Source organism: Pseudomonas sp. ZT5P21 (assembly GCF_054897785.1).
Window position 1 is genome coordinate 1,947,249 of record NZ_CM142705.1, and the last position, 115,343, is coordinate 2,062,591.

At 60.1% G+C, this 115,343-nt stretch carries 71 protein-coding genes, 2 tRNA genes, 3 rRNA genes and 4 pseudogenes (2 of these 80 cut by a window edge); 42 read left to right on the top strand and 38 right to left on the bottom strand.

What is annotated here, in order from left to right; genetic code table 11:
* A protein-coding gene (locus ACYZT9_RS09035; protein ID WP_462009475.1) for an acyclic terpene utilization AtuA family protein crosses the window boundary here: on the bottom strand, positions 1 to 829 show its start. It extends 962 nt beyond the left edge of the window; the window shows 829 of its 1,791 coding nt (coding positions 1-829); it begins with the start codon at positions 827 to 829; its stop codon lies off the left edge, out of view.
* Positions 830 to 1,004: 175 nt separating this feature from the next.
* Here ACYZT9_RS09035 and ACYZT9_RS09040 point away from each other — a divergent pair, with 175 nt between their 5' ends.
* From ACYZT9_RS09040 to ACYZT9_RS09055, 4 genes are all read left to right on the top strand, one after another.
* Entirely contained in the window at positions 1,005 to 1,628 is a 624-nt protein-coding gene (locus tag ACYZT9_RS09040; RefSeq protein ID WP_462009476.1) for a TetR/AcrR family transcriptional regulator, read from the top strand.
* Between the two features lie 95 nt (positions 1,629 to 1,723).
* The gene (locus ACYZT9_RS09045; RefSeq protein ID WP_462009477.1) at positions 1,724 to 2,524 is read left to right on the top strand and encodes a substrate-binding periplasmic protein; all 801 of its coding nucleotides are present in this window, start codon (positions 1,724 to 1,726) and stop codon (positions 2,522 to 2,524) included.
* 168 nt (positions 2,525 to 2,692) lie between these two features.
* Positions 2,693 to 3,529, top strand: a complete 837-nt coding sequence (locus tag ACYZT9_RS09050) for a sugar-binding protein (protein ID WP_462009478.1) — start codon at positions 2,693 to 2,695, stop codon at positions 3,527 to 3,529.
* 77 nt (positions 3,530 to 3,606) lie between these two features.
* Positions 3,607 to 4,611, top strand: a complete 1,005-nt coding sequence (locus ACYZT9_RS09055; protein WP_462009479.1) for a GNAT family N-acetyltransferase — start codon at positions 3,607 to 3,609, stop codon at positions 4,609 to 4,611.
* 153 nt (positions 4,612 to 4,764) lie between these two features.
* Here the strand turns inward: ACYZT9_RS09055 and ACYZT9_RS09060 are convergent, their stop codons facing one another.
* A complete protein-coding gene (locus ACYZT9_RS09060; RefSeq protein WP_017339972.1) occupies positions 4,765 to 5,313 on the bottom strand; it encodes an RNA polymerase factor sigma-70 in 549 nt (182 codons plus the stop codon).
* Between the two features lie 283 nt (positions 5,314 to 5,596).
* Here ACYZT9_RS09060 and ACYZT9_RS09065 point away from each other — a divergent pair, with 283 nt between their 5' ends.
* Both ACYZT9_RS09065 and ACYZT9_RS09070 read left to right on the top strand, forming a co-directional pair.
* The gene (locus ACYZT9_RS09065) at positions 5,597 to 18,595 is read left to right on the top strand and encodes a non-ribosomal peptide synthetase (RefSeq protein WP_462009480.1); all 12,999 of its coding nucleotides are present in this window, start codon (positions 5,597 to 5,599) and stop codon (positions 18,593 to 18,595) included.
* A 137-nt stretch (positions 18,596 to 18,732) separates the two neighbouring features.
* Positions 18,733 to 19,545, top strand: coding sequence for an alpha/beta fold hydrolase (locus ACYZT9_RS09070; protein WP_462009481.1), 813 nt, complete (start codon positions 18,733 to 18,735; stop codon positions 19,543 to 19,545).
* A gap of 116 nt (positions 19,546 to 19,661) precedes the next feature.
* Here the strand turns inward: ACYZT9_RS09070 and dsbG are convergent, their stop codons facing one another.
* The 4 genes from dsbG to ACYZT9_RS09090 all read right to left on the bottom strand — a co-directional run bounded on the left by dsbG (position 19,662) and on the right by ACYZT9_RS09090 (position 23,895).
* Positions 19,662 to 20,432 (bottom strand): thiol:disulfide interchange protein DsbG, encoded by a 771-nt coding sequence (gene dsbG, locus ACYZT9_RS09075; RefSeq protein ID WP_462009482.1) that lies wholly within the window; start codon positions 20,430 to 20,432, stop codon positions 19,662 to 19,664.
* On the bottom strand, positions 20,408 to 21,274 hold the full coding sequence (locus tag ACYZT9_RS09080) for a prolipoprotein diacylglyceryl transferase family protein (protein ID WP_462009483.1): 867 nt from the start codon (positions 21,272 to 21,274) through the stop codon (positions 20,408 to 20,410). The genes dsbG and ACYZT9_RS09080 overlap by 25 nt, the downstream gene beginning before the upstream one ends.
* Positions 21,274 to 23,010, bottom strand: coding sequence for a protein-disulfide reductase DsbD (gene dsbD / locus ACYZT9_RS09085; protein WP_462009484.1), 1,737 nt, complete (start codon positions 23,008 to 23,010; stop codon positions 21,274 to 21,276). Before dsbD ends, ACYZT9_RS09080 begins: the two co-directional genes overlap by 1 nt.
* A 114-nt stretch (positions 23,011 to 23,124) precedes the next feature.
* The gene (locus tag ACYZT9_RS09090) at positions 23,125 to 23,895 is read right to left on the bottom strand and encodes a hypothetical protein (RefSeq protein WP_462009485.1); all 771 of its coding nucleotides are present in this window, start codon (positions 23,893 to 23,895) and stop codon (positions 23,125 to 23,127) included.
* Positions 23,896 to 24,187: 292 nt separating this feature from the next.
* Between ACYZT9_RS09090 and ACYZT9_RS09095 the strand changes: the two genes are divergently transcribed.
* The 5 genes from ACYZT9_RS09095 to ACYZT9_RS09115 all read left to right on the top strand — a co-directional run bounded on the left by ACYZT9_RS09095 (position 24,188) and on the right by ACYZT9_RS09115 (position 28,695).
* Complete coding sequence (locus ACYZT9_RS09095; protein WP_462009486.1) at positions 24,188 to 24,871, top strand: response regulator; 684 nt, start codon at positions 24,188 to 24,190, stop codon at positions 24,869 to 24,871.
* Positions 24,868 to 26,193, top strand: a complete 1,326-nt coding sequence (locus ACYZT9_RS09100) for an ATP-binding protein (protein WP_462009487.1) — start codon at positions 24,868 to 24,870, stop codon at positions 26,191 to 26,193. Before ACYZT9_RS09095 ends, ACYZT9_RS09100 begins: the two co-directional genes overlap by 4 nt.
* Before the next feature lie 217 nt (positions 26,194 to 26,410).
* Positions 26,411 to 26,932, top strand: coding sequence for a GNAT family N-acetyltransferase (locus ACYZT9_RS09105; protein ID WP_462009488.1), 522 nt, complete (start codon positions 26,411 to 26,413; stop codon positions 26,930 to 26,932).
* A gap of 41 nt (positions 26,933 to 26,973) precedes the next feature.
* Positions 26,974 to 28,386 carry a diaminobutyrate--2-oxoglutarate transaminase gene (locus tag ACYZT9_RS09110; RefSeq protein ID WP_462009489.1) on the top strand — a complete coding sequence of 471 codons (1,413 nt, stop codon included), beginning with the start codon at positions 26,974 to 26,976 and terminating at the stop codon, positions 28,384 to 28,386.
* An 81-nt stretch (positions 28,387 to 28,467) separates the two neighbouring features.
* On the top strand, positions 28,468 to 28,695 hold the full coding sequence (locus tag ACYZT9_RS09115; RefSeq protein WP_462009490.1) for an MbtH family protein: 228 nt from the start codon (positions 28,468 to 28,470) through the stop codon (positions 28,693 to 28,695).
* Between the two features lie 936 nt (positions 28,696 to 29,631).
* Here ACYZT9_RS09115 and ACYZT9_RS09120 read toward each other — a convergent pair.
* The 14 genes and pseudogenes from ACYZT9_RS09120 to ACYZT9_RS09185 form a co-directional block, all read right to left on the bottom strand.
* Positions 29,632 to 30,534 carry a metal ABC transporter substrate-binding protein gene (locus ACYZT9_RS09120; RefSeq protein ID WP_462009491.1) on the bottom strand — a complete coding sequence of 301 codons (903 nt, stop codon included), beginning with the start codon at positions 30,532 to 30,534 and terminating at the stop codon, positions 29,632 to 29,634.
* Entirely contained in the window at positions 30,535 to 31,434 is a 900-nt protein-coding gene (locus ACYZT9_RS09125; protein ID WP_003226663.1) for a metal ABC transporter permease, read from the bottom strand. It lies immediately after the preceding gene.
* The gene (locus tag ACYZT9_RS09130; protein ID WP_462009492.1) at positions 31,434 to 32,297 is read right to left on the bottom strand and encodes a metal ABC transporter ATP-binding protein; all 864 of its coding nucleotides are present in this window, start codon (positions 32,295 to 32,297) and stop codon (positions 31,434 to 31,436) included. Before ACYZT9_RS09130 ends, ACYZT9_RS09125 begins: the two co-directional genes overlap by 1 nt.
* Positions 32,294 to 33,220, bottom strand: a complete 927-nt coding sequence (locus tag ACYZT9_RS09135; RefSeq protein WP_462009493.1) for a metal ABC transporter substrate-binding protein — start codon at positions 33,218 to 33,220, stop codon at positions 32,294 to 32,296. Before ACYZT9_RS09135 ends, ACYZT9_RS09130 begins: the two co-directional genes overlap by 4 nt.
* A gap of 35 nt (positions 33,221 to 33,255) precedes the next feature.
* The gene (locus ACYZT9_RS09140) at positions 33,256 to 33,828 is read right to left on the bottom strand and encodes a DUF6162 family protein (protein ID WP_462009494.1); all 573 of its coding nucleotides are present in this window, start codon (positions 33,826 to 33,828) and stop codon (positions 33,256 to 33,258) included.
* The gene (locus tag ACYZT9_RS09145) at positions 33,825 to 34,154 is read right to left on the bottom strand and encodes a hypothetical protein (protein WP_462009495.1); all 330 of its coding nucleotides are present in this window, start codon (positions 34,152 to 34,154) and stop codon (positions 33,825 to 33,827) included. The genes ACYZT9_RS09140 and ACYZT9_RS09145 overlap by 4 nt, the downstream gene beginning before the upstream one ends.
* Positions 34,151 to 34,693 carry a thiamine pyrophosphate-binding protein gene (locus ACYZT9_RS09150; protein WP_462009496.1) on the bottom strand — a complete coding sequence of 181 codons (543 nt, stop codon included), beginning with the start codon at positions 34,691 to 34,693 and terminating at the stop codon, positions 34,151 to 34,153. Before ACYZT9_RS09150 ends, ACYZT9_RS09145 begins: the two co-directional genes overlap by 4 nt.
* On the bottom strand, positions 34,690 to 35,892 hold the full coding sequence (locus ACYZT9_RS09155) for a PepSY-associated TM helix domain-containing protein (RefSeq protein WP_462009497.1): 1,203 nt from the start codon (positions 35,890 to 35,892) through the stop codon (positions 34,690 to 34,692). Before ACYZT9_RS09155 ends, ACYZT9_RS09150 begins: the two co-directional genes overlap by 4 nt.
* A 311-nt stretch (positions 35,893 to 36,203) precedes the next feature.
* On the bottom strand, positions 36,204 to 36,662 hold the full coding sequence (locus ACYZT9_RS09160) for a VOC family protein (RefSeq protein ID WP_462009498.1): 459 nt from the start codon (positions 36,660 to 36,662) through the stop codon (positions 36,204 to 36,206).
* Between the two features lie 163 nt (positions 36,663 to 36,825).
* Positions 36,826 to 37,929: a sigma-54 interaction domain-containing protein gene (locus tag ACYZT9_RS09165; protein ID WP_462009499.1), complete on the bottom strand. Its 1,104-nt coding sequence runs from the start codon at positions 37,927 to 37,929 to the stop codon at positions 36,826 to 36,828.
* A 22-nt stretch (positions 37,930 to 37,951) separates the two neighbouring features.
* Positions 37,952 to 39,139: an acyl-CoA dehydrogenase family protein gene (locus ACYZT9_RS09170; RefSeq protein ID WP_462009500.1), complete on the bottom strand. Its 1,188-nt coding sequence runs from the start codon at positions 39,137 to 39,139 to the stop codon at positions 37,952 to 37,954.
* Between the two features lie 38 nt (positions 39,140 to 39,177).
* Positions 39,178 to 40,323 carry an FMNH2-dependent alkanesulfonate monooxygenase gene (gene ssuD / locus ACYZT9_RS09175; protein WP_462009501.1) on the bottom strand — a complete coding sequence of 382 codons (1,146 nt, stop codon included), beginning with the start codon at positions 40,321 to 40,323 and terminating at the stop codon, positions 39,178 to 39,180.
* A gap of 10 nt (positions 40,324 to 40,333) precedes the next feature.
* Positions 40,334 to 40,423: pseudogene (locus ACYZT9_RS09180) on the bottom strand (FMN reductase); the annotation flags it as partial.
* Position 40,424: 1 nt separating this feature from the next.
* A pseudogene (locus ACYZT9_RS09185) lies at positions 40,425 to 40,496 on the bottom strand (FMN reductase); the annotation flags it as partial.
* A 481-nt stretch (positions 40,497 to 40,977) separates the two neighbouring features.
* Between ACYZT9_RS09185 and ACYZT9_RS09190 the strand changes: the two are divergent.
* The 4 genes from ACYZT9_RS09190 (at position 40,978) to ACYZT9_RS09205 (ending at position 45,153) form a co-directional block, all read left to right on the top strand.
* Positions 40,978 to 41,247, top strand: a complete 270-nt coding sequence (locus ACYZT9_RS09190) for a hypothetical protein (protein WP_462009502.1) — start codon at positions 40,978 to 40,980, stop codon at positions 41,245 to 41,247.
* A gap of 98 nt (positions 41,248 to 41,345) precedes the next feature.
* Entirely contained in the window at positions 41,346 to 41,960 is a 615-nt protein-coding gene (locus ACYZT9_RS09195) for a LysE family translocator (protein ID WP_462009503.1), read from the top strand.
* A 160-nt stretch (positions 41,961 to 42,120) separates the two neighbouring features.
* A complete protein-coding gene (locus ACYZT9_RS09200) occupies positions 42,121 to 43,287 on the top strand; it encodes a cysteine desulfurase family protein (protein WP_462009504.1) in 1,167 nt (388 codons plus the stop codon).
* Between the two features lie 57 nt (positions 43,288 to 43,344).
* Positions 43,345 to 45,153 carry an aminopeptidase P family protein gene (locus ACYZT9_RS09205; protein WP_462009505.1) on the top strand — a complete coding sequence of 603 codons (1,809 nt, stop codon included), beginning with the start codon at positions 43,345 to 43,347 and terminating at the stop codon, positions 45,151 to 45,153.
* Positions 45,154 to 45,215: 62 nt separating this feature from the next.
* Here ACYZT9_RS09205 and ACYZT9_RS09210 read toward each other — a convergent pair whose 3' ends face one another.
* On the bottom strand, positions 45,216 to 45,806 hold the full coding sequence (locus ACYZT9_RS09210) for a 2-hydroxychromene-2-carboxylate isomerase (RefSeq protein ID WP_462009506.1): 591 nt from the start codon (positions 45,804 to 45,806) through the stop codon (positions 45,216 to 45,218).
* A 36-nt stretch (positions 45,807 to 45,842) separates the two neighbouring features.
* Complete coding sequence (locus tag ACYZT9_RS09215; protein ID WP_462009507.1) at positions 45,843 to 46,571, bottom strand: SDR family oxidoreductase; 729 nt, start codon at positions 46,569 to 46,571, stop codon at positions 45,843 to 45,845.
* A gap of 92 nt (positions 46,572 to 46,663) precedes the next feature.
* Between ACYZT9_RS09215 and ACYZT9_RS09220 the strand changes: the two genes are divergently transcribed.
* Positions 46,664 to 47,224 carry a TetR/AcrR family transcriptional regulator gene (locus tag ACYZT9_RS09220; RefSeq protein ID WP_462009508.1) on the top strand — a complete coding sequence of 187 codons (561 nt, stop codon included), beginning with the start codon at positions 46,664 to 46,666 and terminating at the stop codon, positions 47,222 to 47,224.
* A 15-nt stretch (positions 47,225 to 47,239) separates the two neighbouring features.
* Here the strand turns inward: ACYZT9_RS09220 and ACYZT9_RS09225 are convergent, their stop codons facing one another.
* Both ACYZT9_RS09225 and rhtA read right to left on the bottom strand, forming a co-directional pair.
* Positions 47,240 to 47,521: a hypothetical protein gene (locus ACYZT9_RS09225; RefSeq protein ID WP_462009509.1), complete on the bottom strand. Its 282-nt coding sequence runs from the start codon at positions 47,519 to 47,521 to the stop codon at positions 47,240 to 47,242.
* Between the two features lie 170 nt (positions 47,522 to 47,691).
* On the bottom strand, positions 47,692 to 48,579 hold the full coding sequence (rhtA, locus tag ACYZT9_RS09230) for a threonine/homoserine exporter RhtA (protein ID WP_462009510.1): 888 nt from the start codon (positions 48,577 to 48,579) through the stop codon (positions 47,692 to 47,694).
* Between the two features lie 670 nt (positions 48,580 to 49,249).
* Between rhtA and ACYZT9_RS09235 the strand changes: the two genes are divergently transcribed.
* The 7 genes and pseudogenes from ACYZT9_RS09235 (at position 49,250) to ACYZT9_RS09265 (ending at position 55,396) form a co-directional block, all read left to right on the top strand.
* Positions 49,250 to 50,786: ribosomal RNA gene (locus tag ACYZT9_RS09235) — 16S ribosomal RNA — on the top strand.
* Between the two features lie 82 nt (positions 50,787 to 50,868).
* Positions 50,869 to 50,945: transfer RNA gene (locus ACYZT9_RS09240), tRNA-Ile, on the top strand.
* Between the two features lie 28 nt (positions 50,946 to 50,973).
* Positions 50,974 to 51,049 (top strand) — tRNA-Ala (locus ACYZT9_RS09245).
* 236 nt (positions 51,050 to 51,285) lie between these two features.
* Positions 51,286 to 54,177 (top strand): 23S ribosomal RNA (locus ACYZT9_RS09250).
* 159 nt (positions 54,178 to 54,336) lie between these two features.
* Positions 54,337 to 54,452: ribosomal RNA gene (gene rrf, locus ACYZT9_RS09255) — 5S ribosomal RNA — on the top strand.
* Together the 16S, 23S and 5S rRNA genes with 2 tRNA genes alongside form the textbook arrangement of a ribosomal RNA operon.
* Before the next feature lie 147 nt (positions 54,453 to 54,599).
* Positions 54,600 to 54,821 (top strand): annotated as a pseudogene (locus ACYZT9_RS09260) (penicillin-binding protein 2); the annotation flags it as partial.
* Between the two features lie 320 nt (positions 54,822 to 55,141).
* Positions 55,142 to 55,396 (top strand): DUF1652 domain-containing protein, encoded by a 255-nt coding sequence (locus tag ACYZT9_RS09265; RefSeq protein WP_462009511.1) that lies wholly within the window; start codon positions 55,142 to 55,144, stop codon positions 55,394 to 55,396.
* 50 nt (positions 55,397 to 55,446) lie between these two features.
* Here ACYZT9_RS09265 and ACYZT9_RS09270 read toward each other — a convergent pair whose 3' ends face one another.
* Complete coding sequence (locus ACYZT9_RS09270; RefSeq protein ID WP_462009512.1) at positions 55,447 to 55,803, bottom strand: hypothetical protein; 357 nt, start codon at positions 55,801 to 55,803, stop codon at positions 55,447 to 55,449.
* Between the two features lie 230 nt (positions 55,804 to 56,033).
* Positions 56,034 to 56,435, bottom strand: a complete 402-nt coding sequence (locus ACYZT9_RS09275) for a lysozyme inhibitor LprI family protein (protein ID WP_462009513.1) — start codon at positions 56,433 to 56,435, stop codon at positions 56,034 to 56,036.
* A 256-nt stretch (positions 56,436 to 56,691) separates the two neighbouring features.
* Between ACYZT9_RS09275 and ACYZT9_RS09280 the strand changes: the two genes are divergently transcribed.
* Complete coding sequence (locus ACYZT9_RS09280; RefSeq protein ID WP_462009514.1) at positions 56,692 to 57,180, top strand: SRPBCC family protein; 489 nt, start codon at positions 56,692 to 56,694, stop codon at positions 57,178 to 57,180.
* Between the two features lie 381 nt (positions 57,181 to 57,561).
* On the opposite strand, the gene inhA is transcribed toward ACYZT9_RS09280, so the two are convergent.
* Entirely contained in the window at positions 57,562 to 58,245 is a 684-nt protein-coding gene (gene inhA / locus ACYZT9_RS09285) for an isonitrile hydratase (RefSeq protein ID WP_462009515.1), read from the bottom strand.
* A gap of 90 nt (positions 58,246 to 58,335) precedes the next feature.
* On the opposite strand from inhA, the gene ACYZT9_RS09290 reads away from it, so the two are divergent.
* Positions 58,336 to 59,316 carry a GlxA family transcriptional regulator gene (locus ACYZT9_RS09290; RefSeq protein WP_462009516.1) on the top strand — a complete coding sequence of 327 codons (981 nt, stop codon included), beginning with the start codon at positions 58,336 to 58,338 and terminating at the stop codon, positions 59,314 to 59,316.
* Here the strand turns inward: ACYZT9_RS09290 and ACYZT9_RS09295 are convergent.
* Complete coding sequence (locus ACYZT9_RS09295; RefSeq protein ID WP_462009517.1) at positions 59,313 to 59,702, bottom strand: hypothetical protein; 390 nt, start codon at positions 59,700 to 59,702, stop codon at positions 59,313 to 59,315. The genes ACYZT9_RS09290 and ACYZT9_RS09295 overlap by 4 nt on opposite strands.
* 312 nt (positions 59,703 to 60,014) lie before the next feature.
* The gene (locus tag ACYZT9_RS09300) at positions 60,015 to 61,841 is read right to left on the bottom strand and encodes a glycoside hydrolase family 15 protein (RefSeq protein ID WP_462009518.1); all 1,827 of its coding nucleotides are present in this window, start codon (positions 61,839 to 61,841) and stop codon (positions 60,015 to 60,017) included.
* Positions 61,842 to 62,230: 389 nt separating this feature from the next.
* Here ACYZT9_RS09300 and ACYZT9_RS09305 point away from each other — a divergent pair, with 389 nt between their 5' ends.
* From ACYZT9_RS09305 to ACYZT9_RS09335, 7 genes are all read left to right on the top strand, one after another.
* Complete coding sequence (locus ACYZT9_RS09305) at positions 62,231 to 63,292, top strand: MFS transporter (RefSeq protein ID WP_462010186.1); 1,062 nt, start codon at positions 62,231 to 62,233, stop codon at positions 63,290 to 63,292.
* Between the two features lie 172 nt (positions 63,293 to 63,464).
* Positions 63,465 to 64,199, top strand: a complete 735-nt coding sequence (locus ACYZT9_RS09310) for a thioesterase II family protein (RefSeq protein ID WP_462009519.1) — start codon at positions 63,465 to 63,467, stop codon at positions 64,197 to 64,199.
* Between the two features lie 254 nt (positions 64,200 to 64,453).
* Entirely contained in the window at positions 64,454 to 73,705 is a 9,252-nt protein-coding gene (locus ACYZT9_RS09315; RefSeq protein ID WP_462009520.1) for an amino acid adenylation domain-containing protein, read from the top strand.
* Positions 73,706 to 73,759: 54 nt separating this feature from the next.
* Positions 73,760 to 74,818: a TauD/TfdA family dioxygenase gene (locus tag ACYZT9_RS09320; protein ID WP_462009521.1), complete on the top strand. Its 1,059-nt coding sequence runs from the start codon at positions 73,760 to 73,762 to the stop codon at positions 74,816 to 74,818.
* Positions 74,819 to 74,829: 11 nt separating this feature from the next.
* Positions 74,830 to 77,928, top strand: coding sequence for a non-ribosomal peptide synthetase (locus ACYZT9_RS09325; protein ID WP_462009522.1), 3,099 nt, complete (start codon positions 74,830 to 74,832; stop codon positions 77,926 to 77,928).
* Positions 77,925 to 89,732 (top strand): amino acid adenylation domain-containing protein, encoded by an 11,808-nt coding sequence (locus tag ACYZT9_RS09330; protein WP_462009523.1) that lies wholly within the window; start codon positions 77,925 to 77,927, stop codon positions 89,730 to 89,732. The genes ACYZT9_RS09325 and ACYZT9_RS09330 overlap by 4 nt, the downstream gene beginning before the upstream one ends.
* Positions 89,733 to 89,825: 93 nt before the next feature.
* Positions 89,826 to 90,791 (top strand): alpha/beta hydrolase, encoded by a 966-nt coding sequence (locus tag ACYZT9_RS09335; RefSeq protein ID WP_462009524.1) that lies wholly within the window; start codon positions 89,826 to 89,828, stop codon positions 90,789 to 90,791.
* 199 nt (positions 90,792 to 90,990) lie between these two features.
* On the opposite strand, the gene ACYZT9_RS09340 is transcribed toward ACYZT9_RS09335, so the two are convergent.
* Complete coding sequence (locus tag ACYZT9_RS09340) at positions 90,991 to 91,152, bottom strand: DUF2986 domain-containing protein (protein ID WP_462009525.1); 162 nt, start codon at positions 91,150 to 91,152, stop codon at positions 90,991 to 90,993.
* Positions 91,153 to 91,336: 184 nt separating this feature from the next.
* On the opposite strand from ACYZT9_RS09340, the gene ACYZT9_RS09345 reads away from it, so the two are divergent.
* The 3 genes from ACYZT9_RS09345 to ACYZT9_RS09355 are packed head-to-tail and all read left to right on the top strand — an operon-like array spanning position 91,337 to position 94,281.
* Positions 91,337 to 91,771, top strand: coding sequence for a hypothetical protein (locus tag ACYZT9_RS09345; RefSeq protein ID WP_462009526.1), 435 nt, complete (start codon positions 91,337 to 91,339; stop codon positions 91,769 to 91,771).
* Positions 91,768 to 93,249, top strand: a complete 1,482-nt coding sequence (locus tag ACYZT9_RS09350) for an ATPase domain-containing protein (RefSeq protein ID WP_462009527.1) — start codon at positions 91,768 to 91,770, stop codon at positions 93,247 to 93,249. The genes ACYZT9_RS09345 and ACYZT9_RS09350 overlap by 4 nt, the downstream gene beginning before the upstream one ends.
* A gap of 9 nt (positions 93,250 to 93,258) precedes the next feature.
* Positions 93,259 to 94,281, top strand: a complete 1,023-nt coding sequence (locus tag ACYZT9_RS09355) for a sensor histidine kinase (protein WP_462009528.1) — start codon at positions 93,259 to 93,261, stop codon at positions 94,279 to 94,281.
* 114 nt (positions 94,282 to 94,395) lie between these two features.
* Here ACYZT9_RS09355 and ACYZT9_RS09360 read toward each other — a convergent pair whose 3' ends face one another.
* The 5 genes from ACYZT9_RS09360 to pvdM all read right to left on the bottom strand — a co-directional run bounded on the left by ACYZT9_RS09360 (position 94,396) and on the right by pvdM (position 102,286).
* The gene (locus ACYZT9_RS09360) at positions 94,396 to 96,813 is read right to left on the bottom strand and encodes a TonB-dependent siderophore receptor (RefSeq protein ID WP_462009529.1); all 2,418 of its coding nucleotides are present in this window, start codon (positions 96,811 to 96,813) and stop codon (positions 94,396 to 94,398) included.
* Positions 96,814 to 96,936: 123 nt separating this feature from the next.
* Positions 96,937 to 98,586 (bottom strand): cyclic peptide export ABC transporter, encoded by a 1,650-nt coding sequence (locus ACYZT9_RS09365; RefSeq protein WP_462009530.1) that lies wholly within the window; start codon positions 98,584 to 98,586, stop codon positions 96,937 to 96,939.
* A 105-nt stretch (positions 98,587 to 98,691) separates the two neighbouring features.
* The gene (gene pvdO / locus ACYZT9_RS09370; RefSeq protein WP_462009531.1) at positions 98,692 to 99,597 is read right to left on the bottom strand and encodes a dihydropyoverdine dehydrogenase; all 906 of its coding nucleotides are present in this window, start codon (positions 99,595 to 99,597) and stop codon (positions 98,692 to 98,694) included.
* 29 nt (positions 99,598 to 99,626) lie between these two features.
* Positions 99,627 to 100,907: a pyoverdine-tailoring periplasmic protein PvdN gene (pvdN, locus tag ACYZT9_RS09375; protein ID WP_462009532.1), complete on the bottom strand. Its 1,281-nt coding sequence runs from the start codon at positions 100,905 to 100,907 to the stop codon at positions 99,627 to 99,629.
* A gap of 29 nt (positions 100,908 to 100,936) precedes the next feature.
* A complete protein-coding gene (gene pvdM, locus ACYZT9_RS09380; protein WP_462009533.1) occupies positions 100,937 to 102,286 on the bottom strand; it encodes a pyoverdine-tailoring dipeptidase-like protein PvdM in 1,350 nt (449 codons plus the stop codon).
* Between the two features lie 251 nt (positions 102,287 to 102,537).
* Between pvdM and pvdP the strand changes: the two genes are divergently transcribed.
* Positions 102,538 to 104,166, top strand: a complete 1,629-nt coding sequence (gene pvdP, locus ACYZT9_RS09385; protein WP_462009534.1) for a pyoverdine maturation tyrosinase PvdP — start codon at positions 102,538 to 102,540, stop codon at positions 104,164 to 104,166.
* Between the two features lie 120 nt (positions 104,167 to 104,286).
* Here pvdP and ACYZT9_RS09390 read toward each other — a convergent pair whose 3' ends face one another.
* From ACYZT9_RS09390 to ACYZT9_RS09400, 3 genes are read right to left on the bottom strand one after another with little or no spacing between them, the layout of a single operon-like run.
* Positions 104,287 to 105,681 carry an efflux transporter outer membrane subunit gene (locus tag ACYZT9_RS09390; RefSeq protein ID WP_462009535.1) on the bottom strand — a complete coding sequence of 465 codons (1,395 nt, stop codon included), beginning with the start codon at positions 105,679 to 105,681 and terminating at the stop codon, positions 104,287 to 104,289.
* Positions 105,682 to 105,688: 7 nt separating this feature from the next.
* Positions 105,689 to 107,662, bottom strand: coding sequence for a MacB family efflux pump subunit (locus tag ACYZT9_RS09395; protein ID WP_462009536.1), 1,974 nt, complete (start codon positions 107,660 to 107,662; stop codon positions 105,689 to 105,691).
* Entirely contained in the window at positions 107,663 to 108,835 is a 1,173-nt protein-coding gene (locus ACYZT9_RS09400; RefSeq protein WP_462009537.1) for an efflux RND transporter periplasmic adaptor subunit, read from the bottom strand.
* Positions 108,836 to 109,253: 418 nt separating this feature from the next.
* On the opposite strand from ACYZT9_RS09400, the gene ACYZT9_RS09405 reads away from it, so the two are divergent.
* The 6 genes and pseudogenes from ACYZT9_RS09405 to ACYZT9_RS09430 form a co-directional block, all read left to right on the top strand.
* Positions 109,254 to 109,733: a sigma-70 family RNA polymerase sigma factor gene (locus tag ACYZT9_RS09405; RefSeq protein WP_462009538.1), complete on the top strand. Its 480-nt coding sequence runs from the start codon at positions 109,254 to 109,256 to the stop codon at positions 109,731 to 109,733.
* A gap of 129 nt (positions 109,734 to 109,862) precedes the next feature.
* A complete protein-coding gene (locus ACYZT9_RS09410) occupies positions 109,863 to 111,200 on the top strand; it encodes a lysine N(6)-hydroxylase/L-ornithine N(5)-oxygenase family protein (RefSeq protein ID WP_462009539.1) in 1,338 nt (445 codons plus the stop codon).
* A gap of 126 nt (positions 111,201 to 111,326) precedes the next feature.
* Positions 111,327 to 111,485 (top strand): annotated as a pseudogene (locus ACYZT9_RS09415) (hypothetical protein); the annotation flags it as partial.
* A gap of 142 nt (positions 111,486 to 111,627) precedes the next feature.
* Positions 111,628 to 112,041 carry a response regulator gene (locus ACYZT9_RS09420; RefSeq protein WP_462010187.1) on the top strand — a complete coding sequence of 138 codons (414 nt, stop codon included), beginning with the start codon at positions 111,628 to 111,630 and terminating at the stop codon, positions 112,039 to 112,041.
* Between the two features lie 107 nt (positions 112,042 to 112,148).
* Complete coding sequence (locus ACYZT9_RS09425; RefSeq protein ID WP_462009540.1) at positions 112,149 to 112,775, top strand: response regulator; 627 nt, start codon at positions 112,149 to 112,151, stop codon at positions 112,773 to 112,775.
* Positions 112,776 to 115,343, top strand: partial view of a transporter substrate-binding domain-containing protein gene (locus ACYZT9_RS09430; RefSeq protein WP_462009541.1) — the 5' portion only. It continues 666 nt past the right edge of the window; 2,568 of the gene's 3,234 nt are visible here — the first part of the coding sequence; its start codon is at positions 112,776 to 112,778; its stop codon lies off the right edge, out of view.

Here is a 115,343-nt window from a genome sequence, read left to right on the forward strand (position 1 = left end):
TCACATCGGGCAGCAGATAGGCCTGCGGGTTGGCGATTTCATAAAGCATCTGCTCGCCGACCGTCAGCGGCGTGACCAAGCCCCCGGAGCCTTCGGGTTTGGTGACGATAAACTGGCTGTCGGCGCTGACTTCGACGATGGGGAAACCGATGTGTTCGTAGTCCGGTACATCACGCCAATCGGTGAAGTTGCCGCCGGTGCACTGGGCGCCGCATTCGATAATGTGGCCGGCCAGGGCGGCTTGAGCGAGTTTGTCGTAGTCGTGCCAGGACCAGCCGAATTCGTGCACCAGCGCAGCGCTGACCACGGCGCTGTCGACCACGCGCCCGGTGATGACGACGTCCGCGCCCAGACGCAAGGCCTCGACAATGCCCGGCGCGCCGAGGTAGGCGTTGGTGGAGACGCACATCGGCGGCAAAGGTGCGCCGCTGAACATTTCGTGCAAGCCGCGGCTACTCAGCTGTTTGAACTGCGGTTGCAAATCATCACCCAGCAGCACCGCGATCTTCAGCGGCGAACCAGCTTTGTCGCAGGCCGCTTGCAGCGCTGCGGCGCAGGCGTGTGGATTGACGCCGCCGGCGTTGCTGATGACGCGGATTTTCTGTTCGGCAAGTCGCCCCAGCAGAGGGCTGAGGACTTCAATGAAGTCGCTGGCGTAACCGGCCTGTGGATCTTTCATCCTCGCACCGGCCATGATCGACATCGTGATCTCGGCCAGATAATCGAACACCAGATAGTTCAGGCGCCCGCCGTCCACCAGTTGCGCGGCGGCGGTCGAGGTGTCGCCCCAGAAGGCGCTGGCGCAACCGATGCGAATTGTTTTAGACACAACGCTCTCCATCGCCACCTCCAATAGAAGTACAACGAGACTACCAAGCAAGCGCTTGGTTTGTAAATGACTTGAATATCTTCTGCCCGAGCGCTTGCTTGGTTGCCTGTGTCAGCTTAAATTGCCCGCGCAACCCCGCTGTTTTAGCGGTGAATAGGACTGTAGGAGAGAACGGGTGGACGAGCAAAAAGCCCTGAGGGTCATGCGCGAACTGGTCGACAGCGGCCAGTTGACCGACCCGGACAGCGCCCGTGGCAAACTGCTGCAAGTCGCCGCCCACCTGTTCCGCAATAAAGGCTTTGAACGCACCACGGTGCGCGACCTGGCCGGTGCCGTGGGCATTCAGTCGGGGAGTATTTTTCATCACTTCAAAAGCAAGGATGAGATCCTGCGGGCGGTGATGGAGGAAACCATTCGCTACAACACCGCGTTGATGCGTGCCGCGATCGCTGAAGCCGAAAACGTGCGCGAGCGCGTGCTGGCGCTGATTCGCTGTGAATTGCAGTCGATCATGGGCGGCAGTGGCGAGGCCATGGCGGTGCTGGTGTACGAATGGCGTTCACTGTCCGAAGACGGCCAGGCAAAGGTCCTGGCGCTGCGCGACATCTACGAAGACCTTTGGCTGCAGGTGCTGGGGGAGGCCAAGGACGCGGGATTCATCCGCGGGGACGTGTTCATCACCCGCCGTTTTCTGACCGGTGCGCTGTCCTGGACCACGACCTGGTATCGCGCGGACGGCAGCATGAACCTCGATCAATTGGCCGATGAGGCGTTGATTCTGGTGCTGGAAGAAAAATAATAGTTTCGCGCAGGACAGCACGAAACTGGCTAAGTGGCTGAAACCGCCTAGCTTGAATGCATTGATGCGTATTTTTTGGGGAGTGGGTAGTTTTGATGTCTTCGCCAATTCGGACGGCCTCGCGGCTTTTGCTGGCGGCGCTTGCGGCGTTGTGGGTATTCCCGTCCCCGGCTGCACAGCTGGTGCGGGTCGGTGCCGCGCATTTTCCGCCTTATACCGTGCGCCCGGAATCCGGTGCCGACACCGGTCTGTTGCCGCAGCTGGTCGAAGCGCTCAATGCGTTACAAAACGACTATCGGTTTGAGCTGGTGCCGACTTCCATTCCGCGGCGCTTCGGTGACTTCAAGCAGGGTCGGGTGGACATGGCGATTTTCGAGAACCCGAATTGGGGCTGGAAGGACATTCCCCACACCAGCGTCGACATGGGGCTTGAGGACGCCGAGATTTTTGTCGCACAACGTATACCGAATCGACAGCAGAACTATTTCGCCGACCTTGCCGGCAAGCGTCTGGCGCTGTTCAGTGGTTATCACTACGAGTTCGCCAGTTTCAATGCCGACCCGAAAGTCCTCGCACAAAACTACAACGCCACCCTGACCTATTCCCACGACAGCAACCTGCTGATGGTGCTGCGCGGGCGCGCCGACATTGCCCTGGTGACGCGCTCTTACCTGAGCGATTACCTGCTGCGCAACGTGATGGTCGCTGATCAGTTGCTGGTGTCCGAGCGCATCGATCAGGTCTACCACCACTACGCCATTCTCCGTCCGGAAGCGCCGATCAGCGGTGAGGCCTTTGGCAAGTTGCTGAAAGGGTTACGCGACAATGGCCAGATGCTGAAGATTTTCGATCCGTACAAGATCGCGGTGGTGCCGGTTCCCCAGGATGGACGATAAGGTTTCAACCCTTGAAAGCAGCAGGTGCCCATTCGTCGTAAATTTCGTTTTTCGATGTTCACACCTGTCAAATGTGACAGTAGTCGTTCTCATTAACTTGCGATTAGATGACTTTCCGGTGCTGAACCCTTTAATGGGGTGAAGCCTCATTCAGAAAAGGCATCTGTCATGTCGAGTAGCCAATCGAAAACTGTTCCGCGTCTTCCACCTCCATCGGTCGAACAAGCTGTTGGTAGGTCACTTGTTGTGCTTCCGTCAGATGGAACAACGGGTATCACTGTTAACGTGCCAACTTGGCGGTCCAGAAAAGTCGGTCAACCGACCACTTTGTGTGTCTACGGGGAAAATGACGACGGCTCGATAAGGATGGAGCTCCTCGTTGATAGGGAGCCTCTGACCCAAGACGAATATTTGAAAGGCTGGTCTCGAATCATTAGTTGGGAATTTTTGCAGGGCCTGCTACACGGCAGTCACCTCACGTTTGTTTTTCAGGTGCCGCTGGGGGACAACGGAGGTACTTGCCCTGATTTGTTTCCGCCGCTGAGTCTAGTAATTCATGTGCTTTACCAGGATATAACAACGTTCAGTGCGGATGACGGGACAGATAACTGGAACCGTTGGATGAGGGGAGAGGCTGGGGTTGATCTCCGCGATCTCATTGTCGCGCCGGATGGGAGTGGCTATGCATTATTCAATAAAACGCACACCAACAAATCCGCAGGCGTTTTGCTAAGAAAGACATTCCATAATTTACAGGTAGGACGGGTGTATAACTTCGGAATTGACGTGAGCCGTTGGATTGGTCGATACGAAAAGCCAAAGCTCTCGCTCGTAGCCGGAAATGTCGTCATTGTTCCTCCCACTGAGATTACATCAGAGATACGACAATTAGAGGGCTGGTTTACGGCGGGTTCGTCGCAAATGGAATTGACAATCGACAATGATGAAGTCTCTGGTTTAGGGAATGATTTCAGCATAAGCAGAATCTGGCTTGCGTCAGAATGAGCTTTGCGGTGATCCGCTAAATTTCCAGGCCTGGCTCACGTTCTTCATTGAACTGTCGATGATCGTGAGCCCGACTTATGCCTGACCTGAACGACCTGACCGCCCTTGCCGTGCCGACGGGCAGTCGCCTCGTCGCTGAAGAAAGTGAAAATCGGCTGAGTCTGAGCCTGAATGAACAGCCGTTGATTACGCTGCGGCTGACGCGTGAGCCCGAATTGCAAGTGCGGGTCGAGGCGCGCGTCGATACTCATGCGTTGTGGGCCGCCAATTATTGGCTGTTTGCCCGTGACCCGGCATGCCAGCACCTGACCTGGCACCTGGACGACGTTCCCGCTGAAACCTTACTCGGCGGATTGCTGATCCCGACCGAAATCGCCGGTCAGTATCGTTGCGAACGCACATTGTTCTGGCAGTTGCCGCAGCCGTGGCTGGGGATGTCCGTCACCAACAGCTATCCACAGCACATGGTGATAAGCGGCGGCAAACGTCATCCGTTGCGGCCAATGAAGCCACGGGGTGAAGTTTATCGGCGTTTCGATGCACGCCTGGGCGAGTGGATCTCCCTGCGAACGGTGGACATCGACCTGGACCTTGCGCGGTTCAATCGCTGGCAGAACAGTGCGCGGGTGGCGAGTTTCTGGCAGGAAGAGGGCAGTCTCGAACAGCATCGCGAGTACCTGAGCAAACTCGAAACCGATCCGCACACCTTGACGCTGATCGGCTGTTTCGACGATCAGCCGTTTGCCTATTTCGAAGCCTACTGGGCCAAGGAAGACCGCATCGCGCCGTTTTACGAGGCGGGCGATTATGACCGGGGCATTCACATGCTGGTCGGTGAGGAAAAACATCGAGGCCCGCACAAAGTGGCGAGCTGGTTATCGGCGTTGACGCATTACCTGTTTCTTGATGATCCACGCACCCAGCGGGTGGTCGCCGAGCCTCGCGCCGATAACGCGAAGATGATCGGGTATATGCAGGGTCAGCGTTTTCACTGCGAGAAAGAGTTCGACTTCCCGCACAAGCGCGCAGCGTTGATGGTGCTGGGGCGGGAGCGGTTTTTTGAGCGGTGTGTGTTGGCGTGATTCGCAGGGCTCAAGATCTTTATCGTTCTTAAGTCTGCTATCGCGAGCAAGCTCGCTCCCACATTTAATCTCAGGTGTTCACAAGTTTTGTGTTCGCTGAAAATCGAATGTGGGAGCGAGCTTGCTCGCGATGGGGCGATAAGGTTTCAGATCTCAACGACGAGCAAAGGTATCCGCGCGACTCCCCGACACCTTGCGGCAATGCACCAACGCGTCGCGAATCATGAAGTTCACCAGGGTCGGCGACACACCAAGTTCCTTGGCGATATCCTTCTGCGGCACGCCATGTAGGCGGTACATCTCGAAGGCGTAGCGGGTGCGGCTTGGCAACTCCGTCAACGCGTCGGCGATGTTTTCCAGGGTCGAGAAATTGATGTGCGAGGTTTCCGGCGAAGCGCCTTGAATCACCACGTTCAGCCCTTCCTCTTCAGGCCCCGAATACTTCTGCTCCAGCGCCTGTTTGCGGTAGTGATCGATCGCCAGGTTGCGCACGATCTGGAAAAGGTAGCTGAGCTGAGCCTTGATCGAGGACGTGATCTGCGGCGCCGATTGCAGGCGGAAGAACGCATCCTGGACCACATCTTCGGCACGTGACCGGCAGCCGGTGATCCGGGCAGCAATTTTGACCAGAATCAGTCGATTGTCGACGAATGCCTGAAGTAGCGGTGAATCGCACCTGCTTGTGGATACTTGTTCCGTCATGGAAATCACCTTGCTGCTAAAGGGGTCGTGGGACGACAAGAGAATCGGAGCCGTCCTACACATCGAGCGACAAATTATTCTGAATGATAATTATTGTCAATTGAGAAAGAGAACTAATGCTTCTCAATGGTGCAGAGTGAGAACTGCGACACATCGCCTCAGGCAGCTCATCCCGGTGGTCCGGCCCGTCGACTAATTATTTCGCGACGTCATCCGTTCTGATTGATGAATGGCCCCGGTCGCAAACCCCGGCCAACACAGCATTTTTCAGGCAGGAAACCTCATGACCGACGCGTTCGAAATACCTGGCACACTGGTCCAAGCCCTTCAGCGCCGCGCGGCCCTGACGCCGGATCGGGTGGCCTTGCGTTTTCTCGCCGAAACCCCTGATCGGACGGTGGTGCTCAGTTATCGCGAGCTGGATCAACGGGCGCGCATCATTGCCGGCGCGTTACAGGCCGAGACGGATTTTGGTGATCGCGCGGTGCTGTTGTTTCCCAGCGGTCCGGACTACGTCGCGGCGTTCTTTGGTTGCTTGTACGCGGGCGTTATTGCGGTACCGGCTTATCCGCCGGAGTCGGCCAAGCGTCATCACCAGGAGCGTCTGCTGTCGATTATCAGCGACGCCGAACCGCGTCTGCTGTTGACCAGCGCCGGCCTGCGCGACGCCTTGCTACAAATCGAAGGCGCGCCGCCGCTGCTGTGCGTCGACACCCTTGATGCTGCGCTGGCGCAGCGTTGGGTCGAGCCGAACCTGGAAGACGATCACATTGCCTTCCTGCAATACACCTCCGGCTCCACGGCGTTGCCTAAAGGTGTGCAGGTCAGCCACGGCAACCTCGTGGCCAATGAACAGCTGATTCGCCACGGTTTCGGCATCGATCTGAACCCTGATGACGTGATCGTTAGCTGGCTGCCGCTGTACCACGACATGGGGTTGATCGGCGGTCTGTTACAACCGATCTTCAGCGGCGTACCGTGCGTGTTGATGTCCCCGGCGTATTTTCTCGGCCGGCCGTTGCGTTGGCTGGAAGCGATCAGCGAATACGGCGGCACCATCAGCGGCGGGCCGGATTTTGCTTATCGCTTGTGCAGCGAGCGGGTTAGCGAGTCAGCGGTGGAACGCCTCGATTTGAGCGGCTGGCGCGTGGCGTATTCCGGTTCAGAACCGATTCGCCTCGACACCCTGGACCGTTTCGCCGAGAAGTTCGCCAGCAGCGGTTTCACCCCGGACAGTTTCATGGCGTCCTATGGATTGGCGGAAGCCACCTTGTTCGTCGCCGGCACCCCGCGTGGCAAAGGCATCAGTAATGTGCGGGTGGACGATCTGGCTTTGGCACAAAACCGGGCCGAACCGGGTGAGGGCAGCGCGATCATGAGTTGCGGCATCCGCCAGCCGGATCACGCGGTGCTGATTGTCGATCCATTGGCGCTTACTGAACTGGCCGACAACGCGATCGGCGAAGTCTGGGCCGCCGGGCCGAGCATCGCCCACGGTTACTGGCGCAACCCCGAGGCCAGCGCCAATACGTTCGTTCAACACAATGGAAAAACCTGGCTGCGCACCGGTGACCTGTGTTTCATGCGTGACGGTGAACTGTTCATCACCGGTCGCCTGAAAGACATGCTGATCGTTCGCGGCCACAACCTGTACCCGCAAGACATCGAACAGACCGTCGAGCGAGAAGTGGAAGTGGTGCGCAAAGGTCGCGTCGCCGCGTTCGCGGTGAACTTCGAGGGTCAGGAAGGCATCGGCATCGCTGCGGAAATCAGCCGCAGCGTGCAGAAAATCCTGTCGCCCGACGCGCTGATCAAAACCATTCGCCAAGCCGTGGCCGAGGCGTATCAGGAAGCGCCGAGCGTGGTGGTGTTGCTCAATCCGGGTGCGTTGCCCAAGACCTCCAGTGGCAAACTGCAACGCTCGGCATGCCGTACTCGCCTGGCGGATGGCAGCCTCGACAGCTACGCGTTGTTCCCGCCGGCGGCCACTGCAAACGATGAAAAAACCGAGTCGGGTTCCGAGTTGCAAACCCTGATCGGCCAAATCTGGTCCGAGCAGTTGCAGGTGAAACAGATCAGCACCGACGACCACTTCTTCCTGCTCGGCGGCAATTCCATCGACGCCACTCAGGTCGTTGCGCGTTTGCGCGACGCGCTCGGACTGGAACTGAACCTGCGCCTGCTGTTCGAAGCGCCGACCCTTGGCGCATTTGCCGCCGCGATCGCGCAGCAACAACAGGACGGCGGCTTCGCCCAAGGGGCGATCACCACGCAGTCGCGTAATGAGGCGCTGCCGCAATCCCTTGCACAAAACCGCCTGTGGATCACCTGGCAACTGGACCCGCACAGCAGCGCCTACAACATACCCGGCGCCTTGCGTTTGCGCGGTGAACTGGACGAAGACGCCTTGCGCGCCAGCTTCCAGCAACTGATCGAACGCCACGAATCCCTGCGCACACGCTTCTTGGAGCGTGACGGTATCGCGCTGCAACAGATCGACGCCGCTCGCGAATTCAACCTGCAACGAATCGACATCAGCAATTTGCCCGTCGCCGAGCGCGAAGTCCGCGCGCAACAAATCCGCGAGGACGAAGCGCACACCCAGTTCGATCTGGAGAAAGGCCCACTGCTGTGGGTGACCCTGTTGCGTCTCGATGATGAGGATCACCAACTGCTGGTGACCCTGCACCACATCGTTGCCGATGGCTGGTCGCTGAACGTGCTGATCGACGAGTTCTCGCGCTTGTACGCCGCCGCATCCCAAGGGCAAACGGCGGTGCTCGCGCCATTGCCCACTCAGTACGCTGACTACGGCAGCTGGCAGCGTCAATGGCTGGCGCAAGGCGAGGGCGAGCGGCAACTGGCCTACTGGAAAGCGCAGTTGGGCGATGAGCATCCGACGCTGAGCCTGGCCACCGATCACCCGCGTTCGGCGCAAGACCTGCACAGCGCCGCACGCCATTCCGTACGGTTGGGCGCGACGCTGAGCGAATCCATACGCCAGACGGCCCAGGCCTACGATTCCACCTCATTCATGCTGTTGCTCGCGGCGTTCCAGAGCCTGCTGCATCGCTACAGTGGCCAACGTGACATTCGTATCGGCGTGCCAAACGCCAACCGTCCGCGCCTGGAAACCCAAGGGCTGATCGGCTTCTTCATCAACACCCAGGTGCTGCGTGCCGAGGTGGATTCGCGGCTGCCATTCGTTGAACTGCTGGCGCAAACCCGTCAGGCGGCTTTGGGCGCACAAGCGCATCAGGACCTGCCGTTCGAGCAACTGCTGCAAGCCTTCCCGCAGGCCCGCGAACAAGGCTTGTTCCAGGTCTTGTTCAACCACCAGCAACGGGACCTGAGCGCACTGCGGCGCCTACCCGGATTGCTCGCTGAAGAACTGCCATGGCACAGCCGCGAAGCCAAGTTCGACCTGCAACTGCAAAGCGAAGAAGACCGTAACGGTCGCCTGAACCTGTCCTTCGACTACGCCAGCGAACTGTTCGACGCCTCGACCATCGAGCGGCTGGCCGAGCATTTCAGTAATCTGCTGCGCGCCATCTGCGAACAGCCGACAACCGCCATCGGCGACCTGCAATTACTGGCGTCGAGCGAGCACGATCAGCACATTTCGTGGGGCGCCGCACCGTGCACACCGGCCAGCCAATTACTGCCAGAACTGCTCAACGAACAGGCGCGCCTGGCCCCGGAACGCACGGCGCTGATGTGGGAGGGCGGCAGTCTGGACTTCGCCGAACTGCACACCCAGGCCAACCGTCTCGCGCATTACCTGCGCGACAAAGGCGTCGGCCCGGACGTTTGCGTGGCGATCGCCGCCGAGCGTTCGCCGCAGTTGCTGATCGGTCTGTTGGCGATCATCAAGGCCGGCGGTGCCTACGTGCCGCTGGACCCGGATTACCCGGCCGAGCGCCTGGCCTACATGCTCAGCGACAGCGGCGTGGAATTGCTGCTGACACAAACCCGGTTGCTTGACCGCTTGCCAGCCACCGACGGCGTCAGCGTGATCGCCATGGATGCGCTGCACCTGGAGAACTGGCCGAGCCAGGCGCCGGGTCTGCATTTGCACGGGGACAACCTCGCTTACGTGATTTACACCTCCGGCTCCACTGGCCAGCCGAAGGGCGTCGGCAACACCCACGCGGCCCTCGTCGAACGCCTGCAATGGATGCAAAACACCTACGGTTTGAACGACACCGACGTGCTGATGCAAAAGGCGCCGATCAGTTTCGACGTCTCGGTGTGGGAATGCTTTTGGCCGCTGATCACCGGCGCCCGTTTGCTGATTGCTGGCGCTGGCGAACATCGCGATCCGCACCGGATCGCACAGCTGGTTCAACAGTACGGCATCACCACGCTGCACTTCGTGCCGCCGCTGCTTTCATTGTTCATCGACGAACCACTGACCGCCGAGTGCACCAGCCTGCGTCGCGTGTTCTCCGGCGGCGAAGCCTTGTCGGCGAAACTGCGCAACCGCGTGCTGGAGCAACTGCCGGCCGTACAGCTGCACAACCGCTATGGCCCGACCGAGACCGCGATTAACGTGACCCATTGGCATTGCAGCACGGCCGATGGCGAACGCTCGCCGATTGGCCGTCCGCTGGGCAACGTCATTTGCCGTGTACTCGACAGCGAGCTCAATGCGGTGCCGGCCGGTGTGCCGGGAGAACTGTGCATCAGCGGCATCGGTCTTGCCCGAGGCTATCTGGGGCGTCCGGGCCTGACGGCTGAACGTTTTGTCGTCGATCCACTGGGCGAGCAGGGCGCACGTCTGTATCGCACTGGCGACCGTGCACGCTGGACCGCCGAGGGCGTGATCGAATACCTCGGCCGTCTCGATCAGCAGGTAAAGCTGCGCGGCTTCCGCGTCGAACCGGAAGAAATCGAAGCACGTCTACTAGCTCAGGACGGTGTCGCTCAAGCGGTAGTGCTGGTGCGTGTTACCGCCGCTGGCGGGCAGTTGATCGGTTACTACACCGCCATCGAAACCAGCGAAACCGAAGACGCTCAATCCGCACGCCTGAAAACCGCGCTGGCGGCCGAGCTGCCGGAATACATGGTCCCGGCGCAGCTGATGCGCCTGGAAGAAATGCCGCTCAGCCCAAGCGGTAAACTCGACCGTCGTGCCTTGCCGGAACCACAGTGGCAAGTGCGCGAACACATTGAACCGGTCACTGAACTTGAACAGCAGGTCGCCGCGATCTGGCGTGAAGTGCTGGGCTTGAAGCAGATCGGTCTGCGTGACGACTTCTTCGCCCTCGGCGGTCACTCGCTGCTGGCCACGCAAATCATCTCCCGCACTCGTCAGGCTTGCGACGTCGAGTTGCCGTTGCGAGCCTTGTTCGAAAACAGTGAACTGGGGGCATTCGCCCAGCAAGTTCAACAGATCCAGGCCAGCGGCAGTACCAACAAACAGCCGCCAATCGAGAAAGTCGACCGCAGCCAACCGGTGCCGCTGTCCTATTCCCAACAGCGCATGTGGTTCCTCTGGCAGATGGAGCCCGACAGCCCGGCCTACAACGTCGGCGGCATGGCGCGCCTGCGCGGGGTGCTGGATGTCGGGCGCTTCGAAACGGCGTTGCAAGCGCTGATCATGCGTCACGAAACCTTGCGCACCACGTTCCCGAGCGTCGACGGCGTAGCGCAGCAACGGGTGCACCCGGAAACCGGGATGCGCATGGACTGGAAGGATTTCTCGGCACTGGAGGCTGAACTGCGCGAACAGCGGGTGCAGGCACTGGCCGACAGCGAAGCGCATCAACCCTTCAATCTGGAAACCGGACCGCTGCTGCGCGCCTGCCTGGTCAAAACCGCCGAACAGGAACATTACCTGGTGCTGACCTTGCACCACATTGTCACCGAAGGCTGGGCGATGGATATTTTCGCCCGGGAACTCAGTGCGCTCTACGAAGCATTTGTCGATGACCGCGAATCGCCACTGGCGCCACTGCCGGTGCAATACCTCGATTACAGCGTCTGGCAGCGGCAGTGGCTGGAATCCGGCGAGCGCCAGCGTCAGCTCGACTACTGGACCGCGCAACTGGGCCGTGAACATCCGCTGCTGGAATTGCCTGCTGACCGTCCGCGACCGCCGGTGCAAAGCCATCAGGGCGAGTTGTTCCGTTTCGACCTGAGCGACGACCTCGCCGCACGGGTGCGCGCCTTCAATGCGCAAAACGGCCTGACCCTGTTCATGACCATGACCGCCGCGCTGGCCGTGCTGCTTTATCGCTACAGCGGTCAGACCGACCTGCGCATCGGCGCCCCGGTAGCCAACCGTATTCGTCCTGAAAGCGAAGGACTGATCGGCGCGTTCCTCAACACCCAGGTGCTGCGTTGCCAGCTCGACGGGCAGATGTCGGTCGGCCAATTGTTCGAGCAGGTGCGTCACACCGTTATTGAAGGCCAGTCCCATCAGGACCTGCCGTTCGATCATTTGGTGGAGGCGTTGCAGCCACCGCGCAGCGCCGCTTACAACCCGCTGTTCCAAGTGATGTGCAATGTGCAGCGCTGGGAGTTCCAGCAAAGTCGTACGCTCGCCGGCATGACCGTCGAGTACCTGGCCAACGATGCTCGCGCGACCAAGTTCGACCTCAATCTGGAAGTGACCGACCTCGACCATCGCCTCGGTTGCTGCCTGACTTACAGCACCGATCTGTTCGACGAGCCGCGCATTGCACGCATGGCCGGGCACTGGCGAAATCTGCTGAAAGCGCTGCTGGCTGATCCGCAGCAGCGCCTCAGTGAACTGCAATTGCTCGACGCCACGGAACAGCAGAAGCTGCTCGACAGCCTCGGCGCCGAGCCGGGCGAACATCGACTGGATCAATGCATCCATCACTTGTTCAGCGAGCAGGCCCTGGCACGCAAAAAGGCGCCGGCGCTGACGTTCGCCGGGCATACCCTGAGTTACGCCGAACTCGACAGCCGCGCCAATCGCCTGGCCTGGATGCTCCGCGAGCGGGGTGTGGGGCCGCAGGTTCGCGTCGGTCTGGCGCTTGAGCGATCGCTTGAAATGGTCATCGGTCTGCTGGCGATTCTCAAGGCGGGCGGCGCCTACGTGCCGCTCGATCCGGAATACCCGCTCGACCGTCTGCATTACATGATCGAAGACAGCGGCATCGGTTTGCTGCTCAGCAATGCGGCCATGTTCAAAGCCCTCGGTGATCTGCCATCCACTGTCGCTCGTTGGTGTCTTGAGGACGATGCGGCGGAACTGGCCAACTACCCGGCCACCGAGCTGCCCTTGATCAGCCTGCCGCAGCATCAGGCGTACCTGATTTACACCTCCGGTTCCACCGGCAAACCAAAAGGCGTGGTGGTGTCCCACGGTGAAATCGCCATGCATTGCCGCGCGGTCATCGAGCGCTTCGGCATGCGCCCGGACGACTGCGAGCTGCATTTCTATTCGATCAATTTCGACGCTGCGACCGAGCGCTTGCTGGTGCCGTTGTTGAGCGGTGCACAAGTGGTGTTGCGTGCTCAAGGCCAGTGGGACGCGGAAGAAATCTGCGGACTGATCCGTCGCCATCACATCAACATCCTCGGTTTTACCCCGAGCTACGGCAGCCAGCTGGCACAGTGGCTGGCGACTCAAGGCGAAACCCTGCCGGTGCGCATGTGCATCACCGGCGGTGAAGCGTTGACGGGCGAACATTTGCAGCGCATTCGGGCGGCGTTCAAACCGAGCCTGTTCTTCAATGCCTACGGCCCGACCGAAACCGTGGTCATGCCGTTGGCCAGTCTGGCACCGGAGCAGCTTGAAGAGGGAATGGGCAGCGTGCCGATCGGCAGCGTCATTGGCGCGCGCGTGGCGTACATCCTCGACGCCGACCTGGCGTTGGTGCCGCAAGGTGCGACGGGTGAGTTGTATGTGGGCGGTGCCGGTCTGGCCCAGGGTTATCACGACCGTCCGGACATCACGGCAGAGCGCTTTGTGGCCAACCCGTTTGCGGCCGATGGCGGGCGGATTTATCGCACCGGCGACCTGGTGCGTCAGCGCGCCGACGGTCTGGTGGAATACCTCGGGCGCATTGACCATCAAGTGAAAATTCGCGGTTTCCGCATCGAGCTGGGCGAGATCGAAACCCGCCTGCTGGAGCTTGAATCGATCCGTGAAGCGGTGGTTCTGGCGCTCGATGCACCCAGCGGCCAGCAACTTGTTGGCTATCTGGTTACAGACCTGGCCGAGCAGGACGAAGCGCAACAAGCTCAGTTACGTGAAACTCTCAAGGCCCATCTAAAATCGCAACTGCCGGATTACATGGTGCCCACGCATCTGATCCTGCTGACCAGCATGCCGCTGACTGCCAACGGCAAACTCGACCGCCGTGCGTTGCCGGCACCGGACCCTGAGCAGAACCGTCAACACTATGTGGCACCGAGCAACGCGCTTGAACTGACGTTGGCGCAGATCTGGTGCGAAGTGCTGAACGTCGCGCAGGTCGGCCTAAACGACAACTTCTTCGAACTGGGCGGCGACTCGATTCTGTCGATCCAGGTGGTCAGCCGCGCGCGGCAGCAGGGCATTCACTTCAGCCCGCGTGACCTGTTCCAGCACCAGACCGTGCAAACACTTGCCGCTGTGGCGAGCCGTACCGAGCAGGTCACGGCGGAGCAAGGTTTGCTCACCGGCGAATCGCGTTTGACGCCGATCCAGCACTGGTTCTTCGACACCGACATTCCCGAGCGTCAGCACTGGAACCAGGCGTTGTTGCTGGAACCGACCGTTGCGCTGGAACCCCATCGTCTGGAGCAAGCGCTGCTGGCGGTGATCGAACAGCACGACGCTTTGCGTTTGCGTTTTACCGGGACGGCGGGCGAATGGACGGCCACGCACCAGAAGGTCTCCGATGCGCCGCTGCTGTGGCAAGTGCGTGTGCCGGCGATGGATAAATGCGCGGCATTGTTCGCCGACGCCCAACGCAGCCTCGACCTCGAACAGGGGCCGTTGATGCGCGTGCTGCTGATCGATGGTCCCGAGGGCCGGCAACGGCTGTTCTTCGCGATTCATCACTTGGTGGTGGACGGCGTTTCCTGGCGCGTATTACTGGAGGATCTGCAAACGGTGTATCGCCAACTGGCGGCTGAACAGTCGGTCAAACTGCCGGCGAAAACCAGCGCCTTCAAGGACTGGGCCGCACGCTTGCAGGCGTATGCCGGCAGCGAATCACTGCGTGAGGAGTTGAGCTGGTGGCAGTCGCAACTGGCCGGGCCGAGCGCCGGGCTGCCGTGCGAGCGTCCTCAGGGCGGGCGGCAGAATCGTCATGCGCAAACCGTCAGCGTGCGCCTCGACGCCGAGTACACTCGGCAACTGTTGCAACAGGCACCCAGCGCCTATCGCACGCAGGTCAACGACCTGTTGCTGACGGCATTGGCCCGCGTCCTGTGCCGCTGGAGCGGTGATGCATCGGCACTGATTCAACTCGAAGGCCACGGTCGCGAGGCACTGTTCGACGAGATCGATCTGACCCGCACCGTCGGCTGGTTCACCAGCGCGTATCCGTTACGCCTGACGCCGCTGAACATTGAAGCCGCCGCCGGGCAGGGGGCATCGATCAAAGCGATCAAGGAACAACTGCGAGGCGTGCCGCACAAAGGCCTGGGGTATGGCGTGCTGCGTTACCTCGCCGATGACCTGTGCCGCGAAGCCATGGCCGCGTTGCCGGTGGCACCGATCACCTTCAACTACCTTGGCCAGTTCGACCAGAGCTTCGGCGCAGACGCGTTGTTCCGCCCGCTCGATGAAGCCGTCGGGGCCGCCCACGATCCGAACGCGCCGCTGCCCAGCGAGCTGAGCGTTGACAGTCAGGTGTACGGCGGTGAGCTGGTGCTGCGCTGGACCTTCAGTGCCGAACGCCACAATCCGCAAACCATCAGCGAACTGGCGGACGCCTACCTCGGCGAGTTGCAGAGCCTGATCGAGCATTGCCTGGGTGACGACGCGGGCGGTTTGACGCCGTCGGACTTTCCGTTGGCGAAGCTGACCCAGCCGCAACTCGATGCACTGCCAATTCCAGCCGCGGTCATCGAGGACGTTTATCCACTGACGCCGATGCAGGAAGGCATGCTGCTGCACACCTTGCTCGAACCGGGCACCGGCCTCTATTACATGCAGGACCGCTACCGCATTAACAGCGAGCTCGATCCGCAGCGTTTCGCCGAGGCCTGGCAAGCGGTGATCGCCCGTCACGAAGCTTTGCGTGCGTCGTTCTGCTGGAACGTCGGCGAGGACATGTTGCAGGTTATCCACAAGCCGGGCAGCACGCCGATCGAGTACCTCGACTGGACCGCTATCGCCGAGGCCGAGCAAGAACCGAAGTTGCAGGCATTGCTGAAAAGCGAGCGCGAAGCCGGTTTCGATCTGCTTAACCAGGCACCGTTCCACCTGCGCCTGATCCGCGTGGGCGAAGCGCGCTACTGGTTCATGATGAGCAACCACCACATCCTCATCGATGCCTGGTGCCGGTCGCTGTTGATGGCCGATTTCTTTGAAATCTACACCGCGCTGGGGGATGGTCGTGAAGCCCAGCTTGGTGTGCCAACCCGTTATCGCGACTACATCGGCTGGCTGCAACGGCAGAGTCTCGCCGAAGCGCGGCAGTGGTGGAAAACCAACCTGCAAGGTTTCGAGCGCACCACGCCGATCCCGAGCGACCGGCCGTTCCTGCGCGAGCATGCCGGTGACAGCGGCGGCATGATCGTGGGTGATTGCTACACCCGCCTCGATGCCCGCGACGGTGCGCAATTGCGTGAACTGGCCCAAGCCCATCAGTTGACCATCAACACCTTCGCCCAAGCGGCGTGGGCCCTGGTGCTGCGGCGTTTGAGCGGTGATCGCGACGTGCTGTTCGGTGTCACGGTGGCCGGTCGTCCAGTGGAAATGCCAGAGATGCAGCGCACCGTCGGGCTGTTCATCAACAGCATCGCGTTGCGGGTGAAAATGCCCGAGGACGATCAGCGTTGCAGCGTTCGTCAATGGCTGAGCGGTTTGCTCGACAGCAACATGCAGCTGCGCGAGTACGAATACCTGCCGCTGGTGAGCATTCAGGAAAACAGCGAGCTGCCGAAGGGCCAACCGCTGTTCGACAGCCTGTTCGTGTTCGAAAACGCGCCGGTGGAAGTCTCGGTGCTGGACCGCGCGCAGAGCCTCAACGCGACCTCGGATTCGGGCCGGACCCACACCAACTTCCCGCTGACGGCGGTGTGTTATCCGGGCGATGACCTGGGCTTGCACCTGTCTTACGACCAACGTTATTTCGACGAGTCGAGAGTTGAACGCATGCTCGGCGAGTTCAAGCGCCTGCTGCTGGCGCTGGTCGACGGCTTCCACGGCGACATGGCGGACTTGCCGCTTCTGGGTGCCGAGGAACAGGACTTCCTGATCCACGGTTGCAACCAGAGCGAACACGATTACCCGCTGGAGCAGAGCTACGTTGCGTTGTTCGAAGCGCAGGTTGCGTTGCATCCACAACGCATCGCCGCCAGTTGCCTCGATCAGCAACACAGCTACGTTGAGCTTAACCAGCACAGCAACCGCCTCGGCCATGCGCTGATCGCGGCCGGTGTCGGGCTGGATCAACCGGTAGCGCTGCTGGCCGAACGTCACCTCGATCTGCTCGGGATGATCATCGGCAGCTTTAAGGCGGGTGCGGGTTATCTGCCGCTGGACCCGGGGCTGCCGAGTCAGCGTCTGAGCCGGATCATCGACCTGAGCCACACGCCGTTGCTGGTGTGCACTGAAGCGTGTCGTGAACAGGCTGTCGCGTTGCTGGAGGAATTCGGTTGTGCCAATCGACCACGGTTGTTGGTGTGGGAGGAGGTTCAGGCGAGCAATGTGTCGGTGGCCAATCCGGGTGTCTACAGCGGCCCGGACAACCTCGCCTACGTGATCTATACCTCGGGCTCCACGGGTTTGCCGAAAGGCGTAATGGTCGAACAGTGCGGCATGCTCAACAACCAGTTGAGCAAGGTCCCGTACCTGAACCTCAGCGCCGCTGACGTGATCGCACAAACGGCTTCGCAAAGCTTCGACATTTCGGTCTGGCAGTTCCTCGCCGCGCCGTTGTTTGGTGCGCGGGTGGACATCGTGCCGAACACCATCGCCCATGATCCACAGGGTTTGCTGGCGCATGTGTCGGCCCAGGGCATCACTGTGCTGGAAAGCGTGCCGTCGCTGATTCAGGGCATGCTTTCACAGGAACGCATGAGCCTCGACGGCCTGCGCTGGATGCTGCCGACGGGCGAAGCGATGCCGCCGGAACTCGCGCACCAATGGCTGCTGCGCTATCCGGACATCGGACTGGTGAACGCTTATGGTCCGGCGGAATGCTCGGACGACGTGGCGTTCTTCCGCGTCGACATGGCCTCGACCCGCGGCAGTTATTTGCCGATCGGTACACCGACCGACAACAACCGTTTGTACCTGCTCGACGGTGCGCTGGACTTGGTGCCGTTGGGTGCGGTAGGTGAGTTGTGCGTGGCCGGCACCGGTGTCGGACGCGGTTATGTCAGCGACCCGCTGCGTACGGCGCAGGTGTTTGTCCCGAATCCGTTTGGCGAGCCGGGTGATCGTTTATACCGCACCGGTGACCTGGCCCGCCGTCGCAGTGACGGTGTGCTGGAATATGTCGGACGGATCGACCATCAGGTGAAGATTCGCGGTTACCGCATCGAACTGGGGGAAATCGAAGCGCGCTTGCATGAGCAACCGGAAGTCCGCGAAGCGGCGGTCGGGGTGCAGGAAGGCGTGAATGGAAAACACTTGGTTGGCTATCTGGTAGCCGCGGACTCGGCGTTGAATCCGGGCGAACGACTGGAGCGCATTAAGCAACGACTGCGCGCCGAGCTGCCGGAGTACACGGTGCCGCTGCACTGGTTGTGGCTTGATCGCATGCCGCTCAATGCCAACGGCAAACTGGATCGCAAGGCACTTCCGGCGCTGGAGATCGGCCAGTTGCAGAGCCACGACTACCAGGCGCCGCGCAATGAGCTTGAGCTGAAGCTGGCGGTTATCTGGGCCGAGGTGTTGAAGGTCGAGAAGGTGGGGATTCGCGACAACTTCTTCGAGCTGGGCGGGCATTCGCTGCTGGCGACACAGATTGCGTCGCGGGTGCAGAAATCGCTGCAACGTGATGTGCCGCTACGGGCGATGTTCGAGTGCAACACGGTGGAGGAACTGGCGGAGTACATCGACGGGTTGGCCGCGAGTGACATCACCGGGGAGAAGGTGAATCGGTTGAATGACTTGATGGCGGAGTTGGAGGGGTTTTGATTTTTTAGCGTCCGGGATGGCCTCTTCGCGGGCTTGCTCGCGAAGGCCTCATTGAATTTTGCGACAATTTTCGCGTTGACTGCTGCTATGGGCCGACACAGTCTCCCTGCTCCGCAATTTAAAAGAGGAAACAGTCAATGCCCTTCGTTACGATTGACGGACAAAAACTTCACTACATCGATCAAGGCACAGGCCCGGCAGTACTGCTGGCCGGCAGTTACCTGTGGGACCACGCCCAGTGGGCGCCGCAGATTGTTGCCTTGTCGCAACACTATCGGGTGATCGCCCCGGACCTGTGGGGCCACGGTGAGTCCGGGCCACTGCCCGACGGCACCACGTCTCTGGATGACATCGCACGGCAGCAGTTGGCGTTGCTTGATCATCTGGGCATCGACCGCGTCACGCTGGTGGGACTTTCGGTCGGTGGCATGTGGGGCGCGCGCCTGGCCTTGTCGGTGCCACAGAGAATCAACGGGCTTGTGTTGATGGACACCTATCTTGGCAGCGAGCCGGCGCCCACCCGCGACTACTATTTCTCGTTGTTGAAGCAGATCGAGGACGCTGGCGAGATAACGCCGCAGTTGCTGGATATCGTGGTGCCGATCTTTTTCCGTCCCGGTATCGATCCGCAGTCAGCGCTTTACCAGAGGTTCCGTGCTTCGCTGGCAGCGTTGCCAGCGGATCGTTTGCGCGAAAGCATTGTGCCGATGGGCCGGATCACGTTTGGACGGGATGACCTGATGTCGCGTTTGGGCGAGCTGAATGCTCGCACCACACTGATGTTGTGTGGCGATCAGGACATTCCAAGGCCACCGTCGGAGACCAAGGAGATGGCTGAACTGATCGGTTGCCCGCATGTGCTGGTGCCGGAGGCGGGGCATATCTCCAATCTGGAGAATCCGCAGTTTGTGACAGAGGCGCTGCTGAAGTTTCTAGTCCAGAGAAATTAGTCGGTTGTACTGGCCCCTTCGCGAGCAAGCCCGCTCCCACAGTAGGAATGCATTCAAATGTGTGAGCGGGCTTGCTCGCGAAGGACCCAGTGGGGTCACTAAACCTCTGAAAGAAACTACTTCGGCCCGAGTATCTTCACCAGCTTGTCCGGCGACGGCGCGCCTTGCTGCTGTTGCAACTCACCCTTGTCGTCCATGTAGAAAATCGCTGGTGTCGCCTGCAACTCCAGGTCTTCCATCAACTGCATGTTCGCCGCCAGTTTCGCCTGAATCGCGGGTGGCACATCTTTCAGCGCCTTTAGCGTACTGGCCTTGCCGGCACCTTCGTGATCTTGCAGGGCTTTCTGCGGATCCTTGGCCGCCAGCAAGGCAGCGGATTTGCCCGGGCTGTCTTCACGAATGATGCCGACCATAATGTGCCGCAACTGCACCTTGCCAGCCTTCACCCACGGCCGCGCCTGTTCCCAGAACATGTTGCAGTAAGGGCAGTTCGGGTCGCTGAACAGGTACACCACGCGCGGTGCGTCCTTGTTGCCGTCACCGATCCAGTTGCTGGCTTCCATCTTGCCCCAGACTTCCTTGGCCATCGGCGCGTAAATCAGTTTCTGCAAGGGCGCGCTGCTCAGGTCATTGCCGTCGGCGTCGTACAAATTGCCCAACAACACATGTTTGCCATCCGGCGTCAGGTACAGCGCCATGCCACGGTTCTGGTACTGCGCGGCATAACCTCGCAGACCGTCGGGCGCGTCGAACTGGCCGACAATTTTGGCGCCCTTGGCTTCGATCTTTTTGATCGCTTCGGGCAGTTCTTCAGCAGCCTGTACCGACGGCAGGTGCAGCAGGGCGGCGCCCAGGGTCAGCGTCAGCAGGTGGCGGAGGCGGGGCATGGCAGTTTCCTTGACGAGGTGGAAGGTATGGCCGGATTCGGGGTATCGAAGTTTTCCAGGGCGCGAGCCAGGCTGGCTTCCGACAGCTCGCCCAGATGGCTGCCCAATAGACGACCGTCGGGGCTATAAAACAGCGTAGTCGGCAACGCCATCGAGCCGACGGCCTGGCCCAACCGGCCACTGCCGTCGAACAGCACGTTGGACAGGCTCAGGCCCTGGGTTTCCAGAAAGGTACTGACGCTTTGCATGCTTTCGGCTTGATTGACGAACAGGAAAGTCAGGTCCGGGCGGTGTTGCTGGGCGTTTTCCAGTACCGGCATTTCTCGGCGGCACGGTGGGCACCACGTCGCCCAGAGATTGATCACCAGCGGCCCGCCCTTGTAGTCCGCCAGTTGCACGGTTTCACCGGCGGCATTGCGCAGGGTGATCTCCGGCAGGCGCGTGCCTTGTTCGTAAATCGTCAGCGAGAAGGTGGCCAGCAACCAGAACGCCAGGCCACTGGCCACGCCGAAGCCCAACGGACGGCGCAAGCCCGGGCGACGCCAGCCGCGATACAGCGCGGCGAGCAACAGCACGATCACCCCAGGCAGTGCGAGAAAGCCACCGTCGCGCAAGTCGATAACTTGCCATGGATCATTGCGATAGTGCGTCCAGTAAAGCGCCACGAAACTGATCCGGGCGGCCAGCATGCCGATCAGGAACAGGCTGAACAGCGCCGACTCAGGATTTTCGCCGCCCCGTTTGGCCGCCCGCCAGCCGACAAACGTCGCCAGCGCCAGGGCACTGATCAGCAGCAGGTGGTTAAGCGCAATGGCAAACGTGCCGAGGGTAAAAGTCAGCATTAACGGGCGCCTCGGGTGGTGGTCCAGCGTTGCAGGAAAGTATCGGCATCGACCTCGCCGGTGATGCGCTGGCTGCGACGTTCTTCGCCGTCGGCGCCGATCCACAGGATACTCGGTGGCCCCGGCACTTTATAACGGCCGAGCAGTTCGCGGCTGGCGGCATTGTCGGCGGTGACGTCCAGCCGTAGCAAGCGCACATCGCTCAAGGCGTCGAGGACACGGGGTTGGCCGAAAACCTGTTTTTCCATGATTTTGCATGACACGCACCAATCGGCGTAGTAGTCCAGCAGCACCCATTGGCCCTGAGTCCGCGCCGCGTCGAGTTCCCGTTGGAGAGCGGCCGGGTCCTTGATTGTGGTGAAGGCGTCGTGGCCCACCGGGCGGGCGGCAATGCCCGCATTTGCAGTGCTATAGACTTGCAGCGGTTTGAGCAGGTCATCGCCGCCGCCCGCCGCGCCGATCATCAACAGACTGCCCCACACGCCGAGCAGCAATGAGCTGGCACCGAACAGATGCGCGACGCGCCCGAAACCTTCCGACTGTTTCCAGGCGCTGTAGGCGGCAATCAGCAACAACGCCCCGCACAGACCGATCCACAACGATTCATCCAGCACCGGCCGCAGCATCAGCAACGCGGTGGCGAGGAACAGGAAGCCGAACACGCCCTTGAGCAGGTTCATCCAGGCGCCGGGTTTGGGCAGGAAGCGATTGCCGACCGTCACCAGCAACAGCAGCGGCACACCGATGCCGATGCCCATGGCGAAAAGAATCAACCCGCCGTGCAGCGCATTGCCGCTTTGCGCGATGTAGAGCAGGGCGCCGGCCAGCGGCGCGGTCATGCAGGGACCAACCAGCAAACCGGACAACGCGCCCAGCACACCCGAGCCGATCAGGCTGCCGCCGCGTTGATTGCGCGACACATTCTCCAACCGATCACGCACCGCCACCGGCAGTTGCAACTCGAAAAAACCGAACATCGGCAGCGCCAGCAGCACAAACACCGCGGCGAAACTGCCCAGCAACCATGGGTTTTGCAGCAACGCCTGCAAATTTGCCCCGAGCAACGCGGCGAGGACGCCCATCGCCGCATACACCAGCGCCATGCTCACGACATAACTGGTGGCTAGCGCAAAACCGCGTTTGGGCGTGGCGCCACTGCCTACGATCAAACCGGCGAGAATCGGCAGCATCGGCAGTGAGCAAGGGGTGAAGGCAAGCAGCAGTCCCAAGCCGAAGAACACCAGCAAGCTCCAGCCTAATGCCCGTTGTTGCAGGCTACTGGCCAGGGCTTGATCCGGTGCTTCGGTCGTCGCAGAAGTGGCGGCGCCGCCGCCCAGATCCACAAACCGGGTTTGCGGTGGATAACACAGACCGGCATCGGCACAGCCCTGGAAACCGACCTTGATCTGGCCAGTCGCACCGGCCGGAATCTTCAACTCCAGGCCTTGGCGATAAACCGGCTGTTCGCCGAAGAATTCATCACTGTGAAACTCGCCTTCGGGTAACACAGGATGCAGCTCAGCGGGCAAACCATCGAACTTCAGGCGTTTTTGATATAGGTAATAACCGTCGGTGATCTGCCAGTAGAGTTGTGTTTCACCTGATTCGAGACGCTCGGAGGTGAAGACAAACGCCTTTTCCACTGGCAGGAATTCAGGTTTGGTTTCGAACGGATTGGTCCCTGCCTGGGCCGCACCCGAGATCAGAAGAACAAAAAACAAAAACAGTCGACGCATGGGTAAGCCTTATCCCTGTGCAAGTGAAGTGCACAATGGGAGGCGGCGATTAACCGATGATTAACCGCGCCCGCGAGCCGACCGATTGCTGCTGCTACCGGGTTTAACGCACCTTCAATCGCGTAACAGCCCTGGCCAAGAGGTTTCATCGACTTTGATAGGTCCTGATTCCGCCCGGTTCGTTGACATGTTGAATCGTATGTATTCGTTATTTGTCAGGAATATATAGTAAAGGCTGTCGTCAAATGTCCGGTCGTTTTGCACGGCAGTAATGATCCTGTCTTTATATCGCTCCAGACCGGGCCATGTGCTGTCTGTAATAGGTTGGGATCGGATACGTGGTGGTGTATAAGACCCGGGCTTGGGCGAGTTCCCAAAATCGAATGGTGACTTTGATTGGTACCATGCTGATGGGTCGTAATCAAGGAGCAAGAAATTCCCATTGTTCATTAAAAATCGAAAATGCATTTTGCCTGTTCCGGCTTGCCACCATGTCCCTGCCACGATAGAGCTAAAGTACGGAAGTAGAGGAGCCCATACTGATTGTGCTACGGGTCGCATATACTCGACCTTGTCGTTATCCTGATCGTATTTGCAGACATAGGGTTCTACGCCGTCGCGAAGAAAGAATAACCATGTAGAGTCTTCATCGTTGGAACGGAACTCGTTGAACAGGTCGGTGGTGGTGAAGCCAAATTTCAAATGTTTGACATGAGCATGAAAACTGCCCCAGTTACCATCGGAGATTCTGCTGGGATACCCTTCCGGAACTTCATTGTCGCCAATGTTGAATCGAGAGTACTTGTTGATATCTTTGAAATAGAAATGTATTGCGTCTTTTCCGGAGCGCCAGTCAACAGCGACGAAGTTTTTTAATTCGGGCATGCACTGATTCCTTTCAGTTAAGGTTTGTTTTAATGTGCCTGTTTGGCAATGCCAGATTAATATGCAAGTTTAAAATTTGGAATGGGTGGTATTGGGTTTGTGTGTTTCTAGTTAAATCGAAGTGCAGGTTTGATATTAACTGACGATATATGTGTCGGGATTAAAGTAGTTGTCGGGTACTTTGTATGTGAAACTCAATATCGCGATTATGCTTCTCGTCCGCCGAATCACTCGTCATAATTTGGCCTTAATCCTCACCTGCTTGACTCGCATTTTTACTCGGGGAGCTCCCATGCACGTACTGGTTTGCGAAGACGACGAGCTGATCGCCAGTGGCATCGTCGCCGGTCTCACCGCTCAGGGCCTGACGGTTGAGCATGTGGCCACGGCTTCGGCTGCCCGGGCGATGCTCAAAGTCGCCGAGTTCGACGTGATGGTGCTCGACCTCGGTCTGCCCGATGAAGACGGTCTGAAGTTGTTGCAGCAGTTGCGCCACAACGGCCTGGAAATCCCGGTGCTGATCCTCACCGCCCGGGATTCGGTCACCGACCGCGTCGATGGTTTGCAAGCCGGTGCCGATGATTACCTGCTCAAACCGTTCGATCTGCGCGAACTCGCTGCCCGCCTGCACACGTTGTTGCGGCGGGTGGCGGGTCGAAGCGTCAACCTGATTGAACACGGCCGGTTGACGTACGACCCGAGCAGCCGCGAAACCATGCTCGGCGGGCGGCCGGTAGACCTTTCCCGTCGCGAACAGTCGCTGTTGCAAGCCCTGCTGCACAATCGTGGCCGGGTGCTGTCCACCGAGCAGTTGAAAGACAGCGTCTACGGTTTCAACGACGAGCTGGAAAGCAACGCCCTCAACGTGCATATCCATCACCTGCGGCGCAAACTCGGTAATGGCATTGTCGAGACTGTGCGCGGCCTGGGCTATCGCCTGGGGCCGGCTGATGGCGTAGAGGAATTGAAAAAGTGATGAGCCTGCGTTTGCGTCTGAGCCTGACGCTCGGCGCCGCCTTTGCGCTGATCTGGGCCTTGGCGGCCGCCTGGATGCTCAGCGACCTGCGCAACCAGATGATGTTTTCTCTCGACCAGCGGCTGGTGGCGTCGGCGCGCATGGTCGCCGGCCTGATGGAGCAATTGCCGCCATTGCCGACCAAGGGCGAGGGCACTCATTTCAGCGCGGAACAACTGAACATTCCGGGTGGCATGGCGTGTCAGGTCAGTTCGTTGCGCGGGGAAATCCTCGCCCGCAGTCACACCGATCCGCAACAGACCCTGGAAGCCGAGAAAATGGGTTTCCACGATCAGATGATCGATGGCGCGCCGTGGCGCAGCTTCACACTGGCCCGTGGCGACCTGCGCATCACCACCGCTGATCGGCAGATCGAACGTGAAGCGCTGAATATGTCGATCCTGCTGGCCGCCTCGGTGCCTGTGGGCGTGGCATTGCTCGGTTGCCTGTGCCTGCTCTGGCTGGGGATCGGTCAGGGATTGGCGCCGCTGAACCGAATGCGCGATGCCCTGATGCGCCGCAGCGCCGACTCGCTGGAACCCTTGCAGATCCAGCCGTTACCCAGCGAATTGCAACCGTTGCTGGATACCCAGAACCAGTTGTTACAGCGCATCGGCAAGACCATCGAGCGCGAACGCCGTCTGACCGGTGACGCGGCCCACGAATTGCGCAGCCCGCTGACGGCGATCAAAACCCACCTGCAAGTGGCGCGCATGACCGACGGCGCGGCGCGGGATCAATCCCTGGTCCGGGCCGAAGAGGGCGCCGATCGCTTGCACCGCACCCTTGAACAATTGCTATTGCTGGCGCGGGTCGAAGGCAGTCTTTCGTTCGACGATGGCGTGCAATGCAGCGCCGAACAAGTGGCAAAACTGGCGATTCAGGACGCGGCCAGCGGTGATCGTCAGCGCATCAAATTCAAGGTGCCGCCGATACTCTCCCATGCCCCGGTGCAAATGCCCGCCGTGCTGTCGATTGCCGCATTGCGCAACCTGCTGGACAACGCCCTGCGCCATACGCCGAACGAGGGTCCGGTGGAACTGAGCCTGGAAACCACCGGCAACCGCGTGCAGTTCGTGGTACGCGACCATGGCCCGGGCATTGCCGAAGACGATCTGCAACACCTGACCCAACGCTTCTGGCGCAACGGCCAGAGCACCGGCTGCGGTCTGGGGCTGGCGATTGTCCAGGCGATTGTTCAGCGGTGTGGTTGCACGCTGCATTTCGACAGTCGGCCGGATGGGTTGCGGGTTGAGTTGACGATGCCGTTGCAACCGATCTGACAACCATCACCAACCCCCTGTGGGAGCGGGCTTGTTCGCGAAAGCGTCTTAACATTCAACATCAATGTTGACTGTCCTGACGCCTTCGCGAGCAAGCCCGCTCCCACATTGGATCTGTGTTGCACATCAAATGTAACCTCTCTCCATTGGCATTCCTGTCATCACCAGCGCTATCGTCCCCGACAGCTTTTTCTCAATGGATTGAGGTAACAGCGCCATGGATGCACCCCTACACATCTGCAAGGCAACTCCCGCCGACGCCGGCATCATCAGCCGGATCGTCGAGCGTTCGATCCGCGTCGGCTGTGCGCTCGACCACCGCAACGACCCGCGAACCGTCGCCACTTGGACACACAGCAAAACCGCCGGCCACATTCAGCCATGGTTGAGCGACCCTCGGTTGTACCTGAACATCGCCCTGTTGCAGGACAAGCCGGTCGGCGTTGCGATGGCGGCAGTCAGTGGCAAGGTCGCGTTCTGTTATGTGCAACCGGAGTGGTTCCGGCGCGGTGCAGGACAGGCGCTGGTGCACGACCTCGAATGCTGGTTGATGGACAAGGGCTTGGCTAAGGCCCGACTCAACAGCACCCGTACCAGCGAAGCCTTTTACCGTCATCTGGGTTATCGGCCCTGCGCGGAAACCTTCACCGTAGCGGGGCTCCACGCGATCCCCATGCACAAGGCACTGACGCCACCTTCATGGAAACCCGATCAAGGGTCTAAATCCTCGGCGCGCTGAAGCGTTTCCAGATCAGGAAAACCTTATTGAGGGGTCGAGAGATGTCAGTCGCTACCAGCCTTATGGAAGATCAGTCGGCCCGGATCACTCCGGCACCGGCCGAGACGCTGTATCAGTTCAACGAATCGCCATTGCTGGCACGCCAGAGTCAGCAGGAGTCGAATGCCCGCAGCTACCCGCGACGCATTCCCCTGGCCCTTAAGCGAGCCAAGGGCATTTATGTCGAAGACGTCGAAGGCCGCCGTTTCATTGACTGCCTGGCCGGCGCCGGGACGCTGGCCCTGGGACATAACCATCCGGTGGTGATCGAAGCGATCCAGCAAGTGCTGGCCGATGAACTGCCGCTACACACCCTCGACCTGACCACACCGGTGAAGGACCAGTTCGTCCAGGACCTGTTCGGTCTGCTTCCGCCAGCCCTGGCCGCGGAAGCGAAAATCCAGTTTTGCGGCCCGACCGGTACCGACGCGGTGGAAGCCGCGCTGAAACTGGTGCGCACTGCCACCGGGCGCAGCACCGTGCTGTCATTCCAGGGCGGTTATCACGGCATGAGCCAGGGCGCGCTGAGCCTGATGGGCAGCCTGGGGCCGAAAAAACCCTTGGGCGCGTTGCTCAGCAGCGGCGTGCAGTTCATGCCGTACCCCTACGATTACCGCTGCCCGTTCGGCCTCGGCGGCACCCAAGGCGTGCAGGTCAACCTCAACTACCTCGACAACCTGCTGAACGATCCCGAGGCTGGCGTGCAGCTGCCGGCCGCCGTGGTCGTGGAAGTCGTGCAGGGCGAGGGCGGGGTGATTCCGGCTGACCTTGACTGGTTGCGTGGCGTGCGGCGCATCACCGAGAAGGCGGGCGTGGCGCTGATCGTCGACGAAATCCAGAGCGGTTTCGCCCGCACGGGCAAGATGTTCGCCTTCGAGCACGCGGGGATTATTCCGGACGTGGTGGTGATGTCCAAAGCCATCGGCGGCAGTCTGCCGTTGGCGGTGGTGGTTTATCGCGACTGGCTCGACACCTGGCTGCCGGGCGCCCATGCCGGGACCTTCCGAGGCAATCAAATGGCGATGGCGGCGGGCTCCGCGGTGATGCGTTACCTGGTTGAACACAAGGTCTGTGAACACGCTGCCGCTATGGGCGAACGCTTGAGCGAACACCTGCGCATTCTTCAACGGGACTTCCCGCAACTGGGCGATATTCGCGGTCGTGGCCTGATGCTTGGTGTGGAATTGGTTGATCCGACCGGCGCGCCGGATGCACAAGGTCATCCACCGATCTTCGGACGCCTGGCGCCGTTGGTGCAGCGTGAATGCCTCAAGCGCGGACTGATTCTTGAACTGGGCGGCCGTCATGGCGGCGTGGTGCGTTTCCTGCCGCCGCTGGTGATCACCGCTGTGGAAATCGACCGGGTTGCCGAGATTTTCGGCCGGGCGATGGCCGCCGCCACCGCCAGCTTCTAAATTTCCCGGCCTTCGGAACGTTCTTTCTACATAACGGCTGCGCACGCAGTGCACCCCACCTTTCAGCGATGGAGAGACACCATGACGTCAGTATTCGACCGCGAGGACATCCTCTTTCAGGTCGTGGTCAACCACGAAGAGCAGTACTCGATCTGGCCCGACTACAAAGCCGTGCCGGAAGGCTGGCGCACCGTGGGCAAGAGCGGGCTGAAGAAGGAATGCCTGGCTTACATCGAAGAAACCTGGACGGACATGCGTCCGTTGAGCTTGCGCAAGAAGATGGAAGAGCAGGCCGCTGAGGCTCACTAAGTTTTTCCGCGCAACGCAAAGAGAAGCCCGCTGAACCGGTAAGGTCGGCGGGCTTTTTTGCGTTCGCGAATAGATGTTTATCCCTGTGGGAGTGGGCTTGCCCGCGATGGCTGTGTGTCAGGCGACTGGTTTTTTGATGGTGTACATATCCATTCCTGCGGGATTGGCCACCCATGGTTCCGCTTTTACAGCGGGTCACTTGGAAAAGCGCCAAGTAACCAAACGCTTTTGCCCCTGACGTCCGGTGCCTCGCTCAGGCTCGGCATACCCTCGCTCCGATCCTGCTCCGTGGGCCCGCCGCGATCGGCCATCCATGGCCGTGCGCGGCTAACCCGGCATCCATGCCGGGTTGCCCACTGCGCAGAACCTGCGCTCGGCCTTCCGACGGGGCAGATCAAGATCACAAGCCAGAGCCAAAGCAAAGCAACAGCCAGAGCAAACTCACCACTAATGTGGTAGCGAGCTTGCTCGCGAAAAACGTTCGGACGACGCGTTCATTCAGACAGCCCGCGTAGCGTTGTCGCCCATCGCGAGCAAGCTCGCTCCCCTAGGGGAATGCGTACCTATGAAGAACCAGGCCGGCTGTTAGGCCGCCTCGCGGTGATGTGGCGGTACACGCCCCCTCGAGAGGCCGAGTGGAGGTTCTGCGCAGTGGGCAACCCGGCATGGATGCCGGGTTAGCCGCCCCCGGCCATGGATGGCCGATGGCGGCGGGCCCACGGAGCAGGACCGGAGCGAGGGCATGCCGAGCCTTAGCGAGGCACCGAACGAAAGGGGCAAAAGCGCTTGGTTACTTGGCGCTTTTCCAAGTGACCCGCCGTAAAGGCGGAACCCTAAGCTGCCGTTACCGCAGGAATGGATATGTACTCAGTCAACAAAGCATAGGACGGCTATCAGGCCGCCATCGCCGCACTGCAGTTCCCACAGGGATTCGTGTCACGCGCCACTCAACCCCTTGATCACCAAATCCACATTCCCTTCCAGCTCGGCCACCGGATCCGCCGCGTCCACACTCAGCACCACAAACCGGCTGCCAGCCTCAGTAATCACCGCTTTCACCGCGTTCGACGGCTGCCGGTGATGCAACACCACCGCCACGTCATTGTCCTTGAGCGTCACACCAAATTGCTTCAAGGCTTCTGGCGTCCACTCGGCATCCGGCCGCGCATCGACACCGATCAGCTCCAGATTGAGACCGCCAATCAGGTAACCGAAATGATCGCTGAGGCTCATCACGCTCAGGTTGTCGGCACTGGCCAGCCGCGCCTCGCTGTCAGCGCTGAACTTGAGCAAGCGCTGTTTGAGCGCTGCAAGGTTGGCTTCGATTTTCGGCTTGGCCTCGGGCGCCAGGCGCACCAGGTCTGCCGCCATCACATCGGCCATGCGCCCCATGTTGTTGCTGGAAAACCACGGCTGACTGTTCAGGCCATCGACCTTGTTGCCCGGCTGCACGGCGATGCCGGGCAGGGCGCCGTCCACCGGGCGCGCGGCGTCGACTTCGACGATACGGATATTGCTACGCCGGGAGATCGGGTACAGCGGATCATCCGCCCAGAGCGATCGCAGGCCGATCACCGCATCGGCGTCGGTCGCCAGTTTGGCCAGCGCCGGCGCACCACGTCCAGAGAAGTAAGCCGTCTGACGGCTGCCGGGCAGGTTCGCCGGCGCCGCACGTTCAAGATTGACGTTGGTGCCCTTGAGCAATACCTCGCCCAGACCATATGTGATTGGCAGGGATGCCAACACGTGCAGCGGTTTCGCGCTATCCGCCGCGAAGGAAGTATTCACCAGTCCGCACAGGGCGACGGCCAGAGTCAGTTGACGCAGAGAGAATGACATTTATCCGAGGTTCCCTTTCAGGCTGGGGACGACCCCGCGCGCGATGGCGGCGAGGGCAAACGCGATACCGGCCACCAGTATGATCGCAGCGCCGGACGGGATAGGCAGGTCGAACACAATCGGCGCAAGAATCCCGCACAGCGTGCTGACCGTAGCGATCAGCACCGAGCACCAGAAGAACCCCTTGAGCGACTGGCTGAGCAAACGCGCCGCGGCTGCCGGAATGACCAGCAGCGCGCCGACCAGAATCGCACCGATGACTTTCACCGCCGCCACAGTGATCAGCGTCACCAGAATCACGAACAGGTAATCCAGGGTCTTCACCGCCACACCGCGCACCGCTGCCAGTTGCGGGTTGAAACTGGCGAGCATAATGCGGTTGTACAGCGGCAAGGCCAGCGCCATCACCAGTGAACCGACGATGGCGAGCACCAGCAGGTCATTGCCGTTGACCGTCAGCACCGAGCCGAACAAGACGTTTTCCAGAATGTGCACATTGATCTTGCCGGCCAGGATCAGCAGCAGGCTCGCGCCCAGTGCCAGCGACACCGACAGGAACACACCGATCAACGTATCTGGCGCCAGACCCGTGCGGTTGCGCAGGTAGTTGAGCAAAATGCCGAACAACAGGCAGTAACCGAACAGGCTGCCATACGGCCCGGTGTAGGGTTCACCGAGCAGAATGCCGATGGCGACGCCGGTCAATGCCGCGTGCCCCACGGCTTCAGAGAAAAACGCGAAGCGTTTGACCACCACCAGCGTACCCAGGCCACCCAGCACCGGGCCGATCAGCAAACCGGCGAGCAGGGCGTTGACCACGAATCCATAAGCCAGCGCTTCAGGCAGATAACCCGAAGAGGCCCAGCCCTGAACCATCAAACGAAAGGCTTCGTAACTCATCAGGCAGCGCTCCGTGGATGGGTTGAAAACAGCGTCAACAATCGTTCGGGCGTCAGTGCCTGCTTCGGCGCGGCATCGAACAATACCCGGCGATTGAGCCCGGTGACGCGATCCGCCAGACGCCCGACCGCTTCCAGATCGTGCTCGATCCACAGCACGGTAATCCCGCTCTGGCGCCAGTCGCTGAGCAGCCGTTCAAACACCTGAATGCCCGCCTCATCGAGTGCCGACATCGGTTCATCGAGCATCAGCAAATGCGGCGCCGGAATCAGCCCCTGTGCCAGCAATACGCGCTGACGCTCACCACCGGACAACGCGCCCATGCGCCGTTTGCGTTTGTCCTGCATGCCGACCCGTTCCAGCGCTTCGCCTATCGCCGCCGCGTAATGCTTGCTCAAACCGAGAAACGCCGGACGCCGCTGACACATGGCGGCCATGAAATCATCGACGGTCATCGGCAGGCCGCGATCAAACTCCAGCGCTTGCGGCACGTAGCCGATGGTGCCGGATTCGCCCGGCCATTGCAGGCTCAAGCGACCCTGATGCGGCATCTGCCCGAGCAAGGTCTTGATCAACGAACTCTTGCCGCCACCGTTGGGGCCGACCAACGCATGCACGCTGCCGGGCTGGACCTGGAAGGTCACTTTGTCCAGGATCGTCGTGCGGCCCAGCGTCAGGCTGACCTCCGCAAAATCCAGCGTCGGCCCCGAAACCTGTGGGAGCGAGCTTGCTCGCGAATGCGATGTGTCATTCAACGATGATGTTGACTGACTGGACGCTTTCGCGAGCATGCCCGCTCCCACACGGGGTTCGGAATCGGTCGGAATGGGGTTTTGTGCACTGATGGTTTCTTTAGCCGTCATGCGCCAGTCTCCTGAATCGCCCGGACCACGGTGTTGAGGTTGCCGGTCATTTCCTTTTCATATTTGTCGGCGGTGTATTCGCCATAGGAAATGTGCGACAGCGGGTACAGCTTCACCCCGGATTCACGCTGGATGGTGTCGACGTAGGAGGACGGGAAATCCATCTCCGAGAAGATCACTTTCACGTCCAGTTCGCGCAGTTGATCGATGGTCTTTTTCAGCTGGCTCGGGCTCGGCTCGATACCATGTGCCGGTTCGACCACAGCGGTCACTTCCAGGCCGAATTCACGCAGCAGATAGTCATAGGCCGCATGAACCGTGGCCACCCGCAGTTCAGCGTTCGGCGCCTGGGTCAGTTTCGCCAGGGCGTCGGCGCGCATCTGCCGCAAGTGTTTGCCGTAGGCGCGGGCGTTCTGGGTGTAGGTCTTGGCGTTGGCCGGGTCGAGCTTGCCCAACTCACGGGCGATATTGTTGACCTGGGCGATGGACGCGCTGATCGAGAGGAAGGTGTGCGGGTTCACGACCTTGCCGGCACCGCGAGCGGCGACACCGGTGGCGGCCAGCAGCGGCACGTTTTCGTTGGCTTCGATCACCGGCACATTTGGCGTTTCGCTGGCGGCGATCATACGGTCGGCGAAGTCGTCGTGACCGACGCCGTTAAGCACAATCACGTCCAGCCCGCTGATGCGTTTGATGTCTTCGGCGCGAGGTTCGTAGGCATGCGGGTTGAAGCCGGCGGGAATCAGCGGCACCACATCGGCCTTGTCGCCGACGATGTTGGCCACGTAGCTGTAATAAGGGTGCAGCGTGATGCCGATGCGCAGGCGCTTGGCTTCGTCGGCGCTGGCCAGTGGTGTCAGCAGGCAGGCGAGCAGGCCGACCAGCAACAGGCGAAGGAAAGAGCGTTGAGATGAAATAGGCATGGGAAAGCGGTCTTCTCTCGGGTGAAGGCGAGGGTTCAGTGCCGGTGCTGGCGGGTCACGCCGGTATCGAATTGCGCGACGATCTGCTGCCAGCCAGCGCTTTCGAGCGCGGCGTCGGCAATGTCGATCGGAGCCTTGAGGTCGGCGGCACGGTTGAGCCAGATGTCCGGGGCATCATCGTCAGCGCTCAGGCGCATCAAAAACGAACCGGCCACGGCGGGCGTCTGGCTCTGACCGAAGTAACCCTTGGCGTCGAGCAATTGCCAGGCATGGCCGCCACGGCTGACGGCACTGGCGTCCTGGGCGAACGGCGCAAAGCCCTCACCGGCGAGGGCTTCAGGTGTCGGCAGGGTTTGCTGTTCCTGACGCAGCAGGTGAATCTCGTCCAGCGTGACCCGCAGGTCGGCGTAGATGCCTTGCTCGGAGGCGCTCAGGCCGCGGCGGGCATCCAGTTGATGGCTGCTGACGTTACTGGTTTTCTGCGACTCATGGCGCCAGGCGACTACTGAGCCTGCCACTGCCAGGATCATCAGGCACAACAGCAACACATACAGGGTTTCATGGCCGGCACCGGCCGGGCGGACGACGTGGGTAGTAGGCGTGCTCATGGGGCTTCGATGTCCGCTTGGTCGATCTCGACGACGTGGCCGGGACCGGCATCGAACAGCACGTAGAACTCGGCGCCGGGCTTCTTGAAGGTCAGTTTGGAATCGGCCCCGAGCTTGCCCGGTACCAGAATGGTCTCGTCGTAACCGATCACATCGAGGGTCACGCCCGGTGCACCACTGCCATCGGAGAAGCCACCGGTGCACTGGATCTGTTCGGCGTCGATGGCCTTGCACTCGCACATCGGGTTGTGGGCCAGGGCGCTGGCGCTGAAGCCGGCGCACAGCACCAGCAGAACGGCGTGGAGAGGGCGAAATGCGTTGATCATGGTTTGCCTCCTTGTTTGTTCAGCCACTCGAGGGTGGCCGGGGATGCCTGGCTCAGGGGGATGGACGCTTGGTGCATGGCGCCGTCCCAACCTTCCATGGTGATCCACAGCTCGGCGTCGACCCTGGTTTTTTCCGGGATGGGCAGCGTCGCGCCCATGCGGTACGGCGTACCGAAGAAAATCACCCCGGCGGCGCGCAGACTGCGGGGTTTGCCGATGCGCAGGTAAGTCGCCTTGACCTGAACGCGGCAGCTGTCGCACAGCGCCGCGTTGAAACTCTTCATGTAACCGGCCGGGCCATCGAGCCGTGGTGCTTCGTTGCGAAATTCGGCCAGGCGCAGGCTCCACGGTCCCACCTGAACCTCACCGATTTCCCGTTCACCCAGGCCGGTGTCCCCGCGAAACAGGGCGGCATCGGCAAAGTACTTGGGCATGAAACCCAGCGGCACCAGCAACAGCAGGACGTTGATGTGGAATCGCCATTTGTGCCAGAGGCGGCTCAGTCTGGAGCCCGGTTTCTCAGCGGTGAACAGGCTCATTGGCTGACCTCCGTGATGTCGCGGCTCGTGACTTGAGTGGCATCGGCAGTGTGCGGACGTTTGTTGCTGCGCTTCAGGGCGTTCGCGGTGGCCAGGGCCGTGCGCTTGGTCCAGATCAGCAGGCCGCTGAGGACCATCATGCTCAGGAGCAGGCCGAAGAAGAACCAGATCAGCTTGATCCAGATCCCGCCGAAATCACCGGTGTGCAACGGACGCATCGATTCGGTCACCAGCTCCAGCCCGGAGCGATCCGACAGCAGGCGGGTGACGGCGACGTCACCGGTGTACGGATTGATCTCGGCGGTCTGGAACATCAGTGGATACCAGCTGCGGCCGCCCACCGAGAGGTAACTGTAGGCATTGGCGGGCAGGCTGACGAAGCTGTCTTCGAGGCCGGAAATGCGTTGCTTCGCCTCGTGGATTGCCGCTTCCAGGCTGATCATTGGCGCGGGCAAGCCGTCGGCGGTGAGGGGTACGCTTTCACGAGGGACCACTGGCGCCACCGGCGCGGTGGAAATCGTAATCTGGTTATCGAACATGAACGCTTCGATCAGGAACCAGGTGCTAGTAACGGAAATCACCGCGATGAACCAGATTGACCAGATGCCGCTGAGGCGGTGAAAGTCGCCCCAGAAAATCCGCGCGCCATGTCGCAGGCGCAGCGTCGGTCGAAAAAATCCTTTCCAGAAGCGCTTGTAGACCACCAGCCCGGTAATCAGCGAAGCCAGCAGCGGCAGGCTGAGAAACGACACTAGGTACCAGCCCCAGCTGTAGCCATTGGTGAATGGCACCAGCCACCAGCCATGCAGGGCGCGAGTGAAGGCCCTGAAGTTGAATTGCGGGGCGGCGCCCTGGATCAAGCCGCTGTACGGGTTGACGTAGACCACCACCGAGCGCCCGTCGGGGTAGGTCACTTCCACGTCCAGGGCGAAATGCGTTTCGTCGGGTCGGCTGATGCTCTCGACCAGAATCTGTGGCTCGGCCTGCTTTATCGCGGCAATGAGCTGGTCATAACTCAACAGCGGCGCATCATCGGAGGGTTGGCTGGCGCGCATCTGCGGGTTGGCCAACCAGACGATTTCCTGGCTGATCACTGCCAGCGTGCCGGTCACACAGACGATCAGCACGAAAAACCAGATGGGCAGTGCCAGCCAGCTATGGACCAGAAACCAGAGTTTTGAACGGGATTTCTTTGACATGATCAAGGTCTTGTATTGATGTGATGGCCTTAGCTGCGGGCTTCCCAGCGTGGGGTCCATGAAAAGTACGGTCGTGGCTTTTGCCTACGCGAACCGACTGCATCTATATAAGACGAATGAGAATCAGAAATCCCGAACCGGGATGTGAAAGTAAATGTTTCGTATTTTGCGTTATGTAGTGTGTTGTTTTGGAGTCCCCTTCGCGAGCGAGCCCGCTCCCACAGGTTTTGTGTCGTGCGAAATAATCACGAATGACACAAAACCTGTGGGAGCGGGCTTGCTCGCGAAAACGCCGGTACATTCAGTGAAAATCAACCCTGCTGAAACATCTCCTTCGCTCGCTGCTCAATCTGCTCCTGGGTCAGATCTTCCTTGCGCGTGGCCAGAAACCACACATGCCCATACGGATCTTTCAACGTTCCCGTACGGTCACCATAAAACTGATCCTTGACCTCGGACACCACCGTGCCGCCGGCCGCAATCGCCTGTTTATAAGACTTGTCCACGTCGTTCACGTAAAGGTGCAAGCCCACGGACGGTGAGGTGTCCGGATTGCTCAGCGGCCCCTGATCGCACGGCGTACCGAGCATGATCGGGCAATCGCCGATGCGCAGTTCGGCGTGACCGATGCCGCCGTCGGGCATGGACAGGCGCATGACTTCAGTAGCGCCGAAGGCTTTCTTGTAGAACTCGATGGCTTCGGCCGCTTTTTGAATGCCCAGATACGGGGTGATGCTGTGATAACCCTCTGGAATGGGTTTGACGCTCATGACGGTTCTCCCTGTTCTTGTCTGAGTGAAAGGTGTTCCTTCGCCGATTTCCGGTCGGATAACTATAGGTCAGCACCTTTTCGACAACCGAGAGCCCGACGAGCAGCAGCGTTACCGTTCCTCTTCAAGTCCTCGAAATTATCCTGAACTGCAGCCTGGTGACTCAAATCGACAGCTGCATCAAGCGCTCGCCCTGCACGTTTTCCGTGGGCCGGCGCTTGTTCACCGCCAGTTCGCCGATTTTGATCAGTCGCGTGCGCGTCACGTTGCGGCTCAGCCCCAGCAGTGCGGCAGTGTGCACCTGGTTGTAATGACTGAAGCGGTAGGCCGCGCGCAACAGGGTGTCTTCGACCTTCTCGTGCAGCGCGCCGGCCTGTTCCTCAAAGAGCTTCTGAAACGCCCGATCAAGCAAGGCTTCCGGTGAGTCGTCGAGGCTGCCGTGGTGATCGTCCTGACGCTCGATGCGCATGTTCGACAGGCGCAGGTCATCGCGTTCGATCACGCCGTTACGGCAGATCAGCAGCGTGTGGTGAATGACGTTTTCCAGCTCGCGGATGTTTCCGGGCCAACTGTAACTACGCAGTTTCAGTTCGGCCTCTTTGCTGATGGTGATGGTGCCGTAACCCAGGCGCTGGCTGTAGGCTTCGACGAAGTGCCGGGTCAGCGGCAGGATGTCGTCGGGGCGATCACGCAGCGGGCTCAGTTCCAGGCTGACCACGTCGAGTCGGTAATACAGATCCTCGCGGAAATGCCCGGCATTGATGGCTTTTTCCAGTTGCACGTTGGTCGCCGCCAGCACGCGCACGTTGATCGGAATGCTCTTGCGCGAACCCAGTCGCACCACTTCGCGCTCCTGCAACACCCGCAGCAACTTGACCTGAATCGCCATTGGCAAATCGCCGATTTCATCGAGAAACAGCGTCCCGCCGTCAGCCTCTTCGAACCAGCCAGCCTTGGCGCTCAAGGCCCCGGTGAAGGCGCCTTTTTCGTGGCCGAACAGCTCGGCCTCGACCAGGGATTCGGAGAACGCACCGCAGTTTACCGCCACGAACGGTCGGTTACGCCGGGCGCTGAGGTTGTGGATGTGCCGGGCTACCAATTCCTTGCCGGTGCCGGTTTCGCCAATGATCAGCACGCTGGCTTCGCTTGGCGCGACTTGTTGGATGTGGGCGAGCAAGGCCTGGGATTTCGGGTCTTCGAACACCTGAGCCGTGGCACGGATGGAGGTGGCCAGGGCGGGCGAGGGCGGTAAGGTCAGCAGTTGCATGGGGGCAGGCTCCATGAGAGGGCTATGAATAGAAAGTCGGAATCGGCAGGGACTGGTTCAGAGCCCAATCGCCCAGTTCATGGAGTTTGTAATCCACCGGGTCGTGCAAGGTTTGCGTGCGCAGGTTGCGCCAGTGACGGTCCAGTCGCAGCGAGGCGTGAGTCGAGCGCGCGCCGGTCACTTCGAACAGTCGGCTGCAGAGTTCCAGGCCGTTGCGCGTGGCGGCGACCTTGGCCGTGGCGATCGCGGTGGCGAGGTGTCCACGTTCTTCGGCGCTGAGGTTCGGGCCTTTTGCCCAGGCCTTGTCGAGCAGATCAGCAGCGCGTTCCACCAGCAACCGAACGCCTTCAAGCGCCACCCAGAATTCACCGTAATGGCCGAGTACATACGGATCCTGACGCACATCCTGAGCGCTGGATTTGTGCCATGGGCTGGTTTCAGTGAGCGTGTATAGCCGCGCCTCTTCGAAGCCGCCTTCGGCAATGCCGAGGAACATGTGGGTAAATGTCAGCTGCGCGATCAAGGGTCGCAGGCAAGCGAACGGCGTGCTCAACGGGCCCGGGTCGAGCAGCAATTCCGATTCCTCGACCCGCACCCGTTCGAACGTGGCGCTGCCGCTGTCGGTCTGGCGCTGGCCCATGTTGTTCCAGTCGTTGTGCAGGGTAATGCCGCTGCGGCTGCTAGGAATGGCGGCGATCAACAACTTGCCGCCGGTGCTTTCGTCCACAGCCGAGGCGATCAGCATTTGCGAATCGCTGGCACCGGAGCAGAAACTTTTCTTGCCGGAAAACTCGCGCCAGCCTCCGAGGCTCTTCACCACCGTGCGGGTGTCCAGCGGGTTGAGGGCATTGCCCCAAAACCAGTTCTTGCGCGCCGTTTGTTCAAACCAGGGCTGCCATTGCTCGGGCCTGGCGAACAGGCGCACGGTGGCGAGCATCAGGTGATGAAAACCGAAGACGTGGGCAATCGAGCTGTCGACCTTGGCGAACTCGCGCACGATGGTCAGGGTTTCACTCCAACTCGCGCCGAGGCCGCCGTACTGTATCGGAATGCTTAAGGCGAGCAGGCCGCTGTGGCGCAGGGCATCGCGCTCAGCTTTTGGCGTACCGCCACGTTCATCGCGCTCGACAGCGGTCAGGGTAAATTCGGCGGCCAGCTGCCGGGCGGTTTGCAGGGGGGATAACTGGGCGCTTTGCGGCTTGGCAGTCACGCGGGGGTTCCTCAGTGATTCGACGCAGATCCCTGTAGTCAGGCCTTGGTTTTGGCGGGCAAAACATCATTGGCGATCATTTCGCCAAACGGCCCGGTGAGGTTGGTGACACCGCGCCCCGCAAGGCTGGCATACGGTTCAGGCAACAGCGGGAACACCAGCTCGGCAAAGCGATACGCCTCTTCAAGGTGCGGATAGCCGGAGAAGATAAAGCTCACGATCCCCAAATTCGCGTATTCCTTGATTCGTGCCGCCACTTGCTGCGGATCACCCACCAGCGCCGTCCCGGCACCGCCGCGCACGAGGCCGACACCGGCCCAGAGGTTGGGGGAAATTTCCAGGTTGTCGCGACGTCCGTCATGCAACGCTGCCATACGCCGCTGGCCTTCGGAATCGAAACGCGAGAATGACTTCTGCGCGGCGGCGATGGTCTCGTCGCTGATGTGTTCGATCAGTTTGTCCGCGGCGTTCCAGGCTTCTTCAGCGGTCTCTCGGACGATGACGTGCAAACGAATCCCGAACTTCACCGTGCGCCCGTTGCGTGCCGCTCGCTCGCGCACATCGGCGAGTTTTTCTGCCACGGCGGCCGGCGGTTCGCCCCAGGTCAGGTAGACATCGACCTGCTCGGCGGCCAGTTCATGGGCGGCTTCGGACGAACCACCGAAGTACAGCGGTGGATACGGTTTCTGAACTGGCGGATACAGCGCCTTGGCGTTCTGCACCTGCAAATGTTTGCCTTCGAAATCTACCGCTTCGCCTTGCAGCACCCGGCGCCAGATCTGCAGAAATTCGTCGGTGACTTCGTAGCGTTCGCTGTGATCGAGGAAAATGCCGTCGCCACGGTTTTCGTCCGGGTCGCCGCCGGTCACCACGTTGATCAGCACGCGGCCGTTGGACAGTCGATCCAGCGTGGCCGCCATGCGCGCCGAGACCGTCGGCGAGATGATGCCCGGACGAATCGCCACCAGATAGCGCAGGCGTTCGGTCAACGGCACCAGCGCCGAAGCGATCACCCATGAATCCTCGCAGGAACGCCCGGTGGGAATCAGCACGCCGTGGTAGCCGAGGCTGTCGGCGGCCTGGGCCACTTGTTTCAAATAATTGAGAGTCACCGGACGGGCGCCCCGAGTGGTGCCCAGATAATGGCCGTCGCCGTGGGTCGGCAGAAACCAGAAAACATCCATGAAGAGATCCTTAAGCGATTTTCAGCAGACTTTTGGGGTGCACGCTGAACAACGGCGCGGCGCGCTCTGCAGCAAGACGAATGCGGGCCTTCAAGGGCTCAGGTCAGCACTAAGGTGCGGGATGGCCGCCAGGTACCGCCGGACAGGGCAACGACTTTCAATGGACGCGACATGAACAATTCCTTTTTAAACAGTTGCTCAGCGGGCAGTGAGTAGTCACGGGGCTTGAGCAAGAGCTGTACCATTCCATGAAGCCCTGTATGTGTGGGGCTTGTAGCGCATGGTTGTCGGCGTGCTGTTTTATTTGCAGCACTGTGTGTTGAATGACTGTTGCCTGGCAAACAGTTGCCTGGGCAACAGTTGTGAAAGGCGATGGGGTTGTTATAAAGGCTCTTTGTTATTCCTCAAAAGATCATTGATAGATATTTATAGATCATTCGGAAATATGGACGATCTGGTAGGAGCCGGCTTACTGGCGAAGGGTCATTGAGTCATGCGGTGTTCTTACGGCCGTCATCGCCAGCAAGCCGGCTCCTACAAGGGTGTAGTGATCCAACCTCAATACCCACTATCGAGAGCGTTGATTTCTGCCCATCCAGAGGCGCGAGTAGCCTGTGTTCATTGCCCCGAACCCAGATGCCAGGACGCCAAAACATGAAACCTCTACTCACCACTTTCTTGCTGCTTGCGGTCTCCGTTCTCGCCGGTTGTGCCAACCATGTGTCGCCGGAACTGCGGCCTTACACCGCTGAAGAAACACGGCAACTGGCGTTGGAATCGCTGAATCGTCGCGGTTTGTCGTTCGATGAGTACCAGTCAAAAAAAACCGCATTGCTCGGTCAGCCGCAGAAATCGTTTAGTTTCGATAAACAAGGCGAAATGAACGCCGAACGCGCTGTTCAGCTTCACGGCCGTCCGAGCTGAGTGACTGTACCGCTCGAAGTTTCACCCAACTGTCCATGGGTTTCCCTCGGGGTGTGCGATAGGGTCAATACCTGACTGACCCTGATGGACTGCCACCCATGACGCTCTCGCTCGATCTGCTGCTGGGCTTCGCCCTGTTTGCCCTCGTCACCTCGATCACTCCTGGCCCGAACAACACCATGTTGCTGGCATCGGGGGTTAACTTCGGCTTTAACCGCACCATCCCGCACATGCTTGGCATTACCTGCGGCTTCTTTGTGCTCGTCGTGGCTGTAGGCTTCGGCCTGGGTGCAGTGTTTCAAACCTATCCGTTGCTCTACACCGCGCTGCGATACGTCGGCGCGGCGTATCTGCTGTACCTGGCATGGAAAATCGCGCATTCCGGGCCGGTTTCCGACGCAGAGGAAGGGAAGAGCAAACCGATCAGTTACCTCGGCGCCGCGGCGTTCCAATGGGTCAACCCCAAAGCCTGGATCATGGCCATCGGCGCCATCAGCACCTACACGCCGATGCAGGGTTATTTCACCAACGTCGTCGTGATTGCCGCGGTCTTCGCTCTGATCAACCTGCCGAGCGTCGGTGTCTGGGCGGCGTGTGGCACGCTGTTGCGCAACGTGCTCAAGGATCGTCGCTGGTTGCGCCTGTTCAACTGGGGCATGGCCGCGCTGCTGGTGGTTTCGCTGTATCCGTTGTTGCTGGAAAGCTTTAGCTGACGCATTGCTTCATCCGGTTGCCCGATGCCTGTTAAGCTCGACTTCAGGAGCGTTCCTACGCACTTTTAAATGAAGTCGTACTTCTTTAACGCATCCGATCAGGTATTGCTGGTGGCTGGTTCCCAGCTCCTGATCCCGGAACATGCTCTGCGAGTCTTTTATGAATAAACGTCCGTTGTATTTCGACTACGCCGCCACCACGCCGGTGGATGAGCGGGTCATCCAGGTCATGGTCGAATGCCTGGGTTTCTCCGGCAACTTCGGCAACCCGGCGTCCAGCTCCCATGCATACGGCCAGCAGGCCCGGCAAACGGTCGAACAGGCGCGACAGCAGGTGGCCGAACTGGTCGGTGCGCAAGCAGACCAGATCGTCTGGACCTCCGGCGCCACCGAATCGAACAACCTCGCCCTCAAGGGCGTGGCCCAGGCCCGGGGAACATCAGGCGGCCATATCATCACCAGTCAGATCGAACACAAGGCGATTCTCGACACGGCGAAACAATTGCAGGACGCGGGCCTTGCAGTGACGTATCTGGTGCCGGACGAGCAAGGTTTGATCACCCCGCAAGCCGTCAGCGAGGCGATGCGCGAGGACACCTTTATGGTGTCGCTGATGCTGGTCAACAACGAACTGGGTACGGTCAATGACATCGCAGCCATCGGCGAGGTCGTGCGCACCCGCGACGCGCTGTTCCATGTCGATGCCGCACAGGGCGTGGGGAAAGTGTCAATCGACCTGACGCGATTGCCGGTGGACCTGATGTCGTTTTCGGCGCACAAGATCTACGGCCCCAAAGGCATCGGCGCGCTGTATGTCGGGCCCCGCGCACAGCAGCGCTTGCAGGCGCAGATTCACGGCGGCGGCCACGAAGGCGGTTTGCGTTCCGGTACGTTGGCGACTCACCAGATTGCCGCCATGGGCGTGGCCTTCGCGTTGGCGGCGCAACTGTTCGATGAAGAGAAAGCCACGATCGCGCGTCTGCGTGAACGCTTGCTTGAGCCGCTGCTGAGCATTCCCGGCGTTCGCCTCAACGGCAGCCCGACCCACCGCATTCCTCATACCCTGAGCCTGACCTTCAACGAAGGCGAGTTCAATTCGGCGGCATTAAGCACCTCGATCGCATTTTCCGCGACCTCGGCCTGCAACTCCGCCAATAATGCGCCGTCCCACGTGCTGCTTGCCCTGGGGCATGACGCCCGTTCGGCGAGTCGCACCATTCGCTTGAGCCTGGGCCGGTTTACCACCGAGCAGGATATCGACCAGGCAGTGCACCTGATCAAAGCCGCCTGCGCCAGTGCTCCGGCATTCTGGGCGACAGGACCTTAAAGTGCCGACCTCGATCGGCCCTCAACAATAATGATGAAGCGATTAGCAGGAGACACGATGAGTACGCAGCCTTCGATCAATGGATCGGTGCCCGAGCGCCTGGCGCACACCCGCGAGCTGATGAGCCGGGAGGGTATTCATGCCCTGCTGGTGCCGTCGGCCGACCCGCACCTGTCGGAATACCTGCCCGGTTACTGGCAGGGGCGGCAGTGGTTGTCGGGCTTTCACGGTTCGGTCGGCACGCTGATCGTGACGCCGGATTTCGCCGGGGTCTGGGCGGACAGCCGATATTGGGAACAAGCGACCAAGGAACTCAACGGCAGCGGCATCGAGCTGGTCAAGCTGCAGCCGGGTCAGCCCGGGCCGCTGGACTGGCTGGCCGAGCAAACCCCTGAAGGCGGCGTTGTCGCGGTGGACGGTGCGGTGATGGCCGTGGCTTCGGCACGTACGCTGGGTGGCAAACTCCAAGAGCGCGGTGCTCGTTTGCGCACCGATATCGATCTGTTGAGCGAAGTCTGGAGTGATCGCCCGGTACTGCCGAACGAGCCGATCTATCAGCATTTGCCGCCTCAGGCGACGATCAGCCGTGGCGAAAAACTCGCCAACCTGCGCGAGGTGTTGAAAGAGCGGGGTGCCGATTGGCATTTCATCGCCACCCTCGACGACATCGCCTGGCTGTTCAACCTGCGCGGCGGCGATGTGTCGTTCAACCCGGTGTTTGTTTCCTTCGCGCTGATCAGCCAAGAGCAGGCGACCCTGTTCGTAGCCTTGAGCAAAGTCAGCGCCGAGCTGCGTGCGATCCTCGAACAGGACGGCGTAACCCTGCGTGACTACAGCGAAGTGGCCGACGCCTTGCGCGCGGTGCCGAGCGGCGCGAGCCTGCAAGTCGATCCGGCGCGCGTCACCGCGGGCCTGCTGGATATTCTGGACAGCGGGGTAAAACTGGTCGAAGGCCTGAACCCGACGACAATGGCCAAATCGCAAAAAAGCCTGGCCGATGCCGAGCACATCCGCGGGGCCATGGAGCAGGACGGCGCTGCGCTGTGCGAATTCTTCGCTTGGCTGGAGTCCGCGTGGGGCCGCGAGCGCATTACCGAACTGACCATCGACGAACACCTGACGGCCGCACGCATGCGTCGTCCGGATTATGTGTCGCTGAGTTTCAACACCATTGCCGCGTTCAACGCCAACGGTGCGATGCCGCATTACCACGCCACCGAAGAAGAGCACGCAGTGATCGAGGGCGACGGTCTGTTGCTGATCGACTCAGGCGGCCAATACCTGGGCGGCACCACCGACATCACGCGGATGGTGCCGGTCGGTACCCCAACCGATGAGCAGAAGCGTGATTGCACGCGAGTACTTAAAGGCGTCATCGCGCTGTCCCGTGCGCAATTCCCTCGGGGCATTTTGTCGCCGTTGCTGGATTCCATCGCCCGTGCGCCGATCTGGGCGGAAAGCGTCGATTACGGCCACGGCACGGGGCACGGTGTCGGCTACTTCCTGAACGTTCACGAAGGCCCGCAAGTGATTGCCTATCAAGCTGCTGCGGCACCGCAAACCGCGATGCAGCCGGGCATGATCACCTCCATCGAACCGGGCACCTACCGTCCGGGCCGCTGGGGTGTGCGGATTGAGAACCTGGTGTTGAACCGTGAAGCGGGCAAGAGCGAATTCGGTGAGTTCCTGAAGTTCGAAACTCTGACCCTGTGCCCGATCGACACCCGCTGCCTCGAGCCGTCGCTGCTGACGTTGGACGAAAAACAATGGTTCAACGCGTATCACGCCGAAGTGCGCGAACGTTTGAGCCCGTTGCTCGACGGCGCAGCGCTGGAGTGGTTGCACACTCGAACGGCCGCGATCTGATCGTCTTGAAATCAGGCGCTGTTTCCAGCGCCTGATTGATGGGGTCTGCGGGTTATCAAGCGTTAACGCAGCGCTTCAAGGACGAAATCCAGTCGATCCTGGCCGAAGAACAGTTCGTTTGCGATAAACATGCTCGGAATGCCGAATACGCCTCGTTGCACGGCTTGCTCAGTGTTTTCCTTCAGTACGCTTTTGACGTGTTCGTCGTTAGTCAGGGCCAGCACTTCCTGGGGATCGAACCCGTTCCGGGTCAACACTGACGCGACGTTGGCCGGTTCGTTGAGGTTGAGGCCCTCGACCCACAGCGCTTGAAACAGGCAATTGATGAAGGCCTGGAAGCGCTCGGGGTGACGCAATTGCATGCCGGTGACCGCGCGCATCAGCATCAGCGTGTTGATGGGAAAGTGCGGATTGAACTGCAGCGGCACGCCATATCGTCTGGCGTAGCGATCCAGGTCTTTTAACATGTAGCGGCCCTTGGCCGGGATGGTCGCCGGAGAGGCGTTACCGGTGGCTTTGAATACACCACCCAGCAGGATCGGAATGTAAATTAGCTGACTATCGGTCTGCTCGCAGATTTTCGGCAGTTGAGTGTTAGCCAGGTAGGTAGTGGGGCTGCCGAGGTCGAAGTAGAACTCCACGGTTTTGCTCATGGTCGATGCTCTCTGATTATTGTTGTAGGGGAGGGCTTACCAGCGTTCGCTCCATGGGCGCAGGTCCAGCTCGAAGGTCCAGGCGTCGCGGGGCTGGCTGTGCAGGTACCAATAGTTCTCGGCGATGTGCTCGGGATTGAGGATTCCGTCCTGATCCTTGGTTGCGTACTTCTCGGGGAAAGTATCGCGAATGAAATCGGTATCGATGGCGCCATCGACGACGACGTGAGCGACGTGAATATTCATCGGCCCCAGTTCGCGGGCCATGCTCTGAGCCAACGCACGAATGCCATGCTTGGCACCGGCGAATGCTGCGAAACCCGCGGCACCACGCATCCCGGCGGTGGCACCGGTAAACAGGATAGTGCCCCGTTGACGCTTGGCCATGCGCTTGGCCACTTCACGGGCATTGAGAAAGCCCGAGAAACAGGCCATTTCCCAGATCTTGAAATACTTGCGGGCGGTTTCCTCGAGAATACTGCACGGCACGTTGGCGCCGATATTGAACACAAACGCTTCGATGGGACCGATCTGGCTTTCAATCTGCTCGATCAGCGCAATCACGTCCTCTTCCTTGCGGGCGTCGCAGGCAAAACCAGTGGCTTCACCCCCATTGCTGTTGATTGCGTCTACCAACGGTTGGAGTTTGTCGGCGCTACGCCGAGTAACGCACGCGACGAAACCTTCTCGCGCAAAACGTTTGGCGATAGCGCCGCCCGTGGCATCACCTGCGCCGACAACCAGTACGACCTTCTTGTTATTCATAGGTTGACCCCTTTGCTAAACGATCGTTAACTAAACGAACGTTATGCTATGATTCGGCAAGCGTCAAGACGATCAATCCTGAGGGAAAGACAATGCGTTACTCGACCAGTCACAAACTGGAAACCAGGGAGAAGCTGCTGGAAAGCAGTGCGGTCTCGGCGAAGAAGTCCGGATTCTCTACGGTCGGTGTCGATGCCTTGATGAAGGCAATTGGTTTGAGTGGCGGAGCGTTCTACAGCCATTTTTCGTCGAAGGATGAACTCTTCGCTTCAATCATTGAGCGAGAGCTGGGTCAGAGCCTGGAACGCTTGGGGGCTGACCAGGACCGTGACAGGTTCGAACGCTGCCTGAAGCACTACTTGAGCATGTCCCATGTCGAACACCCGGAATCCGGTTGTGCGTTGCCGGCATTGGGTGCGGAAATTGCCCGTTCAGACTTATTGATTCGCCAGCAGGCGGAAAAATGGATTTGTCGGCTTCAGGAGAGTTGGGCGCGGATTCTGGAGAGCGACAGCCTGGCGTGGGCCATTCTGTCGCAATGCATCGGTGCATTGGTGGTGGCGCGAATGCTGGCTACTCCGGAGATCCAGCGCACGGTGTTGAAGTCCAGTCACGATGAGATTGGCCGTCAGATCGCAAGCCCGCGGGCCTGAAGAGACGGCATCAACCTATTTGCAGATGACGATCATGCTGCGGCTTGTATAGCCGGCGGGATTGAGACCAAACGGATAATCGCCCGGTTCCTCCACGCCATCTCCTGACTTGGCGATGACTTTGTAGCCCTTCGGTGCGCACGAATTGGCGGCGCTGGTGTAGCACTTGTCCCAGGATGACGAGAGCCCGGAACAGTTGACATGTAACCCTTTCTTGCCACGTTTTGTATGGGTTTCCGATGTCGCCGCGCAGCCCGCAACTGCAAGTATGGCGATCAGTATCAAAATTCGTTTCATTACTGTCCTTAAAGCGTCCCCGGATCTTTACGCCCAGGTCTGGCTGTACTCGCTTTCGCTCGAAGCGTTTCTGATATCCCTATCCTGAAAAGTCCATGTTTGACATTGGGTTGCGGGCCTAAACATGGCCTAAATGCGCAGTAAATACCAGAGCTGCGTCAAATCCTGTATCAATCCGCCGCGACGGCGGGCTTGGCGGCACTTCCCATGGTCATGGTCGCGCCGACGGAGGCCAGAATGATGCACAAAATAGCCATCCACTGTGACAGTGAAAGGTATTCATGAAGGAACAGCAAACCTGACAGTGCGCCGAACGCAGGTTCAATACTCATCAGCGTACCGAAGGTGCGGGCCGGCATTCGGGTAAGGGCGACCATCTCCAGCGTATAGGGCAACGCCGTGGAGAGGATGGCAACGCCGATGGCCACAGGGATCAACGATGGCGTCAGCAGCGCGGAGCCGGCATGAACGATGCCGATAGGCGCGACGAACAGCGCCGCGATCATCACTCCCAGTGCGGCAGTCTGCACGCCGTTGTCGGCGCCGGCCTTCTGGCCGAAGAGAATATATAACGCCCAGCACGCACCAGCGCCCAAGGCATAGCCCGCGCCGAGCAGATCGATACTGGCAGTTGCTGCTCCTGTCGGAATTAACAGCAGCAATCCGACGGCTGCCAGGGCGATCCACAAAAAGTCGATCGCACGACGCGAGGCATAAATAGCGACCGCCAAAGGGCCCGTGAACTCCAGCGCTACTGCAATCCCCAGAGGAACTGTGCGCAAGGACATATAGAAGAGGAAGTTCATACCGCCCAGTGCCATGCCGTAGACGATGACGGTGCGCAGGGATTTTGTGCTGAGCTTCGCCCGCCATGGGCGCAGAAGCACGAGCATGATCAGGCTGGCGAATATCAGTCGTAGGGTAGTTGTTCCTTGAGCGCCGATAACAGGGAACATGCTTTTGGCCAGGGAAGCTCCGGACTGGATCGACGCCATGGCTATTAATAGCAGGCCCACCGAGAACAGGGTCGAGGCAAGGCTGCGAGGCTGGTCATTCATTGCGTGGCATCGTCCATGGCAGGGAGCGAAAAGGTTGTTTCGTGTATTGGGCAATATACTGCGCATTCGAGGTGGGCGCGTCTATATATAAGCGGTGATTTTGAACATCCTGATAGAAAAGCCAAATTAGGGGTTGACGGCAGATTCTGGAAGTCTATAATTCGCCCCACTTCCGGCGCAGTCGAAACGGAAAACTCCTTGGTAAACAAAGAGTTACGCAATTTTCGGCAGCGAGTTGCTTCAGCTCATCGAAGCCCAGAAGGAGTTGGTAAGGCAGTGTGTTTTTGCCTTATTGACGTTTCGATCCTCTCGGTCGAAAGCGGAGAAAAAGAGGTGTTGACAGCAGCGAACAACGCTGTAGAATTCGCCTCCCGCTAACGAGAGATCGGAAGCGCAAGTGGTTGAAGTTGCAAAGGAAACTTTGAAAACTTCTGAAAATAACCGCTTGACAGATACAGAGGACGCTGTAGAATGCGCGCCTCGGTTGAGACGAAAGATCTTAACCAACCGCTCTTTAACAACTGAATCAAGCAATTCGTGTGGGTGCTTGTGGAGTCAGACTGATAGTCAACAAGATTATCAGCATCACAAGTTACTCCGCGAGAAATCAAAGATGTAACCAACGATTGCTGAGCCAAGTTTAGGGTTTCTTAAAAACCCAAAGATGTTTGAACTGAAGAGTTTGATCATGGCTCAGATTGAACGCTGGCGGCAGGCCTAACACATGCAAGTCGAGCGGTAGAGAGAAGCTTGCTTCTCTTGAGAGCGGCGGACGGGTGAGTAATGCCTAGGAATCTGCCTGGTAGTGGGGGATAACGCTCGGAAACGGACGCTAATACCGCATACGTCCTACGGGAGAAAGCAGGGGACCTTCGGGCCTTGCGCTATCAGATGAGCCTAGGTCGGATTAGCTAGTTGGTGAGGTAATGGCTCACCAAGGCGACGATCCGTAACTGGTCTGAGAGGATGATCAGTCACACTGGAACTGAGACACGGTCCAGACTCCTACGGGAGGCAGCAGTGGGGAATATTGGACAATGGGCGAAAGCCTGATCCAGCCATGCCGCGTGTGTGAAGAAGGTCTTCGGATTGTAAAGCACTTTAAGTTGGGAGGAAGGGCAGTAAATTAATACTTTGCTGTTTTGACGTTACCGACAGAATAAGCACCGGCTAACTCTGTGCCAGCAGCCGCGGTAATACAGAGGGTGCAAGCGTTAATCGGAATTACTGGGCGTAAAGCGCGCGTAGGTGGTTCGTTAAGTTGGATGTGAAATCCCCGGGCTCAACCTGGGAACTGCATTCAAAACTGACGAGCTAGAGTATGGTAGAGGGTGGTGGAATTTCCTGTGTAGCGGTGAAATGCGTAGATATAGGAAGGAACACCAGTGGCGAAGGCGACCACCTGGACTGATACTGACACTGAGGTGCGAAAGCGTGGGGAGCAAACAGGATTAGATACCCTGGTAGTCCACGCCGTAAACGATGTCAACTAGCCGTTGGGAGCCTTGAGCTCTTAGTGGCGCAGCTAACGCATTAAGTTGACCGCCTGGGGAGTACGGCCGCAAGGTTAAAACTCAAATGAATTGACGGGGGCCCGCACAAGCGGTGGAGCATGTGGTTTAATTCGAAGCAACGCGAAGAACCTTACCAGGCCTTGACATCCAATGAACTTTCCAGAGATGGATGGGTGCCTTCGGGAACATTGAGACAGGTGCTGCATGGCTGTCGTCAGCTCGTGTCGTGAGATGTTGGGTTAAGTCCCGTAACGAGCGCAACCCTTGTCCTTAGTTACCAGCACGTGATGGTGGGCACTCTAAGGAGACTGCCGGTGACAAACCGGAGGAAGGTGGGGATGACGTCAAGTCATCATGGCCCTTACGGCCTGGGCTACACACGTGCTACAATGGTCGGTACAGAGGGTTGCCAAGCCGCGAGGTGGAGCTAATCCCAGAAAACCGATCGTAGTCCGGATCGCAGTCTGCAACTCGACTGCGTGAAGTCGGAATCGCTAGTAATCGCGAATCAGAATGTCGCGGTGAATACGTTCCCGGGCCTTGTACACACCGCCCGTCACACCATGGGAGTGGGTTGCACCAGAAGTAGCTAGTCTAACCTTCGGGAGGACGGTTACCACGGTGTGATTCATGACTGGGGTGAAGTCGTAACAAGGTAGCCGTAGGGGAACCTGCGGCTGGATCACCTCCTTAATCGACGACATCAGCTGCTCCATAAGTTCCCACACGAATTGCTTGATTCATTGAAGAAGACGATAAGAAGCAGCCCGAAATTGGGTCTGTAGCTCAGTTGGTTAGAGCGCACCCCTGATAAGGGTGAGGTCGGCAGTTCGAATCTGCCCAGACCCACCAATTTTTGTGTGGGAACCTGTAGCAATACGGGGCCATAGCTCAGCTGGGAGAGCGCCTGCCTTGCACGCAGGAGGTCAACGGTTCGATCCCGTTTGGCTCCACCACTACTGCTTCTGTTTGTTGAAAGCTTAGAAATGAGCATTCCATTGTGATGATGGTGAATGTTGATTTCTAGTCTTTGGCTAGATCGTTCTTTAAAAATTTGGGTATGTGATAGAAAGATAGACTGGACGTTACTTTCACTGGTAACGGATCAGGCTAAGGTAAAATTTGTGAGTTTAATCGCGAATTTTCGGCGAATGTCGTCTTCACAGTATAACCAGATTGCTTGGGGTTATATGGTCAAGTGAAGAAGCGCATACGGTGGATGCCTTGGCAGTCAGAGGCGATGAAAGACGTGGTAGCCTGCGAAAAGCTTCGGGGAGTCGGCAAACAGACTTTGATCCGGAGATGTCTGAATGGGGGAACCCACCTAACACAAGTTAGGTATCTTAAGCTGAATACATAGGCTTAAGAAGCGAACCAGGGGAACTGAAACATCTAAGTACCCTGAGGAAAAGAAATCAACCGAGATTCCCTTAGTAGTGGCGAGCGAACGGGGACTAGCCCTTAAGTGGCTTTGAGATTAGCGGAACGCTCTGGAAAGTGCGGCCATAGTGGGTGATAGCCCTGTACGCGAAAATCTCTTGGCCATGAAATCGAGTAGGACGGAGCACGAGAAACTTTGTCTGAATATGGGGGGACCATCCTCCAAGGCTAAATACTACTGACTGACCGATAGTGAACTAGTACCGTGAGGGAAAGGCGAAAAGAACCCCGGAGAGGGGAGTGAAATAGATCCTGAAACCGTATGCGTACAAGCAGTGGGAGCCCACTTTGTTGGGTGACTGCGTACCTTTTGTATAATGGGTCAGCGACTTATTTTCAGTGGCGAGCTTAACCGAATAGGGGAGGCGTAGCGAAAGCGAGTCTTAATAGGGCGTCTAGTCGCTGGGAATAGACCCGAAACCGGGCGATCTATCCATGGGCAGGTTGAAGGTTGGGTAACACTAACTGGAGGACCGAACCGACTACCGTTGAAAAGTTAGCGGATGACCTGTGGATCGGAGTGAAAGGCTAATCAAGCTCGGAGATAGCTGGTTCTCCTCGAAAGCTATTTAGGTAGCGCCTCATGTATCACTGTAGGGGGTAGAGCACTGTTTCGGCTAGGGGGTCATCCCGACTTACCAAACCGATGCAAACTCCGAATACCTACAAGTGCCGAGCATGGGAGACACACGGCGGGTGCTAACGTCCGTCGTGAAAAGGGAAACAACCCAGACCGTCAGCTAAGGTCCCAAAGTTATGGTTAAGTGGGAAACGATGTGGGAAGGCTTAGACAGCTAGGAGGTTGGCTTAGAAGCAGCCACCCTTTAAAGAAAGCGTAATAGCTCACTAGTCGAGTCGGCCTGCGCGGAAGATGTAACGGGGCTCAAACCATACACCGAAGCTACGGGTATCACTTAGGTGATGCGGTAGAGGAGCGTTCTGTAAGCCTGTGAAGGTGAGTTGAGAAGCTTGCTGGAGGTATCAGAAGTGCGAATGCTGACATGAGTAACGACAATGGGTGTGAAAAACACCCACGCCGAAAGACCAAGGTTTCCTGCGCAACGTTAATCGACGCAGGGTTAGTCGGTCCCTAAGGCGAGGCTGAAAAGCGTAGTCGATGGAAAACAGGTTAATATTCCTGTACTTCTGGTTATTGCGATGGAGGGACGGAGAAGGCTAGGCCAGCTTGGCGTTGGTTGTCCAAGTTTAAGGTGGTAGGCTGGACTCTTAGGTAAATCCGGGGGTCTAAGGCCGAGAGCTGATGACGAGTTACCCTTTGGGTGACGAAGTGGTTGATGCCATGCTTCCAAGAAAAGCTTCTAAGCTTCAGGTAACCAGGAACCGTACCCCAAACCGACACAGGTGGTTGGGTAGAGAATACCAAGGCGCTTGAGAGAACTCGGGTGAAGGAACTAGGCAAAATGGCACCGTAACTTCGGGAGAAGGTGCGCCGGTGAGGGTGAAGCATTTACTGCGTAAGCCCATGCCGGTCGAAGATACCAGGCCGCTGCGACTGTTTATTAAAAACACAGCACTCTGCAAACACGAAAGTGGACGTATAGGGTGTGACGCCTGCCCGGTGCCGGAAGGTTAATTGATGGGGTTAGCTAACGCGAAGCTCTTGATCGAAGCCCCGGTAAACGGCGGCCGTAACTATAACGGTCCTAAGGTAGCGAAATTCCTTGTCGGGTAAGTTCCGACCTGCACGAATGGCGTAACGATGGCGGCGCTGTCTCCACCCGAGACTCAGTGAAATTGAAATCGCTGTGAAGATGCAGTGTATCCGCGGCTAGACGGAAAGACCCCGTGAACCTTTACTATAGCTTTGCACTGGACTTTGAATTTGCTTGTGTAGGATAGGTGGGAGGCTTTGAAGCGTGGACGCCAGTTCGCGTGGAGCCAACCTTGAAATACCACCCTGGCAACTTTGAGGTTCTAACTCAGGTCCGTTATCCGGATCGAGGACAGTGTATGGTGGGTAGTTTGACTGGGGCGGTCTCCTCCTAAAGAGTAACGGAGGAGTACGAAGGTGCGCTCAGACCGGTCGGAAATCGGTCGTAGAGTATAAAGGCAAAAGCGCGCTTGACTGCGAGACAGACACGTCGAGCAGGTACGAAAGTAGGTCTTAGTGATCCGGTGGTTCTGTATGGAAGGGCCATCGCTCAACGGATAAAAGGTACTCCGGGGATAACAGGCTGATACCGCCCAAGAGTTCATATCGACGGCGGTGTTTGGCACCTCGATGTCGGCTCATCACATCCTGGGGCTGAAGCCGGTCCCAAGGGTATGGCTGTTCGCCATTTAAAGTGGTACGCGAGCTGGGTTTAGAACGTCGTGAGACAGTTCGGTCCCTATCTGCCGTGGACGTTTGAGATTTGAGAGGGGCTGCTCCTAGTACGAGAGGACCGGAGTGGACGAACCTCTGGTGTTCCGGTTGTCACGCCAGTGGCATTGCCGGGTAGCTATGTTCGGAATAGATAACCGCTGAAAGCATCTAAGCGGGAAACTAGCCTCAAGATGAGATCTCACTGGGACCTTGAGTCCCCTGAAGGGCCGTCGAAGACTACGACGTTGATAGGTTGGGTGTGTAAGCGCTGTGAGGCGTTGAGCTAACCAATACTAATTGCCCGTGAGGCTTGACCATATAACACCCAAGCAATTTGTGAACTCGAAAGAGGCCAGATTGCGGTGTGTGAAGACGACACGAACCGAAAGTTCGAGAGACTCGCAAAACACCAAACTATCGCATACCCATTCGCTGGAGCGTGAACCTGCAAAGGCCCACGACCTGGCTACCGAATTTCTTGACGACCATAGAGCATTGGAACCACCTGATCCCATCCCGAACTCAGCAGTGAAACGATGCATCGCCGATGGTAGTGTGGGGTTTCCCCATGTGAGAGTAGGTCATCGTCAAGATTAAATTCCGAAACCCCAATTGCGAAAGCAGTTGGGGTTTTGTTTTGCCCGCAGAAAAGTTCCTACCGTAACACCGGACGGCTTCCGGCTGTCACAGTCTCCCGACAATGCTAAGGTTCGGCCTAGCTTTTAGAGGAAATCGCACTAAATCGCGTCCATGCTGTGCCAATCACCCCCACGCGTGGATTTATCTATGACCGTAACGGCGTGGTCCTTGCCGACAACCGCCCCAGCTTCAACCTGACTATAACCCGCGAACGCGCCTCCGACGTCAAAGACAAGGCAATGAAGCAGGCGCGCCACCCATTCGTGCCTGTCACCTTGTTCTATGAACGGAGCGAACAACAAATCGCAGTACTCGCCGCTAACGCAACACTGCACGCCACGCCGAGTAAAGCGCCTGGCGATCCTCACGTTTAAACAAGCGTCTTAAGGCACTCACAATTTGATCAACACCGATTCAACTCCGAGTAACGAAAGGCGCCGCCTGCTCAAGGTTGGCGCCGGGTTTTAAAGGAGGAAGAGGATAATAGAAATCGATTTTTTCGCATTTCGCGACAAACCTGAGACGACGAGCAACCGGTTCTCAGCCTTGAGACACCTTCGTTTGAGTACTAGAATTTTCAGGCCCGGTGGGTGAAATGACGGAGCATTTCCCCTGCTACAGATCTGGCGTGAGGGAGGTTGCGATGTTCCTTTCAACCCTGGAAATCCAAAACATCATCGAACACAGTTTTCTACCCGCCGTCTGCATCTGCAACATGGAAGCGGACCAGTCCCTGACGATCCGGGTATGCGACTGCATGACTGGCAAAGTGGACCTGGTGGCCACTCACATTCCCGTGTGGACGCTGGACAGTCCCCATGCCATCGCCACGCTGGTGGCGGACATGCGCCAGGAAATCGAAGCGCACAAAAGCATTCACCCCACCTATTCCATCTGAACCGGTGTCAAGCCGCACCGTTGATGCCTGGTGCGGCTTGCGCTGAGCATTCAAGCGGCGATATCCCGGGAAATTTCGTCGAATGTGTTGCCGTCCACAGCAGCCAGCAGCTTTCTGTCGTCCTTGAGCGTTGCCAGAAAGGTCACTTCGGTCTCTTTCCCGGCCAGCATGAAGCCGGCAATTGCGCCGATGGGGCCCAGCAACATGGCGCCGGCTACGCCGAAGCCGATAGCGTCCTTGATGTTGTTAATCGAATCTTCGTTGGCGACTTCCACGTTTTTGAACGAGGAAAGTGGCAGAGTGATGCCGGGCCACGGGTGAAGCGACGTTCTCAGGGTGAAAACGCCGTCTCTGTACTCTCCGTCACCCTGCAGAAAGTCCCCCGCCAAGACAGTGATGCTTGCCATTTTGTTATCCTCTGACTGGCAATTGGTGAACAACTATTTCGCCCCCGTACGGGACTGCCGTCAATTGGCGGGCGATGAACTGTCCGGCTATGGCATCTACGCTTGTCTCAGACTGGAGCTTCGGCGGCCACATGCCGGACAAATGGGGAACTGGCCGGAGTGATGGAATAACTCGGTCGACTGTGGGAGCGGGTTTGCTCGCGAAGAGGTCCTCAAAAACCCTCGAGAAATTACTGCGCTGGAACCGGGCAACTCATATCCCCCTCCTGACAGTTCAAGTAAATTTTGAAAGCCTCAACCCGCACCTTAGTCAACTCCGTAATGCAATCGCTGTAAATCAACGGATAAACACTCCCGCCCTCCACTCCAGACGCGGAAAACCTGCACTCCGCATCCCGAAAGCCGATCCACGCCCGCTGCGCGCCAACCCATAGCTTCTTGCTGTCGGGGCTGCCCTTCAAACGCGTAGCGATCTGCTGATAAAGCGCGTTCAACTCCTTGTCCGCCGCCTTGTTCTGCTGAGCCGCGCATTGATTCATCGTGGCCTGGTCGGTGGCGTTGGTGCAATCGACGGCATGGGCAACGGTGGTGAACAGCAATGGCGTCAGCGTCAGGAGCAAACGTGGGAGCATGGGGATTCTCGCTGTGACAGGAAAAATTGAGGTGCAGTGTAGCGAAGCCGCATCTGCTTGCTGTGTGAGCGGTTGATCACGGTCGTCTGCCAACGGTAGTAGCGCCAATCGGTTGATTCTCGTTCTCAACTTCGAACTTCGGCCCGGATGTGCGGCCGAATAATTCAGGCAGGTTTGATTGAGAAGCCCGATTGATACAACTTTAGGGTTGGTCTTATGGTCTTACAGGCCTACTGTTCAGTACAGGAGGTGACTTATGAACCCCGCATCAGATCGCATCGAAAGGAAGATCCTGCTCAAAGCACCGCGCTCGCAGGTCTGGCGTGTGCTGGCCAACGCCGAAGCGTTCGGGCAGTGGTTTGGCGTGGCACTGGAGGGCAAGCGTTTTGTCGCCGGTGAGTGGACTCAGGGGCAGATTACCTATCCTGGGTATGAGCATTTGCTGTGGAATGTTCTGGTAGAGCGAGTCGAGCCAGAACGGGTTTTTTCGTTTCGCTGGCATCCGTATGCCGTAGAGCCGGAGGTCGATTACTCCCAGGAGCCCACCACGTTGGTGAAGTTTGAACTTCAGGACATGGACGAAGGCACCTTGCTGACAGTCGTCGAGTCCGGTTTCGATCACATTCCCCAGACACGCCGGCTTAAGGCGTTCCGCATGGACAGCCGAGGCTGGGATGAGCAGATGAGCAATATCGAAGAGTTTCTGAAGATCAACACCAAGGCTCGCGAGCGTCAGGAAAAGTAACGGTTGCACCCGTTGCCGTCGAAGCGGCTGCAGGTCGCGAAACGCGCGGCTTGCGCGCTCGATACCTGAAGCATCTAAGGGTTTTCGGAAGGGCGGCTATAGCGAATGTCTTACACGCGATGGTAGCTATGTCGTCTATTGCAGATTGGATCCGATGCGTAATCTAGCTTCATCAACTGAAGCACAGGAAGCGCTTCAGGATCACGGATGATCGACCATCAGCAAGGATTCGCTACCGACAGGGAGTCGATAATGGTCTTGGGAAAAACCCGCCTCTGGCGGGTTTTTTTTCGTCTGTGTTTAGACGTGGGCCCCCGCGAAGAACGGTGACGCGGTTATACAAAACCACCGAGTCGCCTTCTTCGCGGGCGAGCCTCGCTTCTACAAGTTAAGTGTTGCCGCCACTCGCTCGGTAATCTGCGCCCGTTGCTGCAGCGATTGCGCGGAACGCCGATGGGCTTCCTTCAGAACAGAAGCGGGCGCTGACTGCGGGCTACCCGAATCAAACGGCGGCGCAGGAGCATATTCCAGCTGCAACTGCACCAGTTGCGCCGTGTCCTTATCGAACAATTCAGCTGTCAGTGTCAGCGCGAAATCGATCCCGGCCGTGATCCCGCCGCCGGTCAACAGATTGCCATCGCGCACCACCCGATCCTTCACCGGGATCGCACCCAACGGTCCAAGCAACTCGTGATAAGCCCAGTGCGTGGTGGCGCGCTTGCCCTTGAGCAAACCCGCAGCGCCAAGCACCAGCGCTCCCGTGCAAACGGAAGTGACATACCGCGCATGGGCCGCTTGAGTCTTGATGAACGCCAAGGTCCCGTCATCCTCCATCAACGGCCCGACACCGCTACCGCCAGGAATGCAGATCACATCCAGCGCGGGGCAATCGTCGAAGGTAGTGGTGGGTTTGAGCACCAGACCCGTGCTCGCGGTGACTGGTAGCAGGTCCTTCCAGATCAGATGCACTTTCACGTCCGGCAGCGAGGCCAGCACGTCGTAAGGGCCGGTCAGGTCCAGTTGCTGAACCTGTGGGAACAACAGAAAACCGATCTGCAACGTCATGGTGTTTTTCTCTCGAAGTGGGTGGACGGCTTCACTGTAGGCTCGTAGGATTTGGCGCATACGCCAATTAACCCACGAATTACGCCAACCATGCCCAAGACCATTCATGTGCTCGCTTTTGCCAATGTGCAACTGCTCGACGTCACCGGGCCGTTGCAGGTGTTCGCCTCGGCCAACGACATTGCCGTCCAGAAAGGTTTGCCGCCGCCTTACGCGCCGACGGTGATTGCCAGCCGCGGCGGGGCGGTGATGTCGTCGGCAGGGCTGGCGCTGTTCGCCGAACCATTGCCTGTGCAGGGCAGCGACACGTTGATCATTGCTGGTGGCTGGGGCGTTTACGCGGCGGCGGAGGATGCGAAATTGGTGGCATGGGTGCGTGAGCATGCGGCGGGATGCCGTCGGGTGTCATCGGTGTGCACCGGGGCGTTTTTACTGGCGGCCAGTGGCTGGCTCGATGGCCGTCGGGTGGTCACCCACTGGACTCGGTGTGAGCAGCTGGCGCAGCGGCATCCACGGCTGCGGGTCGAGCCCAATCCGATTTTCATCAATGACGGCCCGGTGTGGACCTCGGCCGGGGTCACTGCCGGCATCGACCTTGCGCTGGCCATGGTCGAAGCTGATCTCGGTCGCACCCTGGCGCTGGAAGTGGCGCAGCAATTGGTGGTTTTTCTCAAACGACCGGGCGGCCAGTCGCAGTTCAGCGTGACCTTGTCATTGCAAAAGGAAGGCAGCCGATTCGATGAACTTCACGCCTGGATCAGCGAAAATCTCACCATGGACTTGGGTATTGCCACCCTGGCGCTACAGGCGGGCATGAGTGAACGCAGCTTCGTCCGCCACTACCGCGCCGACACCGGCCAGACGCCCGCACGGGCCATCGAACTGATTCGGGTCGAGACGGCGCGGCGGTTGCTCAGCGACACCGGTGTGCCGATCAAACGGGTCGCGGTGCAGTGCGGGTTTGGCAGCGAAGAGACGCTGCGGCGCAGTTTTCTGCGCGCCATGGGCGTGACACCGCAAGCCTATCGCGAGCGGTTTTCCGTCAGTTTCCCCATTGTCCCTGTCCCTTAGTTTTCCGTTTCCACTACCTGATTAAAATACTTCGCCCGATCCGGCGTAAACGTCACCACCATCCTGGTCCGGGAGCAGGTCAGCGCACGCTCTTCGCCCAAATCAACCTCGAGGTCTTCTCCACGCAGGCCCTGCCACTGGGCGAGGTACTTGAGGGATCCGTATTTTTCAAGCTTTTTGAGGCTGCGGCTGACGCCACCTTTCCATCCCAACACCGGCAGTTCGCCGGCGAGGCATTGTTGGGCGAGTTCGGGGAAGCGGGTGGCGCGTTGGCGGCCGATTTCCCAGCATTTGATCAGGCCTTTATCGGCGCCTTCCCACAGTTCATCGCGGTTCAGGCCTGAACGGAGCGGGGTGTCAATGCTGCGGTGGATGCGCTGGGTCATTCGGGTTCCTTGAATTCGGGTTTTTTGGACAGCTCCGCTGTGCCCGTTGACGGGGGATGTTAGGTGGGGATGTAACGGGTGGCAACAAACGATTGTCCGGAGGCGGAAGGATTTTCAGAGCGTTGGTGATCGGTTCTGTTTAATGGTCGTAGGTGCCTGGATTACGTGGAACATCAGTTCCTTGGTACGTTGGCCGAACCTGTGAACCTGGCCTCATGGCCCCTTCGCGGGCAAGCCCGCTCCCACAGGGTTTGGTGAACGTCGAAAATCCAATGTGGGAGCGGGCTTGCTCGCGAAAGGGGCGACACGGTTTCAAGGCTGCCACGAATTCTTCTCCCCATTCAATTTCCGGTCCAGAAAACTCGCCGCGCTGATCAGTGCCAGGTGCGTCAACGCTTGCGGTGTGTTGCCGAGATGCCGCGCATGGCTGTCGAACTCCTCGGCATACAACCCCAGCGGGTTGGCGTACCGCAGCAGTTGTTCAAACTCCAGATGCGCCTTTTCCACCTGACCGGCCCGGGCCAGACATTCGACATACCAGAACGAGCACGCCGCGAAGGCGCCTTCGGTACCCTCGAGGCCATCAATCCGGGTGTCGTCATTGCGATAGCGGTAAACCATGCCGTCGCGCACCAGGTTTTTTTCAATGGCTTGAAGGGTCGCGAGCCAGCGCGGATCCTTGGCGCTGACGAAGCGCACCAGCGGCATCAGCAGCATCGAACCATCCAGAGCAGTGCCGCCGATGTGCTGGATGAAATGCCCGCACTCTTCGTTCCAGAAGTTTTCCCAGATGTCGGCGTGGATCGCCTGACGGGTCTGGTCCCAAAGGGCAAACGGGGCGGGCAGGGAGCGTTTGGAGGCGAGGCGAATCGCCCGGTCCAGCGCCACCCAGCACATTAATCGAGAGTGTAGAAAATGATGCTGCTCCCCGCGCATTTCCCAGATACCGACATCTTTTTTCTGCCAGCTTTCGCAGACCTGATCGACCACTTCCACCGCGTGTTTCCAGCCTTCATGGGAGATGGCGTCACCGTACTTGTTGACCAGGTACACCGCGTCCATCAGTTCGCCAAAGATGTCGAGCTGGACCTGTTCGTACGCACCGTTGCCGATGCGCACCGGCGTGGCGCCGCCATGGCCGGACAGGTGCGAGAGTGTGATTTCCGGCAGTTCCTGACGGCCATCGATGGCGTAGAGGATGTTGAGTTTCATCGGTTTGCCGTGGCAGTCGCTGACCCGCCCGCGCAGCCAGCGCATGTAATCGTTGGCTTCCTGGACAAACCCCAGGCGCATGAAGGCATAGACGGTAAACGAGGCGTCGCGGATCCAGGTGTAGCGATAGTCCCAGTTGCGTTCGCCGCCCGGTGTTTCCGGCAGACCAAACGTCGCGGCGGCGAGAATCGCGCCGTGTTTGCGCGAGGTCAGCAGCTTCAGCGCGAGGGCAGAGCGGTTGACCATTTCCCTCCAGCGACCCCGGTAGTTGGACTGGCCGGTCCAATCTCGCCAGAACTTGAGCGTGCGCGCCATGCACAGATTTGCGGCCCCTTCCTTGAAGCGGGGATCGTCGAAGCCACCCAGTAGGAACTGCGCGCCCTGGTCCTGTTTCAGGGTGAATCCGGCCACCGCCGCGTCGCCCTCGACACGCAATTCCTGGTCCGATGACAAGCGCATGGACGGCTGATCGGCTGCCTCGAATGCCACGTCCTTTTCATCCAGGCGCGCGCGAGTCTTGGCGCGAGCATAGTCATGCCGCACGGCGCAGCGCATGTGAAACGTAGCCTGACCGCTGACCACCCGAACCCGGCGCATCAGCACCGGCAGATCATCTTCGCTGTCGCCGATCGGCAGCAGATCGGTGACTTCGACCACCGCGCGGTCGCTGAGCCAGCGGGTTTGCAGCACGTTGGTGTCGGGCAGGTAGATTTGCTCGCGGCGAGCGTCGGGCAGGTCTGGGGCGAGTTGAAAAATGCCGGCCTGGGGCGTGTCCAGCAGCGCGCAGAAGATCGACGGGCTGTCGAATTCCGGCCAGCAGAAAAAATCCACGCTGCCCTTGTCGTTAACCAGCGCCGCGCTGCGCATGTCGCCGATGATGCCATGGGCGTCGATGGCGCTTTGTCGTTCGGGATGATGATCGGCCATTGCCGCGAAACTCCGGATAGAGGCTCATGCCGCCGGAAGGTTAGCGCCTTGAGGTGAGGCGCTTAATTAGCTGACTGGTTTGGGCGGCGCAGAGTTCAGCGACAAGATCAAAAGATCGCAGCCTTCGGCAGCTCCTACGTTGGAATGCGATCTTCTGTAGGATCTGCCGAAGGCTGCGATCTTTTGATCTTCAAGGCCTTCACATTCAACCAACAATTCGACCCTTTCCCCTTCATCAGCCTTTATGGCAACGTGCAGGCCCTTGTCGAGAGCCGAACCATGGCCAACCCCTACCGCGACTGTTCAAAGCCCCGGGCAGCCGAGCCTTTGTGCTGGCCGGCATGATCGCGCGCATGCCGATTTCAATGACCGGTATCGGCCTGATCACCATGCTCTCGCAGTTGCAAGGCGGCTACGGACTGGCCGGCGCGGTGGCGGCGACGTTTGCGTTGGCCACGGCGTTTTGCGCGCCGCAGGTTTCGCGGCTGGTGGACCGTTTCGGGCAGCGCCGGATCTTGCCGGTGTCGGCGCTGATCGGTGGTGGGGCCTTGTTGTTGGTGTTGCTGTGCACCCGACTTGAGGCGCCGCAGTGGACGTTGTTTCTTTTCGCCGCGCTGGCCGGTTGCATGCCGAGTATGTCGGCGATGGTGCGGGCGCGCTGGACCGAGGTCTACCGTGGCGAGCAGCAATTGCAGACCGCGTATGCTCTGGAGTCAGTGCTCGACGAAGTCTGTTTTATTGTCGGGCCACCGTTGTCGGTGGGGTTGTGTGTGGTGGCGTTCCCCGAAGCGGGACCGTTGGCAGCGTTACTGATGCTGGCGATTGGCGTCACGGCGTTCGTGCTGCAACGGGACACCGAGCCGGCGATACATCCCCATGAAGAACACCATCAGCGCTCGATCATTCGTTCCGGCGAGATTCAACTGCTGGTGTTGCTGATGGTCGCTCTGGGCACCATCGTTGGCGTGGTCGATGTGGTCAGCGTCGCCTTCGCCCAGCATCAGGGGCAACCGGCGGCAGCGAGCATCGTGCTCTCGGTGTATGCGATTGGCTCATGCCTGGCCGGGTTGGCATTCGGCGCGCTGCGCTCGAAAGTACCGTTGCCGCGCCTGTTTCTGTACGGCGGGGTGGCGACGGCGGTGACCACCTTGCCGCTGCTGCTGGCGACCAACATTCTTGGGTTGTCGCTGGCGGTGTTCGTTGCCGGGCTGTTTTTTGCGCCGACGCTGATTGTGGCGATGGCGTTGGTGGAGCGCATCGTGCCGCCCGCCAAACTCACCGAAGGCCTGACCTGGTTGGTGACCGGGTTGAGCATTGGCGTGGCGATTGGCGCGGCCAGTTCGGGTTGGCTGGTGGATGCGTTCGGGGCGCGCAGCGGGTTCTGGGTGGCGATTGCGGCGGGGGCGGTGGTCCTCGGTTCCGCGGTGCAAAGCTATCGCCACTTGAAATGATGATTTACCTGTGGGAGCGAGTTTGCTCGCGATAGCGGTGTGTCAGGCGCCATTGATGCAAGCTGACACCCCGCCATCGCGAGCAAGCTCGCTCCCACAGGGTTATCTGTACGACTAATTCCCTGGCTCGCTCATCCGTTCTCTTATCAGACAACTTTTCGAGGTACGCCCGGTGACCCAGCTGACATTACTGTGCCTGCCCTATTCAGGCGCGAGCGCCATGGTGTACAGCCGCTGGCGGCGCATACTACCGGAGTGGCTCACGTTGCAGCCGGTGGAACTGCCGGGCCGCGGCGCGCGGTTCGGCGAACCGTTGCACACCGATATGCGGCGCCTGGCGCTGCAACTCGCGCAGGAACAGAAAGCCACGCTCAAGGCACCGTACGCGTTGTTCGGTCACAGCCTCGGCGCATTGCTGGCCTGTGAAATGGCCCACGCCTTTCGCTCGCTGGGTTGCCCGGAGCCGGTGGCGCTGTTCGCTTCAGGCACGGCCGCACCGACCATGCGGGCTGATTATGACCAGGGTTTTGCCGTTCCGAAAACCGATGCCAAGCTGATGGAGCAGCTGCGCACCCTCAATGGCACCAGCGAAGAAGTGCTGGCCAATGAAGAGCTGATGAGCCTGACGCTGCCAATCCTGCGCGCAGACTTCCTGCTGTGCGGCCGTTTCGAACCGATCCGGCGTCCGTTGCTGAACTGCCCTGTGCACGTGCTCGGCGGCAAGGCTGATCGCGCGACCCCCGAACAATTGATCGGCTGGAGCAGGGAAACCCACGGCAGCTTCTCCGTGGACATGCTGGCCGGTGGTCACTTCTTCATCCATGAGCACGAAGCCAAGGTGTTGCGGGTGATCAAGGATCAGCTCGACGTTCACCGTCGCCGGAATGGTTTGATGGCGGCCAGCTAAACAGATCTCAAATATCACCCAATACCTGTGGGAGCGAGCTTGCTCGCGATGGCGGTCTCACATTCAACATCAATGTTGACTGAGAGGGCCTCATCGCGAGCAAGCTCGCTCCCACAATGATTTTCTGTGGCCCATAGACCGCGATCTACCTCCCTCCTGACACTTATCCTCATTTGCTAATTTTTCCGGTCTGCATTCGTTTTATAGGGACGACGTGCCTTTGTGCTTCCCGCCACTGATCCGGATGCTTAGAAATGAATGCTGAAGACTCCTTGAAACTTGCTCGCCGGTTTATCGGGTTGCCCCTGGAAAAGCGCCAGATGTTTCTTGCGGCCTTGCAGAAGGAAGGCATTGATTTCGCCCGGTTTCCGATTCCTGCCGGTGTCGAGGCCGAGGATCGTCAGGCGTTGTCGTACGCCCAGCAGCGCATGTGGTTTCTCTGGCAGCTGGATGTGCAAAGTGGCGCCTACAACCTGCCGGGCGCGGTGCGTCTGACCGGTCAGTTGAACCTGCCTGCGCTGGAGCAGGCCTTCGCCAGCCTCGTGGAGCGTCACGAAACCCTGCGCACGGTTTTCCAGCGCCAGGCCGACGACACCTTGCTGCAAGTGCCGGCCAGCGTGCCGCTGGTCATCGACCACGTCGATTTCAGTGAATTACCGGCGACGGGACGCGAACGGGCTGTCGCCCAAGCGGCCGAGCAGCAATCGGTGTTGCCCTTCGATCTCTCGGTCGGCCCGCTGCTGCGCGTCACCCTGCTCAAGCTCGCCGAACAGGAACACGTCCTGCTGCTGACCCTGCACCACATCGTTTCCGACGGTTGGTCGATGAACCTGCTGATCGACGAGTTCATCCGCTGCTACGACGCCTTCACGGCTGGTGATCAACCGCAACTTGCGCCGTTGCCGATCCAGTACAGCGACTACGCCTTGTGGCAACGCCGCTGGCTGGAGGCGGGCGAGCAGGCGCGTCAACTCGATTACTGGCAGGCGACACTCGGCGACGAACACCCGGTGCTGGAGTTGCCTGTCGATCACTCGCGCCCGGCGATGCCGAGCTATCGCGGCACCCGTTACGAATTTACCGTCGACCCGCAACTGGCCGAGCAACTGCGCACCACCGCCCAGAAACACAACATCAGCCTGTTCATGCTGTTGCTCGGCGCGTTCAACGCATTGCTGCATCGCTACACCGGACAGACCGACATCCGCGTAGGTGTGCCGATTGCCAACCGCAACCGTGCAGAAATCGAAGGTCTGATCGGCTTCTTCGTCAACACTCAGGTGCTGCGCACCCAGCTCGATGGCCAGACCCGCGTCGACGATTTGCTGCGCGCCATCAAGGAAGCCGCGCTCGGTGCCCAGGCCCATCAGGACCTGCCGTTCGAGCGTCTGGTTGAAGCGCTGAAGCTGGAACGCAGCCTCAGCCATACGCCGCTGTTCCAGGTGATGTACAACCACCAGCCGCAGGTCGCGGACATCTCCGGCATTCGCACCGCCTCAGGACTGGTGCTGGGCGCGATCGAGTGGGAAGGGCGCACCACGCAGTTCGACCTGACCCTCGACACCTACGAGAAGGGCGGCAAGCTGCACGCCGCACTGACCTACGCCAGCGACCTGTTCGACGCACCGACCATCGCACGCATGGCGCAGCACTGGACGCGGTTGTTGCAGGCGATGGTGGTGGATTCGAATCAGCGGGTTGGCGAGCTGCCGATGCTGGCGGTGGATGAGCAGCAGGTGCTGGTGCACGACTGGAACCGCACCGCCGAAGCTTATCCCGTCAAGCAATGCGTTCATGAATTGATCCACGCCCAGGCCCTGCGCACGCCCGAGGCGCCGGCGCTAGTGTTTGATGGCCGTCAGTTGACGTATGCACAACTCGATGCGCGCACCAATCAATGGGCTCATTACCTGCGCGAGCAGGGTGTCGGCCCCGATGTGCTGGTGGGAATCGCCGTTGAGCGTTCGCTGGAAATGGTCATTGGCCTGTTGGCGATTCTCAAGGCCGGCGGCGCTTATGTGCCGCTCGACCCGGAGTATCCGGTGGAGCGCCTGGCCTACATGATCGAAGACAGCGCGATTGGCGTGTTGCTGACCCAAAGTGCCCAGCTTGGCACGCTGCCGACCGCGGGCATCAAGGTCATCGCACTGGATCAGGACGAGGACTGGCTGGACGGTTACAGCGAAACCTGCCCGCAGGTGGCGGTGAATCCGCTGAACCTGGCCTATGTGATTTACACCTCCGGTTCCACCGGCAAACCCAAGGGCGCCGGTAACAGTCATGCGGCGCTGGTTAACCGCTTGTGCTGGATGCAACAGGCGTATGGGCTGGACGGCAGCGACTCGGTGTTGCAGAAAACCCCGTTCAGCTTCGATGTGTCGGTCTGGGAGTTCTTCTGGCCGTTGATGACCGGTGCCCGACTGGTGGTGGCGCCGCCGGGCGTGCATCGCGAACCGGCGCGGTTGATCAGCCTCATCGGCGAGCACGGCATCAGCACCTTGCACTTTGTGCCGTCGATGCTTCAGGCGTTTATCCACGAGCCGGGCGTTGAAGCCTGCACCAGCCTCAAACGCATCGCCTGCAGCGGTGAAGCCTTGCCGCTGGATGCTCAGCTTCAAGTGTTCGGCAAGCTGCCGGGCGCCGGGTTGTTCAATTTGTACGGTCCGACCGAAGCGGCCATCGACGTGACTCACTGGACCTGCGTCGACGAAGGCGCGGATAGCGTGCCTATCGGCCGGCCGATTGCCAACTTGCGCACACTCGTTCTGGACGCGCAGTTGCTGCCGGTGCCGGCGGGCGTGGCGGGGGAGTTGTACCTGGGCGGCGCCGGGCTGGCGCGCAGTTATCACCGTCGTCCGGGGCTGACGGCCGAGCGGTTCGTGCCGTGCCCGTTCCATGACGGCGCGCGCTTGTATCGCACCGGCGACCGGGTGCGCCAGCGTGCCGACGGGGTGATCGAATACCTCGGCCGACTCGACCATCAAGTGAAACTGCGCGGCCTGCGTATCGAGCTGGGGGAAATCGAAACCCGCCTGATGCAACATCCGGTGGTGCGCGAGGCGGTGGTTCTGGTGCAGGGCGGCAAGCATCTGGTGGCGTATCTGGTGCTGGAAAACGCCGAGGCGCAATGGCAACAAACCCTGAAGGCGTGGCTGCTCAGCAGCTTGCCGGAATACATGGTGCCGACCTACCTGATGCCGCTTGTTGCCTTGCCAGTGACTGCCAACGGCAAGCTGGACCGCAAGGCCCTGCCGCAACCCGACGCGGCGCCGCAACAAGCGTTCGTCGCGCCGCAAGATGCCATGCAGACAGCGCTGGCGCAGATCTGGCAGGACGTATTGGGTCTTGAGCGCGTGGGCCTTGAAGACAACTTTTTCGAGCTGGGCGGTGACTCGATCATCTCCATTCAGGTGGTCAGCCGCGCCCGTCAGGCCGGCATCCGCCTCAGCCCACGCGACCTGTTTCAGTACCAGACCGTGCGCAGCCTGGCGCTGGTGGCGGAGTTCGACAACCGAAGTACCATTGACCAAGGGCCGGTCAGCGGCGAGGTGATCCTGACCCCGGCGCAACACTACTTCTTTGAGCAGGTCATCGCGCAACCGCAGCACTGGAACCAGTCCTTGCTGCTGACGCCGCGCGAGGCGCTGAACCCGCAAGCGCTGGTCGCCGCACTGGTCGCGGTGATCAACCATCATGATGCCTTGCGTCTGCGTTTCACCCAGGGTGTCGCTGGCTGGCAGCAGCGCCACGGATCGCCGGTCGAAACGGCGGAGGTCTGGCTGCGGCAAGCGTCGACGACCGAGGAGTTATCGGCCTTGTGCGACGAAGCGCAACGCAGTCTCGATCTGGCGGACGGGCCGTTGCTGCGCGCCTTGCTGGTCAGCCTCGCCGATGGCACGCAACGCCTGTTGCTGGCGATCCACCATTTGGCGGTGGACGGCGTGTCCTGGCGGGTGCTGCTCGAAGATCTTCAGCAGGCTTATGCCCATTCGGCAAGTGGCAGCGCTGCGACGTTGCCCGACAAAACCAGCGCTTACCAAAGCTGGGCCAGTCACCTGCAAGCACATGCCCACACGCTGGATCAACAACTGCCGTACTGGCAGGCCCAGCACGCCGATGCCCGCGACCTGCCGTGTGAAAATCCGCAGGGCAGCCAGCAGCATCGCCATGGCCACAAGATCGAATCGAAGCTCGACGCCGGGTTGACGCGGCAGTTGCTGCAAACGGCTCCGGCGGCCTATCGCACTCAGGTCAACGACCTGCTGCTGACCGCGCTGGCGCGGGTGATCTGCCGCTGGACCGGGCAGGGCTCGACACTGATCCAGCTCGAAGGCCATGGCCGTGAAGACCTGTTCGACGACCTCGACCTGACGCGCACCGTGGGCTGGTTCACCAGCCTGTTCCCGGTGCGCCTGCAACCTCAGACCGACACGGCGAACGCAATCAAGGCAATCAAGGAACAACTGCGCGCCATTCCCGACAAAGGTCTGGGTTATGGCCTGCTGCGTTACCTCGGTGAGCCGGCCCAGCGTCATGCCTTGCAAGGGTTGCCGGCACCGCGCATCACCTTCAACTACCTCGGCCAGTTCGACCGCCAGTTCGATGACGACGCGTTGTTCGTTCCGTCACAGGAAAGTGGCGGCCAGGCCCAGGGTAACGACGCGCCGCTGACCAACTGGCTGACGCTGGAAAGTCAGGTCTATGGCGGTCAACTCTCGCTGCAATGGGGCTTCAGCCGCGACATGTTCGCCGACAGCACCGTCCAGCAACTGGCCGATGCCTACACCGAAGAACTCACCGCACTGATCGAACACTGCTGCGCAACAACGGCGGGTCAGGTCACGCCGTCGGACTTTCCGTTGGCACGGATTACCCAGTTGCAACTGGACGCCTTGCCTGTCGCGGCCGCGGCCATTGAAGACATTTATCCGTTGACGCCGATGCAGCAGGGCATGCTGTTCCACACCTTGTATGAGCCGCAGGCCGAGGCCTACATCAACCAACTGCGCCTGGATATTCAGGGGCTGGAGCTGGCAGACTTCGGTCGGGCGTGGCAAGCAGCGATCAACCGTCACGACATTCTGCGCAGCAGCTTCCACTGGTTGGGTCTGGAATGCGCGCATCAGGTGATTCATCGCCAGATCGACCTGCAACTTCAGGTGATCGACGCCGCCGATATCGACCTTGATGCGCTGGCCGCCGAAGAGCGCAGCCGTGGTTTCGAGCTCAGTGCCGCGCCGCTGTTCCGTCTGATGCTGGTGCGCCAAAGCAGCGACACCTGGCACCTGATCTACACCAGCCATCACATCCTCATGGACGGCTGGAGCAACGCGCAGTTGCTTGGCGAAGTGATTCAGCATTACGCCGGGCAAACACTGACCAAACCGCTAGGGCAATACCGCGACTACCTGGGCTGGATTCAGCAACAGCCGATGGCGGCGGGCGAGCAGTTCTGGAAGCAGGCGCTGGCCGCTCTCGAAACGCCGACGCTGCTGGTGCAAGCCTTGCCAACACCGGCCGAAGGACGCGGCATGGGCGAGCATAACCTGACGCTCGAAAGCGCCGCCCTGCAGCGCCTGGCGGAGTTTGCCCGGCGGCAGAAAATCACCCTCAACACGTTGCTGCAGGGCGCGTGGGGTCTGCTGTTGCAGCGCTACACCGGTCAATCGTGCGTGGCGTTCGGCGCGACGATTGCCGGGCGCTCGGCGCCGTTGCCGGGTATCGAGCAACAGTTGGGGCTGTTCATCAACACCTTGCCGATCATTGCCACGCCGTCTTCGGTGCAGCCGGTCAGCCAATGGCTCAATGAACTGCAAGCGCTGAACCTGAGCCTGCGCGAGTTCGAGCATGTGCCGCTCTACGACATTCAGGGCTGGGCCGGGCAGCAGGGCAACGCACTGTTCGACAGTTTGCTGGTGTTCGAAAACTTCCCGGTGGCCGAAGCGCTCAAGCAAGGCGCACCGGCAGGCCTGACGTTCGGCGCGCTGCGCCATCACGAAATCACCAGCTACCCGCTGACCCTCGGCATCGAAGTCGGCGCCAGCCTGCGCCTGGAATTCAGTTTCGATCAGGCCTTGTTCAGCGCTACGCAGATTGATCGTTTGAGTGCGAACCTGCTGCATGTGCTGGAGCAGTTTGTTGCGCAGCCGCAGCAGGTGCTGGGAGCCGTCAGCCTGTTGGACGCGAAGCAAAAAAACCAGGTGTTGCGAGTCTCGCGTCCTGCCGCGCCGCTGCTGGACAGTCTATTGCTGGCACATCAACGTTTCGAGCAGCAAGCGGCATGCACGCCCGATGCTTGGGCCGTGATCGTCGGCGACGAACGCCTGACGTATGCACAACTCAACGCCCAGGCCAACCAGCTCGCCCATCGCCTGCGCGAGCACGGTGTGGCGCCGGGGCAGCGGGTCGGTCTGTCGGTGCGGCGCAATGCGCAGATGATCGTCAGCCTCATGGCCATCCTCAAGTCCGGTTCCGGTTATGTGCCGCTGGACCCGGACTACCCGGCCGAACGTTTGGCCTACATGATCGAAGACAGCGGGATGGACGTGCTGCTGGCGCAACCGGGCTTGCTGACCGATGTCGCGCTGCCCGAAGGCTTGCCGCGCCTGGCGCTGACGGCGGCGTCGCTGGCCGGATATTCCACGGCCAATCCGGTCAACCTCGCCTGTGCCGAAGAATTGGCGTACCTGATTTACACCTCCGGTTCCACCGGGCGGCCGAAAGGCGTGAGCCTGACCCATGCCGCGCTGCGCGAGTTTTGCGTGATTGCGGCGGACTATTCGCAGCTCAGCGCCGAAGATCGTGTCCTGCAATTCGCCACGTTCAGCTTCGACGGCTTTGTTGAGCAGTGCTACCCGCCGCTGTGCGTGGGCGCGGCGCTGGTGTTGCGCGGCGATGAGCTGTGGGACACCGACACCTTGTACCGGCAGATCATCGAACAGGGCGTGACCCTGGCGGACCTGCCGGCGGCTTACTGGTATTTGCTGGCTCAAGAGTGGGCCGCGCAGCCTCAGCGCGACAAAGGTCGCTTGCGTCAGGTCCACGTCGGTGGCGAAGCCATGTCGCTGGAAGGATTGAAACTCTGGCATGCCGCCGGCCTCGGCGACGTACGCCTGCTCAACACTTACGGGCCGACTGAAGCCACCGTGGTCTCCAGCACTCACCTGTGCACCCTGGTCGATACCCAAAACCAGATCGGTGTGCCGATTGGCCGCGCGCTGCCGGGTCGGGCGCTGTACGTGCTGGACACCGAGGGTCATCTGCTGCCAATCGGTTGCGTGGGCGAGTTGTGCATCGGCGGTGACGCCGGCCTTGCCCAGCACTATCACCAGCGTCCGGGGCTGAGCGCCGAACGCTTTATCGCCGATCCGTTTTCCACCACGTTGGGCGCGCGCTTGTACCGCAGCGGCGATCTGGCGCGGTATCGCGAGGACGGCGCGCTGGAATACCTGGGACGCATCGACCACCAGGTGAAAATTCGCGGTTTCCGCGTCGAGCTGGGTGAACTGGAAGCGCACCTGCAAGGCTTGCCGATGATCAGCGAAGCCGCGGTGCTGGTGCATGAAGGCGTCGGCGGCAAGCAACTGATCGGCTATGTCGTGCCGGTGTTGCCGAACGCCGATTCGCGTCAACTCACCGAGACCGTGCGCCAGGCTTTGGGCGAGCGTCTGCCGGACTACATGCTCCCGGCGCAACTGGTGGTGATGAGCGTGTTGCCGCTCAACCGCAACGGCAAACTCGACCGCGCGGCGCTGCCGGCACCCGAAGTTTGGCAAGCGCTGGCCGGCACTGCACCGCAAGGTGAGCTGGAAATCGAGCTGGCGCAGATCTGGCAGCAGGTGTTGCAAGTCGCCCGTGTCGATCGCGAAAACAGCTTCTTCGAATTGGGCGGCCATTCGTTGCTGGCCACGCAGATCGTCTCGCAGATTCGCCAGCGCCTGGGTTTGTCGGTGAGTTTGCGCAGCCTGTTCGAACACCCGCGACTGCAGGATTTCGCGGCTCAAGTGCAAAGCCTTCGCCACGACGCCAGTATCTGCGAGCGCCCGGCGCTAGTGGCGGACCAATCCGGTGGGCGTCAGCCACTGTCCTTTGCCCAGCAGCGGTTGTGGTTCCTGTGGAACCTTCAACCCGACAGCTCGATGTACAACATGCCCGGCGCCCTGCGGTTGCGCGGCGATCTTAACCTGTCGGCACTGCAGCAGACTTTCGAGACCCTGGTGCAACGCCACGCCGTGTTGCGCACCACGTTCTATGAGGAAGACAGCCAGGCCTGGCAGCGGGTACATGCCGAACTGCCGTTGAACTTCGTTGCCAGTGACCTGCGGCATTTGCCGGCGCCGGACATCGAAGCCGCGCAACGGGCCCGTGAAGAAGTCGCCCGGCCGTTCGATTTGCGTAATGGGCCGTTGCTGCGGGTGCGGGTGCTGCAGGTCGCGGATCAGGAGCATGTGTTGCTGCTGACGGTGCACCACATCGCCGCCGATGACTGGTCGTTCCGGATCCTGATCAACGAATTCGTCACGCTGTATCCGACCCTCAATCGAGGGGGGGGCGCGCCGTTGCCGGAACAGGTCGTGCAGTACGCCGACTTCGCCAAATGGCAGCGCCAGTGGCTGGAGCAGGGCGGCGAGCTGCTACGTCAGCTCGATTACTGGGTGGCGCGCCTCGGGCAACCGCAAGCGGTATTGGAACTGCCGGGCGATGGCGATCAGCGTCAGGCGCAAGAAGGCGCCAGCCAGCATTTCACCTTGAGCGCGGCGCTGAGCCAGCAGTTGCGCGACTTCGCCCAACAGCGCGGTCTGTCGCTGTTCATGGTGCTGCTGGCCGCTTTCACCCTGGTGTTGCGTCAGCGCACCGAGGTCAGTCGCGTGCGCATCGGCACCGATATAGCCAACCGAAATCAAGTTGAGCTTGAACAAATGGTCGGCTTCTTCGTTAACCAATTAGTGCTGCAAGTGGAGGTCGATGCCGACCAGGCTGCCGGGCAACTGTTGCAAGCCTGCCGCCGCGCAGTTCTGGAGGCTTCGGATCATCAGGACCTGCCGTTCGAGCGACTGGTGGAAGCGTTGCGTTTGCCGCGTCGGGCCGGGCGTTCGCCGTTGTTCGACATCAAGTTGATCTATCAGGAAGGCGTCGGGCGTTTGCCGTCCATGGACGGCTTATTGGTCGAGGACTTCCCGTCGGGCCGGCAAGCCGCCGAGATCGGCATGGTCGCCGCGTTCTACAACGAGGCCGAACACATTCACCTGAGTTTCGAAACACCTGCCGGGCAGTACTTGCCGAGCACGCTGGAAAGCCTGTTCGAACAAATCGAGGCGGTACTGCAAGCGTTGTTGCGCACCGACGAGCTGACGGTCAGCGAATTGCTGGACCTGGCCACGGATGTGCAGCGCCGCGCCGATGCGCGCCTGAACGAACAACGCAAGGCGTTGCTGGGCGGGCGCATGGCGATCAAGCGCCGCTCGGCGATTCGTGGCACGCCGGCAGCGCAAACCGCGGCGGACTGATTCATTGCGGCGGCGCCAACCGGGCGCCGCCGTCAGCATTTTCTGGAGGGGTTTATGTCTGTTTCAACCACCAAGTCCATTCCCAAAATCGGCCGCGGTGCGCGCAAGAGCCTGTCCACCGACCCGACCCGGCTGGTGAGCTTTGCGCCGATGTTCGGCGGCGTCAGCATGCCGCTGGTATGTCGCCCGGCCGTGCCTGGCGTGAGCCTGGTGGAGTGGGCGACGGAGAATCGCGCGCTGATTGAAAGCAAGCTGCTGGCGCACGCGGTCATTCTGTTCCGTGGCTTCCAGGTGGCCGACATCGCCGAGTTCAACCGCTGCGTGGCGGCGATTTCCGACGGTGCGCTGGAGTACCTGTTCCGCGCCTCCCCACGGACCCAGATCACCGGCCAGTTCAAGATCTACAGCTCCACCGATTACCCGGCGGCGGAGAAAATCTTCCCGCACAACGAACACTCCTATTCGCCCGTATTCCCGCGTCACCTGTATTTCTATTGCGACACACCGTCGGCCACCGGCGGCGAAACACCGTTCGGCGACACCCGCGAAATCCTCGCTCGGATCGACCCGGCCGTGCGCGAAGAATTTCAGCGCAAACGCATCATGTACGTGCGCAACTACGGCGACGGTATGGGGCTGCCATGGCAGACCGTGTTTCAGAGCGAAGATCGCGGCGAAGTCGAAGCCTACTGCGCCAGGATCGGCATTCAGGCCGAGTGGAAGTCGGGCAATCGCCTGCGCACCCGGCAAAACGGTCCGGCCATCGTCCGTCATCCGCTGACCGGCGAGCGCATCTGGTTCAACCACGGCACCTTCTTCAACGCGCTGACCCTGCCGGACAGCATTCGCGACAACCTGCTGCGCGAATTCGGCCCGCTGGACCTGCCACAAAACACCTTCTTCGGTGACGGCACGGCCATTCCCGATGACGTCATCCGCCACCTGCAAGGCATCTATCGCGACGTGATGGTCGAGTTCGCCTGGGAGAAGGGCGACGTGGTCCTGCTGGACAACATCCTTAGCGTGCATGCGCGCAACGAATTCACTGGCTACAGAAAAATCCTCACGGCCATGGCCATCGCGCAGAAAAGCGCCGACCTGGATCAGGAATAAGGACACTCGACATGAACACCACCGCCCTCGAACCTTCGGTAGACGTTTTCCAGACTTCGGCCCAGCAGGCCTTTTATTTGCGCGCTCAGGAGCTGGGCGGACAGAGCCTGTTCGCCGCCCTGACCGTGCCGGTCGCCCAAGCTGTTGACGCGCAGACATTGCGCGCGGCACTGGATGACCTGGGCCAGCGCCATGAAATCCTGCGCACGGTCTATCGCCGGCTGCCGGGCATGAAGTGGCCCGTGCAAAGCCTGTGCGATGAGCTGCCGGTGACGCTGTTGGGCGGCATGGTTTCGTTGGACGAAGCCCTGCGCCGCAGCCGCGAAACCATGGCTGGCGCGCCGGACCGGGTGCTGGTGGCGGCGCTAGGGCAAGCCCCTGACGGGCAGCATTTCGTCACGCTGCTGGCGCCGGCCAGCAGCCTCGATGAGGTGTCGCTGCGAGTGCTGTCGGCAGAGCTTGTGAGACTGCTGCAGGGTGAAGCGCTGACCGACAATCAAGAAGACCTGCAATACCTGGATTACACCGCGTGGCAGGAAGAACTGCGCGAAGAGGATATCGGCCATCAAGGCGCTGCATTCTGGCGCAACCTGCAACAGCAGTTCGCGTTGGCGCATCGCTTGCCCTTTGAAAAAGCCGTTGACCTGACCCTGGCTCGTCATCAGGTAACGCTCGACGACGCGACATGGCTGGCCGATGTGCAACGCGTGGCCGACGCTCAGAGTGTCGAAGCGCAGCGCGTGGCGTTGTTGCTGTGGAGTGCGTTCGTGGCGCGCATCGGCAATCAGGAAAAGTTGCTGATGGGCTGGGAAGTGGCGGGGCGCAACGAGCAGACCGTAGCGACTCTCGGGCGTTTCGCTCGTCGTTTGCCGGTGGCTTTTGATCACCGCAGCAACGAGACCCTGACGAAAGCGTTGGTCTCGTTTACCGCCAGCCTCGACCAATCGCTGTCATGGCTCGACTGCCTCAACGAGTTCGAGCTGAGCGCCGAAGGAACGACACCATTACGTTATGGCCTGGTGTATCAGGCCGAGGCCGACGCGACTATCAAAGTCGACGACGCCAACCCGGAAGTTCTGCGTCTGCGTGTTCAGGGTAAACAATTGCAGCTGTCGTGCCTGGCCGGCGCGCTGCCCGAGTCGATGCTGGCGGCCTGGCTGGAGCAGTTCGTCGAGTTCAGCCGTCAGTTGCTGACCTCGCCCGAGCTGACCTTGGGCCAGGCCACCCAAGTCAACGCGGTGCAACTGACCCGTTTGATCGAGGACTTCAATCCGCTGTCCACCGAGCAGGCAATGCCGTGCCGCTACCTGCAAGACCTGTTTACCGAACAGGCGCGCCTGCATCCGCAGCGCATCGCCGTGAGCGTCAATGGACAGCGCCTGAGTTATGCCGAGCTGGATGCACGCTCCAACCAGGTGGCCAATACCTTGCGCGCGCAAGGTGTGGTGCCGGATGAAATCGTTGCGGTCTACGGTCAGCGCTCGCTGGCAATCGTCATCGCCTTGCTCGGCACACTCAAGGCCGGGGCCGCTTACCTGTCGCTCGATCCCAACTACCCGTTCGATCGTCTGGCGTTCATGTTGCAAGACGCCGCTGCACGCCAGGTATTGGTCTGCCAGCCGCTGCCCGAAGCGTTGCACAGCGAGCGGGTCATCTCGCTGATGCCGGATGCCGAAGTCTGGTCCGCTTCACAAGAGCAGCCAGCCTCGCTGGGGGACAGCGCCAATCTGGCCTACGTCATTTACACCTCCGGCTCCACCGGCAAACCCAAAGGCGTGATGATCAGTCACGCCAACGCGGTAGCCTCGACCCTGGCGCGCAGCGCGTTCTATCGCCAGCCATTGCGCGCGTTCCTGATGCTGTCGTCGTTCTCGTTCGACAGTTCGGTGGCCGGGGTATTCTGGGCGTTGGGGCAGGGCGCGACCCTGTGCCTGCCGGATGAAGACACCTACAAGGACCCGGCGCTGCTGGCGGCGCTGATCCAGCGTGAAGAGATTTCCCACTACCTGACCTTGCCGTCCTATCACGCGCAGATTCTCGAACACCTCGATAATCCTGCTCTGGCCTGTGTGATTGTGGCCGGCGAAGCGTGCAGCAACGCCCTGGTCGCACGACATCGTGAGGCCTTGCCGCAGGTGGCGCTGGTCAACGAATACGGCCCGACCGAAGGCACGGTCTGGTGTTCGGCGTGGGAACTGCCGCTCGGACAGGATGGCGACACCATCCCGATCGGTCAGCCGATTCCGGGCATGCGCATCCATGTGCTCGGCCCGGACTTGATGCCGGTGGCCGTGGGCGTCGAAGGTGAACTGTATGTCGGCGGCGCCGGCATTGCCCGTGGCTATCTGCAGCGTGCCGTGCTGACCGCAGAACGCTTCGTGCCCGACCTGTTTGCAAAGCAGGCCGGTCAGCGCCTGTATCGCACCGGCGACCTGGCGCGCTACCGCGCCGACGGCGTGCTGGAGTACCTGGGCCGGGTCGATCATCAAGTGAAGATCCGCGGTTTCCGCATTGAGCTGGGCGAAATCGAATCCGCCATGCGCAGCGCGCCCGGCATCGAAGACGCCGCGGTGATCGCCCGCGAAACGCCGACCGGCCCGCAACTGCTGGGCTTCGTGATTTCCCCGGCCGACACCGCCGACATCCGCCTCAATGAATTGCGCAGTCACCTTGGCGAAGCGTTGCCCGAACACATGCAGCCCGCGCGCTTGCAAGTGCTGGAACGCTTCCCGCTGATGCCCAACGGCAAACTCAACCGCCAGGCCTTGCTCGACCTCGACGTACGCCGCAGTGCCTTCGTCGCCCCGCGCACCGACCTGGAAAAAGTCCTCGCGGCGATCTGGGTCGAAGCGCTGCACGTGGAGCGTGTCGGTGTGCATGACAGCTTCTTCGAGCTCGGCGGCCACTCGCTGCTGGCGACGCGAATCCGCGCGCGTATTCAGGAAGAACTGAACCTGGCGATCCCGCTGAAGCTGTTCTTCGAAGGTGACACGCTGGAACGCCTGGCGACGCAAATCGAGCAGTTCCGTCAGCAGAGTGAACACAAAGAAAACGCTGTAGACGCACTGGAAGCGTTGTTCGACAAAGTGGATGAGGAACACACGCGATGAGTGCTGCACCGGACAGAATGATGACCCTGGCCCAGCGTTTCTGCGGCTTGAGCCTGGACGCGCGACGCGCCTTGCAAGAAAAGATGCACGCCCAGGGCCTGACCCTTGAACTGCTGCCGATCCCGCCAAGGGACCCGGCGGTCGATACGTTACCCGCGTCCTACGCGCAGCAGCGGTTGTGGTTTCTCTGGCAAATGCAGCCGCAGGCGACTGCGTACAACCTGACCGGTGCCTTTCGCCTGAGCGGTGAGCTGAACCGCGCAGCGCTGGCGCAAACCCTGGCTGCGCTGGTGCAACGGCATGAAGTGTTGCGCACCACCTTCGTCTTCGACGAGCAGCACGTGCTGCAAAAAATTCACCCGCAGATGGACGCGCCGCTGGTCGAGGCGGACGCCGCTGGCGACGCCGAATTGCATCGCCAGGTCGGTCTGAACGCCGAGGAGCCGTTCGACCTGCAGCAGGGCCCGTTGATGCGCTGCCGGTTGATCCGTCTCGACGCCCAGCAGCATGTGCTGGTGCTGACGTTCCACCACATCGTCACCGACGGTGGTTCGTTGCCGATTCTGTTGCAGGAGTTCACGCAACTCTATGCGCAACTGAGCGCCGGACAGCCGCCGCAATTGCCGGAGCTGGGCATTCAGTACGCTGATTTTGCGCGGTGGCAGCGCCTGTGGCTGGAGGCCGGCGAGGCCGAGCGTCAGCTTGAGTATTGGCGTGAAAAACTGGGCCCCGAGCACCCGCCGCTGAATCTGCCGACCGACCGTCGTCGCCCGGCGATCCCGAGCCAGCAGGGCGCCAGCGTCGAGCTGCAAGTGCCAGCAGTGTTGGCGTCCAGTCTGAAAGATCTCGCCCGTCGCGAAGGCTGCACGCTGTTCATGGTGCTGATGGCCTCGTTGCAAACCCTGTTGCATCGCTACAGCGGCGAGCGGGACATTCGCGTCGGCGTGCCGATTGCCAACCGTACCCGCCAGGACGTGGAAAATCTCCTGGGCTTTTTCGTCAACACCCAGGTGCTGCGTTGCCAGCCCCATGCCGATCAGCCATTTGTGCAGTTGCTGGCCGAGGTCAAAACCGCGGCACTGGGCGCGCAGGCGCATCAGGATTTGCCTTTCGAGCAACTGGTCGATGGGTTGGACGTTGAACGAAGCCTCAGCCACACGCCGTTGTTCCAGGTGATGTTCAATCACCAGCGTAATGCGGGCGGCGAGCAGCGCTGGGACTTGCCGGGCCTGAGCGTCGAACCGCTGATCTGGGATGAAAAGACCACCAAGTTCGACCTGATGCTCGACACCGTGGAAAGCGACGCGGGCATCCATGCGTCGTTCGTGTACGCCACCGAATTGTTCGACGCCTCGACCATCGAGCGTCTGGCCCAGCATTGGCTGAACCTGTTGCAGGCGATCTGCAACGATGGAACGGTCGCGTTGGCTGACGTGCGCATGCTCGCCCCGAGCGAGCAACAAGCGACGTTGCTGGACTGGAACCGCAGCGCCGTGTCGGACGCGAGACGTGAATCGAACATGCTGTGCGCGCATCAACTGATTGAAGCCCAGGCCGCCGTGCATCCGCACAACATCGCGGTGACCTGCGATGGCGTGACCCTCAGCTATGCGCAACTGAACGGACAGGCCAACCGCATCGCCCATCGACTGCGCGAGCGCGGCGTGGGGCCGGACGTGTTGGTGGGAGTCGCGCTGGAGCGGTCGCTGGAGATGATCGTCAGCGTGCTGGCAATCCTCAAGGCCGGCGGCGCCTACGTGCCGCTGGACCCGGAATACCCGCAGGATCGTCTTGCCTACATGCTGGCCGACAGCGGCACGCGCCTGCTGCTGACCGACTCCGCACTGTTGTCGCGACTGCCAGTGTCTGACGGCATCGAAGTCATTTGCCTCGACGATGCCATTGACTGGCTTGATGCCGCTTCTGCCGAGAATGTGCCTAACCTGACTAGCCCGGAAAATCTGGCATACGTCATCTACACCTCCGGTTCCACTGGCAAACCCAAGGGCACGCTGCTGCCGCACAGCAACCTGACCCGCCTGTTCAGCGCCACCGAACACTGGTTCGGTTTCAACGCGAACGACGTCTGGAGCCTGTTCCATTCCTACGCCTTTGATTTCTCCGTGTGGGAAATCTTTGGTGCGCTGTTCTACGGCGGCAAGCTGGTGGTGGTGCCGCATGCCATCAGCCGTTCCCCGGAAGATTTCGCTCGCCTGCTGTGTGATGAACAGGTCACGGTGCTCAATCAGACACCGTCGGCGTTCCGTCAGCTGATGCCGTTTGCCTGCGCCAATGCCCAACGCATGGCCCTGCGTTATGTAGTGTTTGGTGGCGAGGCGCTGGACGTCGCCAGCCTGCGTCCATGGTACGACGCGTGCGACGATCAACAGCCACTGCTGATCAACATGTACGGCATCACCGAAACTACGGTGCACGTGACGTACCGGCCGTTGTCCCGCATCGACCTCGACGGCGCAAACAGTTCGCCGCTGGGCGAGCCGATTGCCGACCTGCGCTGGTACGTGCTCGATCCACGTCTGAACCCGGTTGCCAAGGGCTGCGTCGGTGAGCTGTACGTCGGCGGCGCCGGGCTGGCGCGTGGTTATCACCAGCGACCCGATCTGACCGCCACGCGGTTTGTCCCGGACCTGTTCGCCAGTGAGGCGGGTGCGCGTTTGTATCGCACCGGCGACCTCGCACGTTATTGCGCCGACGGCAGCATCGAATACGCCGGGCGTATCGACCATCAAGTGAAGATCCGTGGTTTTCGCATCGAGCTGGGGGAAATTCAGGACCGCCTGCAAAACCATCCGGCCATCGAACAAGCGCTGGTGTTGGCGCCCGAAATCAATGGCAGTCAGCAACTGGTCGCCTGGTTCACCGTCATGCAAGACGTCGCCGATCTGCGTCAGTCGTTGCGTGAATACCTTCAGGCCGGCCTGCCGGATTACATGGTGCCGGCGCACTTGCTGAAGCTCGATCACTGGCCGCTGACCAGTAACGGCAAGCTCGATCGAAATGCGTTGCCCAAGCCGGATGCTGCGTTGGCGCAGCAGGTTTACACGGCGCCGGCGGACGACATGCAAGTCGCGTTGGCGAATATTTGGCAAGACGTGCTCAAGCTCGAACGTGTGGGGATCGACAACAATTTCTTCGAGCTCGGCGGCGATTCGATCATCTCGATTCAAGTGGTCAGCCGTGCGCGTCAGGCCGGGATCCGCATCACCCCGCGTGATCTGTTTCAACACCAGACCGTGCAGAGTCTGGCCAAGGTCGCCCAGCGCAGCGCCGGTCTGGTCATCGACCAGGGCCCGGTGCGCGGCGAGGTGTTGCTGACACCGATCCAGCACTGGTTTTTCGAGCAAACCATCGAGGCCCGAAACCACTGGAACCAGTCGGTGTTGCTGGAACTTCGCGAGCCGTTGGACAGCGCGTATCTGCAACAGGCTCTGGCAGCGTTGCTGGAACATCACGACGCGTTGCGCTTGCGTTTGCGTCAGGTGGATGGCGTGTGGCAGCAGGCTCAGGCCGAGCACTGGAACAGCGCCGAGGTGCTGTGGCAGCGTCGGGCCGCGAACACCGACGAGTTGCTTGATCACTGCAACGCCGCACAAGCCAGCCTGAATGTGCACGACGGCCCGCTGTTACGCACCTTGCTGGTGGACATGGGCGAGGCCGGGCAGCGCTTGCTGCTGGTGGTGCATCACCTGGCGGTGGACGGTGTGTCCTGGCGCCTGTTGCTCGAAGATTTGCAAATGGCCTACGAACAGGCGCGTCAGGCGCAACTCCTGCGACTGCCGGCCAAATCCAGCGCCTATCAAGCCTGGGCGGCGCGTCTGCAGCTGCATGCGCAAAGTCCTGAACTGGCGAGTCAGGCGGCTTATTGGCAGCGCCAATACCAAGATGTAGTGGTGGACCTGCCCGCCGATAACCTGCAAGGCAGTCTGGCCAGCGAGCATGCCGTGAGCGTGGAAACAGTGCTCGACAACACCTTCACCCGCCAACTGCTGCAAGACGCTCCAGCGGCTTACCGCACGCAGGTCAACGATCTGTTGCTGACCGCATTGGCGAGGGTCTTGGGTGCCTGGACCGGCCAGCCGTCGACCCTGGTCAAACTGGAAGGTCATGGCCGCGAAGACCTGTTCGACGACATCGACCTGACCCGTACCGTGGGTTGGTTCACCTCTATCTTCCCGGTCAAACTGACCCCGGCCAGCGATCTGGCGGGAAGCATCAAGGCGGTCAAGGAACAGCTGCGCGCGGTGCCGGACAAAGGCATCGGTTTCGGCATCCTGCGTTATCTGGCGCAGGCCGGTCTTGAGGATTTGCCGCAGCCGCAAGTCACGTTCAACTATATGGGCCAGTTCGATGCCAGCTTCGACGAGCAGGCACCGTGGCGTCCGGCCCGGGAAAGCGGGGGCGCCGAGCAAGGTGCTTCGGCCTCGCTGGAGCATGGCCTGAGCATTAACGGTCAGGTGTACGCCGGGCAACTGCGCCTGAGCTGGACCTTCAGTCGCGACGTCTTTGCCGAGCCCACCGTGCAGCGTCTGGCCGACGCCTATGCCGCCGAACTGCAACAGCTGATCGAACACTGCCTCAGCGGTGCCGGTGGCTTGACGCCGAGTGACGTGCCGCTGGTCAACGTCGATCAGGCGCAACTCGATGCATTGCCGCTGGCGGTGTGTGAGATCGAAAACATTTTCCCGCTGTCGCCGATGCAAGAAGGCATGTTGTTCCACAGCCTGTTCGCTCCGGATGCCGGCGCGTACATCCCGCAAATGCGCGTGGACGTGCAGGGCATCGACGTCGAGGCGTTCCGCTGGGCATGGCAACAGACGCTGGACCACCATGAAGTGTTGCGCGCAGCGTTCTTCAGCGAGAGCAATGGCTCGCGACCACTGCAAGTGATTCTGGGCAACGCGACGCTTCCGTTGACCGTCCTCGATTGGCGCGAACAACCGGAGCAAGCGCAAGCCCTGGAACGTCTGGCCGAAGACGACCGCCTGCGCGGCTTCAACCTGACGGCCGCGCCTTTACTGCGCCTGACCCTGGTGCAGACCGCGCACGACACCCATCACCTGATTTTCACCAACCACCACATTCTGCTGGACGGCTGGAGCACCTCGCAGTTGTTCGGCGAAGTGCTGCAGCGTTACTCCGGCGTGATGCCGGTGGCGGGCGGCGGTCGTTATCGCGACTACATGACGTGGCTCGGCGGGCGTGATCGAGCGGCGTGCGAAGCCTTCTGGCTGGAGCAGTTGCAGGCGTTCAGCGAGCCGACGCGGTTGGCCGGCGCGATGCCGGGACCGGTCGCGGGGCAGGGCGATGGCCATCGCACCGTTCACCTGAGCCTGGACCGGGCGGCCACCGAGCGCCTGAGTGGGTTTGCCCGTCAGGCACGCGTTACGCCGAACACCCTGCTGCAAGCGGCGTGGCTGTTGCTGTTGCAGCGCTACACCGGCCAGCGCACCGTGGCGTTCGGCGCCACGGTGTCGGGGCGTCCGAGCGAATTGCAGGGGATCGAGCAACAAGTCGGTCTGTTCATCAACACCTTGCCAGTGATCGCCACGCCACACCCCGAGCGCACGGTCAGCCAGTGGGTAGACGAGGTGCAGGCGCTCAACCTCAAATTGCGCGATGTCGAATACACGCCGCTGGCGGATGTGCAGCGCTGGGCCGGGCATTCGGGCGAGCCGTTGTTCGACACGTTGCTGGTGTTCGAAAACTACCCGGTCGCCGAGGCGCTGGAGGGCGGTAATCCGAGTTCGCTGAAGTTCTCCGGTGTCAGCAATCACGATCAGACCAGCTTCCCGCTGGCGATTGCCGCAGAGATGGGCGAGTGCCTGGACCTGCGCTTCAATTACGACACGACACTGTTTACCGCCGAGGCCGTCGACGGCCTGAGTCAGCGTCTGGTGGCGTTGCTCGATGCCATGGTGCGCGAGCCGCAACAAGCCTTGGGCCGTCTGAGCCTGTTCGACGCCACGCAGACCGCGCAGCAAGTGCAAGGCTTCAACGACAGCGCCGTGACATGGCCCGACGTGCGTCCGGTCCACCTGTGTTTCGAAGCCCAGGTGCTGAAAACTCCAGACGCTCCGGCGTTGGTGTTTGCCGGTCAGAACCTGACGTATCGTCAACTCAATCAACAGGCCAACCGTTTGGCGCACTTCCTGCGCGCCCAAGGTGTTGGCGCCGAAGTGCTGGTGGGGATTGCGGCCGAGCGTTCGCTGGAACTGGTGATCGGTTTGCTGGCGATCATGAAGGCCGGTGGCGCGTATGTGCCGCTGGACCCGGATTACCCGCGCGAGCGCCTGGAGCACATGTTCGAGGACAGCGGCGTACACGTGCTGTTGACCCAACGTCTCCTGCTTGAGCAATTGCCGATTCCGCCCGGCACCACGGCGATCTGCCTCGACGACAGCGCTCGACTGCTGGAAGGCTTGAGCGACGAAAACCTGCCGTGCGTGGTCGAGCTGCAATCGCTGGCCTACATGATTTACACCTCCGGTTCCACCGGAAAACCCAAGGGCGCGGCCAACCGTCATGATGCCTTGTACAACCGTATTGCGTGGATGCAGGGCGCGTACCCGCTGAACGGTCGCGACACCGTGTTGCAAAAAACCCCGTTCAGTTTTGACGTGTCGGTGTGGGAGTTTTTCTGGCCGCTGATGGTCGGCGCGCGCCTTGCGGTCGCCGAGCCGGGCGCCCATCGCGACCCGGCGCAGTTGGTGCGGCTGATCGAGCAATACCAGGTCAGCACCTTGCATTTCGTGCCGTCGATGTTGCAGGCGTTTGTCCAGGGCGAAGGCTTCGAACGTTGCGCCAGCCTGCGACAAATCATGTGCAGCGGTGAAGCGCTGTCGGCGGACCTGCAAAATAGCCTGTTCCGCGTGCTGCCCGATGTCGGTTTGTACAACCTGTACGGGCCGACCGAAGCCGCCATCGACGTGACTCACTGGACGTGCGTCGATGACGGCTCAATCAGCGTGCCGATCGGTTACCCGATCGCCAACCTGGTGACCTACATCCTCGACGACAGCCTGCAACCGCAAGTGACGGGCTGCGTCGGTGAACTGTATTTGGGCGGCATCGGCCTGGCGCGGGGTTACCACCGTCGTCCAGACCTGACGGCTGAGCGTTTCGTCGCCAGCCCGTTCGGTCAACAGGGCGAGCGCCTGTACCGCACCGGCGACCTGGCGCGCTATCGCGAGGACGGCGTGATCGAATACGTCGGCCGCATCGACCATCAAGTGAAGATTCGTGGCTTGCGCATCGAGCTGGGTGAAATCGAAGCCTGCCTGCTGGAACATCCACAAGTACGCGAGGCCGTGGTAATCGCGCTGGATGTCGGGAAATCCAAACAACTGGTGGCTTACGTAGTCGCACAGCCATTGGCCCTCGAAGCCCTCAAACAGCACCTGCGCAAAGCGTTGCCCGAGCACATGCAGCCGAGTCATGTGTTGTTGCTTGAGCAACTGCCCGTGACGCCGAATGGCAAGCTTAATCGCCGCGCATTGCCGCAACCCGATCAGCAGGTGCGCGAATACATCGCGCCGCGCATTGCCGTGGAGGCGACGCTGCAGGAAGTGTGGCAGGCGTTGTTCGAAGTACCGGTCGGCATTCAGGACAACTTCTTCGAGCTGGGCGGCGACTCCATCGTGTCGATCCAGGCGGTCAGCCGCGCGCGCAAGGCCGGCCTGAGCATTTCGCCGAAACACGTGTTCAGTCACCCGACCATCGCTGAACTGGCGACAGTCGCCCAGGCCATGGAAGCCGTGGAAGCGGCGCCGATTATTGCTGCACCGGCGCAGAAGATCGAACTGAGCGAAGCGCAATATCAGGCACTGGAGTTGACCGCGGACGAGGTGGACGACGTCTATCCACTGTCGCCGATGCAGCAGGGCATGCTGTTCCACTCGGTGCAGGATGGCGACTCGGGGCTGTACGTCAACCAGATTGAAGTGGGCGTGCGTGGCGTTGACGGGCCGCGCTTTCGCGAAGCCTGGGCCGACGCCGCGCAACGCCACGCGATCCTGCGCACCGCGTTCCTCTGGGAAGGCGACAAGGAGCCGCTGCAAGTGGTATTGCGCAACGCGCCGACGTTGCTGACCGAACTGGACTGGCGCGCCCTGGATAACCAGGCCGAGCGCGTGCGCCAGTTGGCCACCGATGAACGTGAACGCGGCTTCTCGCTGAACCGCGCGCCGTTGTTGCGCCTGCTGCTGGTACGTCTGGAAGAGGATCGTTATCGCTTGATCTGGACCTACCACCACATCCTCATGGACGGCTGGAGTGTGTCGCGCCTGATCGGTGAAGTGCTGCGTCATTACAGCGGTGACGCGCAGGAACCGGTGGCCGCGTATCGCGACTACATCGACTGGCTCGGCCAGCAGGTGGCCGAGGCCAGCGAAGCGTTCTGGAAAAACAAACTCAACGCCCTCGAAGGCGCCACGCACCTGGCCCGCGCATTGCCGGTGAAGGCGCCGCAAGCGGGTTATCACGCGATCTATACACACCTGAGTGCGCAGCAAACCGCGCGTTTGCAGGCGTTTGCCCAGCAACAGCAAGTGACGCTCAACACCCTGGTGCAAGCCGCGTGGCTGCTGCTGTTGCAGCGCTACACCGGCCAGCGCACGGTGACGTTCGGCGCCACGGTGTCGGGCCGGCCGGAAACCCTCAACGGTTCGGAGAACATGCTCGGGCTGTTCATCAACACCTTGCCGGTGGTCAACAGCGTGCCGACCGAAGCGAGCGTCGGTGACTGGCTGCGTGAGCTTCAAGCCTACAACCTCGACATCCGCGACTTCCAGCAAACCCCACTCAGCGATATTCAACGCTGGGCCGGGCAGGGCGGGCAGTCGCTGTTCGACAGCATCATCGTGTTTGAAAACCAGCCGGTGGATCGCACCTTGCGCGAGTGGAACGGCGATGCGCTGCGCTTCGAAGACGTCTCCGACTTCGGCCTGACTAGCTTCGCCATGGACCTGATGGTCAGCCTCGATGAAGGGCTGCGCATCGAGTACATGCACCAGCGCGATCAGTTCGACCTCGCCAGCGTCGAAACCCTGCGCGGCCATATGGAAAGCCTGATGCAGCGTCTGTGCGACGACGCCGAGCGCGCAGTGGGTGAGTTGGGCTTGTTGACGCTGGACGAAGGCCGCCGACTGGACGGCGAACTGCCGACCCTGGCCGACGACCACGAACGACCTGTGCACGAGCTGATCCGTGAGCGTGCGCGCCTGCAACCGGAGCACACCGCGCTGGTGCTCAGCTACGCCGACCGCGACGCCGAACGCTTGAGTTATGCCGAGCTGGATCGCCGTTCCGACGCACTCGCGGTGCACTTGCTGGAGCAGGGCGTGCAGGCCGAAGACGTGATCGGCGTGTTCATGGAGCGTTCGCTGGAACTGGTGGTGTCGTTGTTGGCGGTGATGAAGTGCGGTGCCGCTTACGTGCCGCTGGATCCGCAATATCCACGGGAACGTCTGCGCTACATGATGGCCGACAGCGACATGCGCTTGCTGCTGACCCAGGAGCGTCTGCGTCACACGGCGCAACTCAATCCAGGCACGCCGATAGTCGCGGTGGACCGCTTGAACCTCGACGTTGAAGTGTCGGCGCCGCAACGCACGGTGCACGCCGAGCAACGGGCCTACCTGATTTACACCTCGGGCTCGACCGGCAAACCGAAAAGCGTGGCCGTGGCTCACGGGCCGTTGAGCATGCACGTGCAGGCGATTGCCGAGCTGTACGAAATGGACCCGGACAATCGCGAACTGCATTTCATGTCGTTCGCCTTCGACGGTGCCCATGAACGCTGGATCACCGCGCTGATCAGCGGCTCGACCCTGGTGGTGCGCGACAATACGCTGTGGACCGCCGAGCAGACCCTGGCGGTGTTGCACCGCCAACGCATCACCGTTGCCTGCTTCCCGCCGGCGTACTTGCTGCAACTGGCCGAACACGCCGAGTTGCAGGGCGGCGATCCGCCCTCTGTGCGCATCTACTGCTTCGGCGGCGATGCGGTGCCGGATGCCACGTTCGAACGGGTCAAGCACACGCTCAAGCCGCACTACCTGGTGAACGGTTACGGGCCGACGGAAACCGTGGTTACGCCATTGCTGTGGAAGATCGCTGCCGATGGCCACTGCGAGGCGATGTATGCGCCGATCGGTCGCCGCGTCGGCACCCGCAGCCTGCATGTGCTGGACATGGACCTCAATCCATTGCCGGTGGGCATGGTCGGCGAGTTGTACATCGGCGGCCGTGGCGTCGCGCGCGGCTACCACCGTCATCCTGTACAGACCGCCGAGCGTTTCGTCGCCGACCCGTGCAGCAGCGACGGCGGTCGTCTGTACCGCACCGGTGACCTGGTGCGCCGTCGCGAGGATGGCGTGTTCGATTACGTGGGGCGCATCGACCATCAGGTCAAAGTGCGTGGCTTTCGTATCGAGCTGGGTGAAATCGAAGCCCGTCTGCGCGAGCAAGTCGGGGTCAACGATGCGCTGGTGGTGGTACGTGACAGCGGTCAGGGGCCGCAACTGGTGGGTTATGTGGTCGCGGCCGATGACGACGGTCTGGGCCTGCGCTGCCAGGCAGCCTTGCGTGAAAGCCTGCCGGATTACATGGTGCCGACGCAGATCGTGGTGTTGCCGCGTTTCCCGCTGACACCCAATGGCAAACTCGACCGCAAAGCCCTGCCGGACTCGACCTTCGAGGGCCGTGAATACGTGGCCCCGCGCACGCCGCTGGAATGGGCACTGGCCGAGATCTGGCAGCAGGTGCTGGGCGTCGACAAAGTCGGCATCACTGACAACTTCTTTGAGCTGGGCGGTGATTCGCTGCGCACGCTCAAAGTGATCTCAAAGGTGCGGGCGCTGAATGAGCCGGACTTCCAGCTGAAGCTGCGCGACATGATGGCCAAACCGACCATCGCCGGATTGTCCGGGGTCGATGAGCAACCGCTCAAACAGAGCCCGGAACCGCTGCTGCTGTTGAACCACCCGGTGGACGATCAGCCGGCGCTGTTCTGCCTGCACGCCGGATTCGGCACGGTGTTCGACTACGAACCTCTGGCCCGGCGCCTCGAAGGCCAGCGCACGGTGTACGGCGTGCAATGCCGCATGTTGCTGGACCGGCAATGGCACGACACTTCGCTGCAGCAAATGGCTGCGGACTACGTCGAAGCGATCCGCCGCAAGCAAACGCAAGGCCCGTACCATTTGCTGGGATGGTCGTTGGGCGGGGCGTTGGCGTTGATGGTCAGCCACTTGCTTGAACAGCAAGGCCAGCGTGTGGCGTTCGTCGGTCTGGTGGACAGCTTTGTGCCGACCCAGGCCAACGCCATCGCCCGTGTTGATGAGTGGCGCTCGGACCTGGGCGAGTTCCTCGGTGCAACGTTGAGCATGGACAGCGAGGTCATCGCTCGGGCGTTGTGTGTCGAATCCTCGGGGGATCAGGACGCAGTCGCGCGGATCATTCGCACGGTGATCGACACGGAAGGCGAGCAGGCCAGCGGTTATGCGTTGCTCGGTGCCGACGAGTTGGCGCAGACGTTCATGGTCAGCACACGATTGAAGGCGCTGTCGCGGCAGGTCGAAACCTTGCCGCTGCCACACGCCGAACTGTGCTGCTGGTGGGCCGATGGCAACCCGACGGCAGAACGCGCGACGCTGGAACGTCAGCAGCCTCGGCTGCGCAAGGTGCAAACCGTCACCGCCAGCCACTTCGATATCCTGCAACGGGATGAGTGCCTGAGCGCTGTGGTGACGGCACTCGATAGGGAGGTCGTCGCTCAGGACTGAAGTTTTACCGAACGAAAACAAGCTCGCCCTAATGAACGACCCTCCCGGTTCGTTTATTGGGCGAGCTTTTCATTTTTTTGGAGACGACCGCCCATGGCACTGCACCCGGACATCGAAGGTTTTCTAGAACTGGCCGAGTTCGGCCGCCTCAGCGGCAAAAGCCTGCCCATGCACGAGCTGACCCCGACCGAAGCGCGCCAGCAATTCGAACAGACCTCGCCATTGCTCGATGCTGCACCGATGGGCGCGCTGACGGTGACCTCGGTCAGTATTCCGGCGCGAGACGGCCATTTGCTCAATGCGCGTCTTTACGCTCGCCCGTCCCTGGGCACTCAAGAGCGCCCGGTGCTGCTGTATTTTCACGGCGGTGGTTACGTGGTCGGCAGCCTCGATTCCCACGACACCCTGTGCCGACGTCTGGCGCTGGCGGGTGGTTTTGCGGTGCTGTCGGCGGATTATCGGTTAGCCCCGGAACAGCGTTTTCCTACGGCTTACGAGGATGCCGAAGACGTGACGCGCTGGCTCGCGACCACCGGAGCCGCCGCCCTTGGACTAAACGCCACACGCATTGCGTTGGCGGGTGACAGCGTCGGCGGCAGCCTGGTGGCTTCCTTGTCGATCGCCATCGCCCAAGCCCCGCAAGCCTGGCCGCTGATGCCAAGGGTGCAAGTGTTGCTGTACCCGGTGATCGACGCCGTGGAAAAACGTCCGTCCCTCGCACGCTTTGCCGAAGGCTATCTGCTGGAAGCGACCACGCTGGAATGGTTCTATCAGCAGTATCAACGCAGCGTTGATGATCGCCGCGACTGGCGCTTTTCACCGCTGTTCGCCGAGACCGTGCAAGGCCTGACGCCGACGATACTGTGGCTGGCCGAATACGACCCGCTGCTGGACGAAGGCCTGGCCTGGGCGGAAAAACTCCGCGCCGCCGGACAACCTGTAATGCTGGATGTGAAAGCGGGCATGACCCACGACTTCGCGCGCATGGGCGAGATGGTCCAGGAAGTGCCCAGGATGCTGGAGCAACTGGCGGCGCAGATTACTGAAAGTTTGAGTTGACCCCACTTGCGTTTATCGTTCCCGCACTCGCGTTGGAACGATCAAACGGCTTGTGACTTTGTAGGAGCAAGGCTTGCCCGCGAAGAACCCTGGCGCGGTCTTACTGGCCGGCTCCTGCACAACCTCCTGCTGCTCCAGATGATCCAGCGCCGGAGTGGCGGATCGAATCGGAATCTTGAACGTTTTGCTTGAGCGACGATCAGCTCTCAGTGGAAATGATTGAGTCGTGACTGGATTCAGCAGCCAATTTCAATCGATCAGCTTTACTGATGTATTTAGACTTGCTTTGCGGTGCCAGTTTGGCACTTGCCTTTTTGGCGTGAGCCTTTAATAACTGCTTTATTTTTTTACGACGATTCATGTTTTCTACTCGGTTTGTAAGTTCTTGAATCATATCAACTTAAAATTGGCGCAGATTACCGTGGTGCGCACGGAGTGCACTAATCGACCATACCCATTGTCCATGTGATGTGCGCTCCAGAAAAGACCGCTTCAACCATCCGGGCCGTGTAGACTTCACGGACACACATCGGAATCTTTGAGCCATGTCTACGGAAAGCGAAGAGGGCCGCCGGATCGTTGCGTCCCTGGCGCTCCGGGTGGATCACAACGCAGACATTCATCACGTCGCTGATGTGATCATTACGATGCTTCAAGATACAAGTGCTTCCCTCGTTCCAATCATCGGGCCGAGAGGGGTCGCTGCGCTCTATCTCCGTAGTCTTCACTTATTCACTTCGCTGCATCCACATATGGCTGACACCTACACACCTCTGGTAGTCCCGCTGGATCTGACAGATCTCAAATCCATCCTCATTCAGCAAACTCAAATCGACGCCATTTTTTTTGGCGAGGAATTGTTAAAAGCGCTTTACGAGTTGCTGGCCACGTTGATCGGTCCATCGCTGTCCACACGTTTGCTACTCGACGTGTGGGCCTACAACTCGAGCGCCCCACCTGCGCAGGAAACTTCGTCATGAGTACCAAAGTGACAATCAATCGTCTGGCTACTGGCGTACCGGGGCTGGACGAGGTGCTGGGTGGAGGTTTGCCGGAGTTTTCCTTTAATCTCATTGCCGGCCCCCCTGGCTGCGGTAAAACCACCCTGGCGCATCAAATGATGTTTGCCCTGGCGACGCCGGAGCGTCCGGCTCTGTTTTTTACTGTGTTGGGTGAACCACCGCTGAAGATGCTGCGTTACCAACAGCAATTCGATTTTTTCGACAATGACGCGATCAACAAGTCCGTTCGCTACATCAACCTGGCTGACGACACCCTTGCGGGCGATCTGGACGAGGTATTGCGCCGCATCGTCTTCGAGGTCGAGAAACATAACCCGGCCCTGGTATTCGTCGACTCGTTCCGCTCGGTCGTGCTGGCGAGCCAGACCGAGGTAAACCCAAACAACAATCTGCCCCAGTTCGTTCAGCAACTGGGCATGTTGATGACCACCTGGCAAGCAACCACCTTCCTGATCGGCGAGTACTTCAACGAAAACGATACCAACCCGATTTTTACCGTGGCGGATGGCCTGATCTGGCTGCGTCAGAGTGTCCAGCGCAATTCCATGGTTCGCAAAATGGAAATCATGAAGATGCGTGGCCAGCCTACATTGCCGGGCCTGCATACCTTCCGCATTGCCAGTTCCGGAGTTCAGGTCTTTCCGCCCGCCAGCGCAGGTCTTGAAGATGCGCTGTCGCCTTCCACAAATGAACAACCTGCACGGCTGAACATGGGCGTGCCAGGTCTTGATCAAATGCTTGGCGGGGGGCTGCCCAAGGGTTACTCGCTGCTGGTCGCTGGTCCTTCAGGGTCAGGAAAAAGTATTCTGGCGTCTACGTTCCTCGCTGAGGGTGCTCGTAACGGTGAAACCGGGGTAATCGCTGTTTTTGAGCAACGCCCGAATCGCTTGCGCAATGCTGACCTCGCGGCGTTGATTTTAGATGACAAGGTTGGACTGGTAGAGAGTCACGCGACAGACCTGTCTATTGACGAAATCGTCTACCTGCTGCTCATGGAGATCCGCCGTTTGGGAGCCACAAGAGTGGTCATCGACTCCCTTTCAGGTTTTGAGATGGCGGTGGCACCCACATTCCGCGAAGACTTTCGTGAATCGTTATCGCGGCTCGTTACAGCATTGACCGGTATTGGTGTGACTGTGCTGATGACTTCGGAACTTGAAGACCGGTACACCGACCTACGGTTCAGCCCTTACGGTACAGCGTTCTTGACCGATGCAATCATCGTTCAACGTTACATCGAAGTGGACAGCCGTCTGCTGCGCATCATGGGTGTGGTGAAGGTTCGGTCCAGTGCTCACTCGGATGAACTTCGTCTCTACCATATTGACGATAACGGTTTGCAGGTGGGGGCGATGCTCCACGGCCAGGAAGGATTGTTGGGTGGACGACCCAAAAAACGCTCTGATAACGCACGTCTCGGAGATGAAAATGATTGAGCATCGTGTATGAATGAAACCGATAGCAGGAAGGAACGTGAGATGGCAAATGCCGCTCGCGAACTCTTACTGTTGGGCAAAAAAATCGCCGAAGCTCGATCCCTCCTGATATCGCTGGAAAAAGAACTGGTCGAAGTCAATAGTGACTTGAGAGACAACCTGCAAACAGAGCGTCTGATCGAGGCCAATCAACAATTAGTGTTAGCGATGCTGGGGGCACTATCAGACCCCACACCGCCTGCAAATGCAGCATTACCCGATCCTTACCCGGAATTGCTTGAGGCAAACGAGCAGCTTGTTATCGCCGCTCTTAGCGCTCAAGACATGCAATTAAAGGCTGAAGAGGCATTGGCACGTCAGAAAGGTGTTCTCGCGAAAGTGGCCCATGAGTTGCGCAATCCGTTGACTCCGATCAGCATGATTGCAGAGCGCATGGTCAGCATGCCCAGCGTAGAACTGCCCCGGATGCGCTCGCTGATTGAGGGCCAGGTTCAGCATTTGTCCCGCATCGTTGAGGATTTGCTGGACGTGTCTCGCGTCACCAGTGGCAAGTTGAGTCTCAATCGCGCCGATCTCGACATTATCCACGTCATCAATACTGCTATTGAAGCGTGCCGCCCGATGATGGCGGCTAGAAATCTGCATTTCAGCACCCGTTTTCCCTATGAAACGCTGGTGATGAATGGTGACTCAGTGCGCCTCACGCAGGTTCTGCACAACCTTCTCAGCAATGCGGTCAAGTACACCCCAAATGAGGGTAGCGTCGAGTTATCCGTTACGTTAGACGCCGACATGTTGAAAATAAGTGTTTGCGACAACGGCATCGGCATTTCCGCACAGACACTTCCTTTCATATTCGATCCCTATGTGCGGGACGCCAACGCCGTAGGCTTCTGCGGACCAGGTTTGGGCATTGGTCTGACCGTGGTCCGTGAGCTGGTAGAAGCGCACGGCGGGAAGATTGTTGGCCGAAGCGAAGGTGAAGGTAAAGGTAGTGAATTTATTGTGACGTTCCCGTTGTCACATCCTTAGGTCACACCGGGCGCCCGTTGTGTGATCAAGGGTGGCGTCGCCGACGGCCATGATGAAAACAAAACCGGGCCGCAAAGCGGCCCGGTGGTGTTCAACATTTAACGTGCGCAGCAATCAATACTGAGCCCGCAACGTCAACGTCAAATTGCGCGGATCCCCGTAGAAGTTAGTCCCCCAGGATCCATCCACGCGGTCGTAGTACTTGCGATCGAACAGGTTGTTGCCGGTGAGTGTCGCCGACAGGTTTTCGTTGAACTTGTAACCCACCTGCGCGGTGGCGATGCCATAGCCGCTTTGTTCGAAGCGCACGTCACGCTGATACCAGGTCTTGCTGACCACTCGCACGCCGCCGCCGACGCTGAAGTCTTTGAGCGCGCCGTCGGTGAAGTCGTATTTGGTCCACAGGTTAAAGTTGTGTTTAGGCGTGATGGTGCTGAAGGTGTTGCCTTCGGTTGCGTCGTCAGATTTCACCAACTTGGTGCTGGTGAAGGCGTAGCCGGTAACGATGCTCCAGTTGTCGGTCAGGTTGCCGCTCAACTCGGTTTCCCAGCCTTGGCTGCGTGCCTTGCCTTGCGCTTCGTTGCCACCGGTATCGGCGTTGAATTCGGCGCGGTTTTCATCGTAGATGCGGAACATCGCGATACTGGCGTTCAGGCGGCCGTCATAGAACTCGCGCTTGAGGCCGATTTCGTATTGCTTGCCTTTGCGTGGGCCGATCGGTGTGTTGTCGCTGCCCAACTCGCTTTGTGGCTTGAACACACCGGTGTAGCTGGCGTAAGCCGACAATTCCGGGGTGAGCTTGGCGATGATCGCGCCATAAGGCACGACCTTGCGGTTGATGCTGGTGTGGGCTTCGCCGAAGTTGTTGAAGAAGGCGTTGGCGTTCTTGGCGTCGCTTTCGTACCAGGTCACGCGGCTGCCGCCGACCACGTCGAGCCAGTCGGTGACGTTGATCTTGGCGCGGGTATACAGGCCGTATTGATCGGACTTGGACCAGTTTCCGTTGACCCGCTCATAGTCGTTCTTGGGAATGTCGATGCTGCCCGGGTTGTAGACGTTGATCGGGAAGTACTCGCCGCCACCGTATTCGAAATCTTTATCCAGATGCTGATATTCGGCGCCCACGGTGAATTCGTGTTGGCGATCGGCGAACTCGAACGGCGTGGTCACAAAGCTGTCGACGCCGATGGTCTTGATGTGGGTGTAGTAGTCATACGCTACGGCAGAGCTGTCGCCGGTCGCCGGATCGACCGTACCGTCGGCCCAGGTGAAATTACGCTGTGGGGTTTCTGCGTCACGGTAGGTCACGGTGGTCTTGAACTGACCGCCGTTGTCCAGGCTGTGATCGAGTTCAGCGAAGGTTTCCCAGACTTTCTCGTTCAGGGTGTTCCACTTGGCATCGACGAAGGTCGAGCGCGATACGTCCAGCAACTTGCCGTCGGCGAATGCCGGCAAGCCGAACGCCGGGGTGGAGTGGTTCTGCTGGTAGGCACCGCCGACCGACAGCGTCGTGGATGGGTCGAGATCGAATTCCAGGCGGCCGTACACCATCGGGCGTTCGTTCTGGGCTGAGTCGACGAAGGATTTGTTGTTCTCGTAAGCGGTGATGAAGCGACCGCGCACGTTGCCCTGATCGTTCAACGGGCCGGTGACGTCGACCATCGAGCGGTAGTGGTCATAGGACCCTGCGCCCAGTTCGCCACCGAGGGCAAATTTGTTCAGGGCGCGCTTGCGCACCACGTTGATGGTGCCGCCGGGTTCGCCCGCGCCTTGATACAGGCCCGACGGCCCGCGAAGTACTTCGACGCGGTCGTACATCGCCAGGTCGAAGCTGGTGCCCATGTCGCCCTGGCCGGTGGGTTGCGATACGCCGTCCACCTGCACCTGGTCAACGAGGAAGCCGCGCATGTAAACGTCATTGAGGCTGGAGCCGGAGTTGTAGGACTTGATGGTGACACCGGTGACCTGGCGCATCGCGTCCTGCAGGCTGTTCATGTTCTGGTCGTCCATACGCTGGCGCGTGACCACGGACACCGACTGCGGGATGTCCTTGAGCTTGATGTTGCCCTTGCCGATGCTGACTTCATCGGAGGTGTAGGAATGCGTGCCTTCCGTGGTCGGCCCCGGTGCCACGTCTGAAATCGCGGTCGCGCCCAGTTGCAGCGCACTGGAGTTGCCGGCTACCGGGATCAGCGACACGGTGTTGCCGGTCAGTTGAAACGTAATGCCGCTCCCCAGCAGCAACGTGTTCAATGCCTGCCCCGGCTCCAGATTGCCGGACACCGCCGTGGACTTGAGGCCGTTGACCATGTCCTGGCTGTACAGAATCTGCAGGTCGGTCTGTTGACCCAGTTGCTGCAGCGCGCTGGCCAGCGACTGCGAAGGAACATTGACGTTCACCGGAGCCGCCTGGACTTCAGACGTGCCCAGCAGCAACAGGGTCAGCAACGCCCCCGGCACGACTGTTCGAAATTTCTTTTGCGGCGCGATGGCCAGTGCCAACGGCGCGCGGGACAGGGTAGGGCTTTGCATTGCTCAAATCGCTCCTGAGGTGTGCAGTTTTTTAGTTAATGATAATTATTATTAGACGCGTCACTGCGACGAAACCGGAAAACAAACCCCGGAAATTGTTGAAATCTTTTTATTCGAAGGTGCTCAGGCGGTCGCCCGCTCGGTCACCACGCGGCCCGATTCCATGCGCACCAGTTGATCGGCCATGTCGAAATAGCGATCGTCGTGGGAGATGACGATGATGGTTTTACCCAGGCGCTTCAGGTCCGGAAGTAGCTCGGTGTAGAAGATCCGGCGGAAGGTCGGATCCTGGTCTGCCGCCCATTCGTCGAACACCAGCACCGGTCGTTCTTCCAGCCAGGCATTGACCAATGCCAGGCGTTTACGCTGGCCGGTGGACAGGTCGGTGGTGGTGAAACTGCCGTCCTTGACGCTGACCTTGTGCGCGATTTCCAGGCGTTGCAGGTAGGTGTTGGCGTCTTCGGGAATGTGTTGATCGCCCTGTACCACGTCATCGAACAGGTAGTAGTCGGCGAAAATCGTGGTGAACAGTTGGCGATAGTCATCACGGTTCTGCGCATCAATGCGTTCGCCGTTGAGCAGGATGGCGCCCTGCTGCGGCGCATACAGCCCGAGCAACAACTTGATCAGCGTGGTCTTGCCGCAGCCGTTTTCGCCGACGATGAAAATGATGTCGCCCTGTTCGATGGTCAGGTTCACCGGTCCCAGACGAAATGCTTCGCAGCCCGGTGCAGCGGGGAAGGCATAACTGACATTGTCCAGTTGCAGGCTGTCGACCACGGCCGGTTTTTTGCCGGTGTCGTTCAGCAGCAGGTGCGGCTCGGGCGAAGAGAATTGGCTCGACAGTTCGGCGATCCGGCGGAAGGCAATCCGCGCGCGGCTGACCACCGGCAAGGTCCCGACCAGATGTTCGATGGGGCCTTTCATGTACAGCAACACCAGCACGAAGCCGCTCATCACCGACTTGTCGGCGCTGGGCCAGAACGATTGCAGCGCCAGTGCCAACCCGATGACCACGAAGAACAGCATCGAACCCAACGTCTTGGCGATCACGAAGGTGTTGATCGAACGCACCTGGGTGTTGCAGATGAAGTCCGCCGTGCCCTGAATGCCCGAGGTGAACATGCGCTGGCGACGCGGACGGTGAATCCGCAGTTCCTTGGCGCCGCCGGCGATGGCGTTGTAGTGCTTTTGCAATTCGTCTTCCGCATCGCGGGCAGCCATGAAGCCTTTAATGCCTTTGCCCTGCGCGTAGAACTGAATGCTGGTGCCGATGGCAATTGCCAACACCATCATCAGGAACATCGGCCACGACAACAGCGCCAGATACCCCATGCAACCGAGGGTGACGGTCAGGGAAATGGCCAGCGGCGCGAAGGCGAACGCGAAGTCGCTGATGGTGTCGACGTCATGGGTCAGCACCGGAATCAATCGGTGGCTGCGGTATCGTTCGATCTGTTCGATGGGCGCCGAAAGCACCTTTTCCCCGAGCTCTTTGCGCAGCTTCGCGATGATGTGCTGGCCGACATAGTTGGTGCCGATGTCCGAGCAGATCGAACTCGCCAGGGCCAGCAGGCAAAGGCCGCCAAACAGGGCGACCACGCCTTGGGTCAGGCCGCTTTCCGAATGCAGGGCATTGTTAATGGTCGCCAGCAGTACCGTCACGCTCAGACCGCCCACCATGCCCAGAATGATCGACAGGCTGACCACCAGCCGGAACGGTTTCAGGAGGGTGAACAATTCATGAATTGCACCGCGCGTAGGCTGGGTCATGAGGAAAGGATTCCTTGGGTCGTTGAGGCAGATACCCAATAGAACGTGTGGTCAGGCGTTTAATTTAGACGGCCACCGACTGGCGGCGGCCGCAGGAGAAAGGGCTCAGCCTTTGGACGGCAGATCGCGCACGACACGGAAACCGATCCAGTCGCCACGGGTTTGCGGGTAGATGTTGTTGCGGTTGCCGGAACGCGAGAACACCGGTGCTTCGCCCCAGTCGTTGCCGCGAATCTGCAGGGCTTCGCAGTGGGGTTCGACCCAGGCACTGCCATCGGTGGGTGCGCCCACGTAATCGCTGTGTTCGCAGTCGGCGATCCACTCGTAGACGTTGCCGTGCATGTCGTACATGCCGAAGGCGTTGGGCGGGAAGCTGCCGGCGGGGGAAGTGTAGCTGTAGCCATCCGTTGGCCCGTAGGTGTTGGCGTGGGTGGCGATGCTGTACTCGGTGCCTTCATCGAACGGGAACGGGAACGGCCCCGTTGAGCCGGCACGGGCGGCGTATTCACGCTGTGCTTCGCTGACAATGTGATAGTGCTGGCCGGTCTTGATCGACAACCACGCCACGTACGCGCTGACCTCGGCAAAGTTCATGCACACCGCTGGATGACGCGGGCTCTGCGGGTAACGCGGTTTGCTGTTGATGCACTCGCGGCCGGGGCGGGTGTCGCCGTCGGGAAGGGTGATCCCGGTTTCCTTCAGGTATTGGCCCCATTCACCGGCAGTGATCTGGTAGCGGCTCATGGCGAACGGCTTGGCGAAGGTCACTTCGTGCATCGGGCCTTCATCGGGTTCGCGACCGACTTCACCTTCCGGCGTTCCCATGGTGAAGGTGCCGGCAGGCAGGACGACCATTTCCGGGCAGTCGCGGCAATCCTTGAACACCTTGCCCGGCAGCGGCGCGGTGGACGCCTGGGCAACGGCGGGCAACGCACCGCCGAGCAATGCCAGCATTGTCAGCGCCCCCCATTGTGGGAGCGACGATCCGAGTCTGTGCAGGATGATTTTCATGAGCGTTCTCGCTAAGGGAAATCGAAAGTTCAGAGCTTGCTGGCCAACAGCGTCATGACGCGATCGATGTGCGCCTCGGTGTTGAGCAGGCCCGGGGACAAGCGAATGATCGGGCCGACATCGCGGTCGACGGCATCGCAGACCACACGCTGGTCCATCAGGAAATTGGCCACTTCGTCGCAGTCCCGGTTCTTGATCCGGAAGAAGGTGAAGCCGGCGGAATACTCGGGCGACAACGGCGTGACGAGCTCCACCGAGGGATGCTCCTGCAAGCGCTTCTTCAGGTAGCTGTTGATCTCGTGAATGCGTGCCTGAACCTCGGCCTTGCCCAGGTCCAGATGCAACTTGAACGCTTCGGTCAGCGCCCAACGGTGTTCAAACGAGTGATACCCGCCGTAGGTCATCACGGTCGAGAACGTGGTGGCTTCGGAGAAGGTCGGAATGGTCGGCGTGACGTCCTTCATCTCGTCGGAGCGCGCGCAGATGATCCCGGTGCCCCGTGGGCCAAACATCCATTTGTGGGTGCCGGCGATAAAGTAGTCGCAATGCATGTCCGGGAAGTCGAGGTTTTCCACGCCGAAACCGTGGACACCATCGACCACATAAAGGATGCGATCCTTTTCCTCGCGTTCGCGGTTTTTCTCGGCGACCAGTTTGCCGATCTCGCCGATCGGCAACTTAACCCCGCTGCCGGAGTGCACCCAGGTCATGCCGAGCACGCGGGTTTCGGGGCGAATGTTACGGACAATCGAGGCCAGTATTTCATCGGTCGAAACCTTGTGCGGGTCTTCGAACAATTTGATTTTGCGAACCTGGGTGCCGTCCTTCTGCGTGCGGAATTCCAACACGCTATTGGCGGCGTAGTGCTCATGTTCGCTGGTGAGGATTTCCTGATCCGAACGCACATGGATGCCGGCGTAAATCATCGCCAGGCCTTCGGTGGTGCTGCCGGTCAGGGCGATCTGCGACGGTTTGGCTTTCAGGTAGCGCCCGGCCCACACGCGGACTTCTTCTTCCCTGCGTTCGGTTTCACCGCGATGCCAGTCCATGGCCAGGCCAGGATTGCGGTCGAGATTGGCGCGGTGCATCTCGATGGCCTCGCGCACGGGACGCGGGTGCGAGGTCACCAGAAAATTGGCGAAGTGCAGGTAGTCGGGATCCTGATTGAATAGTTGGCGAAACTGCGCCCATTTGTCTCTGGGCAATGGCGCCGGCATGGCGGCCAGCGCAGGGAGGTTGACGGCAGAGCCCAGGGGAATACCGGCCGCGATAACGCCAGCCCGCTTGAGGAAAGTACGACGGTTGGTCATGGATTCGGTTCGCTTGGCAAAAGTGGACATCAGTGATTAACGACAGGATTGGAGGACTTCTGTACCTGGTCCCAGACGCGCAGGAAGTTGCCACCCCAGAGCTTGGCAATGTCGGCCTCGTTGTAGCCGCGACTGATCAGTTCGGCGGTCACGTTGCGGGCTTCGCTGACGTCTTTCCAGCCATTCAGGCCGCCACCGTCGTTGAAGTCGGAGCTGATGCCGACGTGATCGATGCCGATTTTTTTTACCGCATAGTCGATGGCGTCGCCGTAATCCTTGAGTGTGGCCTTCGGTTCTTCATCGAGGATGCCGTAGAGCTGACTGGCGTATTCACCGAACCGTTGTTCCGACCATATGGTGATCACCGGGTCGCCTGGCATCAGCGCCATCTCCAGACCTTGCAGCGGTTGCAGGTCGAAGCGCGCGCGCAGGGCGTTGAGTTTGTCCTGGGTGGCCTGACTCAGCGGCTTGATGTAGGTCGGGAAACCAACGATCTGTACCACGCCGCCACTGTGCTGGATCAACTGCATTTCGCCATCGCTGAGGTTGCGCGGGATGTCCACCAACGCACGTGGTGCCGAATGCGAGGCGACCATCGGCGCGCGGCTCAACTGGCTGACTTGTTCCAGGGCTTTGGTCGACATTTGCGACACGTCAATGATGACCCCGAGGTCGTTCAAGCGATGCACCGCTTGCTTGCCCAGCTCCGACAGGCCGCCCAGCGCATCACGGGAATCATTGAAAAACGGCAGCGGCCGGGACGAGTCGGCCCAGGCATTGTTACCCACGTAACTGAAGCCGAACATGCGCATCCCGCGAGCGGCCCATTTGTCCAGGGCGTTGACATCGTTACCCAGCGGGTAGGCGTTGAGCATGCTGATGAACACAGCGAACTTGCCCTCGCCGTGCAGGCGCCGGAAGTCGTCCGGGGTGTAGGCAATGGCGACCTGATTGGGGAAATCGCGCACCAGGGTGCTGATGATTTTGTAGCGGGTTTCCTGCTCGTGACGGGCTTCGTCGATGAACCCGGCCGTCGGGCGGTGCGGGGCGTTGTCACCGTTCCAGATTTCGGGCCAGCCAAAAATGGTCAGCGCCGCGCCGGACAGGCGTCCGCGCGCAGCCTTGACCAGGTCGAACTGGCCACTGCCGTCCTTGTCGGCCTCGTTTTCGGCGGTGCCGAAATCCATCGGCACGGTGATGTGACTGTCGAACGACAGGATGCGATCTTGCAGTTCATCCGCCTGCTTCATCACCGCGACCGGGTAGCCGGGGTTGTCGTTGAGCCAATAATCCCAGGCCGCAAAACCTGCCGCGCCGGCGATGGCCAGCGCCAGGGGCAGGCCGATGAAAAGAGCCTTTTTCGAACGAGGTTTTGTCATTGCCATCTCAGTCAGGTTCGCCGTCGAGGTGCAGGCGCGGGGGCCTTTGCTATCTGGGGAGAACGAGTGGCCGAGTGGGAAATTTAGGGGGGCTGAGGGCCTCTTCGCGAGCAAGCCCGCTCCCACATTTGATTTGCGTACACCTCGGTCCACTGTGGGAGCGGGCTTGCTCGCGAAGCTTCTAAATTTATCGGGGCAGCAAACGTTCTAGCTTGGATAAAGCCTGCTCCATGGCTGACACAGGTAGGGCAATGACGATTTCTCGACGATGGTTCCTGGCGGGTCTGGCGCTGACCGGCGCCGCCGTGCCTGCGGCGTATTACGGGCATCGCGAACTGACAAAACCGGACCCTACGATTACCCCCGGCGAAGCGTCATTCGACGTCGCGGATGTGGCGGGGCAGCGTCTGGCCAATACGCTGCAGGGTGTCTGGGACATTCGTTTCGAAGGCCGTGACGCCGGGCTCGACGGCTTGCCCAGCGAGGGCCTGCAGGTGTTGCTCGATGTCGGTCACAAGGGGCGTGGGCTCAACGGCTTTCTGGATACTTTCGATGCGCTACGCGGCGAACCGACGCCGCGCTATCGCGTCCTCGGCGATCTGACCGTCAGCAGTACCAACGAACTGAGCTGGCGCCTGATCGATACCCGATCCGCGACCGGCACGCCGGATTACGAATTCACCTTCAAACTGGACGAGGTCTGGGCCGCCTTCGGCAATGCCGGCAGCGGCACCTTGAGTGGTCGCGTGCTGCGGCTGGATCGTCCGCTGGCCTTGACCGCTCAGGACAATCGTTTCGTCGCGGTCAAACAAGTGTTCCCTGAAGCGCGCGAGCGCACGGGCCTGGGGCCGGCGTTGTTGGCGTGGCTGATTTCCCCCGAGCATCGCTTGTTCCATCAACTCTGGCACGCTTCGCGAGACAAATGGCACACCTTGTCCGACGACAAACGCAACGCCTTGCGCGGGATCGGCTGGCAGCCGGGGCTGCGGGACAAGGAGCGCGATGCACGCGGGCCGCGCAAGGACCGCAACGGCTCGGGCATCGATTTTTTCTTCATGCACCGGCATATGCTCGGCACCGCACGCTCCTTACAAGACCTGCCTTCCTGGCAACAATTTCCGTTGCCGCAGCCAGAGCTGGTCCGCGATCGCCAAGGCTTTGCCCGTTACTTCGACAACCACGACGGCACCGCACTGCCACCCGCGTGGCGCGCTGATGACGATGACGAGTACTCGCAGTGGGTCGCCGATCTCAAGACCGCCGAGACCTATCACAGCAATTTTCAGGTCTGGGAATCGCGATACCGTGACCCGCGTTACTTGTCGAAAATGACCCTGGGACAGTTCGGTTCCGAAGTCGAACTGGGCCTGCATGACTGGTTGCACATGCGCTGGGCGTCAGTACCCCGCGACCCGTCTAACGGTCAGCCCGTGCCGTTTGCACGCGATACGGCGGACTTTTCCGCCCGCTGGTTCGCGGCGGTAAACGACTTCCTCGGTGACCCGTTCTCCTCCCATGTGAACCCGGTGTTCTGGCATTTCCACGGCTGGATCGACGACCGTCTTGAAGATTGGTTCCGCGCGCACGAGCGCTTTCATCCGGGGGAGGTCAGTCGGCTGGAGGTCAATGGCGTGCCGTGGTTCGCGCCCGGTCGCTGGGTCGAGATCGATGACCCATGGCTTGGACCGAGTACCCATGGCTGCAACACCACACCGGGTTTGCAGGTGGGCAAGTCGGTGGAAATGGACCCGGAAACCATGAAGCTGGCGTTGCGGATTACCTTTGGTGAAGACGAGAAGAAGTTGGCGGATCTGTTCCGCAAGGTGCCGCAACGGCCTTGGTATGCGCGGAATCTGAAGGCCAGGCCGATTATCAGTTAATAGAGATACCGCGTTATCGTTCAATCGCGAGCAAGCCCGCTCCCACAATGGACCTGTGTACGCAGGACTAATGTGGGAGCGGGCTTGCCCGCGAAGGCGGCCTTGACAGACACCAACAATCTATAAAACCTGCCACCCACCCCCAAGCGCCTTGTACAACGCAATACTCGCCTGCAACCTCGACAGCCGCAGCTGCACATTCAGATCCTGCGCGGCATACAGCGTGCGCTGCGTCTCCAGTACCGTCAGCAAATCCTCGGCCCCGGCCTGATAGCGGCTTTGCGCAATGTCGAAAGCCGTTTGCGCCTGGCTCAACTCTTCATTTTGCCACCGGCGTTGGGCGTCCAGTCCGCGAATGCCGGTGAGGGCTTTTTCCACGTCGGCGAATCCGTTGATGATCGCGCCACGGTAGGTTTCCAGCAGCTCTTCCTGGCGCGCCGTGGCTTTGTCACGTTCTGCGCTCAGACGTCCGTTGTTGAAGATCGGCGCGACCAATCCGGCGGTGAGGTTGTAGAACGGGCTGCGCAGCACATCGTTGAACGTGTCGGCGCCAGAGCCGATCTGGGCGCTCAATGTCACGGTGGGCAGCATTTTCGCCCGGGCAACGGTCACGTCGGCGCGTGCGGCTGCCAGCTGCGCTTCGGCGCGAGCGATGTCCGGGCGCCGGTTGAGCAAATCGCTTGGAACGCCTGCACCGATGACCGGCCAGCTGAGTTGGTCGAAGTCTTGATCGTCAAGCTTCAATTGTTGAACGGGACGGCCGAGGAGGGCGGCGAGGGTGATCCGCGCTTCTTCGCCTTGTTGCTGCACCAGCGGCAACTGTCGTTGTTGCGCGGCCACCAGGCTCTTTTGTTGGGCCAGCTCCAGGGCGGTGGCCGAGCCGGCGTCGAAGCGGGTTTGTACCAGGTTCAAAACCTTTTGCGCATTCGCCAGATTGAGCTGCGCGATACGGTGCTGCTCTTGCAGCGACAAGGCTTGCGCATAGGTGCTGGCAACCGCGCTGAGCAGCGTCAACTCAACCGTGTCACGCTCGAATTCACTGGCATGCAGGCCGAATTTCGCACTGTCGCGAGTGGCGCGCTGGCCGCCCCAGAAATCGATTTCATAACTGGCACTGAGGCTGGCGTCGAAGGAATCCACCGCCTTGTCGCTGCTGTCGGCGTCCAGTTGACTGTAGCCGTTGCCGCGCATCAGCTTCTGGCGATTGGCGTTCACCGCTGACTTCACTTCCGGCAGCCGCGAACCGCTGGCAATCACGGTCGTCGCCCGGGCCTGACGAACTCGCGCCAGTGCCGCCGCCAGGTCATAGCTACCGACGCGGGCCTGTTCAATCAGTTGATCGAGCTGCGGGCTGCCAAAGTGCGTCCACCACTGGGCATTGCGCAACGGGGCGTTTTCCCTGTGCGCCGATTGCCAGGTGGGCGGCGGTTGCAAGCCGCTGTCCGGACGCGGATCGGGACTGGCGCACGCACTGAGCAACACGCAGAGGGTCAACAGGCTGAGTGGCGCTTTCATAGATCGATCATTCACTGGTAAGGGCCGTGACCGGGTCGAGCCGGGCAGCTTTGCGAGCCGGCATGAAGCCGAAAACAATACCGGTGACCAGGGCGCAACCGAAGGCACCGAGTACCGCTATCAACGAGAACGCGACCGCGACTTCGCTGAGAACCAACACGCCGCCGACGATCAGCGCGAGCGCAATGCCGGCGAGGCCGCCAACCACCGAGAGCATCACCGCTTCGGTCAGAAACTGCCGCAGGATGTCGCGCTGCCGGGCGCCGGTGGCCATGCGAATGCCGATCTCGCGGGTGCGTTCGCGCACGGTCATGAGCATGATGTTCATCACGCCGATCCCGCCCACCAGCAACGAAATCGCGGCTACCGAACCAAGCATCAGCGACAGGGTATTTTGCGTCCTTGCCTCGGCCTGAATCATCGCCGCGTTGTTGGTCAATTCGAAATCCTTTTTGCCGTCGTGCAGACGCAACATCAACTGCTCGATGGCGGTTTCCGTCTCTTTGACCTTGCGCGCATCAGCCGCCGCAATCGCCACGTATTCGGGGTTGTGGGTGCCGAACAGCCGCACACTCGCGGCGGAATACGGAATGGCGATGCGGTCGTCGCTGTCGGTGTCGCCGGAGCTGGCGCCTTTTTCCGCGAGCACGCCGACCACCTGGAACGGCACGTTTTCGATCAGGATGTACTGGCCGATCGGGTTGGCCACGTCCTTGAGCAATTTGGTCCGTACCTTGTGGCCGATCACCGCAACCGCTGCCGCATTGCGTTCATCTTCCTGAGTGAAATAGCTGCCTTCGACCACAGGCCAATTGAAAATGGCCGGGAAGTTAGTGTCGTTGCCGCCGACGTAGCTCAAGTGGTCGAGGTTGCCAAAGCGCACCCCGGCTTCCTGGCCGTTGACCGGCATGATGCGCGTCACCTGCGGCAGGCTGCCCACCGCCGCGACGTCAGCGAGAGTGATGATGCCCGGCGGCGTTCGCGGGTTCGGTGCCGAGCCGCTGAGGTAAATGATGTTCGAGCCGAACGCGCCCATTTGCGCCATCACCTGACGCTTGCTGCCTTCACCGACGGCGAGCATCACCACTACCGAGGCGACGCCGATGATGATCCCGAGCAGCGTCAGCGCGGTGCGAAACTTGTTGATCCACATCACCCGCCACGCGGCGTGGACCGCGTCCACCAGTTCGCCTTTCCAGGCCCCGGTGGCTTCTGCACCTTCGCTCAAGCGCTTGCGCAAGTCCACGGCTTGCAAGGCGCCGGGGTTGGCCGATGTTTGCACCTCGAGGTTGTCCTGCGCGCTGTCGCTGATGATCAGGCCGTCGCGAATTTCGATGATGCGTTTGGCCCGTGCAGCGACTTCGCGGTCGTGAGTAATGAGGATCACCACGTGGCCCTGGCTCGCCAGTTCGTCGAGCAGGGTCATGACTTCGGCGCCGCTGTGGCTGTCGAGGGCGCCGGTGGGTTCGTCGGCGAGGATGATATGGCCGCCGTTCATCAAGGCGCGGGCGATGGACACCCGTTGTTGCTGGCCGCCGGAGAGTTGGTGCGGACGGTTGCCGGTGCGCGAAGCGAGGCCGAGGCGGTCCAGGAGGGCGGCGGCGCGGGCGTGGCGTTCGGCGGCTGGCAAGCCTGCGTAGATCGCCGGCATCTCGACGTTTTCCTGGGCCGAGCCGGAGGGAATCAGGTGATAACCCTGGAACACAAAACCGAAGGCTTCTCGACGCAGCCAGGCCAGTTCGTCGCTGTCGAGTGCGGCGACGTTTTCTCCGGCGAAGCGGTATTCGCCCGAGGTCGGGCGATCAAGACAACCGAGGATGTTCATCAGCGTCGATTTGCCGGAACCCGAGGCGCCGACAATCGCTACGAATTCCCCGGCGTGGATCGACAGGTCGATGCCGCGCAGCACGTGAACCTGCGGAGAATCGCCGCCGCCGTAGGATTTGCGGATGTCCTGCAGATTGATCAGGGGCGTCAGCATTCAGCCGCCACTCCCGTCGGCCGGGCCGATCAACAGGTGATCGCCTTCCTGCAAACCGTCGAGGATCTGTACCCGCAGACGATCGCTGATGCCGGTGCGCACCTCGCGTTGCTCGATGCGGCCGTTTTGGGCAACAACTTGTGCGGTCTGGATGTCCGCTTGCATGCCGCCTTGCAACGCGGCGATGGGCGCGGTGAGTACGTCTTTCGCCTGGTCGGAAACGAAGAACACTTGTGCAGTCATTTCCGCCATCAGTGCGTTGTCGGCGTTGTCGACGTCGAGCAATACGGTGTAGAGCACCACGCGGGCGCTGCCGCTTTTGCTCGAACTGGCCGGGCTGCCGCCGCCCTGACTGGTCTGGTCCAGAGGCTTGGGCGGCACTGGCAGAATCTGCCGCACGGTGCTGCTCCAGCGGCGTTTGCCGCCGCTGAGGGTGGTGAACCACGCCGTCATGCCGGGTTTGACGTGACCGATGTCGGCTTCCGACACCTCGGCCCAGACCGTCATCGGCGACAACTTGGCGATGCGCAGAATCAGCGGCGTTTGCTGTTGCGCATTCAGGGTCTGGCCGACCCTGGCGTCGAGTGCGACCACGGTGCCGGACATCGGTGCGTAAATGCGCGTGTAGCCGAGCTCGGCCTGATCGCTGCGCAGGCTGGCCTGGGCCTGGCGGATCTGCGCCTGGTACATGTCGATGCGCGCCTGGGTGGCGCGCAGTTCAGCCTGGGCGGTTTGCACGTCTTCCTCGCGCGTGGCACCGCCGGCCTTGAGGTGCTGCTGGCGTTGGAACTTTTGTCGGGCCAGTTCGTGTTGCGCCCGCTGTTCCTCGAGTTGGGCCTTGAGGTTTTCGATGGAGAAACGCCCGGCGTCGAGTTTGGCCTGTTGCGTTGAAGGATCGATTTCCACCAGCAACTGGCCTCCCTTGATCACGTCACCGACTTCTACGTGGATCTTCTGGATCTGCCCGGACGCCTGTGCGCCGACGTCCACGTAGCGTCGAGGCTGCAAGGTGCCGAGGGCTGTGACGCTGCTTTCGATATCGCCCCGGCCGACTTGCACAGTGGCGAATTTGTCCCGTCCGGGCGGGATGACCTGCCAGGCAGCGACGGCGATAACGGGGATCAGGCAAAGTGCTACAAGCAGGGCGCGTCGGGTTTGTCGGGGACGTTTCATGCAGGGTTCCGGCCAATGGAAATCGGCCCGTCGTTCAAAACCAGGGACGGGGAGCTGTCCTGTAAACGAGGAAAGTGGCCGGAAATTTAGGCGGCCACGCAATCCAACTGTGAGAGCGGGCTTGTGTGGCGAGGGGCTTTATCCCCGTTCGGCTGCGGAGCAGTCGTATACGCGATGTAAACTTTGAAATGCCGGGGCCGCTCCGCAGCCCAACGGGGATAAATCCGCTCGCCACACGAGCTCGCTCCCACATTTTTTGTGGTGATTTGTCAGGCGAATCGAAACAGCGCTTTAAATCTATATGAGAATTACTATAAATTACGCACCTCGAACTGCCACTATCGTGCCACTGCCTATTTCGGCGGTCGTCGCGGTGGCTCAAGGATAGAAACCGCACCCGTGCGGCCGGGAGTCATGGTTGGAAAACTACTATCGCGAGCTGGTGTGTTTCCTCAACGCCAAGCTGGGCAACCGTCAGGTGGCCGAAGATGTGGTGCATGACGCTTATCTGAGGGTTCTCGAACGTTCCAGTGACTCGCCGATCGAGCAGCCCCGGGCTTTCCTGTATCGCACCGCGCTCAATCTGGTGATCGACGACCATCGGCGCAATGCCTTGCGTCAGGTCGAGCCGCTGGAAGTGCTCGACAGTGAAGAGCGCTACTTCACCCCGTCCCCGCACAACTGCCTCGATCACGGTCAGCGCCTGGAGATGCTTCAGCGTGCATTGGCAGAGTTGCCACGGCTGTGCCGCGAGAGTTTCCTGCTGCGCAAGATCGATGGCCTGTCGCACCCGGAAATTGCCGAACATCTAGGCATTTCCCGGGCGCTGGTCGAGAAGCACATCGTCAATGCGATGAAGCACTGCCGCGTGCGGATGCGTCAGTGGGATGCCCATTGATCATCTCTGCTTCGTAAAAAACAGTATTAAATTTTATTTCACTGTCCTCGTTCCCTCAACAGACGACCTGCTGGCCAGGTCACTTAGGCTTACTCCCCACTGTTGAGGGGTACATCCAGAGGACTGGAAATGACACAGGCAATTGCATCGCCCATCGTTCACGACCTGATCGGCGTCGGTTTCGGCCCTTCGAACCTGGCGCTGGCCATCGCTCTGCAAGAGCGCGCACCGAACCAGGGCGAACTGGATGTGCTGTTTCTCGACAAGCAGGCGGACTATCGCTGGCACGGCAATACCCTGGTGACCCAGAGCGAATTGCAGATCTCTTTCCTCAAGGACCTGGTGACCCTGCGCAATCCGACCAGCCCGTATTCCTTCGTCAACTACCTCAAGCACCACGGCCGTCTGGTGGACTTCATCAACCTGGGCACGTTCTATCCGTGCCGCATGGAATACAACGACTACCTGTGCTGGGTCGCCGGGCAATTCGCCGGGCAGAGCCGTTACGGTGAAGAAGTGCTGACCATCGAGCCCGTGCTGCACAACCAGCAGGTCGAAGCATTGCGCGTGATCTCCCGCGATACCCGAGGCCAGCAACACGTGCGCACCACTCGTTCAGTGGTGGTGAGTGCCGGCGGCACCCCGCGCATTCCCGAAGCGTTCAAGGCGTTGAAGGATGACGGCCGAGTGTTCCATCACTCGCAGTACCTGGCGCAGATGGCCAGGCAGCCGTGCGTGAATAATCAACCGATGAGCATCGCGATCATCGGCGGCGGGCAGAGCGCGGCGGAAGCCTTCATCGATTTGAACGACAGCTTCCCGTCGGTGCAGGTGGACATGATTCTGCGCGGCTCGGCGCTGAAGCCGGCGGATGACAGCCCGTTCGTCAACGAAGTGTTCTCGCCGGAGTTCACCGACCTGGTGTTCCAGCAGGCGAGCAGCGAACGTGAGCGCTTGGTCAACGAGTACCACAACACCAACTATTCGGTGGTGGACATCGACCTGATCGAGCGCATCTACGGGATTTTCTATCGGCAGAAAGTCTCGGGCATTGCGCGCCATGCGTTTCGTACTCTGACCACGATCGAAAAAGCCACCGCCACCGAGCGTGGCATCGAGCTGGCGGTGCGCAACAATGCCACCGGTGAGGTCACGGTTCGTCATTACGACGCCGTGGTGTTGGCCACCGGTTATGAGCGTCAGATGCACCGCACACTGCTGGCACCGCTGGAAGAGTTCCTGGGTGATTTCGAAGTGGACCGCAACTACAAGCTGATCACCGATGAGCGCTGCAAGGCGGGCATCTACATGCAGGGCTTCTGCCAGGCGAGCCACGGGTTGAGCGACACCTTGCTGTCGATCCTGCCGATTCGCGCGGATGAGATTGCCGGGTCGTTGTATGAGCACGGCAAGGCGCGTGGGCAAGGTCGTTCGGTGGTGGATTTGTTGTTGGCGACTGCCAGTTAAGATTTTCGCAGCCTGTCAGACCACCTTCGCGAGCAAGCCCGCTCCCACATCGGGTCCTGCGTACACAGGTCTGATGTGGGAGCGGGCTTGCTCGCGAAGGGGCCTTCAAAAACACCACAAATCTAGCGCTGGCAGCCGGCGGATGTCGGGCGCTTCATGCTGTTCTTCGGCCCGATCAGCTCGATATTCGACATCACCACGTTTGCCTTGATGTGGTACCTGTTCGACGCCAACACCCCGGACCATCAAACCCTGTTCCCGTCCGGCTGGTTCGTGGTCGGGCTGCCCAGGCTGCGATCTTTTGACTTTATTTTTCCCCTCTTCCGGAGATGGCGCCCTGATTTTTAGGAATAGTCCTACAGAAAGCTCCTTGGCTCTTCCGTAGCCTTGCGGCCTCATGAATCTGAAACCCTTCTGGGGGCCCCGGTTGCCGAACAAAGCGTTACGTATCCTGATTGCCGACGAGCAACATTTTCAGCGGATGAGAATCGAGCGCCTGTTCAACCAGCTCGGCTACTACCGAGTAGCACCAGCACAAAGCCTTGAGGAATTGCTGACCCTGATTGAATACGGCGACGTGTCTTTCGATCTGGTGGTGGTCAATGCTGCGTTATCGGGCGAGGCGTTGAACCTGCCCGATTTTTTCCTCGATAACCCGCAAGTTCGCCATGCATTGATCTATGAAGGCGAGCAGATGAAGTTGCCGTCGATTCCTGCGTGTGGGCAGCCGAAGGTGCAGGTGAGCAACGCCACTCTGCCTGATCTGGCATGCGTTCAACGGTTGATGGCAACTGTTGATCCTCGGTTACCGTTCGTCGGCACTGTCATTTCTGTCAGGTAGTTTTGTGCTGTTTTCCGTGCAAAAGTCTTCGCGCAGCTATGCGTCTAACCAAGGTCTGACCCATGGGCATTCCTGGCCCAATCGTCGTATTCGCACAGGGAGTTGCCATGAAGTCAGCGCTGATAGCAGACGATCATCCGGTGGTTTGCGCTGCAGTCGCGATGCTGCTTAAACAGATGGGATTCAAACTGATTCATCAGGTATCCAATGGCAACGAGGTCTTGCCGATGATACGTGAACACCAGCCTGAACTGGTGGTGCTGGACATTAGTATGCCCGGTCTTGACGGGGTGGATGTGTTGGTACGGATTCAGGCCAGTGGTGAGCGGTGTCGCAGCCTGGTTTTTTCCTCGCAAGATCCCGTTCATTATCAGGATCGCTGCATGCGTGCCGGTGCCTCGGCGTATGTGTCCAAGACCAACGATCTGGAGCAATTGCGCAAGGCCGTGGAGGCGGTGATAGCGGGTTACCACTTTTTCGCCCGGCTCTCTTCGAGCTCGGTGTCGATGGATTCATTGCTACGCAGCGAAACGGAGAAGATCGGTAAACTTTCCGACCGCGAATTGACGATCTTTCGGTACCTGGCCCAAGGCATGAGCAACAAGGCAATCGCCGGAATCATGAACCTCAGCCACAAGACGGTCAGTACCTACAAAACGCGATTGACAGAAAAACTCGACGTGGATTCCCCGGTGCACCTGCGGGATTACGCCAAGCGCAATCATCTGATCTGAATGAAGACTTTCCGACGCTTGCCTTATCTGGCATCTCTCGTACTGATTGGCTGTCTCTGGATATCCAGCGTCTGCGCGCAGCCACAAACACTGACATTGCTGGGACGCTCCAGCGTCGACGGCTACGACGTCAAACTGTCGGATGCCGATTCGCGCGTATTGAGGCAAAAGGGCCATTTGAAGCTGGCCGTCTCGGCGCCGGATTATCCGCCCTTCGACATCACCACCGGCACCGATTATGAAGGGTTGACGGCTGATTATGCCGGGCTGCTCATGCAGCTGTTGCACGTGGAAATCGTCGTTCAACGCTATGCAACGCGGGGCGATGCGGTGCGGGCGATCAAGGAAGCAAAGGCTGATTTGCTGGGAACAGCCAATCGTTATGAGGTCGAGGATTCACAGTTGCGGATGTCCGGTGCCTATGCGGACGATCAACCCGTCGTGCTGACCCGCACGGATTCGACTGCGCCGCTTGATCCCGAGCTGGCCGGTAAACGGCTGGCGGTGCTGTACCACTATTTGCCCGAGCAGCAAGTGCGGGCATTTTATCCCAAGGCGAAAGTCGAGCTGTATCCCTCGACGCTTGAGGCGGTGGGAGCCGTAGCGTTCGGTCAGGCGGACGCTTTCCTTGGCGATGCCATCAGCGCCAACTATCTGATCAGCAAAAACTACCTCAACAATGTGCAACTGGCCGATTTTTCCCCTATGGAGTCCGGGCGTTTCGCGTTCGCAATGAGCCGCGACAACCAGCAGTTGCAACGCATCGTCAATCGGGCGCTGACGGCAATCCCGACCAATGAGCGGATGAACATTCTGCGGCGATGGGGTGGCAGCGGGACCTCTATTGCAGGCACTCAAGCCCCGCACTTCAGCGTGGTCGAGCAACGCTGGCTCGACGATCATCCGCGCGTGCGAGTGGCGATCAACGAAAACCTCATGCCTATTTCTTTCATCGACAGTGAGGGAAAGTACCGGGGCATCAGCATTGATGTGCTGGCAAAAATCAGCTTGCGCACAGGCTTGAAGTTCGACATTCAACCGACCCGATCAGTGGCTGAAATGCTGGAATGGATCAGGACCGGACAGGTCGATCTGGTCGCCGGGATAAGCCCCAGCATCGAGCGTGAAACCGAATTGCGCTTCACCCGATCGTTTTTGACCAGCCCTAATGTGCTGGTGACGCGTGTCGCGTCGGACAGCCCTCGAACACTGGATGACATGGCGGGCAAAACGCTGGCTGTCACTCAGGGCAACAGTGCGGGTGAATTCATTCGTCAGCACTACCCGCGGATTGAACTGATCAATGCGCCATTGACGGCACAAGCGATGGAAATGGTTGCCCAGGGCAAGGCTGACGGTGGCATCAACTCACTGATCGGTGCCCGGGTCGTGATTTCCCGGCAGTATCGGGACCGGCTGCAAGTGACCAGTACCGTTGGTACCGACCCGGCCCGCGCCACGCTGGCGACCGGTCGTGATGCGGTGGTACTGCATTCGATTCTGGACAAGGCGCTGCTCAGCATCGCACCCGAAGAAATCGATGATATGACCCGTTACTGGCGCAATGATCTGATGGTCGAGCCAAGTTTCTGGCTGGGCCACCGTCAGGACATTCTCCAGGCCTTTGCCGCCGCCGGCACTGCGCTGTTGCTGGCGTTGGCCTGCATCGCCTGGCAACGTCGGCAGATCGCCCTGCGCCAACAATTGCTTAGCCAATTGCAGGACGCCAAGGACGCGGCGGACGATGCCAACCGAGCCAAAACCACGTTTCTGGCGACCATGAGCCATGAAATCCGTACACCGATTAATGCTCTGCTCGGTATGCTCGAACTGGCGCTGAAGCGAGCGGACGAGGGCGTCACTGACCGTGGGGCGATCGAAGTGGCGTCCAATGCCGGGCAACAGTTACTGGCAGTGATCGGCGACATTCTGGACATCGCGCGCATTGAGTCCGGGCACTTGTCCCTGACACCGGAGCGCGCCAATTTGCGCTCGCTGGTCGAGTCGGTATGCCGGGTCTTCGAAGGTCTGGCAAGGCAGAAGAACCTGGAGTGGCGTGTCGAACTGGACGACCGAAGCGACCGCGACGTGTTGATCGACCCCACGCGGTTCAAGCAAGTGCTGACCAATCTGGTGAGCAACGCGATCAAGTTTACCCTTGACGGCGAAGTCAGCCTGACGCTGGTGGTCGAGCCTGATATTTCCGGACATCTGGCAGTCAACGTCAGCATCGTCGACACGGGCGTCGGCATCAGTGCGGTCGATCAGCAGCGACTGTTCAGTCCGTTTGTGCAAGCTGAAAACAGCCAGCAATCGGGTCGCAATGGTTCCGGGTTGGGACTGGTGATCAGCCGCACTTTGTGCGAAATGATGGGCGGCCGCTTACAGCTAGACAGCGTCCTGGGGCACGGAACGCGGATCAATGTCAGCCTTGATCTGCCCGTGTTGAAACCCATTGCCTGTAACGGAGTGATCGAAAGCGAAGGCCCGGTGCAGACTCGTCCGTTGAGGATTCTAGTGGTCGATGATTACCCGGCAAACCGCCTGTTGATGTCCCGGCAGTTGAGC

What these genes read in the sequence shown, in the direction of transcription:
- ACYZT9_RS09045 (WP_462009477.1), top strand. Translation starts at nt 1,724, where the DNA reads ATGTCTTCGCCAATTCGGACGGCCTCGCGGCTTTTGCTGGCGGCGCTT.
- ACYZT9_RS09050 (WP_462009478.1), top strand. Translation starts at nt 2,693, where the DNA reads ATGTCGAGTAGCCAATCGAAAACTGTTCCGCGTCTTCCACCTCCATCG.
- ACYZT9_RS09055 (WP_462009479.1), top strand. Translation starts at nt 3,607, where the DNA reads ATGCCTGACCTGAACGACCTGACCGCCCTTGCCGTGCCGACGGGCAGT.
- ACYZT9_RS09060 (WP_017339972.1), bottom strand. Translation starts at nt 5,313, where the DNA reads ATGACGGAACAAGTATCCACAAGCAGGTGCGATTCACCGCTACTTCAG.
- ACYZT9_RS09065 (WP_462009480.1), top strand. Translation starts at nt 5,597, where the DNA reads ATGACCGACGCGTTCGAAATACCTGGCACACTGGTCCAAGCCCTTCAG.
- ACYZT9_RS09070 (WP_462009481.1), top strand. Translation starts at nt 18,733, where the DNA reads ATGCCCTTCGTTACGATTGACGGACAAAAACTTCACTACATCGATCAA.
- dsbG (WP_462009482.1), bottom strand. Translation starts at nt 20,432, where the DNA reads ATGCCCCGCCTCCGCCACCTGCTGACGCTGACCCTGGGCGCCGCCCTG.
- ACYZT9_RS09080 (WP_462009483.1), bottom strand. Translation starts at nt 21,274, where the DNA reads ATGCTGACTTTTACCCTCGGCACGTTTGCCATTGCGCTTAACCACCTG.
- dsbD (WP_462009484.1), bottom strand. Translation starts at nt 23,010, where the DNA reads ATGCGTCGACTGTTTTTGTTTTTTGTTCTTCTGATCTCGGGTGCGGCC.
- ACYZT9_RS09090 (WP_462009485.1), bottom strand. Translation starts at nt 23,895, where the DNA reads ATGCCCGAATTAAAAAACTTCGTCGCTGTTGACTGGCGCTCCGGAAAA.
- ACYZT9_RS09095 (WP_462009486.1), top strand. Translation starts at nt 24,188, where the DNA reads ATGCACGTACTGGTTTGCGAAGACGACGAGCTGATCGCCAGTGGCATC.
- ACYZT9_RS09105 (WP_462009488.1), top strand. Translation starts at nt 26,411, where the DNA reads ATGGATGCACCCCTACACATCTGCAAGGCAACTCCCGCCGACGCCGGC.
- ACYZT9_RS09110 (WP_462009489.1), top strand. Translation starts at nt 26,974, where the DNA reads ATGTCAGTCGCTACCAGCCTTATGGAAGATCAGTCGGCCCGGATCACT.
- ACYZT9_RS09115 (WP_462009490.1), top strand. Translation starts at nt 28,468, where the DNA reads ATGACGTCAGTATTCGACCGCGAGGACATCCTCTTTCAGGTCGTGGTC.
- ACYZT9_RS09120 (WP_462009491.1), bottom strand. Translation starts at nt 30,534, where the DNA reads ATGTCATTCTCTCTGCGTCAACTGACTCTGGCCGTCGCCCTGTGCGGA.
- ACYZT9_RS09125 (WP_003226663.1), bottom strand. Translation starts at nt 31,434, where the DNA reads ATGAGTTACGAAGCCTTTCGTTTGATGGTTCAGGGCTGGGCCTCTTCG.
- ACYZT9_RS09130 (WP_462009492.1), bottom strand. Translation starts at nt 32,297, where the DNA reads ATGACGGCTAAAGAAACCATCAGTGCACAAAACCCCATTCCGACCGAT.
- ACYZT9_RS09135 (WP_462009493.1), bottom strand. Translation starts at nt 33,220, where the DNA reads ATGCCTATTTCATCTCAACGCTCTTTCCTTCGCCTGTTGCTGGTCGGC.
- ACYZT9_RS09140 (WP_462009494.1), bottom strand. Translation starts at nt 33,828, where the DNA reads ATGAGCACGCCTACTACCCACGTCGTCCGCCCGGCCGGTGCCGGCCAT.
- ACYZT9_RS09145 (WP_462009495.1), bottom strand. Translation starts at nt 34,154, where the DNA reads ATGATCAACGCATTTCGCCCTCTCCACGCCGTTCTGCTGGTGCTGTGC.
- ACYZT9_RS09150 (WP_462009496.1), bottom strand. Translation starts at nt 34,693, where the DNA reads ATGAGCCTGTTCACCGCTGAGAAACCGGGCTCCAGACTGAGCCGCCTC.
- ACYZT9_RS09155 (WP_462009497.1), bottom strand. Translation starts at nt 35,892, where the DNA reads ATGTCAAAGAAATCCCGTTCAAAACTCTGGTTTCTGGTCCATAGCTGG.
- ACYZT9_RS09160 (WP_462009498.1), bottom strand. Translation starts at nt 36,662, where the DNA reads ATGAGCGTCAAACCCATTCCAGAGGGTTATCACAGCATCACCCCGTAT.
- ACYZT9_RS09165 (WP_462009499.1), bottom strand. Translation starts at nt 37,929, where the DNA reads ATGCAACTGCTGACCTTACCGCCCTCGCCCGCCCTGGCCACCTCCATC.
- ssuD (WP_462009501.1), bottom strand. Translation starts at nt 40,323, where the DNA reads ATGGATGTTTTCTGGTTTCTGCCGACCCACGGCGACGGCCATTATCTG.
- ACYZT9_RS09190 (WP_462009502.1), top strand. Translation starts at nt 40,978, where the DNA reads ATGAAACCTCTACTCACCACTTTCTTGCTGCTTGCGGTCTCCGTTCTC.
- ACYZT9_RS09195 (WP_462009503.1), top strand. Translation starts at nt 41,346, where the DNA reads ATGACGCTCTCGCTCGATCTGCTGCTGGGCTTCGCCCTGTTTGCCCTC.
- ACYZT9_RS09200 (WP_462009504.1), top strand. Translation starts at nt 42,121, where the DNA reads ATGAATAAACGTCCGTTGTATTTCGACTACGCCGCCACCACGCCGGTG.
- ACYZT9_RS09205 (WP_462009505.1), top strand. Translation starts at nt 43,345, where the DNA reads ATGAGTACGCAGCCTTCGATCAATGGATCGGTGCCCGAGCGCCTGGCG.
- ACYZT9_RS09210 (WP_462009506.1), bottom strand. Translation starts at nt 45,806, where the DNA reads ATGAGCAAAACCGTGGAGTTCTACTTCGACCTCGGCAGCCCCACTACC.
- ACYZT9_RS09215 (WP_462009507.1), bottom strand. Translation starts at nt 46,571, where the DNA reads ATGAATAACAAGAAGGTCGTACTGGTTGTCGGCGCAGGTGATGCCACG.
- ACYZT9_RS09220 (WP_462009508.1), top strand. Translation starts at nt 46,664, where the DNA reads ATGCGTTACTCGACCAGTCACAAACTGGAAACCAGGGAGAAGCTGCTG.
- ACYZT9_RS09225 (WP_462009509.1), bottom strand. Translation starts at nt 47,521, where the DNA reads ATGAAACGAATTTTGATACTGATCGCCATACTTGCAGTTGCGGGCTGC.
- rhtA (WP_462009510.1), bottom strand. Translation starts at nt 48,579, where the DNA reads ATGAATGACCAGCCTCGCAGCCTTGCCTCGACCCTGTTCTCGGTGGGC.
- ACYZT9_RS09265 (WP_462009511.1), top strand. Translation starts at nt 55,142, where the DNA reads ATGTTCCTTTCAACCCTGGAAATCCAAAACATCATCGAACACAGTTTT.
- ACYZT9_RS09270 (WP_462009512.1), bottom strand. Translation starts at nt 55,803, where the DNA reads ATGGCAAGCATCACTGTCTTGGCGGGGGACTTTCTGCAGGGTGACGGA.
- ACYZT9_RS09275 (WP_462009513.1), bottom strand. Translation starts at nt 56,435, where the DNA reads ATGCTCCCACGTTTGCTCCTGACGCTGACGCCATTGCTGTTCACCACC.
- ACYZT9_RS09280 (WP_462009514.1), top strand. Translation starts at nt 56,692, where the DNA reads ATGAACCCCGCATCAGATCGCATCGAAAGGAAGATCCTGCTCAAAGCA.
- inhA (WP_462009515.1), bottom strand. Translation starts at nt 58,245, where the DNA reads ATGACGTTGCAGATCGGTTTTCTGTTGTTCCCACAGGTTCAGCAACTG.
- ACYZT9_RS09290 (WP_462009516.1), top strand. Translation starts at nt 58,336, where the DNA reads ATGCCCAAGACCATTCATGTGCTCGCTTTTGCCAATGTGCAACTGCTC.
- ACYZT9_RS09295 (WP_462009517.1), bottom strand. Translation starts at nt 59,702, where the DNA reads ATGACCCAGCGCATCCACCGCAGCATTGACACCCCGCTCCGTTCAGGC.
- ACYZT9_RS09300 (WP_462009518.1), bottom strand. Translation starts at nt 61,841, where the DNA reads ATGGCCGATCATCATCCCGAACGACAAAGCGCCATCGACGCCCATGGC.
- ACYZT9_RS09305 (WP_462010186.1), top strand. Translation starts at nt 62,231, where the DNA reads ATGCTCTCGCAGTTGCAAGGCGGCTACGGACTGGCCGGCGCGGTGGCG.
- ACYZT9_RS09315 (WP_462009520.1), top strand. Translation starts at nt 64,454, where the DNA reads ATGAATGCTGAAGACTCCTTGAAACTTGCTCGCCGGTTTATCGGGTTG.
- ACYZT9_RS09320 (WP_462009521.1), top strand. Translation starts at nt 73,760, where the DNA reads ATGTCTGTTTCAACCACCAAGTCCATTCCCAAAATCGGCCGCGGTGCG.
- ACYZT9_RS09325 (WP_462009522.1), top strand. Translation starts at nt 74,830, where the DNA reads ATGAACACCACCGCCCTCGAACCTTCGGTAGACGTTTTCCAGACTTCG.
- ACYZT9_RS09330 (WP_462009523.1), top strand. Translation starts at nt 77,925, where the DNA reads ATGAGTGCTGCACCGGACAGAATGATGACCCTGGCCCAGCGTTTCTGC.
- ACYZT9_RS09335 (WP_462009524.1), top strand. Translation starts at nt 89,826, where the DNA reads ATGGCACTGCACCCGGACATCGAAGGTTTTCTAGAACTGGCCGAGTTC.
- ACYZT9_RS09340 (WP_462009525.1), bottom strand. Translation starts at nt 91,152, where the DNA reads ATGAATCGTCGTAAAAAAATAAAGCAGTTATTAAAGGCTCACGCCAAA.
- ACYZT9_RS09345 (WP_462009526.1), top strand. Translation starts at nt 91,337, where the DNA reads ATGTCTACGGAAAGCGAAGAGGGCCGCCGGATCGTTGCGTCCCTGGCG.
- ACYZT9_RS09350 (WP_462009527.1), top strand. Translation starts at nt 91,768, where the DNA reads ATGAGTACCAAAGTGACAATCAATCGTCTGGCTACTGGCGTACCGGGG.
- ACYZT9_RS09355 (WP_462009528.1), top strand. Translation starts at nt 93,259, where the DNA reads ATGAATGAAACCGATAGCAGGAAGGAACGTGAGATGGCAAATGCCGCT.
- ACYZT9_RS09360 (WP_462009529.1), bottom strand. Translation starts at nt 96,813, where the DNA reads ATGCAAAGCCCTACCCTGTCCCGCGCGCCGTTGGCACTGGCCATCGCG.
- ACYZT9_RS09365 (WP_462009530.1), bottom strand. Translation starts at nt 98,586, where the DNA reads ATGACCCAGCCTACGCGCGGTGCAATTCATGAATTGTTCACCCTCCTG.
- pvdO (WP_462009531.1), bottom strand. Translation starts at nt 99,597, where the DNA reads ATGAAAATCATCCTGCACAGACTCGGATCGTCGCTCCCACAATGGGGG.
- pvdN (WP_462009532.1), bottom strand. Translation starts at nt 100,907, where the DNA reads ATGACCAACCGTCGTACTTTCCTCAAGCGGGCTGGCGTTATCGCGGCC.
- pvdM (WP_462009533.1), bottom strand. Translation starts at nt 102,286, where the DNA reads ATGACAAAACCTCGTTCGAAAAAGGCTCTTTTCATCGGCCTGCCCCTG.
- pvdP (WP_462009534.1), top strand. Translation starts at nt 102,538, where the DNA reads ATGACGATTTCTCGACGATGGTTCCTGGCGGGTCTGGCGCTGACCGGC.
- ACYZT9_RS09390 (WP_462009535.1), bottom strand. Translation starts at nt 105,681, where the DNA reads ATGAAAGCGCCACTCAGCCTGTTGACCCTCTGCGTGTTGCTCAGTGCG.
- ACYZT9_RS09395 (WP_462009536.1), bottom strand. Translation starts at nt 107,662, where the DNA reads ATGCTGACGCCCCTGATCAATCTGCAGGACATCCGCAAATCCTACGGC.
- ACYZT9_RS09400 (WP_462009537.1), bottom strand. Translation starts at nt 108,835, where the DNA reads ATGAAACGTCCCCGACAAACCCGACGCGCCCTGCTTGTAGCACTTTGC.
- ACYZT9_RS09410 (WP_462009539.1), top strand. Translation starts at nt 109,863, where the DNA reads ATGACACAGGCAATTGCATCGCCCATCGTTCACGACCTGATCGGCGTC.
- ACYZT9_RS09425 (WP_462009540.1), top strand. Translation starts at nt 112,149, where the DNA reads ATGAAGTCAGCGCTGATAGCAGACGATCATCCGGTGGTTTGCGCTGCA.